Origin of the sequence: Arthrobacter sp. SAFR-044 (genome assembly GCF_051965175.1) — a bacterium.
Taxonomy (GTDB): domain Bacteria; phylum Actinomycetota; class Actinomycetes; order Actinomycetales; family Micrococcaceae; genus Arthrobacter.
In genome coordinates this window covers 115344-228484 of sequence record NZ_JBQCMK010000003.1, presented here as the reverse complement: position 1 = coordinate 228484, position 113141 = coordinate 115344, and the positions used below count along the sequence as shown (strand labels likewise).

103 protein-coding genes, 1 tRNA gene, 1 pseudogene and 2 riboswitches (2 of these 107 cut by a window edge) are annotated in these 113141 nt (G+C 66.3%); of the genes and pseudogenes, 56 read left to right on the top strand and 49 right to left on the bottom strand.

The annotated features are described in order from the left end of the window. The 3 genes from ACTHQS_RS06115 to ACTHQS_RS06105 all read left to right on the top strand — a co-directional run. On the top strand, positions 1-38 hold the 3' end of the coding sequence (locus ACTHQS_RS06115) for a ThuA domain-containing protein (protein WP_440167010.1). 721 nt of this gene lie to the left of the window's left edge; 38 of the gene's 759 nt are visible here — the last part of the coding sequence; the start codon falls outside the window, past its left edge; its stop codon occupies positions 36-38. Positions 39-185: 147 nt separating this feature from the next. After that, a complete protein-coding gene (locus ACTHQS_RS06110) occupies positions 186-560 on the top strand; it encodes a cupin domain-containing protein (protein WP_440167008.1) in 375 nt (124 codons plus the stop codon). Positions 561-657: 97 nt separating this feature from the next. Continuing rightward, positions 658-1644 carry an NAD-dependent epimerase/dehydratase family protein gene (locus ACTHQS_RS06105; RefSeq protein ID WP_440167006.1) on the top strand — a complete coding sequence of 329 codons (987 nt, stop codon included), beginning with the start codon at positions 658-660 and terminating at the stop codon, positions 1642-1644. Between the two features lie 15 nt (positions 1645-1659). Here the strand turns inward: ACTHQS_RS06105 and ACTHQS_RS06100 are convergent, their stop codons facing one another. Further along, the gene (locus ACTHQS_RS06100) at positions 1660-2124 is read right to left on the bottom strand and encodes a hypothetical protein (protein ID WP_440167004.1); all 465 of its coding nucleotides are present in this window, start codon (positions 2122-2124) and stop codon (positions 1660-1662) included. Further along, on the bottom strand, positions 2111-4051 hold the full coding sequence (locus tag ACTHQS_RS06095; protein ID WP_440167002.1) for a primary-amine oxidase: 1941 nt from the start codon (positions 4049-4051) through the stop codon (positions 2111-2113). Before ACTHQS_RS06095 ends, ACTHQS_RS06100 begins: the two co-directional genes overlap by 14 nt. Before the next feature lie 121 nt (positions 4052-4172). Here ACTHQS_RS06095 and ACTHQS_RS06090 point away from each other — a divergent pair, with 121 nt between their 5' ends. Together ACTHQS_RS06090 and ACTHQS_RS06085 are read left to right on the top strand one after the other, a co-directional pair. Beyond that, positions 4173-4778: a TetR/AcrR family transcriptional regulator gene (locus ACTHQS_RS06090; protein ID WP_440167000.1), complete on the top strand. Its 606-nt coding sequence runs from the start codon at positions 4173-4175 to the stop codon at positions 4776-4778. Between the two features lie 85 nt (positions 4779-4863). Continuing rightward, entirely contained in the window at positions 4864-5040 is a 177-nt protein-coding gene (locus tag ACTHQS_RS06085; RefSeq protein WP_056330981.1) for a CsbD family protein, read from the top strand. 54 nt (positions 5041-5094) lie between these two features. On the opposite strand, the gene ACTHQS_RS06080 is transcribed toward ACTHQS_RS06085, so the two are convergent. Both ACTHQS_RS06080 and ACTHQS_RS06075 read right to left on the bottom strand, forming a co-directional pair. Beyond that, positions 5095-5502: a DUF1003 domain-containing protein gene (locus tag ACTHQS_RS06080; RefSeq protein ID WP_440166998.1), complete on the bottom strand. Its 408-nt coding sequence runs from the start codon at positions 5500-5502 to the stop codon at positions 5095-5097. A gap of 19 nt (positions 5503-5521) precedes the next feature. Next, a complete protein-coding gene (locus ACTHQS_RS06075) occupies positions 5522-6196 on the bottom strand; it encodes a DUF1345 domain-containing protein (RefSeq protein ID WP_440166997.1) in 675 nt (224 codons plus the stop codon). Between the two features lie 166 nt (positions 6197-6362). Between ACTHQS_RS06075 and ACTHQS_RS06070 the strand changes: the two genes are divergently transcribed. Beyond that, positions 6363-7334 carry a helix-turn-helix domain-containing protein gene (locus ACTHQS_RS06070; RefSeq protein WP_440166995.1) on the top strand — a complete coding sequence of 324 codons (972 nt, stop codon included), beginning with the start codon at positions 6363-6365 and terminating at the stop codon, positions 7332-7334. On the opposite strand, the gene gdhA is transcribed toward ACTHQS_RS06070, so the two are convergent. Further along, the gene (gdhA, locus tag ACTHQS_RS06065) at positions 7331-8668 is read right to left on the bottom strand and encodes an NADP-specific glutamate dehydrogenase (protein WP_440166994.1); all 1338 of its coding nucleotides are present in this window, start codon (positions 8666-8668) and stop codon (positions 7331-7333) included. The two genes, ACTHQS_RS06070 and gdhA, sit on opposite strands and share 4 nt — an antisense overlap. A gap of 201 nt (positions 8669-8869) precedes the next feature. Between gdhA and ACTHQS_RS06060 the strand changes: the two genes are divergently transcribed. Then, positions 8870-9499, top strand: a complete 630-nt coding sequence (locus tag ACTHQS_RS06060; protein ID WP_440166992.1) for an AmiS/UreI family transporter — start codon at positions 8870-8872, stop codon at positions 9497-9499. Here ACTHQS_RS06060 and ACTHQS_RS06055 read toward each other — a convergent pair. From ACTHQS_RS06055 to ACTHQS_RS06045, 3 genes are all read right to left on the bottom strand, one after another. After that, positions 9492-10967, bottom strand: coding sequence for an APC family permease (locus ACTHQS_RS06055; protein ID WP_440166991.1), 1476 nt, complete (start codon positions 10965-10967; stop codon positions 9492-9494). The genes ACTHQS_RS06060 and ACTHQS_RS06055 overlap by 8 nt on opposite strands. A 103-nt stretch (positions 10968-11070) precedes the next feature. After that, complete coding sequence (locus ACTHQS_RS06050) at positions 11071-12444, bottom strand: flavin monoamine oxidase family protein (RefSeq protein ID WP_440166989.1); 1374 nt, start codon at positions 12442-12444, stop codon at positions 11071-11073. 11 nt (positions 12445-12455) lie between these two features. Continuing rightward, entirely contained in the window at positions 12456-12800 is a 345-nt protein-coding gene (locus ACTHQS_RS06045; protein WP_440166987.1) for a cupin domain-containing protein, read from the bottom strand. Between the two features lie 156 nt (positions 12801-12956). Here ACTHQS_RS06045 and ACTHQS_RS06040 point away from each other — a divergent pair, with 156 nt between their 5' ends. Next, positions 12957-13553, top strand: a complete 597-nt coding sequence (locus tag ACTHQS_RS06040; RefSeq protein ID WP_440166985.1) for a TetR/AcrR family transcriptional regulator — start codon at positions 12957-12959, stop codon at positions 13551-13553. 85 nt (positions 13554-13638) lie between these two features. Here ACTHQS_RS06040 and ACTHQS_RS06035 read toward each other — a convergent pair whose 3' ends face one another. From ACTHQS_RS06035 to ACTHQS_RS06020, 4 genes are read right to left on the bottom strand one after another with little or no spacing between them, the layout of a single operon-like run. Continuing rightward, positions 13639-15132 carry an aldehyde dehydrogenase family protein gene (locus ACTHQS_RS06035; protein WP_440166983.1) on the bottom strand — a complete coding sequence of 498 codons (1494 nt, stop codon included), beginning with the start codon at positions 15130-15132 and terminating at the stop codon, positions 13639-13641. Further along, positions 15129-16658, bottom strand: coding sequence for an alanine/glycine:cation symporter family protein (locus ACTHQS_RS06030; protein ID WP_440166982.1), 1530 nt, complete (start codon positions 16656-16658; stop codon positions 15129-15131). The genes ACTHQS_RS06035 and ACTHQS_RS06030 overlap by 4 nt, the downstream gene beginning before the upstream one ends. Before the next feature lie 3 nt (positions 16659-16661). Beyond that, positions 16662-17555: a 4-hydroxy-tetrahydrodipicolinate synthase gene (dapA, locus tag ACTHQS_RS06025; RefSeq protein ID WP_440166981.1), complete on the bottom strand. Its 894-nt coding sequence runs from the start codon at positions 17553-17555 to the stop codon at positions 16662-16664. Between the two features lie 56 nt (positions 17556-17611). After that, positions 17612-18997, bottom strand: coding sequence for a protoporphyrinogen/coproporphyrinogen oxidase (locus tag ACTHQS_RS06020; protein WP_440166979.1), 1386 nt, complete (start codon positions 18995-18997; stop codon positions 17612-17614). Positions 18998-19304: 307 nt separating this feature from the next. Between ACTHQS_RS06020 and ACTHQS_RS06015 the strand changes: the two genes are divergently transcribed. After that, the gene (locus tag ACTHQS_RS06015) at positions 19305-19985 is read left to right on the top strand and encodes a GntR family transcriptional regulator (RefSeq protein ID WP_440166977.1); all 681 of its coding nucleotides are present in this window, start codon (positions 19305-19307) and stop codon (positions 19983-19985) included. 97 nt (positions 19986-20082) lie between these two features. Here the strand turns inward: ACTHQS_RS06015 and purU are convergent, their stop codons facing one another. From purU to glyA, 7 genes are read right to left on the bottom strand one after another with little or no spacing between them, the layout of a single operon-like run. After that, entirely contained in the window at positions 20083-20979 is an 897-nt protein-coding gene (gene purU, locus ACTHQS_RS06010) for a formyltetrahydrofolate deformylase (RefSeq protein ID WP_440166975.1), read from the bottom strand. A gap of 3 nt (positions 20980-20982) precedes the next feature. Next, on the bottom strand, positions 20983-22398 hold the full coding sequence (locus tag ACTHQS_RS06005) for an L-serine ammonia-lyase (RefSeq protein WP_440166973.1): 1416 nt from the start codon (positions 22396-22398) through the stop codon (positions 20983-20985). Next, positions 22398-23048 carry a sarcosine oxidase subunit gamma gene (locus ACTHQS_RS06000; protein WP_440166972.1) on the bottom strand — a complete coding sequence of 217 codons (651 nt, stop codon included), beginning with the start codon at positions 23046-23048 and terminating at the stop codon, positions 22398-22400. The genes ACTHQS_RS06005 and ACTHQS_RS06000 overlap by 1 nt, the downstream gene beginning before the upstream one ends. After that, entirely contained in the window at positions 23041-25983 is a 2943-nt protein-coding gene (locus tag ACTHQS_RS05995) for a 2Fe-2S iron-sulfur cluster-binding protein (protein ID WP_440166971.1), read from the bottom strand. The genes ACTHQS_RS06000 and ACTHQS_RS05995 overlap by 8 nt, the downstream gene beginning before the upstream one ends. After that, complete coding sequence (locus ACTHQS_RS05990; protein WP_142070553.1) at positions 25980-26384, bottom strand: sarcosine oxidase subunit delta; 405 nt, start codon at positions 26382-26384, stop codon at positions 25980-25982. Before ACTHQS_RS05990 ends, ACTHQS_RS05995 begins: the two co-directional genes overlap by 4 nt. 29 nt (positions 26385-26413) lie before the next feature. Further along, entirely contained in the window at positions 26414-27634 is a 1221-nt protein-coding gene (locus ACTHQS_RS05985; protein ID WP_440166969.1) for a sarcosine oxidase subunit beta family protein, read from the bottom strand. Continuing rightward, positions 27631-28971, bottom strand: a complete 1341-nt coding sequence (gene glyA, locus ACTHQS_RS05980; protein WP_440166967.1) for a serine hydroxymethyltransferase — start codon at positions 28969-28971, stop codon at positions 27631-27633. Before glyA ends, ACTHQS_RS05985 begins: the two co-directional genes overlap by 4 nt. Positions 28972-29096: 125 nt before the next feature. Here glyA and ACTHQS_RS05975 point away from each other — a divergent pair, with 125 nt between their 5' ends. Next, positions 29097-29765, top strand: coding sequence for a GntR family transcriptional regulator (locus ACTHQS_RS05975; protein ID WP_440166965.1), 669 nt, complete (start codon positions 29097-29099; stop codon positions 29763-29765). A 19-nt stretch (positions 29766-29784) separates the two neighbouring features. Here ACTHQS_RS05975 and ACTHQS_RS05970 read toward each other — a convergent pair whose 3' ends face one another. Continuing rightward, positions 29785-30837: a tartrate dehydrogenase gene (locus ACTHQS_RS05970; protein ID WP_440166963.1), complete on the bottom strand. Its 1053-nt coding sequence runs from the start codon at positions 30835-30837 to the stop codon at positions 29785-29787. Positions 30838-30913: 76 nt separating this feature from the next. Further along, positions 30914-32014 carry an ROK family protein gene (locus ACTHQS_RS05965; RefSeq protein WP_440166961.1) on the bottom strand — a complete coding sequence of 367 codons (1101 nt, stop codon included), beginning with the start codon at positions 32012-32014 and terminating at the stop codon, positions 30914-30916. Between the two features lie 195 nt (positions 32015-32209). Here ACTHQS_RS05965 and ACTHQS_RS05960 point away from each other — a divergent pair, with 195 nt between their 5' ends. The 7 genes from ACTHQS_RS05960 (at position 32210) to ACTHQS_RS05930 (ending at position 40805) form a co-directional block, all read left to right on the top strand. Then, the gene (locus ACTHQS_RS05960; protein ID WP_440166959.1) at positions 32210-33487 is read left to right on the top strand and encodes an ABC transporter substrate-binding protein; all 1278 of its coding nucleotides are present in this window, start codon (positions 32210-32212) and stop codon (positions 33485-33487) included. Between the two features lie 38 nt (positions 33488-33525). After that, the gene (locus ACTHQS_RS05955) at positions 33526-34464 is read left to right on the top strand and encodes a carbohydrate ABC transporter permease (RefSeq protein ID WP_440166957.1); all 939 of its coding nucleotides are present in this window, start codon (positions 33526-33528) and stop codon (positions 34462-34464) included. Continuing rightward, on the top strand, positions 34461-35348 hold the full coding sequence (locus ACTHQS_RS05950; RefSeq protein WP_440166955.1) for a carbohydrate ABC transporter permease: 888 nt from the start codon (positions 34461-34463) through the stop codon (positions 35346-35348). The genes ACTHQS_RS05955 and ACTHQS_RS05950 overlap by 4 nt, the downstream gene beginning before the upstream one ends. Positions 35349-35396: 48 nt before the next feature. Next, entirely contained in the window at positions 35397-37109 is a 1713-nt protein-coding gene (locus ACTHQS_RS05945) for a glycoside hydrolase family 13 protein (RefSeq protein ID WP_440166953.1), read from the top strand. After that, positions 37097-37897, top strand: coding sequence for a polyphosphate--glucose phosphotransferase (gene ppgK, locus ACTHQS_RS05940; RefSeq protein WP_440166951.1), 801 nt, complete (start codon positions 37097-37099; stop codon positions 37895-37897). The genes ACTHQS_RS05945 and ppgK overlap by 13 nt, the downstream gene beginning before the upstream one ends. An 88-nt stretch (positions 37898-37985) precedes the next feature. Further along, positions 37986-39899: an alpha-amylase family protein gene (locus ACTHQS_RS05935; RefSeq protein ID WP_440166950.1), complete on the top strand. Its 1914-nt coding sequence runs from the start codon at positions 37986-37988 to the stop codon at positions 39897-39899. Between the two features lie 51 nt (positions 39900-39950). Beyond that, positions 39951-40805 (top strand): prephenate dehydratase, encoded by an 855-nt coding sequence (locus ACTHQS_RS05930; RefSeq protein WP_440166948.1) that lies wholly within the window; start codon positions 39951-39953, stop codon positions 40803-40805. Here ACTHQS_RS05930 and ACTHQS_RS05925 read toward each other — a convergent pair. Then, complete coding sequence (locus ACTHQS_RS05925; protein ID WP_440166946.1) at positions 40778-42712, bottom strand: FAD-binding monooxygenase; 1935 nt, start codon at positions 42710-42712, stop codon at positions 40778-40780. The genes ACTHQS_RS05930 and ACTHQS_RS05925 overlap by 28 nt on opposite strands. A 229-nt stretch (positions 42713-42941) precedes the next feature. Between ACTHQS_RS05925 and ACTHQS_RS05920 the strand changes: the two genes are divergently transcribed. The 8 genes from ACTHQS_RS05920 to ACTHQS_RS05885 all read left to right on the top strand — a co-directional run bounded on the left by ACTHQS_RS05920 (position 42942) and on the right by ACTHQS_RS05885 (position 52639). Beyond that, entirely contained in the window at positions 42942-44408 is a 1467-nt protein-coding gene (locus ACTHQS_RS05920; protein ID WP_440167416.1) for a fumarylacetoacetate hydrolase family protein, read from the top strand. Further along, positions 44401-45063, top strand: coding sequence for a GntR family transcriptional regulator (locus tag ACTHQS_RS05915; protein WP_440166944.1), 663 nt, complete (start codon positions 44401-44403; stop codon positions 45061-45063). The genes ACTHQS_RS05920 and ACTHQS_RS05915 overlap by 8 nt, the downstream gene beginning before the upstream one ends. A gap of 33 nt (positions 45064-45096) precedes the next feature. Next, positions 45097-46608, top strand: a complete 1512-nt coding sequence (hpaE, locus tag ACTHQS_RS05910) for a 5-carboxymethyl-2-hydroxymuconate semialdehyde dehydrogenase (RefSeq protein WP_440166942.1) — start codon at positions 45097-45099, stop codon at positions 46606-46608. 108 nt (positions 46609-46716) lie between these two features. Beyond that, positions 46717-47796 (top strand): 3,4-dihydroxyphenylacetate 2,3-dioxygenase, encoded by a 1080-nt coding sequence (hpaD, locus tag ACTHQS_RS05905; protein WP_440166940.1) that lies wholly within the window; start codon positions 46717-46719, stop codon positions 47794-47796. A 2-nt stretch (positions 47797-47798) separates the two neighbouring features. Beyond that, positions 47799-48584 carry a 2-oxo-hept-4-ene-1,7-dioate hydratase gene (hpaH, locus tag ACTHQS_RS05900; protein WP_440166939.1) on the top strand — a complete coding sequence of 262 codons (786 nt, stop codon included), beginning with the start codon at positions 47799-47801 and terminating at the stop codon, positions 48582-48584. Further along, positions 48569-49390 carry an HpcH/HpaI aldolase family protein gene (locus tag ACTHQS_RS05895; protein ID WP_440166937.1) on the top strand — a complete coding sequence of 274 codons (822 nt, stop codon included), beginning with the start codon at positions 48569-48571 and terminating at the stop codon, positions 49388-49390. The genes hpaH and ACTHQS_RS05895 overlap by 16 nt, the downstream gene beginning before the upstream one ends. A gap of 102 nt (positions 49391-49492) precedes the next feature. Further along, positions 49493-51001: an NAD-dependent succinate-semialdehyde dehydrogenase gene (locus ACTHQS_RS05890; RefSeq protein WP_440166935.1), complete on the top strand. Its 1509-nt coding sequence runs from the start codon at positions 49493-49495 to the stop codon at positions 50999-51001. Positions 51002-51229: 228 nt separating this feature from the next. Beyond that, positions 51230-52639, top strand: coding sequence for an aldehyde dehydrogenase family protein (locus tag ACTHQS_RS05885; protein WP_440166933.1), 1410 nt, complete (start codon positions 51230-51232; stop codon positions 52637-52639). 66 nt (positions 52640-52705) lie between these two features. On the opposite strand, the gene ACTHQS_RS05880 is transcribed toward ACTHQS_RS05885, so the two are convergent. The 7 genes from ACTHQS_RS05880 to ACTHQS_RS05850 form a co-directional block, all read right to left on the bottom strand. Then, on the bottom strand, positions 52706-53092 hold the full coding sequence (locus tag ACTHQS_RS05880; protein ID WP_440167414.1) for a hypothetical protein: 387 nt from the start codon (positions 53090-53092) through the stop codon (positions 52706-52708). Positions 53093-53303: 211 nt separating this feature from the next. Next, positions 53304-53729 (bottom strand): heat shock protein transcriptional repressor HspR, encoded by a 426-nt coding sequence (locus ACTHQS_RS05875; protein WP_440166931.1) that lies wholly within the window; start codon positions 53727-53729, stop codon positions 53304-53306. A 15-nt stretch (positions 53730-53744) separates the two neighbouring features. Next, positions 53745-54716: a DnaJ C-terminal domain-containing protein gene (locus tag ACTHQS_RS05870; protein ID WP_440166929.1), complete on the bottom strand. Its 972-nt coding sequence runs from the start codon at positions 54714-54716 to the stop codon at positions 53745-53747. Between the two features lie 97 nt (positions 54717-54813). Beyond that, positions 54814-55515 carry a nucleotide exchange factor GrpE gene (locus ACTHQS_RS05865; RefSeq protein WP_440166927.1) on the bottom strand — a complete coding sequence of 234 codons (702 nt, stop codon included), beginning with the start codon at positions 55513-55515 and terminating at the stop codon, positions 54814-54816. Between the two features lie 3 nt (positions 55516-55518). Continuing rightward, positions 55519-57387 (bottom strand): molecular chaperone DnaK, encoded by a 1869-nt coding sequence (gene dnaK, locus ACTHQS_RS05860; RefSeq protein WP_440166926.1) that lies wholly within the window; start codon positions 57385-57387, stop codon positions 55519-55521. A gap of 234 nt (positions 57388-57621) precedes the next feature. Further along, positions 57622-57918, bottom strand: a complete 297-nt coding sequence (locus tag ACTHQS_RS05855) for a hypothetical protein (RefSeq protein WP_440166924.1) — start codon at positions 57916-57918, stop codon at positions 57622-57624. An 84-nt stretch (positions 57919-58002) separates the two neighbouring features. Next, entirely contained in the window at positions 58003-60204 is a 2202-nt protein-coding gene (locus tag ACTHQS_RS05850) for an MMPL family transporter (RefSeq protein WP_440166922.1), read from the bottom strand. Between the two features lie 209 nt (positions 60205-60413). Between ACTHQS_RS05850 and ACTHQS_RS05845 the strand changes: the two genes are divergently transcribed. After that, complete coding sequence (locus tag ACTHQS_RS05845; protein ID WP_440166920.1) at positions 60414-60920, top strand: MarR family winged helix-turn-helix transcriptional regulator; 507 nt, start codon at positions 60414-60416, stop codon at positions 60918-60920. Between the two features lie 81 nt (positions 60921-61001). Here the strand turns inward: ACTHQS_RS05845 and ACTHQS_RS05840 are convergent, their stop codons facing one another. Then, entirely contained in the window at positions 61002-63053 is a 2052-nt protein-coding gene (locus tag ACTHQS_RS05840; protein WP_440166919.1) for a phytase, read from the bottom strand. Between the two features lie 124 nt (positions 63054-63177). Here ACTHQS_RS05840 and ACTHQS_RS05835 point away from each other — a divergent pair, with 124 nt between their 5' ends. The 7 genes from ACTHQS_RS05835 (at position 63178) to ACTHQS_RS05805 (ending at position 69706) form a co-directional block, all read left to right on the top strand. After that, positions 63178-63996: a methyltransferase domain-containing protein gene (locus ACTHQS_RS05835; RefSeq protein WP_440166917.1), complete on the top strand. Its 819-nt coding sequence runs from the start codon at positions 63178-63180 to the stop codon at positions 63994-63996. Positions 63997-64085: 89 nt separating this feature from the next. Beyond that, entirely contained in the window at positions 64086-64385 is a 300-nt protein-coding gene (locus tag ACTHQS_RS05830; RefSeq protein WP_440166915.1) for a type II toxin-antitoxin system Phd/YefM family antitoxin, read from the top strand. Beyond that, positions 64382-64774, top strand: a complete 393-nt coding sequence (locus ACTHQS_RS05825) for a type II toxin-antitoxin system VapC family toxin (protein WP_440166913.1) — start codon at positions 64382-64384, stop codon at positions 64772-64774. The genes ACTHQS_RS05830 and ACTHQS_RS05825 overlap by 4 nt, the downstream gene beginning before the upstream one ends. A gap of 53 nt (positions 64775-64827) precedes the next feature. Further along, the gene (locus ACTHQS_RS05820; protein WP_440166911.1) at positions 64828-65451 is read left to right on the top strand and encodes a LysE family transporter; all 624 of its coding nucleotides are present in this window, start codon (positions 64828-64830) and stop codon (positions 65449-65451) included. 145 nt (positions 65452-65596) lie between these two features. Beyond that, positions 65597-66130 carry a low molecular weight protein-tyrosine-phosphatase gene (locus ACTHQS_RS05815; RefSeq protein ID WP_440166909.1) on the top strand — a complete coding sequence of 178 codons (534 nt, stop codon included), beginning with the start codon at positions 65597-65599 and terminating at the stop codon, positions 66128-66130. A gap of 55 nt (positions 66131-66185) precedes the next feature. Then, positions 66186-68288, top strand: coding sequence for an aminodeoxychorismate synthase component I (gene pabB, locus ACTHQS_RS05810; protein WP_440166907.1), 2103 nt, complete (start codon positions 66186-66188; stop codon positions 68286-68288). A 146-nt stretch (positions 68289-68434) separates the two neighbouring features. Then, positions 68435-69706, top strand: coding sequence for a multidrug effflux MFS transporter (locus ACTHQS_RS05805; RefSeq protein WP_440166905.1), 1272 nt, complete (start codon positions 68435-68437; stop codon positions 69704-69706). A 21-nt stretch (positions 69707-69727) separates the two neighbouring features. Here the strand turns inward: ACTHQS_RS05805 and cls are convergent, their stop codons facing one another. Then, positions 69728-71203: a cardiolipin synthase gene (cls, locus tag ACTHQS_RS05800; RefSeq protein ID WP_440166904.1), complete on the bottom strand. Its 1476-nt coding sequence runs from the start codon at positions 71201-71203 to the stop codon at positions 69728-69730. Positions 71204-71297: 94 nt separating this feature from the next. On the opposite strand from cls, the gene ACTHQS_RS05795 reads away from it, so the two are divergent. The 6 genes from ACTHQS_RS05795 to ACTHQS_RS05770 all read left to right on the top strand — a co-directional run bounded on the left by ACTHQS_RS05795 (position 71298) and on the right by ACTHQS_RS05770 (position 75489). Then, positions 71298-72224 (top strand): aminodeoxychorismate lyase, encoded by a 927-nt coding sequence (locus ACTHQS_RS05795; protein ID WP_440166902.1) that lies wholly within the window; start codon positions 71298-71300, stop codon positions 72222-72224. Between the two features lie 59 nt (positions 72225-72283). Then, positions 72284-72748 carry a pyridoxamine 5'-phosphate oxidase family protein gene (locus ACTHQS_RS05790; protein WP_440166900.1) on the top strand — a complete coding sequence of 155 codons (465 nt, stop codon included), beginning with the start codon at positions 72284-72286 and terminating at the stop codon, positions 72746-72748. A gap of 240 nt (positions 72749-72988) precedes the next feature. Then, complete coding sequence (locus ACTHQS_RS05785; protein ID WP_440166898.1) at positions 72989-73243, top strand: hypothetical protein; 255 nt, start codon at positions 72989-72991, stop codon at positions 73241-73243. Between the two features lie 225 nt (positions 73244-73468). Further along, positions 73469-73584, top strand: a riboswitch (SAM riboswitch). 13 nt (positions 73585-73597) lie between these two features. Next, positions 73598-73873, top strand: a complete 276-nt coding sequence (locus ACTHQS_RS05780) for a DUF1737 domain-containing protein (protein WP_440166897.1) — start codon at positions 73598-73600, stop codon at positions 73871-73873. After that, positions 73870-74280 carry a rhodanese-like domain-containing protein gene (locus ACTHQS_RS05775; protein WP_440166895.1) on the top strand — a complete coding sequence of 137 codons (411 nt, stop codon included), beginning with the start codon at positions 73870-73872 and terminating at the stop codon, positions 74278-74280. Before ACTHQS_RS05780 ends, ACTHQS_RS05775 begins: the two co-directional genes overlap by 4 nt. Next, on the top strand, positions 74281-75489 hold the full coding sequence (locus ACTHQS_RS05770) for an O-succinylhomoserine sulfhydrylase (protein WP_440166894.1): 1209 nt from the start codon (positions 74281-74283) through the stop codon (positions 75487-75489). It abuts the gene before it with no gap. Here ACTHQS_RS05770 and ACTHQS_RS05765 read toward each other — a convergent pair. After that, positions 75486-75803, bottom strand: a complete 318-nt coding sequence (locus ACTHQS_RS05765) for a DUF1905 domain-containing protein (RefSeq protein ID WP_440166892.1) — start codon at positions 75801-75803, stop codon at positions 75486-75488. The two genes, ACTHQS_RS05770 and ACTHQS_RS05765, sit on opposite strands and share 4 nt — an antisense overlap. Before the next feature lie 136 nt (positions 75804-75939). Between ACTHQS_RS05765 and ACTHQS_RS05760 the strand changes: the two are divergent. Then, positions 75940-77331 (top strand): annotated as a pseudogene (locus tag ACTHQS_RS05760) (DUF222 domain-containing protein); the annotation flags it as partial. A gap of 112 nt (positions 77332-77443) precedes the next feature. Here ACTHQS_RS05760 and ACTHQS_RS05755 read toward each other — a convergent pair. From ACTHQS_RS05755 to ACTHQS_RS05735, 5 genes are all read right to left on the bottom strand, one after another. Further along, positions 77444-78670 (bottom strand): glutamate--cysteine ligase 2, encoded by a 1227-nt coding sequence (locus ACTHQS_RS05755; RefSeq protein WP_440166891.1) that lies wholly within the window; start codon positions 78668-78670, stop codon positions 77444-77446. Between the two features lie 68 nt (positions 78671-78738). Then, positions 78739-80262 (bottom strand): UDP-N-acetylglucosamine 1-carboxyvinyltransferase, encoded by a 1524-nt coding sequence (locus tag ACTHQS_RS05750; protein ID WP_440166889.1) that lies wholly within the window; start codon positions 80260-80262, stop codon positions 78739-78741. 129 nt (positions 80263-80391) lie between these two features. Beyond that, on the bottom strand, positions 80392-81192 hold the full coding sequence (locus tag ACTHQS_RS05745) for an energy-coupling factor transporter transmembrane component T family protein (RefSeq protein WP_440166887.1): 801 nt from the start codon (positions 81190-81192) through the stop codon (positions 80392-80394). After that, positions 81189-82736, bottom strand: a complete 1548-nt coding sequence (locus tag ACTHQS_RS05740) for an ABC transporter ATP-binding protein (RefSeq protein WP_440166885.1) — start codon at positions 82734-82736, stop codon at positions 81189-81191. The genes ACTHQS_RS05745 and ACTHQS_RS05740 overlap by 4 nt, the downstream gene beginning before the upstream one ends. Then, the gene (locus ACTHQS_RS05735; protein ID WP_440166883.1) at positions 82736-83359 is read right to left on the bottom strand and encodes an ECF transporter S component; all 624 of its coding nucleotides are present in this window, start codon (positions 83357-83359) and stop codon (positions 82736-82738) included. The genes ACTHQS_RS05740 and ACTHQS_RS05735 overlap by 1 nt, the downstream gene beginning before the upstream one ends. A 67-nt stretch (positions 83360-83426) precedes the next feature. After that, a riboswitch (TPP riboswitch) is annotated at positions 83427-83567 on the bottom strand. Between the two features lie 84 nt (positions 83568-83651). On the opposite strand from ACTHQS_RS05735, the gene ACTHQS_RS05730 reads away from it, so the two are divergent. The 5 genes from ACTHQS_RS05730 (at position 83652) to ACTHQS_RS05710 (ending at position 87106) form a co-directional block, all read left to right on the top strand. Beyond that, entirely contained in the window at positions 83652-84194 is a 543-nt protein-coding gene (locus ACTHQS_RS05730; RefSeq protein ID WP_440166881.1) for a heme-degrading domain-containing protein, read from the top strand. Between the two features lie 164 nt (positions 84195-84358). Then, positions 84359-85414, top strand: a complete 1056-nt coding sequence (locus tag ACTHQS_RS05725) for an iron-containing redox enzyme family protein (RefSeq protein WP_440166879.1) — start codon at positions 84359-84361, stop codon at positions 85412-85414. A 17-nt stretch (positions 85415-85431) separates the two neighbouring features. Beyond that, positions 85432-86487 (top strand): glycosyltransferase, encoded by a 1056-nt coding sequence (locus ACTHQS_RS05720; RefSeq protein ID WP_440166877.1) that lies wholly within the window; start codon positions 85432-85434, stop codon positions 86485-86487. Then, positions 86484-86732, top strand: coding sequence for a CDGSH iron-sulfur domain-containing protein (locus tag ACTHQS_RS05715; protein WP_440166875.1), 249 nt, complete (start codon positions 86484-86486; stop codon positions 86730-86732). The genes ACTHQS_RS05720 and ACTHQS_RS05715 overlap by 4 nt, the downstream gene beginning before the upstream one ends. A 110-nt stretch (positions 86733-86842) precedes the next feature. Continuing rightward, entirely contained in the window at positions 86843-87106 is a 264-nt protein-coding gene (locus ACTHQS_RS05710) for a DUF4235 domain-containing protein (RefSeq protein WP_255173550.1), read from the top strand. Between the two features lie 19 nt (positions 87107-87125). Here the strand turns inward: ACTHQS_RS05710 and mnhG are convergent, their stop codons facing one another. The 6 genes from mnhG to ACTHQS_RS05680 are packed head-to-tail and all read right to left on the bottom strand — an operon-like array spanning position 87126 to position 93629. After that, positions 87126-87530: a monovalent cation/H(+) antiporter subunit G gene (gene mnhG / locus ACTHQS_RS05705; protein ID WP_440166873.1), complete on the bottom strand. Its 405-nt coding sequence runs from the start codon at positions 87528-87530 to the stop codon at positions 87126-87128. Next, the gene (locus ACTHQS_RS05700) at positions 87520-87798 is read right to left on the bottom strand and encodes a monovalent cation/H+ antiporter complex subunit F (protein WP_440166870.1); all 279 of its coding nucleotides are present in this window, start codon (positions 87796-87798) and stop codon (positions 87520-87522) included. Before ACTHQS_RS05700 ends, mnhG begins: the two co-directional genes overlap by 11 nt. Beyond that, positions 87795-88340: a Na+/H+ antiporter subunit E gene (locus ACTHQS_RS05695; RefSeq protein ID WP_440166868.1), complete on the bottom strand. Its 546-nt coding sequence runs from the start codon at positions 88338-88340 to the stop codon at positions 87795-87797. Before ACTHQS_RS05695 ends, ACTHQS_RS05700 begins: the two co-directional genes overlap by 4 nt. Further along, positions 88337-89956 (bottom strand): Na+/H+ antiporter subunit D, encoded by a 1620-nt coding sequence (locus tag ACTHQS_RS05690; protein ID WP_440166867.1) that lies wholly within the window; start codon positions 89954-89956, stop codon positions 88337-88339. The genes ACTHQS_RS05695 and ACTHQS_RS05690 overlap by 4 nt, the downstream gene beginning before the upstream one ends. Then, entirely contained in the window at positions 89953-90558 is a 606-nt protein-coding gene (locus ACTHQS_RS05685; RefSeq protein WP_440166865.1) for a Na(+)/H(+) antiporter subunit C, read from the bottom strand. Before ACTHQS_RS05685 ends, ACTHQS_RS05690 begins: the two co-directional genes overlap by 4 nt. Next, positions 90555-93629, bottom strand: a complete 3075-nt coding sequence (locus tag ACTHQS_RS05680) for a Na+/H+ antiporter subunit A (protein ID WP_440166863.1) — start codon at positions 93627-93629, stop codon at positions 90555-90557. The genes ACTHQS_RS05685 and ACTHQS_RS05680 overlap by 4 nt, the downstream gene beginning before the upstream one ends. A gap of 194 nt (positions 93630-93823) precedes the next feature. On the opposite strand from ACTHQS_RS05680, the gene ACTHQS_RS05675 reads away from it, so the two are divergent. The 3 genes from ACTHQS_RS05675 to ACTHQS_RS05665 all read left to right on the top strand — a co-directional run bounded on the left by ACTHQS_RS05675 (position 93824) and on the right by ACTHQS_RS05665 (position 96960). Then, positions 93824-95227, top strand: coding sequence for an MFS transporter (locus ACTHQS_RS05675; RefSeq protein WP_440166862.1), 1404 nt, complete (start codon positions 93824-93826; stop codon positions 95225-95227). Between the two features lie 62 nt (positions 95228-95289). Continuing rightward, on the top strand, positions 95290-95772 hold the full coding sequence (locus ACTHQS_RS05670; protein ID WP_440166861.1) for a cation:proton antiporter regulatory subunit: 483 nt from the start codon (positions 95290-95292) through the stop codon (positions 95770-95772). Positions 95773-95778: 6 nt separating this feature from the next. Next, complete coding sequence (locus ACTHQS_RS05665) at positions 95779-96960, top strand: cation:proton antiporter (protein ID WP_440166860.1); 1182 nt, start codon at positions 95779-95781, stop codon at positions 96958-96960. Between the two features lie 44 nt (positions 96961-97004). On the opposite strand, the gene dcd is transcribed toward ACTHQS_RS05665, so the two are convergent. Beyond that, complete coding sequence (gene dcd, locus ACTHQS_RS05660; RefSeq protein WP_440166858.1) at positions 97005-97580, bottom strand: dCTP deaminase; 576 nt, start codon at positions 97578-97580, stop codon at positions 97005-97007. 214 nt (positions 97581-97794) lie between these two features. Between dcd and ACTHQS_RS05655 the strand changes: the two genes are divergently transcribed. Then, the gene (locus tag ACTHQS_RS05655; protein WP_440167413.1) at positions 97795-99411 is read left to right on the top strand and encodes a CAP domain-containing protein; all 1617 of its coding nucleotides are present in this window, start codon (positions 97795-97797) and stop codon (positions 99409-99411) included. A gap of 15 nt (positions 99412-99426) precedes the next feature. Here ACTHQS_RS05655 and ACTHQS_RS05650 read toward each other — a convergent pair whose 3' ends face one another. Beyond that, on the bottom strand, positions 99427-99888 hold the full coding sequence (locus ACTHQS_RS05650; protein WP_440166856.1) for an SRPBCC family protein: 462 nt from the start codon (positions 99886-99888) through the stop codon (positions 99427-99429). A gap of 238 nt (positions 99889-100126) precedes the next feature. Between ACTHQS_RS05650 and ACTHQS_RS05645 the strand changes: the two genes are divergently transcribed. Then, positions 100127-100200 (top strand) — tRNA-Gly (locus ACTHQS_RS05645). A gap of 37 nt (positions 100201-100237) precedes the next feature. On the opposite strand, the gene ACTHQS_RS05640 is transcribed toward ACTHQS_RS05645, so the two are convergent. Further along, complete coding sequence (locus ACTHQS_RS05640; protein WP_440166854.1) at positions 100238-101617, bottom strand: MFS transporter; 1380 nt, start codon at positions 101615-101617, stop codon at positions 100238-100240. A 140-nt stretch (positions 101618-101757) separates the two neighbouring features. On the opposite strand from ACTHQS_RS05640, the gene ACTHQS_RS05635 reads away from it, so the two are divergent. Next, on the top strand, positions 101758-102612 hold the full coding sequence (locus ACTHQS_RS05635) for a LysR substrate-binding domain-containing protein (protein ID WP_440166852.1): 855 nt from the start codon (positions 101758-101760) through the stop codon (positions 102610-102612). Between the two features lie 168 nt (positions 102613-102780). Further along, positions 102781-103095 (top strand): hypothetical protein, encoded by a 315-nt coding sequence (locus ACTHQS_RS05630; RefSeq protein WP_440166850.1) that lies wholly within the window; start codon positions 102781-102783, stop codon positions 103093-103095. A 73-nt stretch (positions 103096-103168) separates the two neighbouring features. Here the strand turns inward: ACTHQS_RS05630 and ACTHQS_RS05625 are convergent, their stop codons facing one another. Both ACTHQS_RS05625 and ACTHQS_RS05620 read right to left on the bottom strand, forming a co-directional pair. Then, entirely contained in the window at positions 103169-106675 is a 3507-nt protein-coding gene (locus ACTHQS_RS05625; RefSeq protein WP_440166849.1) for a bifunctional proline dehydrogenase/L-glutamate gamma-semialdehyde dehydrogenase, read from the bottom strand. Between the two features lie 387 nt (positions 106676-107062). Next, on the bottom strand, positions 107063-108526 hold the full coding sequence (locus ACTHQS_RS05620; RefSeq protein WP_440166847.1) for an amino acid permease: 1464 nt from the start codon (positions 108524-108526) through the stop codon (positions 107063-107065). 155 nt (positions 108527-108681) lie between these two features. Here ACTHQS_RS05620 and ACTHQS_RS05615 point away from each other — a divergent pair, with 155 nt between their 5' ends. From ACTHQS_RS05615 to ACTHQS_RS05600, 4 genes are all read left to right on the top strand, one after another. Continuing rightward, on the top strand, positions 108682-109596 hold the full coding sequence (locus tag ACTHQS_RS05615) for a LysR family transcriptional regulator (RefSeq protein WP_440166845.1): 915 nt from the start codon (positions 108682-108684) through the stop codon (positions 109594-109596). A gap of 165 nt (positions 109597-109761) precedes the next feature. Continuing rightward, on the top strand, positions 109762-110187 hold the full coding sequence (panD, locus tag ACTHQS_RS05610; RefSeq protein WP_440166843.1) for an aspartate 1-decarboxylase: 426 nt from the start codon (positions 109762-109764) through the stop codon (positions 110185-110187). Between the two features lie 51 nt (positions 110188-110238). Then, on the top strand, positions 110239-111165 hold the full coding sequence (locus ACTHQS_RS05605) for an AEC family transporter (RefSeq protein WP_440166841.1): 927 nt from the start codon (positions 110239-110241) through the stop codon (positions 111163-111165). A 38-nt stretch (positions 111166-111203) separates the two neighbouring features. Continuing rightward, on the top strand, positions 111204-112349 hold the full coding sequence (locus tag ACTHQS_RS05600; protein WP_440166839.1) for an FAD-dependent oxidoreductase: 1146 nt from the start codon (positions 111204-111206) through the stop codon (positions 112347-112349). Between the two features lie 42 nt (positions 112350-112391). Here the strand turns inward: ACTHQS_RS05600 and ACTHQS_RS05595 are convergent, their stop codons facing one another. Then, on the bottom strand, positions 112392-113141 hold the 3' portion of the coding sequence (locus tag ACTHQS_RS05595; protein WP_440166837.1) for an MFS transporter. The gene runs 720 nt beyond the window's last position; the window shows 750 of its 1470 coding nt (coding positions 721-1470); the start codon falls outside the window, past its right edge — the gene reads right to left on this strand; the stop codon is at positions 112392-112394.

Below are 113141 nucleotides of genomic sequence, written 5' to 3'. Positions count from 1 at the left end.
CTGCGCGGGAGTGGTTCGAGGAGGAAATGCGTCATTGACATGGGCTGCGGGCAGGAGCAGATTGAGAGCGTTGATCCATAGGTCCGGCAGGCTCTGGACGGGCACATTCCGCCCTGCCGGCCCAATTCCCGGGTGCGCACAGCCCCGGACGAACTCAGTAACCACTCCTTGCGAAGGAGCCAGAAATGCCCGCAGTAACGGTGAAGGACCTGGAGTCCAAATCCTTCGACCAGCCCGATGAGAAGCGCCGCCCACCCAAGACCCAGGTGGATGTGGTCAACATTGGCGGCGCCACCTTGGGCCGTTTCACCTTCGAGCCCGGCTGGCGATGGTCGGAAACGGTCAAGACGGTGGTCCATACGGACAGCTGCCAGGTCAACCATCTGGGCGTCTGCGCCGCCGGGACACTGACAGTGCAGATGACCGACGGAACCGGCATGACAATCCAGGCCGGCGACGCGTACTCCATCCCGGCAGGCCACGACGCCTGGGTGGAGGGCGACGAGACCTATGTCTGCTATGAAGTGATCAGCGCAGCAGAATTCGCCAAGCCCGCGTGACCGGCAGTCTGCACCACCCGGAAAGGGAGGCCCGCCAGGGCCTCCCTTTCCTCGTGCGGCAGCCCTACCGTGGAGGAAACACAACGATCGGAGAGCAATGAAAGTCACCGTCATCGGAGGCAGCGGCCACATCGGGTCGTTCCTGGTCCCCCGGCTGGTCCGGGCCGGCCATGAGGTCACCAACATCAGCCGCGGCACCAGCAAGCCCTACACCGACGCCCCGGAGTGGCAGCAGGTGCACCAGGTCAGCGCGGACCGGCAGGCAGAGGACCGGGACGGAACCTTCGCGGACCGGGTGGCGGCCCTCAAGCCGGACGTGGTGGTGGACCTGGTCTGCTTCACCCTCGAATCGGCCACTGCGCTGGTGCAGCGGCTGCGCGGCGAGGTGGGGCACCTGCTGCACTGCGGTTCCGTCTGGCGGTACGGGCAAAGCCTGAAGCTGCCCATCCGGGAAGGCTCGGATTCGGCTGCCGCGCCCTTTGGCGAGTACGGCATCCAGAAGAACCGGATTGCCCTGATGCTGCAGGAGGAATCGGCGGGCGGCGGGCTGGCCACCACGTCCCTGCACCCCGGCCACATCGTCGGGCCGGGCTGGCACCCCGTCGGCCCGCTCGGAAACCTCGATCCCCATGTCTGGCAGGTCATATCGTCCGGCCAGCCGCTGCAGGTCCCCGGAAGCGGCGCCGAGTTGATGCACCATGTACACGCCGACGACGTCGCCCAGGCCTTCGAGAAGGCCATTGCCCAGCGGGAGGCGGCTGCCGGCGAGGACTTCAACATCGTTGCCCCCACGGCACTCACGGTCCGCGGTTATGCGGACATCGCCGCCGCCTGGTTCGGCCACGCTGCGGTGCTGGAGCCGGTTCCCTGGGACCGTTTCCGGGAGAACACCTCCCGGGAGCATGCAGATGCGAGCTGGAACCACCTCTACCGCAGCCAGTGCTTCAGCATTGAAAAGGCGGCGTCCGTGCTGGGCTACACGCCGCGCTTCGAGCCGGAGCAGGCCATCTTCGAATCCATCCAATGGCTCGTTGACCAGGAACAGTTGCACGTCGCCCGGCCGCTGGGCGTCCCGGCCGGCTGACGCGCGCGCCTGCCCCTAGGCAGGGAGCCGCCTGACCCGGGCCACCAGCGTGGCGGCGAGCAGCGCCGTGGCCAGTTCCAGCGCGATGACCAGCAGCAGTTGAGCGCTGCTGGAACCAACAACAGCGGACGACGGCGGCACCCCGCCGTGGGCGTGTCCGGCGCCGCCGCCGGCAAGCAGCAGGGCGGCGTGCAGGGCAGCCATGGCCACGGCAGCAACGGTGACCTGGTGCAGCGCACCCAGCCGGCTGTGCCGCCAGATGTGCACCGTGCAGGGAACGCACACCGCGGCGAGCGCCAGCATGAGGACGCTAAGCCACGCGCCGTGGTGCCCGGACGCCGCCAGCCACACATGTGCCGCGCAGGAAACGGCGGTGACCGCGGCCACCAGGCGGGGATGCACCACCGGGCGGCGGGCAGGAAGCCGGCCCGCCGCCGTCGTGCGCCCTGCCCTGGCGGGGGCGGGGCTAGTGGCAGCCACCGCTGCCGCCCTCACTGTGGCAGGAGGCCGCCTGCTTGTTGGGGTTGGCTGGGACGTCCAGGACGGGGCTGCGGTCGAAGAAGCCTTCGGGCCGCAGTTTGAAGCCCACGGTGTCCACGGGCATGATGGGCCAGTCCTCCACCCGCGGGAAGTGGGTCAGGCCGAAGGTGTGCCAGACGACGATGTCTTGGCCGTCGATGTCCCGGTCCTGCGCCACGTAGCCGGGAAGGCCTGCTCCGCCGGCGTGCTGGTTGACGAAGTCGCCCGTGGGGTACTTCTCGTCTTCGGCAAACCCGGTGACCCACAGGTCCTTGGTGGCGAAGGCTGCGCGCTTCGCGATGGAGGAATCCGGGTCTGCCAGCAGGGTGGGCTGGTTGTGGGAGTGCAGCTTGTAGCCGACGGGCTCGCCGAGCCGGTTGCGGGACTCGGGGTTGGAGATGATCCAGGTGCGGCCGGCACGGGCGTCGGCCTCGCGGACGCCCTCGGATTCCCGGGCCAGCACGGTCCGCTTGCGGGAGAAGGCGTTGCCGCGCTCATTGCCCGGTCCCATGGCTTGGCGCACCACGTCCTCTTCCTCCACGCGGTTGGTGAATCCGTCGATGGCCATGTCCAGCCTGGCGCTGAAGAGGTGCTGGTGGAACGGGGCACCCAGCCCCGGGGCGAGCTCGGAGATGTTGTCCGAGCCGCCCTCGGGAAACGCGGAGGTGAACACGATGCCGGTGGCCTTGGCCTCGAATTCGATGGTGCCGTCCAGGTAGAGGTACCAGTAGAAGCCGTAGTCGTAGTTGCCGACGGTGGTGAAGAAGGAGATCACCAGGCGGCGGTTGCGGCGGGTGTACGTGACGCCGCTCCAGAGGTCGGAGTGCTTGGAAAGGATGCTCCAATCCTCCTCATGCATGCAGATGCCGTTGTGGATTTCCCGCGGGTTGCCGAACGCGTCACTGATGACCGGGCTGAGATAGGTGATTTCGCCCAGGCAGTCGCAGCCCAGCTCCAGCGAGTTGGCGTACTGGCCCACCAGGTATTCGCCGGTGTCGAAGTAGTTCTGCCAGGACCGGATGGGCGACGGGTCACCGTACGGGACCACCATCTCCGCGATGGAGGCGCGGTTGATAATGGGCCGCTTGCGCTCGCCGTCCTGGAAGGCGAGGTTGTGCAGGACCACTCCTTCGCGGACATCGAAGCCCACGTCCACGCTCCACTTTTCCCACTCCACATGATTGCCGCCGGTGACGGTGAAGCTGGGGCCTTTTGGCTGGGTGATATTGATGGGCTTCTGGGTTTCGCGGATGGGACCGGTCAGTTCGGGGTCCGTGTAGTTGCCATGCTCGGCGGGTATGGGCATCACGCCAAGGTCGATCACCTGGGTGACTTCCTTGGTGACCACGTCCACGTAGGCCACCAGGCCGTCCACGGGATGCGCCCAGGCGCTGTCCTCCGGGAACTCCTGCACAAATGCCAGTCCGCGGAGGATGCGCCGGCCCTTCTCCTCGGCGTATTCGAAAACGCCGGCCGAGAGCGGGGCGACGCGGACCTTTTCGACGTCGAGTCCCCGGTCAGCGAGCGCCTTGAGCCACCGGTCATCTGTGGCGAGGAGCGACTCCACTACTTCGAATTCCTCCTCCAGGACCGGAAGTTCGCCGGTCACCGCGGTATCGAGTTCGACGGCGGAGAGCACCTTTTGCTGGGTAATGGAGACCACGACGTCACGCGGCGCAGCCCCCGAGACGTCGTGGATGAAGACCCGGAATCGGCGGTCCACAGCCTGTGGTTGCGCTCCCCGGGCCGGATCCAGCAGGCCGAGGTAGGCGATGCGGTGCCGGGCGTCCAGGTGGCCTTCCGACTGCAGGATGGCGCGGACGTCCAGGATTTCCTCCGCCGTTGCCAGGTGGAAGGCCGATGCGGTTTCGGTTGGTGCAAGTGTCATGGGAAGAGCCTTTGTCCGGGCCGTCGCCGGCCACTGGTTTATTTTCTATAGTTGTAGAGAATAAACGTCCGTAACATGGCTCACAAGAGTCTGAGCGAAATATTTCCGGGGAGTGGCCGCGGTGCCGAAGATAGTTGACCATGATGAGCGCCGCCTGGAACTCGTGGATGCCACCTGGCGGATCATTGCCCGTCAGGGCCTGGAGAGCGCCACCATGCGGGAGATCGCCACGGAGGCAGGCTTCGCCAACGGCGCCCTGAAACCCTACTTCCCCACCAAGGACACCCTGCTCGAATTCGCCTTCAGCCATGTGTTCAACAGGACCAACCGGCGCATCGCCGAGGTCACGGCCGGGCGGACGGGCCTGGACGCGCTGCGGGCCTTTTGCCTCGAGGTCCTCCCCCTCGATGACGAGCGCGTCAACGAGGCACGAATCGTGGTCCCGTTCTGGCAAAGGGCCATCAACGACCCCCGGAAGGCGGCGATCCACCAGCAGTCGATGAATGAGTGGCTGGTGGCAATCCGCCGTTTCCTGGCAGAGGCGAGGGACAGCGGCGACGTCCGTGCCGCCGTCGACGATCCCATCCTTGCCGGGCAGCTGCTGAACATGCTGCTGGGGGCCCAGATCGAGGCAGCCCTTGCATCCGCTGGCCAAACAGACTTTGGCCACGCGGCCCAACTCGAGGGGTACCTTTCCCTCCTCAGCAAAATTCCCGGCCGGAAATGAGCGCCAAACTCGAAAGTATGCTTACTATTGAGGGGTCAGGTTCTGGCGGATGCCGGAGCGAGCACGAACTGTAAGGAGCATCTCCATGGGTTTGGATGACAAGATCGGCAACGCTGCAGAGAAGCTCGGCGGCAAGGGCAAGGAAGCTGCCGGAAACGCCACGGGCGACGAGAGCCTGAAGGCTGAAGGCCAGACGGACCAGTCAAAGTCGGACCTCAAGCAGGCCGGCGAGCACGTCAAGGATGCCTTCAAGAAGGACTAGACAACGCTCGCATAATGGGTGCAGCTCCAGCCGGAGTTGCACCCATTGGCGTTTTCAGGGCCGGTCCCGCATGTCCCGCAGTTCCTGCAGCAGCTTCAACTGCTCGGCGTTGATGTTCATGAGCATCTCGATCTGCGCCGCGGCCCGGACGTCAGTTTCGTAATCATGCTGCGCCATGGCCGAGGCAATGGCGTCCTGGCGCTTGGCTGCAATGAGCAGGATGGCGCCCTGCAGACCGGCCAGCATGGACAGGAAGAGGTTCAGCAGGATGTAGGGGTAGGGGTCCCATGCGTTGTTGGCGAGGGCGTAGGAATTCACCAGGGCCCACAGTCCCATGAAACCCAAGAACATCCCCACGAAAGGCCAGCTGCCCATGCCGTTTCGAAGGGCGTCAGCGGCTTTGTCGCCCATACTGAGGCCCTCTTTGTGCCGCCGGTGCCAGTTAACTCTTATCTCAGCCATGGGCCCAGAATAGGCCCGCTTAGTGGATCAGCCCCGAAACCAGGTTGATGGTGGTGGCGAGGACGATGGCACCGAGAAGATAGGACAGCAGTGCCTGGCGCAGGACGGTGGAACGGATGGCAGTGGTCTTCAGGTCGGTGTCCGATACCTGGAACGTCATGCCCACAGTGAAGGCCAGGTAGGCGAAATCCGAATACCGGGGCTGGCTCCCTTCGTTGAAATCCACACCCGCGCCATCGCGGTAGTAGATGGCTGCGTAGCGGAGAGTGAACAGGGTGTGGACCAGGAACCATGAGAGGGCAATGCTGCCCAGCGCCATGGCCACCGTTGCGTCCTTAGCGCCACCCTGCTCGCTGGAGGCATCAAGCAAAATCAGGGCGACCCCGGCAAAGCTGGCCACAGTGGCGCCCAGGACCAGCGTGTCCGAGAAGATCCTGCCGGGATCCTCCCTCCGCGCATGCGCAGCGGTGGCTGCAGGACCCAGGCGTCCGATCACGCTCCAGACCCAGATGAGGTAGGTGGCCGAGGCAGCGGCCCAGCCGAGCGCGGGGGCATACGTCCAGGTGCCAAACGTGCCAACCGCCAGCGCCGCGACAAGCCCGACGGCAAGCATCACCAGCAACCGGAGCCGGGAATGGTGGGCGCGGGAGTTGAAGTTCCGGTGGTGGCCGCCGGCAGCCGTCATGGACTTCATGGCCCGATCATGGCACGCCAGGCTGGGCTGCGGCTGGAAAGACAATTCGCCTTATTTTCGCCAACCGTTGAAAAAAAATTGGTGCGCCGCTAACCTGAATGGAGTGTGTCGCAGGACACAACCCGGGGGGGGAAACGTGAAGTGGCCATCCGTCGCGAGGAACATCATGCCAGCAGCTGCAGCAACCGGGGCAACAGCCCTGACCCCACGCCAGGACCTCAGCTCCAGCGTTGCCACATCGTTTGACCACTGGAAACACCTGGTGGCCGAATCCTTCGTGCCCCTCACCGCTCGGACGGCGGACGTGGAAGGTTTCCAGGGCCGGATGCGTTCCCGGGTGCTGGACCGGATGTCCATCGTGGAAGTGACCGCCACCTCCCACGAAGTCCACCGCACCCCCGCGTTGATCGCCCAGGCCCATGAGCGCTATTTCAAGCTGAATCTGCAGCTGGAAGGCACGGGCCTGCTGATCCAGGACAACCGCGAAGCCGTCCTCCAGCCCGGCGACCTGGCAATCTACGACACCAACAGGCCCTACACCCTTGCCTTCGAAGACAGCACCAGGATCATGGTCCTGATGTTCCCCTGCGATGCCCTCTCCCTGCCCGTGGACTACGTGGGGCAGCTCGCCGCGGTGCGCATGGGCAGCGGGGGCCTCAGCGGAATCGTGGGCCAGTTCATTCGCGAACTGTCGGCGAACCTCGACGTCCTGAACGGCCCCAGCGGCTCACGGCTCGCCACCAACGCCCTGGACCTGGTGTCCACCATGCTGCACGCGGAAATGGACATCACGCCGGACCGCATGAAGCCGCAGGCACTGCTGGCGGTCTCGGTCCGCGAGTACATCGAGGCGAACCTGGCCGACCCCCTGCTGTCACCGGCAAGCATCGCTGCCGCGCATTTCATCTCCACGCGGCACCTGCACAACGTCTTCCACGAGTCGGGGACCACCGTTTCCAGCTGGATCCGGACGCAGCGGCTCGAAGGTGCACGCCGCGACCTCCGCGACCCGCTGCACGCCGGGCAATCCGTCGGCACGGTGGCTGCCCGCTGGGGGTTCCTGGATGCCGCCCATTTCAGCCGGACCTTCCGGGATGCTTTTGGCGTCTCGCCCAGCGAATGGCGCCGCGGCTCTTAGATCAATCCCTGCGCCAGCATGGCGTCGGCCACCTTGACGAATCCGCCGATATTGGCGCCGAGCACGTAGTTGCCGGGTTCGCCGTACTCCTCGGCGGTAGCGGCGCAGCGGTCGTGGATGCCCACCATAATCTCTGTGAGCCGTTCCTCCGTATGCTCGAAGGACCACGAATCGCGGCTGGCGTTCTGCTGCATTTCCAGGGCCGAGGTTGCCACCCCGCCGGCGTTCGCGGCCTTGCCGGGCCCGAACAGCACGCCTGCCTCCTGGAATACGGCAACAGCGTCGCGGGTGGAGGGCATGTTGGCGCCCTCGCCGACAGCGAGCAGGCCGTTGCGCACCAGGCGGGCGGCAGCATCGCCGTCCAGCTCGTTCTGCGTGGCGCAGGGCAGCGCCACCGTGGCGTCGACGTCCCACACCGAGCCGCCGTCCACGTAGGTAACGCCGCCCCGGCGCTCCGCGTAATCCTTCAGGCGGCCGCGATGCACTTCCTTCACCTCACGGAGGAGCGCGACGTCGATGCCCGCCTCCTCCACCACGAAGCCTGACGAGTCGGAACAGGCCACCACCGCGGCACCGAGGGACTGGGCTTTGGCGATGGCGTTGATGGCCACGTTGCCGGACCCGGACACCACCACGCGCTGGCCATCAAAGGACGTTCCGCGGGTTTTCAGCATTTCCTGGGTGAAGATGACGGTGCCGAAGCCGGTGGCCTCGGGCCGGACCAGGGAGCCGCCCCAAGAGATGCCCTTGCCCGTGAGGACGCCGGACTCATAGCGGTTGGTGATGCGCTTGTACTGGCCGAAGAGGCAGCCGATTTCGCGGCCGCCCACGCCGATGTCGCCCGCCGGGACGTCGGTGTATTCGCCGATATGGCGGTAGAGCTCGGTCATGAAGGACTGGCAGAACCGCATCACTTCGGCGTCACTGCGGCCGCGGGGATCGAAGTCGGAGCCGCCCTTGCCTCCGCCGATGGGCATGCCGGTGAGGGCATTCTTGAAGATCTGCTCGAAGCCGAGGAATTTTACGATGCCCAGGTAGACGGACGGGTGGAAGCGCAGGCCGCCCTTGTACGGGCCCAGGGCGGAGTTGAACTCCACCCGGAAGCCGCGGTTGATCTGGACGCGGCCCGAGTCGTCGGTCCACGGCACGCGGAAGATGATCTGGCGCTCGGGTTCGCAGAGCCGTTCCAGGATGGCAGCCTCCAGGAATTCCGGGTGCCTGTCGTGGACCGGGCCAAGGCTCTCGAAGACCTCCACCACAGCCTGGTGGAACTCCGCTTCGCCGGGGTTCCGCGCGAGGACGGTATCCTTGATGGCTTCGAGCCGTGCGTCCATGAACTGTTCCTTACCTCTGTGCCGAAACGAGGGACGGCGCAAAAGCAACGTCGCCTCATAGGTTTACTCTTCAACTTATCGGATTACGACCGGGGACCAGTAGGCGGGCGGCGCGACCGCCGCTAATCTCCATAATGTGACACACATATTCCACTCTGCGAGAGTTTCTGTCCGGTCCAACTGCATTGGGAAGACGCTCTGATGCCGTTCGTATGCCTGCTTCTCTCCGGGGCGGCGCTGCTGGTCAACGGGCTGGCAACGATCGGAAGTCTCCCCCGCCGCGACGCCGCAACCTTCAGCCTGCTGCTGGGCGGCACCCAGCTGTTGCTCGGCGTCGTCCACCTTTCCACTGGCAGTACCGGCACTGAACACCTTTTGACGGCAGCCGGCATGTTCCTGTTCGGGCTGACGTACGCCTACGCCGGGCTGGATGTCCTGCTGGGGCTGGGTTCGAAGGGCCTGGGCTGGTTCTGCGGCATGGTGGCATTCTTCGGCCTGCTCCTGGCGGGCGCGTGGCTCGCTGCGGATCCGCTGCTCGCGGTGCTCTGGGTGTGCTGGTCGGTGCTGTGGGGGTTGTTGTTCGCTTCGGCTGCATTCGGTGCCGTGCGGCTGGACCCGTTCATGGGCTGGGCGCTGGTCCTGGCGAGCCAGGTTACTGCCACGGTTCCGGCATTCCTGGGCCTGGCCGGGGTGTGGCCCCGCAGCGCCTGGGCGGCCTGGTTGGCATTGGTCCTGGTGGCTGCACTCTTCGCCACTGCACGCGTGCTGGCCCGGCGCGGACTTGGCAGTCTGCGCCGGGCCAGTGAAGGAGAAGCCGTAAGCGCTAGGTAAGCGCGTGGCCCAGGCTGGCCGCGTGATGGCGGCGCTCGATGGCGGACTCCACCAGCACCCCCGCCACGAAGACCACGGGCACGGCGGCCAGCAATGCAATGGCTGTTTCAGCGCTGCCGCCGATCAGGGCCGTGAAGTTGCTGACCACGAGGAACAGGACCCAGGCGAGCAGCACCGTTGCCAGGACGGGGGCGACGCGGGTCTGCCACAGTTGCGCCCCTGCACGTTCACGGCGGAAGAAGCTGACCACCGCCACCGAGCACAGCATGTACAGCACCAGAAGTGCCGCCACCGCGAGTCCGCTGAACCACGAGAAGAGGGTCAGGACGGGGTCCAGGGCCAGCATGGCGAAGGGAAGCACCAGGACGACGGCGATGGCAGACTGGACCCACGCGGCGACGGCAGGTGCGCGGTGCCGGTTGGTCCGGGCCAGCACGGCGGGCATGGAACCGTGCAGGGCCAGGGAGTGCAGGTAGCGGTTGATGCCGTTATGGAAGGCGATGATGCCGGCGAGCAGCGAGGTGACCAGCAGGATGCCCGCCACGACGCCTGCCCATGGTCCGAACAGCTCCACCAGGGGACCGAGCACGAAGGAGGTGGCGTCGCCGGATTCAAGGGCCGCCCCGGCAGCGTCCATCACCTGGGACGGACCGTAGTAGCTGACCAGCATCCAGGAAATGAAGGAGAAGAAGACGGAGATGACGCCGACGGAGAGGTAGGTGGCGCGGGCAACCGTGCGGTGCGGGTCCTTGGCCTCGGCCGAATAGATGGCGGTGGATTCGAAGCCGAACATGGAGGCTACCGCGAACATGATGGCCACGCCCGGCGCCCCGGCGCCAATGGCTTCCGGTGAGAAGGACGCCGCCACGCTGATGCCTTCCGGACCGCCGCCGTGGAGCAGGACGGTGAAGCCGAACAGCAGCAGGATGGCCACCTCGAGTCCCACCAGCAGGGCCAGCACGCGGGCACCGAGTTCAATGTTCAGGGAGCCAAGCACCTGCACGCCGGCCATGGTGGCCAGGGCGAGCAGCCACCATGGAACATCCAGCCCAACGGTCGCCAGCAGGCCGGAGAACGCCGCACCATACAGGCCGTACATGGCGGCCTGGATGGTGTTGTAGGCGAGCAGGGCCAGCCATGCAGCGCCGGCGCCGGTTTTCCGCCCGAAGGCCGCGGTGACGTAGGCGTAGAACGCGCCGCTGGCCTGGATTTTGCGGCTCATGGCCACGAACCCGACCGCGAAGATCAGGATGACGATACCCACGATGAGGTACGCACCCGGCGCCCCGGCGCCGTTGCCCAGCGCTGCGGCCAGCGGTGAGGCGCCCACAATCCCCGTGAGGGGCGCCTGCGCCGACAGGACGAAGAAGAGGATGCCCATCACGCCGACGCTGCCTGCGCGGAGTGCCGTTGAATGCTCCTTGGCCGGAGCGTCAGTGGTCCGGGGCTCGGAATTCGAAATACTCATTTGATCCTTCTTAACGGTCATGAGTTCGGGAAAATTGCTGTGGAATCCAGCTTGGCAGCGGGGCGCCGAAGCCCTTTGTCCACCAGCGACGAGTTGTTGTTTGTCAGCGCAGTGCAGGATTTCCCGGCATTGGCTTCTGGACGGCGGGGCGGGCGGCGGATCGGGGGCCGAGCAGCGATGCGGCGTCCAGTGCCGCTTCCATGCCGCTTTCAATGGCGCCGTCGATGAAGCCGCCCCAGCCGTTGGCGATGTCTGATCCGGCAAAAGACACGTTGCCGTGCCTGGACTGCATCGCAGCCAGGTGGTTACTGAGGAAACCCGTCCGGTGCATAGGCCAGGTCTCCCCCGCCAGCGGGTCCGCCACCCAGTCATGCGTGGCCACGTCCAGCACTTCAACGCCGGGCACCAGCCGGGCCAGCTGCTCCTGGACTGCCGCTGCATCCGACGCGTCAATTTTTGTTGCATCGGGGCCGAAGCCGACGACGATCGTGTCGCCGTCGAGCGTGTACTCCGCCTGGAAGAAGTTCAGCGGCCAGTGCGCTTGTCCCAGCGCCACGAAGGGGGCATGTTCGCCCCGCAGCCGGATCCAGGCCTTGACGCCCTTGGACACCTGTCCCAGCCGCGCCCCTTCCTCCTTGGCCGGCGGCAGCGGCGGCTGGAAGTCGATGGTTCCCAGGACGGGAAGGGGGACCGTGACGACGGCGGCCCTGGCACTGATGGTCCGGCCGTCCACGCTCCGGAGGGTGACGGTCCCACCGTCGTCCGTCATGCCTTCAACGGCGAAACCAAAGTCGACGGCGGCACGGGAGTCCTCAAGGATGGCCTTGGCGAGCGCGGCGGTTCCGCCCTGGATCTTGTACGTGGCGCATGCTTCGAAGTTGACGGCCCAGTCACCGTTGGTCAGGGCCACCCACCGCAGGGCCTGGGTCAGCGCGGCGTTCTCGAGGGGGCCGTTAAAGTTCAATGCCCAGAAGGATTCGAGGATGTCGCGGGCCGCTCCGGGAGGAAACTGGTCCCGGATCCGGTCCTGTACGGAGACGTGGTCGATCTCCTTGAAGGCGTCACGGGCCAGTGGTGCGAATGGCTCGGGGAAGTAGTTCCGCGACTCCTTGATGAATTCGCCGTTGTACTTTCCGATCAGTTCCAGCAGGGTGTCCGGCGAACCTTCCCGGCGGCCGCCGTCGGCCCACCAGAAAGCCCGCTGGGGCTCCGGGCTGGCAACGGTGCCGATGCCATACCGCTTCAGTTCCGCCCATACGTAAGGCTGGGTCCAGTGGACCCATGTGCCGCCGATCTCCAGGTCGCGGCCCAGCCGGTGGTCCAGCCAGGTCCTGCCGCCGATGCGGTCCCGGGCTTCGACGATGCGGACTTTAAGGCCCTGCCGCGTGAGCTCGCGGGCGGCGGTGAGGCCGGCGAAACCGGCACCTACAATGACGACGTCCAGGTTCTGCCCTGCGCCGCTGTTTTCCTGTTCCATTGCGCAGCTTCCTAGGAGTAGACGAAGAATTCGACGGTGGGGGCCAGAACGGCCCACCTGGTGCGGGCGCCCTTGTTGAAGGAAGCGGCGCCGCCCGCGGTGAGGTCATACGTATCCCCGTCCTCCACCTCGATCCGAAGGTGACCGTCGAGGATGTGGATGGTCTCGTCGGCTTCCATGACGAGGTCGAAGGGTTCGGGGGCTTCTGTGGGAGTGACGTGCCAGTAGCCGCAAGCCAACGCCGGCCTGTCTCCTTCGCCAAACCGGCGGACCCACTGCACGTGGCCAAGCTCAAAGGGCTCGTTCTTGCCGGGGTCGAGGAATGAGGCTGTGGTGAAGGCAGGGACTGTTGACATGGGAACTCCAAGGGGAAGGGCGGCGACTGCCGGAATTGAATGATGATGTCGCCGGGGCTGTGACGGGCCTCACGGCGTGAAGCAATCTAAGCAATTGCTTAGTTTTAAGTCAATAGGCTGCATTCCACCTCACCCCGGCTGGCTAGAATCGTCGTCATGACGCCTTCTGCCACCCGCAGCGCTTCCTCCTCGAAATACGGCACAGGCCGCGAATCACTCCTGCGGGCAGTGGTGGATGTGGTGGCGCAGAAGGGCCTGCGGGGACTCACGTACCGTGCGGTGGCCGAGGCGGCGGGCGTCAACAACAGCCTGGTCGCCCACCATTTCGGGACCCGGGACTCGCTGATCGGCGCAGCGCTGCAATGGTCCTCCGAGCAATCAATCGCCGCCTCACGGCTGCGGGATGCGGCGGCGAACGGCGGCACCTTCACCGATGCGCTGCTGGAGCTGCTGCTTGAAGATCCGGGGCTGCAGGTGTTCCAGTACGAGATGATCCTCGAGGCCCGGCGCCGCCCGGAGCTGGCAGGACCGGTGGCCGCTCTGTATGAAAGCTACGTTGGCGCGCTGTCGGCGGGGCTTGAGGCTTTCGGCGTCCAGGGTGACGTCCGCGTGGTGGCCCGCTCGCTGTTCGCCGCGCTGGATGGACTGGTACTGCAGTACCTGGCGGGCGTGGGGCGGGAGGAGATCGCTGCCGCCCTGGAGGAGGTGCACCAGGCGGTTCTCCTGCGGCGGGGTAGCACCGCGAGCAGTTAAAGCTGCCGCTGGAGCATTGCTGCTTAACGCACTTCTGCCGTGACGCGAACAGCGCCACGGCAGAAGTCCCTGAAAATGAAGCGCGTCAGCCGCGGTTGTACATCACGTGCTTGGTGCGGGAGAAGTCCTCCAGGGCATAGCTGGACAGGTCGCGGCCGTAACCGGAGCCCTTGAATCCGCCCCACGGCATTTCAGTGGCGATGACCAGGTGCGAGTTCACCCAGACCGTGCCGAAATCCAGCTTCCGGGGAACGGTCAGCGAGCGGGCAGAGTCCCTGGTCCAGACAGAGGCCGCCAGTCCGTAGATGGTTTCGTTGGCCCGGGCAACGGCTTCCTCATCCGTGCTGAAGCTCTCCACGGACACCACCGGCCCAAAGATTTCCGTGCTGGCGATCGCGGCGCCGGGCGGAACGTCCGTGACCACGGTCGGTTCGATGAAGAAGCCCGGCCCCTCGATGGCGTTGCCGCCCACCGCGATGGTCAGGCCGTCCTTGCGCACGTCGTCCAGCGCGGCGAGGACACGCTCGTAGTGCGCGCCGGAGATCATGGAGCCGATCTCGACGTCGGTCCCCGCGCCGGGGGTGCCGACAGAGATTTCGCTGACCTCCCGCACCAGCAGGTCGGTGAATTTCTCCGCCACCGATTCGTGCACCAGGACCCGGCATGCCGCACCACACTCCTGGCCGCCGTTCCAGAACCCGGCACTGCGGACCCCCTTGGCAGCGGCCTCCAGGTCGGCGTCGTCAAACACCACGACGGGCGCCTTGCCGCCAAGCTCCAGGTGCACCCTCTTGACCGACGCGGCTGCACCGGCGGCCACTTTCTGGCCGCTGCCCACGCTTCCGGTGATGGCCACCAGGTCAACGTCGGGGTGTTCGGAGAGCCGGTTGCCCACCACGCGTCCGGGGCCGGTCACGATGTTCACGACGCCGGCGGGAACCTCACCGGCGATGAGTTCGGCCAGCTTGAGCGTAGTCAGCGGTGTCTGTTCGGACGGCTTAAGGACCAGGGTGTTGCCGGCGCCCAGGACCGGGGCGATTTTCCAGGCAGCCATGAGCAGTGGGTAGTTCCAGGGGGTGATGACGCCCACCACGCCCACCGGTTCGCGGTGGATCACCGAAGTGTGGTTCTCCGCGTAATCGTCAGCACCGATGGTGCTGAAGGCGCGGGCGGCGCCGGCGGAGAACCGGAAGGTGTCGATGGCGCTGGTGATGTCGTCCTCCGCCACCGCGGCGGGCTTGCCGGTGTTGGCGGATTCCAGGGTTTCGAACAGGTCCCGGTTGGCTTCGATGATGTCCGCGATCCGGAGGAGGACTCCGGCACGGTCCTTCGGCGTCTTCGCCGCCCACGCTGCCTTGGCCGCCACAGCTGCGGCGACGGCGGCGTCGACGTCCTCGACGGACCCGGCAGGCACCCGGGTGAGGACCGCCCCGGTCGCCGGGTTCACGACGTCGACCGTTGCCTCCGACGTGGACGGAACAAACGCGCCGCCGATGAACTGGCCAAACGGGGGAAGGGACGGCACGGGCGGGTTGGCCGCCCTGCGAACGGTGAACAGTGCAGTGTCAGTGGTGGTCATGGCTTGTCCGGGGTCCTCTCGGTGGACTGGCTGGCGTGGTGGAGTTGATGGTGGTGGTGCTCGACGGGAACCGGCTGCTCCCAGAAGTCGGCACCATCGATGCCCAGTGCCTTGGGATTGAAGGTGGGGTCCAGGCCCAGCTTCCGTTGGCGTTCGTAGTCCTTGTAGATCTTGCGGACCAGCGGGAAGAGGAAGGCCAGGCAGATGAGGTTGACCCAGGCGATCAGGCCCAGGCCGATGTCGCCGGCCGCCCAGACCACCTGGGCGTTCACGATGGAGCCGACGAAGACGATGGCCATGGTGCCGATCTTCAGGACGTTCTTCCAAAGATGCCCTGGCCTGCCGTCCAGCAGGTAGAGGAGGTTGGAGTTGGCCACGTAGAAGTAGGCCAGCAGGCAGGTAAAGCCGAAGAGGAGTACGGCAACGGAAACGAATCCCGCTCCCCAGCCCGGAAGCAGCGTGTCGATGGCTTCCTGCACCCAGTTGGCACCAACGGGAACGCCCGGGATGTTGTTGACCAGGAAACCGCCGGAACCGTCCGCGACGTTGTACTTGCCCGAAACCACCATCATCAGGCCGGTGGCCATGCAGATCAGCAGCACGTCGATGTAGATGCTGAACGTTTGCACCAGGCCCTGCTTGCCCGGATGGGAGGTGCGGGCCGCAGCTGCGGCGAAGGTGGCCTCACCGAGGCCGTTGGATGAGGCGAAGACAGCCCGGCGCACGCCCCAGGCAATTGCGGCTCCGGCGATGCCGCCCATGATGGGGTGGACACCGATGGCGGACTGGAAGATCAGGGCAACGGCGGCAGGGACACTGCCAATGTTGATGCCGATCACGGCCAGCGCAAGGACCAGGTAGCCGATGGCCAGGACCGGCACCAGGGCCTGGGTCACCTTCACCAGGCGGGTGGTGCCGCCGAAGATAACCAAGGCGATCAGGACGGTGACCAGCACGGCGGGAATCCAGCTGTCCAGGCCGAACGCCAGCTTGGCGCTTGCGGCAATGGTGTTGACCTGCAGGCCCGGGAAGACAAAGCCGTAACCGATGACGCCCAGCACTGCCACGAGAGCGCCCACTTTGGGCAGCTTCAGGCCGTACTTGATGTAGTACGGCATGCCGCCGATGTCCTCGTTGGCACTGCGGCGGTCCTCGTCCTGGACCTGGCGTTTGAAGGTTTGGGACAGGGCCGCTTCGGCGTAGCCGACGGTGCAGCCCACCAGGCCGGTGATGGCCATCCAGACGAGGGCTCCGGGGCCACCGGCGCCGACGGCCGTGGCAACGCCCGCGATGCTTCCGACGCCGACGCGGCTGGCCAGTGCCAGGACCAGGGCCTGGAAGGAGGACAGGCCGCCCTCCCCGCCTTCGCTGTCCCGCAACTGGCGGAGCATGTCCGGGATGCGGCGGAACTGGATGCCTTTGGTGGCGATGGAGTAGGCGACGCCGAGGCCCAGGACCACGTAGGCCATGGGCGCCCAGATGGCGTCGGAAACGGCGGACAGGAAGGCTCCGAAATCGGTATCCATGGCTTATCCGACAGTCTGGTACAGGGCGGACAGGGCTTTCTTCACGCGTCCCAGGTCCCCGGCACCGAGGTCTGCCGTGGGACGGCGCGGGGATCGGGCGGGAACGCCCTGCAGGGTCAGGCCTGCCTTGATGGCGGGGATGAACGGCACCGAGAGGAGCGCGTCAATCACGGGGTAGACCTTCTTCCACTGCTCCAGTCCGCCCTGCAGGTCGCCTTCGGCGATGCGGCGGCTGACATCGACGATTTCAGCCGGGACCACGTTGGCCGTGCCTGCCATGACACCCGCTGCGCCTTCGACGAGGGCGCTGTAGAGGTAGACGTCCCAGCCGATGAAGGTGCCGATGACGTCCGAGTGGTGGTGGATCAGCTGAAGTGCCTGTTCCCAGTTGGCGCTGGAGTCCTTGATGTAGCGGATGTTGTCCACCTCCTCGGCCAGTGCCCGGACGGTGGCCGGATCCAGGTTCACGCCGGTGACAGCCGGGATGTTGTAGAGCATCACCGGAATGGTGACGGACCGGGCCACGTCCTTGATGTAAGTGACCGTTTCCTCCAGGGTCAGCGGCTCGTAGTACGGGGTGACCAGCATGAGCACGTCGGCACCCAGCTTCTCGGCGGCCCGGGACAGGCGGATGGCCTCGGCGGTGGAGGTGGCACCGGTGTTGGCGATTACCGGCACGCGGCCGTTGGCCTGGTTGATGACGGTCTCGATAAGCAGCAGGCGCTCTTCCGAGGACAGGGCGCCTACTTCGCCGGTGGAGCCGGCGGCGACGACGCCGTCCACGCCGCCGTCGATGGAGCGGTCGACGATCAGCTTCAAAGTCTCGACGTCGAGGGTTTCGTCCTGCTTGAAGGGGGTCGAGAGCGCGGTGAGGACACCGCGGAGGTTGTTGGACATGGAGTGTTTCCTTACTTACGTGCGTGGGATCAGTGGACTGATGAAACGGTGGATGGTCAGGCGACGATGGACAGGCCGGCCTGGGGCGGTGCCTGGCGGTGGGTGGCAAGGACGCTGGCGGCTTCCTGGGCTGCGGAGAAGCCGGTGGTGATGGAGCTTTCGGTGTAGAGGGTTCCGAGGTAGTCGCCGGCCAGGAAGACGCGGTCGGCTCCGCGCATCAGCGTGGACTGGATTTTGGCGCGGCCGGGGAAGCAGTAGGGGGACGCATTCTTCCAGCGGTCCACCTTGGCCTCGACGACGCTGTCGGCGAAGCCGTGGCCCAGGACCTGGTCAAGGTCGGTCAGGTGGGTCTTAATGACGTCCTCTTCGCTCTTCTCCAGCAGCGCCTTGCCCAGGCTGGCCGGGGAGAACGTCATGAAGCTGCCGCCGGGCTTCCGGACGGATTCGGTGCCGCGGACGATGCTCGCCTGGTTCAGGGCGATCGCGAAGGAGCGCTTCGGTGCCGCGATGGCGTAGATGTCGTCCCAGGGCCGGGCCGTGGTTTCGTTGGTCAGGAACGCTGTGCTGACGTGCGGGCCGTACTTGATCTGGCTGAGTGCACCGCGCAGGTCATCCGGGAGGTCCACGCCGACCTTGTGCGAGACGTCGGCGGTGGTGGCGAGGACAACGGTGCGGGCCTCGACTTCGCGGTCGACGCCGCCCTGGCGGTACCGGACCACGACGGATTCCTTTTTGTGGACTACTTCGTGGACCACGGCGCCGAGCTCGATGCAGTCCCCCATGGCCGCCGCAATGGATTCCGTCAGCGTGGACGGGCCGCCAACGATGCCCCGGCTCAGCCCTTGGCCAAAGCCAAGGACCAGGCTGAAGTAGCCGATGCCGGCACCGGCGGAGATCTGGTCCATGTCGCCGGCAGAACGGGTGACGGTGGTCTTGAACAGGGCTGCCGCATCTTCAGAGAGATTGCCGATGAAGTTCTGGAAAGAGGTGTTGTTCTCGAAATCGTAGATGCGCTGCTGCCGCATGGCACCCGACTCCCCTGCCCGCTTTCGCACCACTCCGGTGTACTTGGCCACTCCACTGACGACCTTCAGGCCGGCCCGCATGGTGTCCACACGGGAGGTGAGGGACATCGGGATGCGGAACGGGTAGGTGGCGATGTGCCCCTTCTTGATGAACTTGCCGTTCATGGACAGGCCCTGCAGAGACCCGGGGATCTGGACCGCCATCACGCCGACTTCGTTCAGCAGCGCGTCGGTGGAGGATCCGGCGCCGGCAAAAACGTGGCCGCCCCAGTTCAGCCAGTAGTCACCCCGGCGTTCGGAGCGGATGCGGCCGCCCACGCGGTCCCCGGATTCCAGGACCACTGTGTCCCAGTGCCGGAGCCGCCAGGCCGCCGAGAGTCCGGCCAGGCCGCCGCCAACGATTACTGCGTCTTTCATGATTGCCATTCCTTAGCTGTTGTTGGATGTGCATGGTCACCGGAGCCGTTGCGGTGGCTCCGGCAAGGGTTGTGCGGGAGGAGCTGATGCGGAGCCTGTGGCGCCACCGCGGGTGGCGACAGGGCAGGAGGTCGGAAGCTTGCACCCGTCCCGCTGGGGATGTTTGCGGGGGATGCTGGGTCGATGTGACATAAACCACCATAGGATGTGATCACAGATCACACAAGACCCTAAAAGGATATTTTTCTGCGCGGCAGGCCGCCCCGGCCGCAGCAAGGGCTGGTTCTCCCGGCCGTATATTGGACGGGTGGTCATATCCAAGCGCGCCGAGCCCACCCTGCTGACCGACCAGGTCTATGCGATGATCCATGCCGCGATCCTCAGCGGTGAACTGCCCGCCGGATCACGGCTCAAGGTGCGCGACCTCGCCGAGCAGGTGGGGACAAGCGTCATGCCGGTCCGCGAGGCCATCCGCCGCCTGGAGGAAACCGGCCTGGCGGAGCGTGAGCCGCACAAGGGTGCCGTGGTCAAGAGCCTCAGCCTCGAGGAATTGATCCACGTCTATGACGTGCGCCGGCTTCTGGAGACCGAAGCTGCGCGGCTGGGCAGCGAGAGGATCACCCCGGAGGACTGCGGGAGAATGCAGTCCGAGTACGAGCTGATGCGCAAAGCCATCGACGAGCGGCAGGTCATTGCCCTCCTTGACCATGACGAGGAGATGCTGGCCATCCTTTACCAGGCGGGCGGCAACCCGGTGCTGCTGCAAATGATCAGGGCCCTGTGGCAGCAGTGCCGCGCCTACAAGATCGTCGGCGCACAGGGCTCCCTGGACGCCGGTGACGACGATTCCCTGTGGCGGTACCAGCAGGACCTGGTGGCCGCTGCGCGGAACGGGGACCCGGCGGCTGCCGCAGCCGTCAACGACGCATCCCTCCGCGATGCCAGCGAGCGGATCAAGGCCCGCCTCGCCGAGCAGGGCAGCGCCTAGTGCCTGGCCCGGGAATGGCGCAAGGATCGGGCAAACAAAAGCGCGGCCGGCCGCCCGAAGGCAGCCAGCCGCGCTGACAGTGTTTAGTTGAGAACCGCTAGCGGAGCACCACGGTGCGGTTGCCCTGCAGGATGACCCGGCCCTCGCAATGCCACTTCACGGCATTGGAGAGCGCCTTGCATTCGGTGTCGCGGCCGGCGGCCACCAGGTCCTCGGGACCGTACGTGTGGTCCACGTCCACCACCTGCTGGGAGATGATGGGCCCTTCGTCCAGCTCGGCGTTGACGTAGTGCGCGGTGGCGCCGACGGTCTTGACGCCGCGCGCGTAGGCCTGGTGGTAGGGCTTGGCGCCCTTGAAGCTGGGCAGGAACGAGTGGTGGATGTTGATGGCCCGGCCGTCCAGCTTCCGGGTCAGGTCGTCGCTGAGCACCTGCATGTAGCGCGCCAGCACCACGAGTTCGACGTCGAGCCCGTCCACGAGTTCCATCAGCGCGGCTTCCGCTGCGGGCTTGGTCTCGGCCGTGACCGGGATGTGGTGGAACGGGATGCCGTGCCACTCGACCAGCGCCTGGTGGTCCCGGTGGTTGGACACGACGGCCACAATGTCCACGGGCAGTTCGCCGATCCTGGCGCGGAAGAGCAGGTCGTTGAGGCAGTGTCCGAACTTGGACACCATGATCAGCACCTTGCGCTTAGACCCCCGGCGCTCCAGCTGCCACCGCATGCCGAACTTTTCGGCCACCGGGGCGAAGGAGGACCGCAAGACATCCAGCGTGGACTCATCCCCCTCGGAGACGAAATGCACGCGCATGAAGAAGTGGCCCTCGGTGCGCTCACCGAACTGCTTGTTGTCGATGATGTCGCAGCCGTGTTCCAGGAGGAAACCGGACACGGCGTGCACAATGCCGGGCCCTTCCGGGCAGTCAAGGGTCAGGACGTGTTCCACGGTGGTGGGCGTCTTGGATGCGGGGATATGGGTTTCAGTCACGGTCATGGCTCAGCACTCGATCACATTCACGGCGAGGCCTCCTCGGGAGGTTTCCTTGTACTTGGTTTTCATGTCGGCTCCGGTGTCGCGCATGGTCTTGATCGCCTTGTCCAGCGAGACCTTGTGGCTGCCGTCCCCGTGCAGGGCCAGGCGGGCCGCGTTGATCGCCTTCACGCTGGCGATCGCATTCCGCTCGATGCACGGGATCTGCACCAGGCCGCCCACGGGGTCGCAGGTCAGGCCCAGGTTGTGCTCGATCCCCACTTCGGCGGCGTTCTCCACCTGCGCAGGCGTCCCGCCGAGCACTTCACAGAGCCCAGCCGCGGCCATTGAGCAGGCAGAGCCCACCTCGCCCTGGCAGCCCACTTCGGCACCGGAGATGGAGGCGTTCGTCTTGAACAGGATTCCGACGGCGGCCGCCGTCAGCAGGAAGCGGACCACACCGTCGTCGTCGGCTCCTGGAACAAACTTCACGTAGTAGTGCAGGACGGCCGGAACGATTCCCGCGGCCCCGTTGGTTGGGGCCGTGACGATCCGCCCGCCGGCGGCGTTCTCCTCGTTCACGGCCAGCGCGAACAGGTTCACCCATTCCATCGCCAGCAGCGGATCTGCCGGTGCCTGGACGGGCGACGGCGTTGCTGCCGCGGCTTCGGCGGTGGCGGCCGAGGCCGTCAGGGTGCGGAACAGGGCGGGCGCCCGCCGGGTGACGTTCAGCCCGCCGGGCAGGATGCCCCCTGCGTTGCAGCCGTTCTCCACGCATTCGCGCATGACGGCCCACAGCCCCAGCAACTGCTCGCGGAGTTCCGCTTCACTGCGCCAGGTGAGTTCGTTGGCCAGCATGACGTCAGAGATGGACATGCCTTCGCGGCTGCAGATCTGCAGGAGTTCATCCCCCGTGGAGAACGGGTACGGCAGCACGGTGTCATCCGGCACCACCTTGTCCGCGCCCTCGGCGTCGCCGTCCACCACGAAGCCGCCGCCGATCGAGTAGAAGCTCCGCTCGCTCAGGACGGCACCCGCGTGGTCCAAGGCCCGGAACGTCATGCCGTTGGGGTGCGCGGGAAGGGACTTGCGCCGGTGCAGCACCACGTCCTCTTCCCAGTTGAAGTCCACCCGGTGGCTGCCGGCGACGTGCAGTTCGGCGTTCAGCGCGGCGGCAGCCACCTGGTCGTCGGCCGTGAAAGTGTCCACGGTCTCCGGTTCAAGGCCCTGCAGCCCCAGGACCACTGCCTTGTCGGAACCGTGCCCCCGCCCCGTGGCGCCCAGGGAACCAAAGAGTTCAGACTGGACGCGCACGGTGGCGGCCAGCTGGCCATCGCCCTTCAGCCCGTCCGCGAACAGCTTCGCCGCCCGCATCGGGCCCACCGTGTGTGACGACGAGGGCCCGATGCCGACGGAAAAGAGGTCAAGGACGCTGAGCGCCATCAGGGGACCTCTGGCGAGGCGTACTCCCGCATGGCGTCCAGCAGCCACCGGCCCAGGAACTCGGCGAAAGAGGCACGAGGGAAGATCCTGAAGGACTCGTCACCGGTCTTCCACAGGATGGCCGGAATGTTCGCAATTTCCGTGGAGAAGGCGGTGCCGGCCTTGAAGACCCGCGGGTGCAGGTCCAACGAGCAGCCCTTTTCGAGGACGGCGCGGGCCCGGGGGCCCGTCAGTTCGAACGTGGTCCGGTTGGCGGACAGGTCCACCACCTGGCCCGCGTCGCCGCCCAGCGCGTCCCGGAGCGCAGGGATGAGGTCACCGCCCAGGGATTCGTGCGCCTCGGTGGGCGCCACCACCAGGAACTCGGCGGGCCCGAGCCACAGGACGGACACGTCGCCGTTGCCGGCCACGGCGCCGGAGCCAGCGGGGAGGCCACCGGTGACACCGGCCAGGCGCTCCGCCGCGGCGGAGCCTGCCAGCGCCCGGAGGCCCACCATGGTCAGGAAAGGCACCTCGGAAATTTCAACGGTGCCGGCCAGGGAGCCGGCCGCGAACTCGTCCGCCAGCTGGCGGGCCGGGCTGACGCGGGCGGCGAGGTTCTTTTCGGCGTTGGTCTTGGCGGAGGTCGGGGATGCTGCTGTTTCAGCCATCTTTACGGGTCCCTTCAGAGTCAAAAAGCACTGTTTCTGCGACAACCACGTCCACCAGCTGGTCGCCGGCGGCTGCCACCAGCGTTTCGCCGATGCGGTTGCGTCCGTTCTTGATCAGGGCCAGGCCGAACGACCGGCCCAGCGCTGCGCTGTGGTAGCTGGAGGTGACGAACCCTTCCATCGGCACGGGGCCGTAGGCGGGGTTGGTGGAGCGTCCCTTTTCGACGAGCTGGGTGCCTTCGGGCAGCCGCAGCGTGCCATCCACGGGGAGGACGCTGACCAGGTGCTTGCGGTCCTCACGCTGGGCGTCCGCACGGGTGTAGGAGCGCTTGCCGATGAAGTCCTTGGCCTTGGACACGATCCACTCCATGCCCGCGTCCTGCGGGGTGACAGTGCCGTCGGTGTCCTGCCCGACGATCGGGTAGCCCTTTTCGGCGCGCAGCACGTGCATGGTTTCGGTGCCGTAGGGGGTGATGTTGAACTCCGCACCGGCAGCAGCAACGGCTTCCCAGGTGTTGAGCCCGTACCAGGCCGGCACATTGATTTCGTAGGCCAGTTCACCGGAGAACGAGATCCGGCAGATCCGGGCCCGTACGCCGGAGGCGAGGGTGGTCTCGCGGAAGGTCATGAACGGGAAGGCCTCGGCATCCAGGCCGCCGTTGGCAGCCAGTTCCGGTGCCACCTTGGCGATGACCTCACGGGACTTGGGCCCGACGACGGCGATGGTGCTCCACTGTTCCGTCACGGAGGTGCACTGCACGTCCAGTTCCGGCCACTCGGTCTGCAGCCATTCCTCCAGCCAGTCCAGCACCTTGGCGGCGCCGCCGGTGGTGGTGGTCATGAAGTAGGTCTCGTCGTCGACGCGGAGGGTCACGCCGTCGTCGAAGATCATCCCGTCCGGGGTGCACATGACGCCGTAGCGTGCCGAGCCGGGCGCGAGCTTCTTGAACGCGTTGGTGTACATCCGGTTCAGGAACTCTCCCGCGTCCTTGCCGCGGATTTCGATCTTGCCCAGCGTGGTGGCGTCCATGAAGCCCACGGACTCGCGGACGGCGGCGCATTCGCGCAGCACGGCAGCGTCCATGTCCTCCCCGGCCTGCGGGTAGTACCAGGGCCGCTTCCACTGTCCGACGTCCTCGAACAGCGCGCCCTTGGCTACGTGCCAGGGGTGGATGGACGTGACGCGGGCGGGGTCGAACAGTTCCCCGCGCTGGCGTCCGGCCAGTGCCGCGAAGGCCACCGGGGTGAAGGGGGCGCGGTAGGTGGTGGTGCCGATGTCTCCGATGCCGCGGGAGGCTTCTCCGGCGGTGCGCAGGGCCGCGGCGATGACGCCGATGGCGTTGACGCCGGAGGTCTTGCCCTGGTCGTTGGCGGTGCTGATGGAGGTGTACCGCTTGATGTGTTCCACCGAGCGCATGCCGGCTCCGGTGGAGCGGAGGACGTCCGCCACGGACTGGTCGCGCTGGAAGTCCACGAAGTGGTGGTGCCAGTCGTCAGGGGTGCCGTTCTCGCCCGGTACCAGCCACAGCTGGCGGGTGGGGGCGGATGCCTTCGGGTCGCCGAACACGGAGGGTTCGACGGCGGATTCGAAGCCTGTGGCGATGGCCGCCCTGGCGCCGGCGGAGATGCCCTCCGCGACGCAGTCTTCGGTGGCGAAGGAGCCGCGGCCGGAGCCAATGGTCTGCTGGGCGGGGACCTCGGTGCTGGGCACGAAGGCTGCCAGCTCCTCGTCCCAGCGCAGCTTGCCCTGGCGCTGGGAGTGCAGGTGTACCAGCGGGCTCCAACCGCCGGACACTGCCAGCAGGTCTGCTGAGATCTGCTCGACGCCGGAGGTGAGCTCGCCGTCGTCGTTGATGCTGCGGACGGTGACGCCGTCCAGCCGGCCCTCGGCGCCTGCGGAAGTGTTGGCCACCGCGCTGCCGATCAGCACCCGGATCCCGGATTCGACGGCGGCAGTCGCCACGGCGGTCAGGGCCGGACGGGCATCCACCACGGCGGCGACCTTGACGCCGGCGGCGGCCAGGTCGGCAGCGACGGCGTAGGCGCTGTCATTCGTGGTGCTGATGACCACGCGCTTACCGGCAGCCACCCCGTAGCGGTTCAGGTAGCTGCGTACGGCGGAAGCGAGCATGATGCCGGGGCGGTCGTTGTTCTCGAACACCAGGGGACGCTCGTGGGCTCCCGGCGCGACAACCACCTGGCTGGCACGGATGTGCCAAATCCGCTGGCGGGAGACACCCGGGGCGGCCGGGCTGGAAAGGTGGTCGGTGCGGTTCTGGACGGCGATGACGTAGTTGGCGTCATAGGCGCCAAACGCGGTGGTGCGGTTCAGGACCGTGGACTCGGCGCCGGATACCAGCTCCGCTTCGACGTCGGCCACCCATTCCAGGGCAGGCTTTCCCTCGATGGTCTCGGCCAGGCCGGTAGCCGTGGAACCGGAGAGCAGCGAGCCGCCGAGCTCGGGCTGGTCATCGAGCAGCATGACCCTGGCACCGGTACGGACAGCCTCACGGGCCGCGGCAAGCCCGGCGGGACCACCGCCGATCACCAGGACGTCGGTGTGGACGTACTTCTTGTCGTATTCGGCGCGGTCATCCTCCGGGTCCAGCTTGCCCAGCCCGTTGAGCAGGGTGGCCTGGAGGCCGTCCACCAGGGAAACGGTGGTGGCGGGCAGCATGGATTCGGCCACGTGGCCGGGAAAGCGTGCTTCCACACGGACCAGGGCGTTGGCTTCTTCCACCCCGGCGGACATGATGCCGCGGGGGCGGTCCTCGTAGAGGGAGTTTCCGGCGGCGATGCGGCCGTTGGCCAGCAGCGCCGAGGCAAGGGTGTCACCGGGGTGGCCGGTGAACTCCTCGCCGTCCACGGTGAAGCGCCAGGAGATGGTGCGGTCGATGCGGCCGCCGGTAGCCAGGCGGGCGTTCTGGGAAGTCACTTGGTCGCTCCTTCCGGGGCGGTGGTGCTGAGGATGCTCGTGGTGGAGGTGCTGGGTGCGGCACTTCCCGTGGTGGTGCTGTCAGGGCCGGTGCTGGCGGTCCCGGTTTCGGGTGCGCCGTCCGGGGAGCGGTCAGGCCGCTTCGCCCCCATCGGGTAGACAGCCTTGATGTCGTAGCTCACGGTGTCGCGGAGCATGTTGAACCACTGGCGGCAGCCCGTGCTGTGGACCCAGCGCTCGGCGAAGATGCCTTTGGGGTTCTCCCGGTAGAAAAGGTAGCGGGACCACTCCGTGTCGCTCAGCTCGTTGGGGTTCTCGGGGTACGGGACGTGGGCCTGTCCCCCGTAGTGGAATTCGGTTTCGTCCCGCGGGCCGCAGTTGGGGCATGGGATCAGCAGCATGTGCGTTAGTCCTTTTCTGGTGGCGGCGGCTAGTGGGCCACGGCGGCGGCGCCGTGTTCGTCGATGAGGGCGCCGGTTTCGAAGCGGTCCAGCGAGAACGGCGCGTTCAGCTTGTGCGGGGCGCCGGTGGCGATGGTGTGGGCGAAGGTCATGCCGGCGGCGGGGGTTCCCTTGAACCCGCCGGTTCCCCAGCCGCAGTTCACGAACATGTTCTCCACCGGGGTGGTGCCCACGATCGGCGAAGCGTCCAGGGTGGTGTCCACGATGCCGCCCCAGGTCCGGAGCACGTGCGCCCTGGCGAAAATGGGGAAGAGTTCGACGGCGGCCGCCATCTGCTGCTCGATCACGTGGAAGGAGCCGCGCTGGCCGTAGCCGTTGTAGGAGTCAACGCCGGCGCCCATGACCAGTTCGCCCTTGTGCGCCTGGGAGACATAGACGTGCACGTGGTTGGACATGACCACCGTGGGGTGGACGGGCTCGTGCAGCTCGGAGACCAGGGCCTGCAGCGGGTGCGACTGGATGGGCAGTTCGAAGCCCGCCATCTCGGCCAGGACCGAGCTGTGGCCGGCGGCGCAGAGGCCCACCTTTTCGGTGTTGATGGTGCCGCGGTTGGTCTTGACGCCTACCACGCGGTTGCCGTCCTTGACGAATCCGGTCACCTCGCAGTTCTGGATGATGTCCACGCCCATTTCGTCACACTTGCGGGCGAAGGCCCAGGCCACGTGGTCGTGCTTGGCGATGCCGGCGCGGGGCTGGTAGGTGGCGCCCATGACCGGGTAGCGGATGTTGTCGCGGATGTTCAGGATGGGGCAGAGTTCCTTGACCTGCTGCGGGTCCAGCCATTCCGCGTCGACGCCATTCAGCTTGTTGGCGCCCACGCGGCGCATGCTTTCGCGCACGTCGCCCAGGGTGTGGGCCAGGTTCATTACGCCGCGCTGGCTGAACAGAAAGTCGTACTCGAGTTCCTCGGGCAGGATTTCCCAGAGCTTGAGGGCCTGTTCATAGATGGCCGCGCTCTCGTCCCAGAGGTAGTTGGAGCGGATGATGGTGGTGTTGCGGGCCATGTTGCCGCCGGCCAGCCAGCCCTTTTCCAGGACGGCGATGTTGGTCATCCCGTGGTTCTTGGCCAGGAAGTAGGCGGTGGCCAGGCCGTGCCCGCCGCCGCCGACGATCACGGCATCGTAGGAGGACTTGGGTTCCGGGTTCCGCCAGAGGAAGTCCGGGTGCTCCGGAAGGTGCTGGGTGCTCACTGGGCGGCTCCAATCAGGTCTGCCTCGATGCCGGCCAGGTTGGCGTCGGCGGAGAGGTGCGGGTAGAGGGGGAACTTGCCAGCCAGGGCCGTTACGCGTTCCCGGAGTTCGACGGCGGTGTCCCCGGGGAGGGTGCCGGTGCCGGCGGAGGCAATCAGGGCCGTGGCGATGATGTCCGCAACCTCGGTGAACTCGGCGGCGCCGAAGCCGCGGGCGGCCAGGGCGGGGGTGCCGATCCGGAGGCCGGAGGAGACCATCGGCGGGCGGGGGTCGAAGGGGACGGCGTTGCGGTTGACCGTGATGCCGATCTGGTGGAGTGCGTCCTCACCCTGCTGGCCGTCGAGTTCGGAGTGGCGGAGGTCAACCAGGACCAGGTGGACGTCGGTGCCGCCGTTGACCACGGAAATGCCCGCGGCTGCGACGTCGTCCTTGAGGAGTCGCTCGGCCAGCAGCTTGGCGCCCTGCAGCACCCGCTCCTGGCGTTCCTTGAATTCGGGGGCGGCAGCGAGCTTGAACGCCACGGCCTTGGCGGCCACAACGTGCTCCAGCGGACCACCCTGCTGGCCCGGGAACACCGCGCTGTTGATCTTCTTGGCGTATTCCTCCTTGGCCAGGATGACGCCGCCGCGCGGACCGCCCAGGGTCTTGTGGGTGGTGGTGGTGACCACGTCCGCATACGGGACGGGGTTCGGGTGCAGGCCGGCGGCGACGAGTCCGGCGAAGTGCGCCATGTCCACCATGAGGTAGGCACCCACGAGGTCGGCGATGCGGCGGAACTCGGCAAAGTCCAGCTGGCGGGAGTAGGCGGACCAGCCGGCAACGATCAGCTTGGGCTTGTGTTCCAGGGCCAGGGCTTCCACCTCGGCCATATCGATCCGGAGGTCTTCCTCGCGGACGTGGTAGGGAACCACGTTGTAGAGCTTGCCGGAGAAGTTAATCTTCATGCCGTGCGTGAGGTGTCCGCCGTGCGCCAGGGAGAGCCCCAGGATGGTGTCGCCCGGGTTCAGCAGGGCGAACATGGCGGCGGCGTTGGCCTGGGCACCGGAGTGCGGCTGGACGTTGGCGAACTGAGCGCCGAACAATGCCTTCACGCGGTCGATGGCCAGCTGCTCAATGACGTCCACGTGCTCGCAGCCGCCGTAGTAGCGCTTGCCCGGGTAGCCCTCGGCGTACTTGTTAGTGAGCACCGAGCCCTGGGCCTCCATGACGGAGGCCGGAGCGAAATTCTCCGACGCAATCATTTCCAGGGTGGACTGCTGGCGGTGCAGTTCCTGTGCCACAGCGGCGGCGACGTCGGCGTCGACCGTGGCGAGCGAGGCGTTCAGTACGTCCTGCATTGTTCTCCTTTTGAGCCCTTCGGAGTTACTGACCTATAACTGATCTGTAACTGATATATTAGAACTGTCGTAATAGTATGTTCCAGATCACTTGGACGTCAATAGCACTCCTGGGAAGGCTCGAAATGAGCGTCACATTAGAGAACCACCTGGCCGGCGACGGGGACCTCTCACTCTCCGAACAGGCCTACCGGCACCTCCGGGACCGACTCATCATGCTGGACATCCGGCCGGGCGAGGCGATCAACGACGGCAAGCTGGCCGCCGAGCTCGGGATCGGCCGGACGCCGGTCCGGGAAGCCCTCAAGCGGCTGGAAAGCGACCACCTGGTGGTGTCCTATCCCCGCCGCGGAACGTTCGCCACCATCGTCGACATCACTGAACTGGCTGACGTCTCCGAGCTGCGCGAATCCCTGGAACCCCTGGCCGCACGCCGGGCCGCGAAGCTGGCAACGCCCGCGCTGCGGGCGGAAATCCGGGAAACCGCGGCCGCGATCTCCACCATGGGCGATGACGACGATCCCTACGACCTCATGCGGTACGACATCAAGGTCCACCGGCTGATCTACCGGGCCGCGGCCAACGCGCACCTCGAGGACGTCCTGATCCGCTACGACAACCTGGCCACGCGCATCTGGTGCATGGTGCTCGAAAAGGTCCCGTCCGTCGCGTCCCACATTGCCGAGCACGTGGAGCTGCTGGAGGCAGTGGCCGACGGCGACGCGGAGCGGGCGGGCAAGCTCGCCTTGGAGCACGTCACCAGTTTCGAGCAGGCCATCCGGAACGTGCTCTAGCCGTCGTGTCCAGCCGCGGCTAGCCCAGCCGGGCCCGTACCTCCTGCGCGAATTCCATCGTGGTGGCCGAGCCGCCCAGGTCCGGTGTGGCGATGCCGTCTGCCAGCGCTGACTCGAAAGCGCCGGTAAGGGACTGCGCGGCCGCCGCCTCGCCCAAATGGTCCAGCATCATGGCGGCAGCCCAGAGGGCGCCGACGGGGTTGGCGATGCCCTTGCCGGCGATGTCCGGGGCGGAACCGTGGACTGGCTCGAACATCGACGGGTGCCGGCGCTCGGGGTTCAGGTTGGCACTCGGGGCGATGCCGATGGAACCGGCCACTCCGGCCACGAGGTCGGACAGGATATCCCCGAACAGGTTGGATGCGACGATGGTGCGGACGCTGGTGGGCTTCATGACCAGCCGGGCCGCGAGCGCATCGATGAGCACCTTGTCCACCGTGACGCCGGGGAACTGTTCCACCGTCCGGGCCACCACTTCGTCCCAGAACGGCATGGTGTGGATGATGCCGTTGGATTTGGTGGCCGAGACCAGGATGCCGCCGCGTTTCGTTGCGGCCTCTGCCGCGTAGCGGGCCACCCTGCTGATGCCGGCTTTGGTGAAGACGCTCTCCTGGACGGCGAACTCAGCGTCCGTCCCCGTACCGAAGCGGCCACCGATCTGCGAGTACTCACCTTCAACGTTTTCCCGGACCACCACAATATCCAGGTCCTCAAGTCCCGGCATCGCTCCTTTGACCCCGGGCAGCAGCTTCATGGGGCGAAGGTTGACGTACTGGTCGAACTCGCGGCGGATGGGAATCAGCAGTCCCCACAGGGTCACGTCATCCGGAACGTCAGGCGTGCCCACCGCTCCCAGGTAGATCCCGTCGCCGCTGCTGAGCTGCTCGATGCCGTCCACCGGCATCATGCGGCCGGTTTTGGCGTAGAGGTCGCTGTTCCAGTCACGGACCCGCCAGTTGACGGCGAAGCCATGCAGCCCGGCCACAGCATCCACGCAGCCCATGGCCACTTCGGTGACGTCGACGCCGATGCCGTCGCCCGGTATTGAATCGATGGTGTAGGTGCGGCTCATGTGTGTCCTGTCATCTCTGGCGTTCCTTATATGGGTAAGCAAAGGCTGTTCCAATTGCAGTCGATGCGACCTAGTGTCAGGTTCGGAGCATACGTGGGAGGAAGGCCATGGGTTCGCGCCTGATGCTTGTCAGCGCGGACTCGATGGCACCCTGGACCACCACCTCTGCTCCGAGCTTGCTTGCAACGAGGTCAGGGAGCGGCAGGCCGGAGTCCCGGGGCAGCAGGGTACGCGCGTGTTCCAGGACAGGCTCGATGCCGAGCGCGATCCCGCCTGCGATGACTACCCGCTCAATGTCCAGGAGACTGGAGAGGACCACGGCGATCCGTGCCAGCCGGACGCCGAGCCGCGCGATGATGTCGCTTGCAAGCGGGTCCCCGTCGCTGGCCGCTTGGAAGACATCTTCTGCGCTGATTTCCCCCTCGGGTATGTGCCGCAGCGTGGTAGCTCCGTCGTAGGAGCGGATGCGCGAACGCGCCCACTTCCGCGCAAGCGCGCCGAACCCGTCCGAGCCTCCCTCGTCGGGGACGAGCTTGCTGTCAAACACGTCCAGGAACCGCATCTCACCAGCCCCGCCACGGCACCCGCGCAGCAGGCTCCCGTCGACGATCAGGCCGGCGCCAAACCGCTCCCCGGATAAAAGAGTTGCCACATTGGGGGACTGCTCCTGCGCCTGCTCGGCGATGGCGGCAAGGTTGGCGTCGTTCTCCACGATGACCTTGCCCTGGAGGTTCGAGGCGAATCCGGAATTCATCAGCTGCCAGAATTCCCCTCCGTCCGGGGACGCGCCGTCCCCGTCGACCGGGGCGGGAACGCCTACCACCGTAAGCAAAACGTCGTCGACGTCGCATCCGACATCGCTGAGCGTCACGTGGATCAGCTCCCGGACGTTGGCAACCCGTCCGGCGCGGCCCAGTGCATGGGAGTCAATGCCTTGGCGGCGTTTTCCCAGCTCACGGCCGCGCAGGTCAGCGACGATGGCAGTGAGATGGCTTTCGCCGGCATCAAGCCCCACGACTACGCCGGCAGATTCTCGGAGTTGATAGCGGCGGGCCGGCCGGCCCTTAGGCGCCGGGCCGGAGTCACCGCCATCGACCACTTCCTCGAGCCAACCGGCCTCAACAAGCCCCTGGCAGACCCCGAGCACTGTGGCACGGGTCAGCCCGGTCGCTTCCATAGCCTCACCCGCCGTAAAAACTTGTTCCTGGAGGGCGAAGCGCAGCAATGCTTCCGAGTTGATCTGCCGTAACAGTTGGGTCGAGCTCGCCGTAGTTCCGTCCACCCCTTGACGATAGCCCCTGCATCCCCCATCCTCGTATAGGACCTAAATATAAGATCCAAATAAACTCTCATCGAAAGCCCTTAGGAGCCGATGTTGCCACCTTTGATGCCCGCAGGGACGCCAGTCTCACGACGTACTTTCCTCGCCGCTGCCGGGGGTACGCTGGCTGCTTTCGGCCTGGCTGGGTGTGCCCCGGCAGGGGCCGCGCCAACCATCACCTTCCACCAGTCAAAACCGGAGGCGGTGCCGTACTTCCGCGACCTGGCTGCGAAGTTCACTGCATCGCAGGACCGGTACCGCGTCCTCCATGACATGGCAACAAATCTTTCCGCCAGCTTCGTCCGCAGCAGTCCCCCCGATCTTGGCTGCCTGAACTACAACCTGGAAATGGCGCGGTTCATGGAACGGGGAGCCCTGGCGGACCTCTCCGACCTCCCGGAAGCAGGCTCCATCCGCGAAGACGTCGCGGACCTCACCAACTGGTACCCCACGTACCCGGGCCGGACAAGCGTTATCCCCTACTCGGTCATGGCGGCGTCCGTCATTTACAACCGCAGCATCTTCGAGGCAAACGCCCTCTCAGTCCCCACTACCTGGGATGAGCTCATCGACGTGTGTGAACGGCTCAAGGCGGCGGGTATCACTCCGATCTACGGCACGTTCCGGGAACCCTGGACCATCGCGCAGGGCCTGTTCGACTACACAGTGGGCGGCATGGTGGATGTGCGGGCCTTCTACCAATCCATGCACCAGGTGGGCGAGAAGGTTGGCCCGACTTCCGAGGTCTCGTTCCAGAAAACGCTGCTGGAACCTGTCCGGCGCATGGTCCAGCTGAAGAAGTACGTGAACCCCGATGCCGCCAGCCGCGGGTACGGGGACGGCAACACCGCTATGGCGCAAGGGCAGGCAGCCATGTACTTCCAGGGGCCATGGGCCTTCGGTGAAATCGAAAAGGCCGGCACCGGCGTTGAGCTTGGCACCTTTCCCCTGCCGATGACGGACGACCCCGCCGACCTCAAGGTCCGCGTCAACATCGACCTCTCGCTGTGGATCCCCCAGGTCTCGAACGGACAGCAGGGTGCACGCGCCTTCCTCCAGTATTTGCTGCAGCCGGACATCCAAAACCCCTACAACGCCAAGTTCCTGGGCTTCGGCACCGCCAAGGATGCCCCGCCTGTGACCGACCCCCGGATCGTCGAGATGCAGAAGTACTACGACGAGGGCCGCTTCTACATGGGCGCGTCACAGTTCATCCCGAACACGATTCCCGCCGCCAACTACATCCAGTCGATCATCGGCGGCGCCGACCCCGAAGCCACGCTTCGCCGGATGGACGCCGACTGGGCGCGCCTGGCTTTCCGCGCGTAACCGCACTTTCGATTCAAGGCACGAAACGAGGACCATCCATGTCATCAATGACGAGACCTTCCACCAGGGCTGAGGTGACGGCGCCAGCAGCGGCCAAAGCCCCACGGGCGCGCAAAAGCCGGGTCGACCCGCTCTACTATTTCTTCCTGTTCCCGTCCCTGGCGATCTTCACGCTCGCCGTCACGCTGCCCGCCGTGCTGGGCTTCGTGTACAGCTTCACCAACTCCGTGGGGTTCGGCGACTTTGAGTTCATCGGCTTCCGAAACTTCATCGCCGTGTTCCAGGATGACGGAGTCCTCGGATCCTATGGCTTCACGCTGGCTTTTTCGCTGGTGACGGTCATCGTGGTGAACGTCGTCGCGTTCCTCCTGGCGCTGGGACTCACGTCCCGGGTCCGCTTCCGTGCCGCGCTGCGGACGGTGTTCGTGATTCCGATGGTGATTTCCGGCATCGTCATCGCCTTTGTGTTCCAGTACCTCTTCTCGAATTCGCTGCCGCTGATGGGCAAGGGCTTGGGGATCGAGGCGCTCTCCTCAAGCATCCTGGCCAACCCCGACCTTGCCTGGGTGGGGATCGTGTTCGTCACTGCGTGGCAGTCGGTTCCCAGTGCCATGCTGATCTACATCGCAGGCCTCCTCACGGTTCCCCCGGAGGTCTATGAGGCAAGCTCCATCGACGGCGCGTCCCCCTGGCACAACCTGCGGCACATCACCCTGCCCCTCGTTGCCGGGTACGCGGTGATCAACACGGTGCTGGGCTTCAAAAACTACCTCAACGCCTACGACATCATCGTGGGCCTCACCGACGGCGGCCCCGGGGTCTCCACCCGCAGCGTCGCCATGGCGATCTTCCGCGGCTTCGAGGGCGGGGACTACGCCTACCAGATGGCCAACGCCGTGATCTTCTTCCTCATCAGCGTGGCCATCGCACTCATCCAGCTCCGCTTTACCCGTGGCAAAGGAGGGATCGCAGCATGAGCACCGCGACCCGCACCATCCCAGCAAAATCATCGGCCGCAGGAAAGCGCCGGTTCGGCGGCGGCCAGGAACGCACCAACTGGCCCGCCACCGCGCTCCTGATCGTCTGCACCCTCGCCGTACTCGTCCCGCTGTACGTCACCATCAGCATGGCGTTCAAGACCACAGGCCAGGCAGTCGACGGCAACGCGTTCTCCTTGCCCAGCCCCTTGACCTTCGACAGTTTCACCCAGGCGTGGACGCTCACGAACTTCCCCCGCGGCTTCATGATCTCCGTGTTCGTGTCCGTCACCGCTGTCATCGGCGAGATCCTCGTGTCGGCGCTGGCAGCCTACGCGATCGTCCGCAACTGGGACCGCCGGCTGTTCCGCTGGTCGTTCTTCTACCTGCTTGCCGCCATGTTCATCCCGTTCCCCGTGGTGGCGCTGCCGCAAATCCAGCTCACTGGCCTTGTGGGACTGGACAATCCGCTCGGCGTCGCAATCCTGCACATCGTCTTTGCCCTGGCCTTCAACACAATGCTGTTTACGGCGTTCCTGCGCTCAATCCCGCTGGAACTGGAGGAAAGCATGCGGATGGACGGCGCGGGCACATGGCAGGTGTTCTGGCGGCTCATCTTCCCCCTGCTGGGACCCATGAGCGCCACCGTCGGGATCTTCGCCTTCATCGCCTCATGGAATGACTTCATGATGCCGTCGCTCATCATTTCAGATCCCGAAATGCAGACGATTCCGGTGCTGCAGAAGATCTTCCAGACGCAGTTCAGCAACAGCTACAACGTTGCCTTCGCTTCCTACCTGATGGCAATGGCGCCGGCCATCGTCGTTTACCTGTTTACCCAGCGCTGGGTCATGTCCGGCCTCACGCAGGGCGCGGTCAAATAACGGACGTCCCCACCGGAATACCCACCACTACCACTGAAGGAACCAATTTTGCCCACCACTGCCACAATGGCTGCCCGCACCGACGCACCCCGCATGGACGATCCCAACTGGTGGCGCCAGGCGTCCGTGTACCAGATCTACCCCCGAAGCTTCGCCGATTCGAACGGCGACGGCATCGGTGACCTGAAGGGCATCACCGCCAAGGTCCCGTACCTGAAAACGCTGGGCATCGACGCCGTGTGGCTGAGCCCTTTCTACCCTTCGGCCCTCGCGGACGGCGGCTACGACGTGGACGACTACCGCAATGTGGACCCGCGGCTGGGCACCCTGGAGGACTTCGACGGGATGGCCCAGGCACTGCATGACGCCGGCCTCAAGCTGATCGTGGACATCGTGCCCAACCACTCCTCCGACCGGCACGAGTGGTTCCAGGAAGCCCTCGCTGCGCCGAAGGGCTCCCCGGCCCGGGACCGCTACGTCTTTCGTGACGGCCTGGGCGACAACGGCGAGCTGCCGCCGTCGGACTGGGTCTCTGTGTTCGGCGGCCCGGCGTGGGAGCGCGTCACCGAACCTGACGGAGCCCCCGGCCAGTGGTACATGCATATCTTCGCCAAGGAGCAGCCCGACCTCAACTGGGACAACCGGGAGGTCCGGGAGGACTTCCTCACCACCCTGCGTTTCTGGTCTGACCGCGGGGTGGACGGTTTCCGCATCGACGTCGCCCACGCACTGACCAAGAACCTCGAGGAAACCCTGCCCTCGACGGCAGACCTCGAGGCCCAGGGCGAAGCGCTGTACCTCGAAGGCCGGCACCCTTACTGGGACCGGGACGAAGTCCACGGGATCTACGCCGAGTGGCGCAAGGTGTTCAACGAATACACCCCACCGCGCACCGCCGTCGCCGAAGCCTGGGTCCATGCGGACCGCCGAGCCCGCTACGCCAGCCCGGAGGGTCTCGGCCAGGCCTTTAACTTCGACCTGCTGCAGGCCGACTTCGACGCCGGCCAGTTCCGGAAGACGATCACCAAGAACCTGGCCGAGGCGGAAGCCTCCGGCGCTTCGTCCACCTGGGTGTTCTCGAACCACGACGTGGTCCGCCACGCCACGCGCTACGGGCTGCCTGCTTCCGAAGATTCGGCGGGTGGCATCATGGCCGGGCAAGCCGGCAAGCAGTGGCTCGTGGCCGGCGGCAGGCAGGAGGACGTCGACGCCGAACTCGGCCTGCGCCGTGCGCGCGCTGCATCCCTGCTGATGTTCGCCCTGCCCGGTTCCGCATACCTGTACCAGGGCGAGGAACTGGGCCTGCAGGAAGTCGGCTGCGAAATTGCCGACGCCGACCGCCAGGACCCGGCTTTCTTCCGCAACAAGGGGGTGGAGATCGGCCGCGACGGCTGCCGCGTTCCGCTGCCCTGGACGTCCGTGGGAAGCTCCTTCGGCTTCGGGCCGGGCGGCTCGCACCTGCCGCAGCCTGAATGGTTCGGCGGCAGCTCGGTCGAAGCCCAGGAAGCGGAGGAGGACTCTACCTTGTCCCTCTACCGGCGGGCGCTGGCACTGCGGTCGGAGCTCCAAACAGCCGAAGCACTGGAGTGGCTGGAAACCGGCAGGGATGACGTGGTGGCCTTCCGCCGCCCCAACGGCTGGACGTCCGTGACGAACTTCGGCGCCGAACCCTTCAAGCTGCCCGCCGGTGAGGTGCTTGTCTCCAGCTCGCCGCTGGAAGCAGGCTTGCTGCCGGGCGCCGCCACGGCGTGGCTGCAGTGACCGCCACCATCGAAGCCGCGGCTGCGCATGATCTCCGGATCGGGATCGACATTGGCGGGACGTGGATCAAGGGCGCACTCATCGACCTGGCCAGCGGCACCCCTGCCGGCGCAGTCCGCCGCCTCCAAACACCTGCGGGCGGCAACGTAGGGGCCGTAGCAGACACCATGGACCGGCTGGTCGCGGAGCTCGAGGTTGAGTGCCTTGGGGCTGCGGGCCGTCCTGTGGGTGTCGCGATCCCCTCGATCGTCAAGCGGGGCATTGCCCACTCCGCAGCGAACATGGACGGCAGCTGGATCGGACTTGATGTCCAGTCCTACCTGAAGTCGCGACTTGGCCGGCCCGTCCGCGTCGTGAATGACGCCGACGCTGCCGGCATGGCGGAAGCCCTCTACGGCGCCGGCACAGCCAGGAAGGGCGTTGTGCTGGTCCTGACACTGGGCACGGGCATCGGATCTGCATTGATCGTCGACGGCAGGCTGGTACCCAACTTCGAGCTGGGGCATCTGGAAGTTGACGGCTTCAAGGCGGAATCCCGGGCCTCCGCCGTCGTCCGCGAAAACGAAGGCCTCGGCTGGGTGGAGTATGCCGGCCGGCTGCAGCGGTACCTGGCACATGTTGAGTTCCTGTTCTCGCCGGACCTCATCATCATCGGCGGAGGAATTTCGGCGTGCAGCCAGGAATACCTGCCCCGCCTGTCGCTGCGCACTCCGGTCATCCCGGCAAGCCTGGAAAACTCGGCGGGCGTGGTGGGCGCAGCCTTGCAGGCGTCCGCCGCCTGGAACTAGTTCATTCAAAAATTCCTGAAGTGTGACGTGGAATACTTCACTACAAATGCCGCCGGACGTGCCGGCGGCGGCCGGAAGGGGCTGTGGCATGCAAGGAACGGTTAACGAGGACGAAGAAGCGCGCCAGTATGTGCTGTCCGCGTTGGCACGGGAGCGCGGCCTCGGCCTTGCAGCGGATCCGGACTTTGACCGGAGAATGGCGGAACACTTTCCTGCCCTCCGCAGCCTCTTCCACTCCCTCTACGGTGACCGGCCCGACTGGCTGGAGCAGCTCTCCGCGCTGGTGGTGCAGAGCGCAACGTCCTGGCAGGAACGCCCGGAGGAACTGAAGGTACTTGACGCCGAGCGGGAGGCAAACCCGGACTGGTTCCAGTCCAACAAGATGCTGGGCGGCGTCTGCTACGTGGACCGTTACGCGGAAAGCCTGGAAGGAGTCAGGGCCCGCATCCCGTACTTCAAGGAACTGGGCCTTACATACCTGCACCTCATGCCGCTGTTCCTGGCCCCCGAGCCCCATTCAGACGGCGGCTATGCGGTCTCCAGCTACCGCCAGGTCAACCCAAAACTGGGCACCATGGAGCAGTTGCGCTCCCTGGCAGCCGAGCTGAAGGACAACGGCATCAGCCTGGTGGTGGACTTCATCTTCAACCACACTTCGGACGAGCACGAATGGGCGCGGAAGGCAGCCGCCGGCGATCCGGAGTACAGCGACTACTACTGGATCTTCCCGGACCGGACGCTGCCGGACGCGTTCGAGGCGAACGTCCGCGAGATCTTCCCGGAGAACCACCCCGGATCCTTCATCCAAATGGAGGACGGCCGGTGGGTCTGGGCGACGTTCCACACCTACCAGTGGGACCTGAACTACTCCAATCCCGACGTTTTCCGGGCCATGGCCGGCGAGATGCTGTTCCTGGCCAACCAGGGCGTGGACATCCTGCGCATGGATGCGGTGGCGTTCATCTGGAAACAGCTGGGCACCCCCTGCGAGAACCTGCCGCAGGCGCATACCCTGCTCCGCGCCTTCAACGCCGTGTGCCGGCTGGCCGCGCCGTCGCTGCTGTTCAAGTCCGAGGCCATCGTGCACCCGGACGAGGTGGCGCTCTACATCGACCGCAAGGAATGCCAGCTGTCCTACAACCCCCTTCAGATGGCGCTCATCTGGGAATCCCTGGCCACGCGGGACATTTCGCTCCTGGCCCAGGCGCTGCACCGGCGGCATAACATACCGGACGGCACTGCGTGGGTGAACTACGTCCGCAGCCATGACGATATCGGCTGGACCTTCGCCGACGAGGACGCCGCCGAACTGGGCATCAACGGCTTCGACCACCGCCGCTTCCTGAACTCCTTCTACGTCAACCGTTTCCCCGGCAGCTTCGCCCGCGGCGTCCCGTTCCAGGACAACCCGAAGACCGGCGACTGCCGGATTTCAGGCACGACGGCGTCCCTGTGCGGCATGGAGGTTGACCCGGCTGAGGCGGTGGAACGGATCCTCCTGGCCCATTCGGTGCCCTTCAGCACCGGCGGCGTCCCGCTGCTGTACCTGGGCGACGAGGTGGGGCAGGTTAACGACTATGCCTACGCGCAGGAGCCTGGCCACGAGGAGGACAGCCGCTGGGTGCACCGGCCGCACTTTCCCGAGGAGCAGTATGCCCGCCGCCTGGACCCCGCCACACCGGAGGGCTCGGTGTACGCGGGCCTGAAGCGGATGATCGAGGTACGGGCCAACACCGCCGAATTTGCCGGGACCATGCTGGTCGATTTCGACACCAACAACCAATCGGTGCTCGGGTACCAGCGGCCGGGCGGCAGGGAGGGCGGGACCATCATCCTGGCCCTGGCCAACTTCAGCGACTCACCCCAGACCCTGCCCGCGGAGACCTTCGGCGGGTTCTCCCCTGCCGCCGTCGACCTTCTCTCCGAAGCAGCCCTGCAAATGGACGACGGCGTCACCCTCCTCCCCCGGCAATACCTCTGGCTGCGCGTCACGCCGCAGTAATCCGGAACCCGCAATTGGGACCTGGCACCCGGGCGTGAAACCATACGGACCATGGCCTCCAAGATTGCGTACCAGGGTGAGCCTGGCGCCAACTCAAATATCGCGTGTCAGCAGATGTTCCCGGACATGGAAAGCGTGCCGTGCGCCAGCTTTGAGGATGCCTTTGAGCTGGTGACCAGCGGCGAGGCGGAGCTGGCGATGATCCCCATCGAGAACTCGATCGCCGGCCGGGTTGCCGACATCCACGTCCTGCTGCCCCAGTCCAACCTGCAAATTGTGGGCGAGCACTTCCTGCCCATCCACTTCGACCTGCTGGGCATCCCGGGCAGCACCATTGAAGGCGCCACGGAGGTCCACAGCCACATCCACGCGCTGGGCCAGTGCCGGAAGCTGATCCGCGAACACGGCCTCAAGCCGGTCATCGCCGGTGACACCGCGGGGTCCGCCCGTGAGGTGGCGGAGTGGAACGATCCGCGCAAGCTCTCCCTCGCTCCCCCGCTGGCAGCCCAGATCTACGGCTTGGAGGTCCTGGCCTCCCGGGTTGAGGACGACCCCTCCAACACCACCCGTTTTGTGGTCCTGGCCCGCGAAAAGGCACTGCCGGCCCGGGACGAACTTCCCGGACCGGCAGTCACCAGCTTTGTGTTCCGCGTGCGCAACGTCCCCTCCGCGCTGTACAAGGCGCTGGGCGGCTTCGCCACCAACGGCGTGAACATGACCCGGCTGGAAAGCTACATGGTGGGCAACGAGTTTGCGGCCACCATGTTCATGGCCGACGTCGAAGGCCACCACGAGGACCTGCCGCTGAAGCTGGCCCTCGAGGAACTGGACTTCTTCACCACCGAGGTGCGGATCCTCGGCGTGTACGCCGCGGCCGGCTACCGGGCGGCGGCTGCCACGGCCTGACGCGGCTGCGCGGGTGCAGCCTGCTGGAGCGGCTTGAGCAGCGGCGCGAAGAACGCGCCCAGCTCCGCTGTTGCCGTCAGCGGCAGGACATTGGCCACGTACTGGTCCGGGCGGACCACCACCACAACGCCGTCGCGGGCCAGGCCGCGGAGGTCGAAAATGTCCGCCTTGGGATCCGTGGCGTAGACCTTCTCGTAGTCGGTCAGCTTGAACGGGCCCACCATCGGCTTGAAGACGGCGGGCACGGCATTGATGTCGACGGCGGTGTGCGGCTGCTGGTAGATGACCTTCAGGTCGAACCACGCGTCCGGGTCGGCGCCGGCCGGGGTGGCGGCCAGCGGGGACTCGGACGAATTCGCGAACCACTCGGCGAGCATGTCCGTTGCCGAGTTGGTGCCCGGCAGGGCGGGGTCGGCGAAGACGTAGATCCGCCAGCGGCCGTCGGCGGTGGCGTGGTGGCCCAGGTGGATCGGGTTGGTGTCCCCCACGCGGACCACGGGGGCCGACTTGAAGCGTTTGCCCACCGGGAATCCGGTGGCCAGGTCCTGGTGGTCGGTGCTGCCAACGATGAGCGACGGCGTGTATTGGGTCATGAAGCCGGCAGGGAATTCAGCGGTCTGAACGTAGAAGTCCTCAAGGTCGGAGGGGTGCTCGAACTCCTCCGGCTTCTTTGCCATCATGGTGGACCATTCCTTGTCGAAGTCGATCAGGTTCTTGGCCACTACCTGGCGCTCCTCGGAGTAGGTGGTCAGCAGGCTCTCCGGGCTGCGGCCCTCCAGGACATGGCCCAGCTTCCAGGCGATGTTGAAGCCGTCCTGCATGGAGACATTCATGCCCTGGCCGGCCTTGGCGCTGTGGGTATGGCAGGCATCGCCGGTGATGAAGACCCTCGGGGTGCGGGTGCCTCGGTCCGCCGGCAGGACGTCGTCGAACCTGTCTGTTAGCCGGTGGCCCACCTCGTAGACGCTGTGCCACGCGACGTTGCGCACGTCCAGCGTGTAGGGGTGCAGGATGGCGTTGGCCTTGGCGATGATTTCCTCGATGGTGGTGTCGCGGACTGAGTGGTGGCTGTTGGGGTCCACTTCGCCCAGGTCGACATACATCCGGAACAGGTGGCCGCCTTCGCGCGGGATCAGCAGGATGCTGCCCTCGGCACCCTGGATGGCGCACTTGGTCCGGATGTCCGGGAAGTCGGTGACGGCCAGCGTGTCCATGACGCCCCAGGCGTGGTTGGCCTGGTCGCCGGCAAGGGTGCAGCCGATGGCCTGGCGCACCTTGCTGCGCGCGCCGTCCGCGCCCACCACATACTTGGCGCGGACAATCCGTTCCTGGCCTTCGCTGGGTCCGGCGGTGTGGCGGAGGGTCACGGTGACGGGGTAGTCGCCCTCGCCGGTTACCGTGAGGCCCTCGAAGTCGTAGCCGTAATCAGGCTTCATTCGCGTGGGCGAGTTCGCGGCAAATTCCGCGAAGTAGTCCAGCACGCGGGCCTGGTTGACGATCAGGTGCGGGAACTCGCTGATGCCCATCTCGTCATCCACGGCCCGGGCAGTCCGGATGATGTTGGCGTGGTTGGCGGGATCCGGCTTCCAGAATGCCATTTCGGTGATGCGGTACGCCTCGGCGATGATCCGCTCCGCGAAACCGAAGGCCTGGAACGTCTCCACGCTGCGCGCCTGGATCCCGTCAGCCTGCCCGATGGCGAGCCTGCCGGGGCGGCGTTCGATGATGCGGGTGGTTACGTTGGGGAACATCGACAGCTGGGCCGCGGCGAGCATTCCGGCAGGACCGGTGCCCACGATGAGGACGTCCACTTCGTCGGGAAGTTCCTCGGGGCGGTTAAGGCCGACGCCGGCCGCCGGCTGGACACGCGGGTCACCGGATACGTATCCGTGGTGGTGGAACTGCACGGGCTTTCCTCACTTCGTTGTGGATGACTATCGGCGTTGGAAGCGTGTTCTATATAAGAACACGCGATTCGATAATCGAAACTGTAGGTCTGGCTTCCACTGTACGCCCCATGTGATCCGGGCGACAAGTGCCATCGGCCTGCTCGCCAAAAGCCCGGAAAATCAGGGGTTGACGGGCAGCGCCGGATGGGTAATAGTGATCGTATACGATTTCGTACCTGATGAGGAGATGGCTTTGGAGCAGGTCAACGGCGACACCCTGGCGGCAGCACGCAAGGTGATCGCAGTGCACATCAACTACCCCAGCCGGGCGGCACAGCGGGGCCGCACCCCGGCCCAGCCGTCCTACTTCCTCAAGCCTTCCAGCTCGCTGGCCTTGGGCGGAAGCCCCGTTGAGCGGCCCGCCGGCTGCGAACTGCTGGGCTACGAGGGCGAGATCGCCCTCGTGATCGGCAAGGCCGCCCGCCGCGTTTCGATCGAGGACGCCTGGAGCCACGTCGCGGCCGTCACCGCCAGCAACGATCTCGGCGTGTACGACCTCCGCTACGCGGACAAGGGCTCCAACCTCCGGTCCAAGGGCGGGGACGGGTTCACCCCGGTGGGTCCGGCACTGATCCCGGCAGACGCCGTCGACCCTGCCAAGCTGCGCATCCGCACCTGGCACAACGGCGAACTGGTGCAGGACGACACCACCGCGGACCTGCTCTTCCCGTTCGGCCGGCTTGTCGCGGACCTGTCCCAGCTGCTCACGCTCGAGGAAGGTGACATCATCCTCACCGGCACACCGGCCGGCGCCTCGGTCGCCAAGCCGGGCGACGTGCTGGAAGTGGAAGTGGAGACGATCGACGGCGGCCTCACCACGGGGCGGCTGGTCACCACTGTGGAGGAAGGCACGACGGCGTTCGCCGACTTTGGTGCCCGGCCCAAGGTCGATGACCTGCAGCGGGAGGAAGCCTACGGTTCCCGTGAAGCGGCGGGCCTTGCCGCCGTCGCGCCCGTCCTCACTCCGGACCTGAAAGCCAAGCTCGAGTCCGTTGCCACGGCCACGCTGTCTTCCCAGATGCGCAAGCGCGGCCTCAACAACGTCAGCATCGATGGACTGCAGGCCACCCGACCGGACCGCCGCGTGGTGGGCCTGGCCCGGACCCTGCGCTACGTGCCGAACCGCGAGGACCTTTTCAAGACCCACGGCGGCGGCTTCAACGCCCAGAAGAAGGCCATCGACTCCGTCAACGAAGGCGAAATCCTGGTCATGGAGGCCCGCGGCGAAAAGGGCACCGGCACCGTGGGCGACATCCTGGCCCTCCGCGCCCAGGTCCGCGGCGCAGCCGCCATCATCACCGACGGCGGCGTCCGCGACTACGCCGCCGTGGCGGACCTGGAGATGCCCACCTACTTCGCCAACCCGCATCCCGCGGTACTGGGCCGCCGCCATATCCCGTGGGACACGGACATCACCATCGCGTGCGGCGGCGCCACCGTGCAGCCCGGCGACATCATCGTGGCCGATTCCGACGGCATCCTGGTGATCCCCCCGGCCATCGCCGAAGAACTGGTGGAGGACTGCATCCAGCAGGAAAAGGAAGAAACCTTCATCTTCGAGATGGTCAAGCAGGGCAACAGCGTGGACGGCCTCTACCCCATGAACGCCGAATGGCAAGAACGGTACAAGGAATGGGCAAGCACCAATGAGTGAGGCCACCATGGTTGCCGGCAGCAAGTCCGAGCAGGCCTACCGGGCGGTCAAGGCCCGGATCGTGGAAGGCACCTACACCCCCGGCTACCGGCTGGTCCTGGGCTCCATCGCCAAGGACCTCGGCTTCAGCGTGGTGCCCGTCCGCGAAGCCATCCGCCGGCTCGAAGCCGAAGGCCTGGTGACGTTCGAACGCAACGTGGGCGCCACCGTCGCCGGCATCGACCCCACCGAGTACCTCTACACCATGCAGACCCTCAGCATCGTGGAAGGCGCAGCCACCGCGCTGTCCGCCCCGCTGATCGATCCCGCGGCCGTGGCCCGGGCCCGAGCCGTGAACGAGGAGATGCGCGCATGCCTGGACCACTTCGATCCGGTCCGCTTCACGCAGCTCAACCAGGACTTCCACAGCGTCCTGTTCGAGCACTGCCCCAACCCGCACATCCTGGACCTGGTGCACCGCGGCTGGAATCGGCTCGCGTCCCTCCGGTCCTCAACATTCCGCTTTGTCCCCGGCCGCGCCCGCGACTCAGTCGAGGAACACGAAAACCTGCTGAAGCTCATCGAAACGGGAGCCGACGCGGAACAGATCGAAAAAGCCGCCAGGCTCCACCGCTCCGCCACCCTGGACGCATACCTGGCCCAAACCAACCACTGAACCACTGACAGACACCCAGTTAGGACTTCAACGATGACGACCTCAACAGAAACCAGCACCCACTACGTACCGCAGGACCTGCCCACCCACATCCAGCACTACATCAACGGCCAGTTCGTTGACTCCGTGGGCGGCAAGACGTTCGACGTTTTGGACCCCGTCTCCAACCGGAATTACGCCACCGCCGCCGCGGGGCAGAAGGAAGACATCGACCTCGCCGTCGCCGCCGCCCGTGAAGCGTTCCTGAACGGTCCGTGGCCCCGGATGAAGCCCCGCGAACGCGCCCGCATCCTGAACAAAATTGCAGACGCCGTCGAGGCCCAGGAAGCCCGCCTCGCCGAACTGGAGACGTTCGACACGGGCTTGCCCATCACCCAGGCCAAGGGCCAGGCCCTGCGGGCAGCGGAGAACTTCCGTTTCTTCGCTGACCTGATCGTGGCCCAGTTCGACGACGCCATGAAGGTCCCCGGCTCGCAGATCAACTACGTGAACCGCAAGCCCATCGGCGTCGCGGGCCTGATCACCCCGTGGAACACGCCGTTCATGCTGGAGTCCTGGAAGCTGGCCCCGGCGCTGGCCACCGGCAACACCGTGGTGCTCAAGCCGGCGGAGTTCACTCCCCTGTCCGCCTCACTGTGGGCCACCATCTTCAAGGAAGCCGGGCTGCCCGATGGCGTCTTCAACCTGGTCAACGGCCTGGGCGAGGAAGCCGGCGACGCCCTGGTCAAGCACCCGGACGTTCCATTGATCTCCTTCACCGGCGAGACCACCACCGGGCAGACGATCTTCCGCAACGCCGCCGCCAACCTCAAGGGCCTGTCCATGGAGCTCGGCGGCAAGTCCCCCTGCGTCGTCTTCGCTGACGCCGATCTGGACGCCGCGATCGACTCGGCGCTGTTCGGGGTCTTCTCCCTCAACGGCGAGCGCTGCACCGCCGGTTCCCGCATCCTGGTTGAGCGGGCCATCTACGACGAGTTCTGCGAGAAGTACGCGGCCCGGGCCAAGAACATCGTGGTGGGCGATCCGCACGATCCCAAGACCCAGGTGGGCGCCCTGGTCCACCCGGAGCACTACGAGAAAGTGGCCTCCTACGTGGAGATCGGCAAGTCCGAAGGCCGGCTCCTGGCCGGCGGCGGCCGCCCCGACCACCTGCCCGAAGGCAACTACATCGCACCCACGGTGTTCGCCGACGTCGCCCCCGACGCCCGGATCTTCCAGGAGGAGATCTTCGGACCCGTCGTGGCCATCACCCCGTTCGAGAACGACGACGAGGCCCTCGCCCTGGCGAACAACACCAAGTACGGCCTGGCCGCCTACATCTGGACCCAGAACCTGACCCGCGCCCACAACTTCTCGCAGAACGTCGAGGCAGGCATGGTGTGGCTGAACAGCCACAACGTCCGCGACCTGCGCACCCCGTTCGGCGGCGTCAAGGCATCCGGCCTGGGCCACGAGGGCGGCTACCGCTCCATCGATTTCTACACCGACCAGCAGGCCGTGCACATCACGCTCGGTTCCGTCCACACCCCCAAGTTCGGCGCCTAGCCACCACCATCAGCCCAACTAGCTCGCATTAGTTGTCGTTCTGGGCCTCCATAACGGCATCTACTGCCAGCCAGTTGGGGAAACCCCTTTCAAAGAAGAGAGAATCCAATGACCAACTTCGTTCCCACCCCCACCGTCCCGGCTCCGGACATCGTCCGTTGCGCGTACATGGAAATCGTGGTCACGGACCTCGCCAAGTCCCGTGAGTTCTACGTGGACGTCCTGGGCCTGCACGTCACCGAAGAAGACGAGAACAACATCTACCTGCGGTCCCTGGAGGAGTTCATCCACCACAACCTGGTGCTGCGCAAGGGACCGGTTGCCGCCGTCGCCGCCTTCGCCTACCGCGTGAAGTCCCCCGCCGAGGTGGACGCCGCCGAGGCCTACTACCGCGAGCTCGGCTGCCGGGTGGAGCGCCGCAAGGAAGGCTTCACCAAAGGCGTCGGCGACTCCGTCCGCGTCGAGGACCCGCTGGGCTTCCCCTACGAGTTCTTCTACGACGTGGAGCACGTGGAGCGCCTCACCCAGCGCTACGACCTCTACTCCGCCGGCGAACTGGTCCGCCTGGACCACTTCAACCAGGTCACCCCGGACGTCCCCCGCGGCCGCGCCTACCTTGAGGACCTCGGCTTCCGCGTCTCCGAGGACATCAAGGATTCCGACGGCGTCACCTACGCCGCGTGGATGCACCGCAAGCAGACCGTGCACGACACCGCCCTCACCGGCGGCAACGGCCCGCGCATGCACCACGTCGCGTTCGCCACGCACGAGAAGCACAACATCATCCAGATCTGCGACAAGATGGGCGCCCTGCGCATCAGCGACCGGATCGAACGCGGTCCCGGCCGGCACGGTGTGTCCAACGCGTTCTACCTCTACATCCTTGACCCGGACGGCCACCGCATCGAGATCTACACCCAGGACTACTACACCGGAGACCCGGACAACCCCACCATCACCTGGGACGTCCACGACAACCAGCGCCGCGACTGGTGGGGCAACCCCGTGGTCCCGTCCTGGTACACCGAGGCTTCCCTGGTCCTGGACCTGGACGGCAAGCCGCAGCCAGTCATCGTCCGCGAGGAAAAGTCCGAGATGGCAGTGACCGTGGGCGCCGACGGCTTCTCCTACACCCGCAAGCCCGAAGGTGAAGCCGCCGAGGGCTTCAAGCTGGGAGTCCAGGTCTAACCATGCTTGAGCCGAAGACGATTGAGGCCATCGCGGACGAGCTGGTGGAAGCCGGCCGGACCCGCACCCCTGTCCCCCGCCTGACAGCCCGCTACCCGGAGATGACGGTGGAGGATTCCTACGCGGTGCAGCAGCTGTGGCGCCGCCGCAGCGAGGACGCCGGCCGGACCCTGGTGGGGCGCAAGATCGGCCTCACGTCCAAGGCCATGCAGGCCGCCACCGGCATCACCGAACCGGACTACGGCGCCATCTTCGACGACATGGTCCTGGAAACCGGCTGCTCTGTGGAGTGGGACCAGTACACGCATCCGCGGGTGGAGGTGGAGCTGGCGTTCGTATTGAAGGACGGGCTCAAGGGCCCCGGCGTGACCATCTTCGATGTCCTGAAGGCCACCGACTACGTGGTTCCGGCCCTCGAGATCCTGGATTCCAGGATCGAGATGGAGGGCCGGACCATCGTGGACACCATCTCCGACAACGCCGCGATGGGGGCCATGGTGATCGGCGGGAACCCCGTCAAGCCGGACGCCGTGGACCTCCGTTGGGTTTCCGCGATCCTCTACAAGAACCAGACCGTGGAGGAAACCGGCGTGGCCGCCGGGGTCCTGGACCACCCCGCCAACGGCGTCCACTGGCTGGCCAACAAGATCGCCGCCCACGGCGACGCCCTGAAGGCCGGAGACATCATCCTGGCCGGCTCCTTCACCCGGCCTCTGTGGGTCTACAAAGGCGACACCGTTCACGCCGATTACGGCCCCCTGGGGAGTGTCACATGCCGTTTCGAATAGAGGACACCTTCCGGTCCGCCTTGGCCGAGCAGAAACAAAAGGGTCAGGCAGGCCGGCCGCTGGCAGGAATGTGGGTCTGCTCCGGCAGCCCCCTGATCGCAGAACTCTGCGCCGGGTCCGGCCTGGACTGGCTCCTGGTGGACGCCGAGCACAGCCCCAACGGGCTCGAATCCATCCTGGCCCAGCTCCAGGCCGTCCACGGCTACCCGGTCCACACCCTGGTCCGGCCGCCGGTGAACGACACCGTGCTGATAAAGCAGTACCTGGACCTGGGCGTGCAGAACCTGCTGATCCCCATGGTCAACTCGGTGTCCGAGGCTGAAGCCGCGGTGGCCGCGACCCGCTACCCGCCGCAGGGTGTCCGCGGAGTGGGTTCCGCCCTGGCCCGCGCAGCCCGCTGGAACCGGGTGCCGGACTACCTGGCCCGCGCCAACGAGACCATCAGCGTCACCGTCCAGATCGAATCCAGCGCGGCAGTGGAAGCCGTCGAGGACATCCTCAAGGTGGACGGGGTGGACGCGGTCTTCGTCGGCCCGTCCGACCTTGCCGCTTCCATGGGCCTGCTGGGACAGCAGGAACACCCCGAGGTGCGCGCCGCCGTCGAACACTGCCTCTCCGCCGCCAAAGCGGCCGGGAAACCCGCAGGCGTCAACGCCTTCAACCCCGACACCGCACAGCACTACCTCGCGAACGGCGCCGACTTCATCCTGGTGGGCGCCGACGTCGCCATCCTCGCCCGCGGCTCCGAAGCCCTCGCCGCCAAATACATCAAGCCCGCCGACGGCGAAACCCCCGCCAGCTACTAACCGCCCAACTGGCTCGCAGTTGTTGCCGTTTTGACACCCGAAAACGACAACAACTGCCAGTCAGGTGCGCCTTCGAACCTTTATCCCTCAAGGAGTTCCCGCATGACCACTTCGACCGTACTCTTCCCTGCCCTTTCGGCGGAGCGCGAGGCCGCGCTGCTCACGTCGGTGCCGACCGGTCTGCTGATCAACGGCGAATGGAGAGACTCGTCCGACGGCGGCACGTTCGATGTGCATGATCCCGCCACCGGGGAGGTGCTCGCCACTCTCGCCTCCGCGACGAGCGAGGACGCGGTATCGGCCTTGGATGCGGCTGACGCGGCGCAGGCGTCCTGGGCGCGGACCGCACCGCGGGTGCGGTCCGAGATCCTGCGGCGGGCCTTTGACCTGGTCACGGAGAGGGCGGAAGATTTCGCCCTCCTGATGACCCTGGAAATGGGCAAACCTCTGGCCGAAGCCCGCGGCGAAGTCACCTACGGCGCCGAATTCCTGCGCTGGTTCGCCGAGGAAACCGTCCGCGACTATGGCCGCTACCTCACCACCCCCGAGGGCAAGAACAAGATCCTGGTCCAGCACAAGCCCGTCGGCCCCTGCCTTCTCATCACGCCGTGGAATTTCCCGCTCGCGATGGCCACCCGCAAGGTAGCCCCGGCAGTCGCCGCCGGGTGCACCATGGTCCTCAAACCCGCCAAACTCACCCCGCTCACGGCGCAGTACTTCGCGCAGACCATGCTCGACGCCGGCCTCCCCGCCGGAGTGCTCAACGTCGTCGCCTCCTCCTCCGCCTCGGGGATTTCCGGGCCGCTCCTCAAGGACACCCGGCTGAGGAAAGTCTCCTTCACCGGCTCCACCCCGGTCGGCAAACGCCTCATGGCCGAGGCCGCGCAGAACGTGCTCCGGACCTCCATGGAGCTCGGCGGGAACGCCCCATTCATCGTGTTCGAGGACGCCGACCTGGACGCCGCCGTCGAGGGTGCAATGGCCGCGAAGATGCGGAACATGGGCGAAGCCTGCACGGCCGCCAACCGCTTCCTGGTCCACGAGTCGGTGGCGCAGGAATTCACCGCAAAGTTCGCCTCCGCGATGGGCGCGCTCAGTACCGGCCGCGGCACGGAAGCTTCCACCAACGTGGGACCGCTCATCGACGGCGGTGCCCGCGACGACGTCCACGCCCTGGTATCAGCGGCAGTCGACGCCGGAGCCGTGGCTGTGACCGGCGGTGCCCCCGTGGACGGGCCCGGGTACTTCTACCAGCCCACCGTCCTGGCCAACGTCCCCAACGACGCCGCCATTCTGGGCCAGGAAATCTTCGGCGCCGTCGCCCCCGTCACCACGTTCACCACCGAAGCCGAAGCCATCAAACTCGCCAACGCATCCGAGTACGGCCTCGCGTCCTACCTCTATTCCCGCGACTTCAACCGGCTCCTGCGCGTCGCCGAGCAGATCGAGTTCGGGATGGTCGGGTTCAATGCCGGCGTCATCTCCAACGCCGCGGCACCCTTCGGCGGCGTCAAACAATCAGGGCTGGGACGTGAAGGCGGCTCCGAAGGCATCAACGAATACACCACCACCCAATACATCGGCATCGCCGACCCCTACGCAGGTCCCTAACGCCGGCACACTGGCCCATCTTTGAACTGCGGGACCCCTGAAACCCGGGGTCCCGCCGTCGTTAACCACCCAAAAGTGGGCCAGCGTGACACTCGCCCGCCGGCGTTCGCTCCTGCACAAAGGTCCTGCGCACAAAGACAAGATCCTGGAGCGGATGCAAGGCACACTGGGGAGTAACCCGCTACGCCGACCGGCTGGCGTCCTTGCCTACTCGAAGTGGAGTATCCCTTGGAAACCTATGATGCGCTTCTCGCGTCCATCACCCCCGCCGCCGGCACCGGCCGGACCATCCTTGACCCGGCCACCGGTGAAGCCGTGGGCGAAGCCCCCATCCACGACCTGGACTACTTGGAAAAGGCCGTGGCCGCAGCCGTCGCCGCCCAGCCCGCCTGGGCTGCCCTGGGCCACGACGCCCGGTCCGCCGCGCTCCTGAAAGCAGCCGACGCCGTCGAACGCTCCGCGGAGGAACTTGCCCAGCTGCTTTCCCGGGAGCAGGGCAAACCGCTGAACGGCCCCAACGCCCGGTTCGAAGTGGGCGCCTGCGTGGCCTGGCTCCGCGCCACGGCGTCCCTGCCATTGGAACCGGAAACCATCGTGGACGACGGCGAGACCCGCGCCGAGCTGCACTACCGGCCCATCGGCGTCGTCGGCGCGATCGGTCCCTGGAACTGGCCCATGATGATCGCCGTGTGGCAGCTCGCCCCGGCCCTGCGCATGGGCAACGCCGTGGTGGTCAAGCCCTCCGGCAACACCCCGCTGTCCGTTCTGGCACTGGTCAGGGTCCTCAACGAAGAGCTGCCCGAGGGCATCCTGTCGGTGGTTTCCTGCGGCCGCGAAGTGGGCGCGCGGCTCACGGACCACCCCGCGATCGGCAAGATCATGTTCACAGGCTCCACCGCGGGCGGCCGCGCCATCATCAAGTCCTCCGCCGACACCGTCAAACGGCTCACCCTGGAACTGGGCGGTAACGACGCCGGCATCGTCCTGCCGGACGCCGACCCCAAGGCCATTGCCCAGGACGTCTTCTGGGGTGCGTTCCTGAACACCGGCCAGACCTGCGCAGCACTCAAGCGCCTCTACGTCCACGACAGCATTTACGACGCCGTCTGCGAGGAACTCACCGCCGTGGCCAAGGCCATGCCCATGGGCAACGGCCTGGACGAGAACAACGTGCTGGGCCCGTTGCAGAACAAGGCCCAGTACGACGTCGTCGCGAACCTCGTGGAGGCAGCGAAGGCTTCCGGAGCACGCGTCCTGCTGGGTGGCAACCCTGATGCCGACCAGCCCGGCTACTTCTACCCCACCACGCTGGTAGCCGACATCGACAACGACAACCCCCTCGTCGCCGAGGAACAGTTCGGCCCCGCCCTGCCGATCATCCGCTACAGCAGCATCGACGAAGCAGTGGAAAAGGCCAACGGGCTCGACGTCGGCCTCGGCGCCTCCGTCTGGTCCCCCGACCTGAAGGCAGCCCGCGAGGTCGCAGCACGCATCCAGGCCGGCACGGTGTGGATCAACCGGCACGGCGCCGTGGACCCGCGCATCCCGTTCGGCGGCGCCAAGCAGTCCGGCTACGGCGTGGAGTTCGGCGTCGAAGGACTCAAAGCCCTGGGCGTCCCGCAGGTCATCAACGGCTGACGCCGTCGTGGAAACGGGAGCCCCGCATGCCACCAGGTGTGCGGGGCTCCCGGCTTTTGGTGCCGGCTAGCCCATGGCCGGGGCGGTGGACGTGCGTCCTGCGAACTGCCGGCGTGCCCAGCGGGCGAGTTTCTTGCCCTTGCCCTTCCACCAGTTGTCCTCGTCCTTGTTGTAGTGGAAGCGGAAGACGATGGCGACCAGCACGAACATGCCCATCACCACATCCATCCAGGACGACACCACCAGGGCAATGAAGACGGTGAGTGCGTTGGCCATGATCGCAGGGATGGCGAGGGTCCGGAACACGGTGCTGGCCACGAAGCGCCGGTGCGACCTCGGCACGGACAATTCGCGGACCATGTCGAAGCAGACGCAGACCACCACGATGGTTTGCCCGATGGCCAGCAGGACCTGCCCCGGCATGGAGCCGCTGAAGGCAGCCACGGCTTCCATTCCCGGACTCACGGCCGGGCCTTGCTGTTGAGACTTTTGCTGAGAACTTTAAACACGGAAAACCCCCAGAACTTGCGGAACCATCGCCGCTGATCCGGCGATGGTTCCATTCAAGTTTCAGGGGCCGTTTCCGTCACGAGTAGTGGGTACTCTATTTTCGCGGAACGCCGGCAGGCGGTACCTGCTGGCCTGGGTTCTACTGGCTTGGGTTCTACTGTCCGATTGCCCGCGGCCGCCACACCACCATGGCCTGGGACCTGGGCCGGGGCCGCTGTCCGCGGGCGAGGCTCACCACGTCACCGGCCGCGCCGGCGGCAAAGATCCGGGCGTCCACTGCCCGCGGACGGCGGCCCAGTTCCTCGGTGAGTTCCGTGATCCGGTTTTGGAGCGCGGCCACCTGGTTTTCGAGTTCCAGGATGCGCTTGATCCCTTCCAGCGACACACCCTCGTGGGACAGCCGCTGCACTTCCCGCAGCATGTTCACGTCACGCTGAGAGTAGCGCCGGGACTTGCCCGGGGCACGGCTGGGCTTGACGATGCCAAGCCTGTCGTACTGCCGCAGGGTCTGCGGGTGCATGTCCGCCAGCTCGGCCGCCACGGAGATCACGAAGATCGGCTGGTCAGCACTGATGTCCACGGCTCACCTCCGCTCCTAGAGCCGGGCCTTGGCTGCCAGGCCCTCGCGGACGTCCGCCGACGACGTGGCCTCGGCGAACGCCTTGACCGCAGCTTCGGCATCCTTGTTGAGATTCTTGGGAACAGCGACGTCGATGGTCACCAGCAGGTCGCCGGTGCCCTTGGACGTCTTCACGCCTTTGCCCTTGACCCGCAGGGTACGGCCCGACGGCGTGCCCGCCGGAACGCGGACCTTCACCTTGTCGCCGTCGATGGTGGGAACTTCGATGTCCGCTCCCAAAGCAGCCTCCGGGAAGGTGACGGGGACGTGGATGCGTAGGTTGTCGCCGTCGCGCGTGTAGAAGGCGTGGGGCTGGACAGAGACGGACACCACCAGGTCGCCGCTACCGGCGGCACCGGGCTGGCCCTTGCCGCGGACGCGCACTTTCTGGCCGTCTTTGATGCCGGCAGGAACGCGGACGTCGATGACCTCGCCGCTGGGTTCGCGAAGTCCGATGGTGGTCCCGCGGATGGACCCGGCGAAGGAAATGCTGGTGGACGCGGTACGGTCGGCGCCCTTTTGCGGGGTGCGCTGGAAGCCTGGTGCACCGCCGAAGCCGCCGAAGAGGTCTGCGAACTCAGGCGGGATGCCGCCACCGGCGGGGTTGAATCCGCCCGCGTGGCGTCCGGTGTTGCCGGTGAACAGGCCGCCGAACATGTCCTCGAACCCGCCGTTGCCACCGGCGGCACCGCCGGGAGCGAAGCGCGCACCGCTGCCCATGGCCCGGATGGCGTCATACTGCTGGCGCTCGTCGGGATCCGAGAGCACCGAGTAGGCCTCGGAGATGTCCTTGAACTTCTTTTCGGAAGCAGCGTTCCCTGCGTTGGTATCAGGGTGGTGCTGCCGCGCAAGCTTCCGGTAGGCCTTCTTGATATCGGCTTCGGAAGCGTCCTTGGCAACACCAAGGATCTTGTAAAAGTCCTTGTCCACCCAATCCTGGCTAGCCAATGGCGTTTCCTTTCAAAAAGTTCTTGCCGAGATGGCAGTTCGCGTCAATGTTCTCTTAGAACACTGCCGCGAACTGCCATTTCGCGCTTGAGTGATACTACGCCGGGACCGCGACGATGACCTGGGCTGCGCGGAGGACGCGGTCGCCTGATTTGTAGCCGGAGCGGAGGACCTGGCTGACGGTGTCAACCTCGATGTCCTCGCCGGGCTGCTGGATCAGGGCCTCGTGGATCGTGGGATCGAACTCCACGCCGGTCTCGTTGATGCGGACCAGGCCGTAGGTCTTCAGCGCGTTCTCCAGCTTGGTGGCGATCGCGGCGAAGGGACCGTCGGTCAGGTCACCGTGCTGCCGGGCGGCGTCGACGTCGTCCAGGACCGGAAGCAGGGAGTTCAGGACGCCGATGACGGCCATTTCCCCTGCCACGGCGCGGTCGCGTTCAACCCGCTTGCGGTAGTTGACGTACTCAGCCTGGAGGCGGAGCAGGTCGTTGCGCAGTTCGGCTGCCTCGGCGTTGCCGGCTGATCCTGCCGGAGTCCCCTGGGCCACGGATTCCTCGGCCGGCACGTCCACGCCGTTGAGAATCTCTTCGGCCTGGGCCAGCGCGTCGCCGTCGGAATCCGCAGCTCCGGCCTGGGAACCGGCTCCCGGGGCAGACTGACTGCCCTCGGGGTGCCGGGCCTGCCCGGTCACCGGGTCAACCTTGCGGTGGTCCCGGATGACCGGCTCCTGGCCGTTGCCGTGCGCGTTCTGCTGGCCGGCGGATGCGTTGTGCTCTTCCTCGTTACCGTGGTGCGGCATGGGTTACTTCTTCGCTTCGTCTTCGTCGATGATCTCGGCGTCGACGATGTCCTCGTCCGAGGACCCTGCCGAAGCTCCGGAGGCACCCTCAGCGCCGGGAGCGGCTGCGCCGTCCGGCGAACCGGGCTGGGAGTAGATGGCCTCGCCCAGCTTCGTCTGGGAAGCCTGAAGCTTCTCGAACGCGGACTTCACAGCGGCATCGTCGGTGCCTTCGAGGGCCTTCTTGAGGGCGTCGACGTCGGCCTGGACCTCGGTCTTGACCTCTTCGGGCAGCTTGTCCGCGTTGTCGGCGATCAGCTTGTCCACGGAGTAGGCCAGCTGTTCGGCGGTGTTGCGGGTGTCGGTGGCCTCGCGGCGGGCCTTGTCCTCGGCTGCGTGCTCCTCGGCGTCACGGACCATGCGGTCAATGTCTTCCTTGGAGAGGCTGGAGCCACCGGTGATGGTCATGGACTGTTCCTTGCCGGTGCCCTTGTCCTTCGCGGAGACGTGGACAATGCCGTTGGCGTCGATGTCGAAGGTGACCTCAACCTGGGGAACGCCGCGCGGTGCCGGGGCGATGCCGGTCAGCTCGAACGTGCCCAGCGGCTTGTTGTCCCGGGTGAACTCGCGCTCGCCCTGGAAGACCTGGATGGCCACGGACGGCTGGTTGTCATCCGCCGTGGTGAAGGTCTCGGACCGCTTGGTGGGGATGGCGGTGTTGCGCTCGATCAGGTGCGTCATCACGCCGCCCTTGGTCTCGATGCCGAGGGACAGCGGGGTCACGTCGATGAGGAGGACGTCCTTGCGCTCGCCCTTCAGCACACCGGCCTGCAGGGCTGCACCCACGGCCACGACCTCGTCCGGGTTGACGCCCTTGTTGGGCTCCTTGCCGCCGGCCAGTTCCTTCACCAGCTCGGAGACGGCGGGCATACGGGTTGAACCGCCGACCAGCACAATGTGGTTGATGTCGGAGAGCTTGATGCCGGCTTCCTTGATGACGTCGTGGAAGGGCTTCTTGGTGCGCTCCAGCAGGTCCTTGGTGAGGTCCTGGAACTTGGCACGGGTCAGCTGCTCGTCCAGGTGGACCGGGCCGTCGGGGGTGACGGAGAGGTACTGGAGGGAGACGTTGGTGCTGGAGGAGGAGGAGAGTTCCTTCTTGGCCTGCTCAGCTGCTTCGCGGAGGCGCTGCAGGGCGATCTTGTCCTTGGAGAGGTCGATGCCCTTCACCTTGAGCTGGTTCAGCAGGTAGTCAACAACCCGCTGGTCCCAGTCGTCGCCGCCGAGGCGGTTGTCACCGGCCGTGGCGCGGACCTGGATGGTGGAGAAGTTGTCTTCGTCCTTGCCCACTTCCAGCAGGGAGACGTCAAAGGTACCGCCACCGAGGTCGAAGACCAGGATGAGTTCGTCTTCCTTGCCCTTGTCCAGACCGTAGGCGAGTGCTGCGGCGGTGGGCTCGTTGACGATGCGCAGGACGTTCAGGCCTGCAATTTCGCCGGCTTCCTTGGTGGCCTGGCGCTCGGCGTCGTTGAAGTAGGCCGGGACGGTGATGACCGCGTCGGTGACCTTTTCACCCAGGTAGGACTCGGCGTCGTTCTTCAGCTTCATGAGGATACGCGCGGAGATTTCCTGCGGGGTGTACTTCTTGGAATCGATGTCCACCTTCCAGTCGGTGCCCATGTGGCGCTTGACCGAAGCGATGGTGCGCTCGATGTTGTTGACGGCCTGGCGCTTGGCGATTTCACCAACCAGGACCTCGCCGGACTTGGAGAATGCAACGACGGACGGCGTGGTGCGGCCACCCTCGGCGTTGGCAATAACGGTGGGCTCGCCACCTTCGAGAACGGAGACGACGGAGTTGGTGGTTCCGAGGTCGATACCTACTGCACGTGACATGTGTTGCTTCCTTCTTTCCTTGGAAACTGGCTGGCGCCCTAAGCATTGAGCGTTCTGCACTCAACTCTACTCAGGGCGCCAACGATGTCAATCCAAAGTTGAGTGAAGGACGCTCAACTTTGCGTGCAATGGTCAGAAATAACCTCGGCACTCCTTGAATTCCCGCGGATCAGGGCGCAAATATACGACGCCGGCAGGCACGTTCGCTATGCGAGAACGTGCCTGCCGGGCTACTTACCGTTCCGTATTCCGGTCACCATGGAGCGGTCCGCGCTCCTCGTCCGTCGCCTGGACCTGCCCGCCGGTGAGCCCCTCCCGGATGGCGCGCTCCGTACGGGCACCACCGGCAGCGCCGGCATCGCCGTAGTCGCCTTCTTCGTATTCCCCGTCAGCGGCATCGCGTTCGGGTTCGTTGATGGTGCCGGCGTCGCCGTAGTCGCCGTCCACATACTGGCCGCCCTCCCCCTCCAGTCCGGGCGCACTGCTGCCCTTGCGGGGTTCCTCGGCTGCAACTTCAGGATTCTCAGTCATGGTGCATCTCTCCTTCGAGGCTCGGCGTCCGTAGGGGCGCACTGGCAGTCTATCGACGGGCTGCACGCACCAACAGGGCAGGGATCATCTGCTGGGAACCTCTTCCAGGGGCTCGACGCCGGGCTTCCGCGGCTGCACGGCGTTCCCGCCGTCCGTCCGCCCCAGCTTGCTGGGCCACCAGATCTTCGGTCCAATGTCGTAGGCCAGGGCCGGCACCAGCAGCGAGCGCACCAGCACGGTGTCCAGCAGGACGCCGAACGCCACGATGAAGGCCAGCTGCACCAGGAACATGATCGGGATGACGCCAAGGGCGGCGAAGGTTGCGGCCAGCACCACGCCGGCCGAGGTAATGACGCCGCCGGTCACCACCAGGCCGCGCAGGATGCCGGGCCGGGTGCCGTGCTTGAGCGATTCCTCGCGGACCCGGCTCATCAGGAAGATGTTGTAGTCCACGCCCAGGGCCACCAGGAAGACGAAGCCGAACAGCGGAACGGTGGCGTCAGCTCCCGGAAAGCCGAAGAGGTTGTTGAACACGAAGGCCGAGACTCCCAGCGCGGCTGCGTAGGACACCACCACGGAGAGCACCAGCAGGACCGGGGCCACGATGGAGCGCAGCAGCAGCATCAGGATGAAGAGGATCACCACCAGGACAACCGGAATGATGACCACCAGGTCGTGCTGGGCCGTGGTGTTGGTGTCGAGCGCTGTAGCAGTTACGCCACCCACCAGGGCACCGGGATCAACGGCCTTCACCTCGGTGCGCAGGGCCTTGATGGTTTCCTCCGCCTCCAGTGAGTCGGCGGCATCGTTCAGGGTGGCGTTGATCAGCACCTTCCCGTCCCGGACGTCCGGGGCGCTGGGTGCGCCGGGGGCTCCGGTGATGGGCACGCTGCCGGGGCCCAGCAGGTAAGCCTCGCCCACGCCGTCGTCCGCTTTCACCTTGTCCAGCACCTCCGCCGCCTTGCCCTGGTCTGCAACCACGACGGCGGGGCTGCCGCTGCCTGCGTCGAAGTGGCGGGCCAGCGCATCCTGGCCGTCCACCGCGTTCGAGGCGGTGAGGATGACGTCCGTCTGCGGCACGCCGTTGGCTTTCAGCTGGAACAGGCCGCCTGCGGCAACGAGGAGCAGGAGGACGGAGGCAACCCACACGGTCCGGGGGCGCCGCGAGACCAGCGACCCGGTGGCCCGCCACAGACCCTTCTGGCCTTCCAGTCCGGTGACCAGCTCAGGTTCGCGCTCATCCGCAGGGAGGAGCTTGGGCCGGAACGGCCAGAACGCGGCCCGGCCCAGCAGCGCCATGAGGGCGGGCAGCAGGGTGAGCGCGGCGAAGAGGGCGCACAGGATGCCGGCGGCGGCCACCGGGCCCAGGGCCTTGTTGGAGTTCAGGTCGGAGAAGAGCAGGCACAGCAGGGCGATGATCACGGTGGCGCCGGAAGCCAGGATGGGCTCAAAGGAGGCTTTCCAGGCGGTCAGGACGGCGGCTGTGCGGTTGGCGGTGTGGGTGAGCGCCTCGCGGAAGCGGGCCACGAAGAGCAGTGCGTAGTCCGTGGCGGCGCCGATCACCAGGATGGAGAGGATGCCCTGGCTTTGGCCGTTGAGCTGGATCCAGCCGGCCTTGGCCATGCCGAACACCAGCAGGATGGCTGCGCAGAGGGCAAACACCGAGGTCAGCAGCACCATGATCGGCAGCAGCAGGGACCGGTAAACGATCAGCAGGATCACGAACACGGCGGACAGGGCCACGAGGAGGAGGATGCCGTCAATGCCGCCGAAGGCCGCGGTAAGGTCTGCCGCCAGTCCAGCGGGGCCGGTGACGAAGGTTTGGGCCCCCTCAGGGGCAGCCTCTTTCACGGTGTCCCGGAGCTCCTTCACTGCGTCCTTGACCTCAGTCGAGGATCCGATGGGGACCACGAACTGGACGGCCTTGGCGTCCTTGGACGGAATCGGACCGATGACGGTGCTGCCCAGTTTGAGCTTCTCAAGGTCGGCTTTGAGGGTGGCCAGTCCGCCCAGCTGTTGGGGCGTGAAAACCTCGTTTTTCTCGATGAGGATAATGCCGGGAACCTCATCCGAGTCGCGGAACCTCGCCTGCCAGTCCTGGGCTTCCGTTGCCTCGGCGCTGGCGGGCAGGAAGGATGCCTGGTCATTGGACGACACCTCGTCCAAGCGGCCGAAGGTGGGCCCACCAACCCCGGCCAGCCCCAGCCAGGCCAGCACCAGGACAACGGGGACCAGCCAGCGCAGCCAGAACGGGACAAGTTCCCTGCCAACTTTTGTGCGTTTCATGATGCCTTCCGTGGGTGAGCAGGAGGAGTAGTATTTGTTCCAGCATAGATTATCTCCATGACAGAGATAAGTGCCAGTCAAGCTTTTTTGGTTTGACCCGGCAGCAGGTCGCCGGGGAGCAGTCGGCCGCCTCCTGGACCTTGGCTGGAGTAATATCCGTCAGGACGCTTGGGCAGCAACGCGCTGCAACCGGACAACGGGAGGTGGAGATGGCGGCTAACAGTGTTCCGGACCCATCCCCCTCGGCACCGGCAGGACGGGAGTTCGGCCACCCCCTGCTCAGGATCCTGCAGGAGTTCACTCTTGAGGCGAACCGGTACGTGGATGCTGCCGGAGAGCGGAAGGACATGCACCGCACGGACATGAACGCCTTGGCCGTGATCATGCGGCACACCGCACGGGGCAACGTGGTGACGCCCGGCCTGCTGCGCAAGGAGTTGAACCTGAGCTCCCCCGCCACGACGGCGCTGATCGACCGGCTGGACAGTTCAGGACATGTTGTTCGTGAGCGGCACAGCACGGACCGGCGGCAGGTCCAGCTGAAAATGACCCCCAAGGCATTCCAGGAGGGCGGGGCCATCTTTGCACCACTCGCCCAGCACATGGGCAGCGCCCTGGCCGCGTTCTCCGAAGAGGAACTGGAGACTGTCACGCGGTTCATGACGGCAATGATCGACGCCACCGTAGCTGCAAGGACCGAATCCGCCGGGGCGTGATCCAGCATCCGCCGGCACAGCAGGAGGGCCGTACCGGAGCATCCAGGACGGCCCTCCTGCGCTGGCAACAGCGCGGCGGGATTACGGTGCTTTGGGTCGAACCGCCACCAGCCATCCGGCCCACTCGCGGGCGGCACTGAACGTCCACGTCTTCGCACCGCCCGGTCCCGCGGCTGCCTGGACGCCGTCGGCAACTTCGAACCGGCGTGCGCCGGTTTCGATTGCCTGGGTCATCCCCGCCGGCGAGGTGAGGGTCACTGAGCCGGAGTTGACGCTCATGCATCCGACGAGCATCGCGTTCGCGGTTGTGGTGGTCACTGCCGGGACGGTGCCCGACGACGCTGCCGCTCCGGCCGCGGTGGTGGCAGCGGTGTCAAGCCCGGCCGCGCCGGAATAAGTGGCGATACCCCCGCCGCTCGTCGTCGAAGTCGTCGTCCAGGAATAGCTGGCCGGCTCGGCGGCGGTGGCCACCTTGTAGAAACCGTAAACCTTCGGATTCGCGATGCTGGTCGCCGCAGCCAGCCGTGTCCAGCCGGCCGGAGCACCCGTCGCCGTGACGGTGCCGCCATTCAGGGCAACACAGCTGACCATCAGGGTACCTTCGGCCACATTGGCCGGTTTGGGGATGGTAAGCGTGGTACTCGTTGCGGTGTTCACGGCCTGGCTGACCGCCCCGCGGGTAATCGTGCCGGTGCCGCCGCCCGTGTCGCCGGCGCTGATGCTCCAGGTCTGGGTGGCAGCCGTGGCATCGGTGTTCCCCGCCGCGTCCTTGGCCCAGACGTTGAAGGTGTGGGACCCGGCGGACAGCCCGGTGTAGGCCTGGGGTGAGGTGCAGTTGACGCGTGCGGCGCTGTCCAGGCTGCATTGGAACGTGGAATTGGCTTCACTCGACGTGAAGGCGAAGGACGCACTCGTGGACGTTGTCGTTGCAGCCGGCCCCGAAGTGATGGTTGTTTCAGGGGGCACGGTGTCGCCGGGCGGAGGCGTGGTGGGATCGGGCGTCGGCGTGGATCCTGCCCCGATCCTGCGTGGATCGTAGGCGGGGTCGACGAGCAACGCGGGCGAGTATGCTGCAGCAATGGATTGCCAGGGCACCACCTTGAAGTTCTGTTTACCGGTGTCGTTGCTGGTGTCCTGCGTAACGAAGAAGCCCTGGGGGAAGGGACCGCCCACCCCGAAGTTGGTGACGTCTATCCCGTCCATCCCGGTCACGGCGTCGATCCCGTTCGCGGTGGGAATGGCGAAAGCTCCCAGCGGCCTGTTGTCATCCCGGGCATAGGCGTGGAACCGGTTGGAGCCCTGGCTCGCGGCCAGCAGGTACCCCGCGCCTCCGCTGCCGTAGTAGATGCTGATGCCCTTGATGTCCTGGACGATGTCGCCGCCGTTCTCGGTGGTGCTGACCACCTTGGTTCCGGTTGTCGAGTCGCCTGGCTCCGCGCCGAAGCGCCAGATCCCCCCGATGTCCTCCTGGGCTATGTACAGCCGGTTCATCTCATCATCGGCTACGAGGCCCTCGGTGTGGGCCGGACCACTCACCGTCCAGCTGCGCACCAGCTTGCCGGTGACGGACCCGGTGGAACCGTCAAGTTCCCACTGTTCCACTTTGCCGACGTCGGTGACGTATGCGAAGTACTTTCCGGTGGTCGGCGAGTGGTAGAAGGAGAACCCGCGGGGCGTAGCAATATTTGAGGTGGGTGCGAAACTGCCCACCTTCGTCAGCGAGCGGTCCGACTCGTTGACCTTGTAGAAGTCCAGGCTGCGGACCCTGTTGGTGACACCGACCAGCCCGACTTTGCTGCTGCCCAGGGGGAAGTTGTAGCGGACATCGACGTTGTTCATCCGTCCGTCCGGGTAGTAGAACAATTCCTTGCCTGAGAGGTCGTAGACCACCAGCCCGTGCCCGTCAGTGCTCTTGTCAGTTCCGATGGTGGTGCTCTTGGACGGATCTGTGGGATGGATCCAGACCGCGGCGTCATCCGCGGCATCCCCCGTGCCGTGCACCGGGGCAGTTTCGACCGTGGCGCCCACCTGTGCCACAGCCGCGTTCGCCACCTGGGCATTGAGCCCCACGAACAGCCCAGCGAGCAGCCCCGCCGCCGTCAGCGCGGAAACGAACTTGGATGTGATTGTCACCCTGTCCTCCCAAAGCTTGATGCCGCACAGCGTATGCCGGTCTTTTAACCGCGGGTACGGGGTTTTCCACCCTCCCTAACCGGGCCCCCTACGGGGTTTGACGAGACGTTGGTAGCGTTTGGTTATGAGTGCGCAGCAGCCTGAAGATGACGTTTACACGCACGGCCACCACGAATCGGTGGTCCGCGCCCATGCCGCCAGGACCGCCGAAAATTCCGCGGCGTTCGTCCTCCCGTACCTCACGCCCGGGTCCACGCTGCTCGACGTCGGATGCGGGCCCGGCACCATCACCTGCGACTTCGCCGCCCTGGTCAGCCCCGGCAAGGTCACCGGCCTGGACCGCTCACCGGACATCGTGGCCCAGGCCCAGGCGCTCGCCGTCGAACGCGAAGTGCCCAACGTGGAATTCGTGGCGGGCAACATTTACGACCTGGACTTCCCGGACGAGACGTTCGACGTCGTCCACGCCCACCAGGTGCTGCAGCACCTGACGGACCCCGTCGAGGCGCTCCGGGAGATGCGGCGGGTGGCGAAGCCGGGCGGCATCGTGGCTGTCCGCGACGCCGACTTCCATGGCATGAGCTGGTACCCCGACGTTCCCGAGCTGGACGAGTGGATGGACCTGTACCAGCGGATTGCCCGCCGCAACGGGGCGGAGCCCGACGCCGGGCGGCGGCTGGTCAGCTGGGCACAGGCTGCGGGGTTCACCGACGTCGCGCCCACCAGCAGCAACTGGCTTTACGCCACGGCGCAGCAGCGCCGCTGGCAGGCACGCGTCTGGGGTGAAAGGGTGCTGCATTCGGCCTTCGCCGAGCAGGCGCTTGAGTACGGATTCGCCAACCCGGCCGACCTTGCCCGGATCTCAGCGGGCTGGCACCGCTGGGGCTCCACGGACGACGGCTGGTTCCTGATCCCCAATGGCGAGGTCATCGCGCGGGCCTGATTCCCAGGGTTGTCCACATAGCCTGAGGGTTGTCCACATAGCCTGCGCCCGCCCTTCCTGCGCGAATGGGACCGACGTAGCGTCGGGATATGACGTACTACGGCGACAACGACTACTGGTCAGAACCTATTGCGGTGGAGGTTGACCAAGTAGACTTGGTCAACATGGGACAATACAACGTCCAGGAAGCCAAAACGCGCCTTTCCGAGCTGTTGAACCTTGTGGAACGCGGTGAGGATGTGGTCATAGCAAAGTCCGGCAGACCCGTTGCACGGCTGGTCAAAATAGAGCGGCCCTCCAGGCGGGAGCTGGGCTTCCTTGCGCCGCTGCAGATTCCCGATGAATTCTATGACCCTTGGACTGACGACGAAATGGGAGCTGCCGAGTGACGCAGCTGCTGCTGGACACCCATGTGTTCCTCTGGGCGATCGCCGAGCCCAGGAAGCTTTCATCCAAAGCCAGGAATGCCATCACGAAACTCGAAAACCAGGTCTTCGTCTCCCCGGTGACAGCCTATGAGCTGTCTTATAAACACCGGCAGGGAAAGCTCCCCTCCGGGGCTGCGATCGTCACCAGCTTCGGACGGCAGATTGCCCACCTCTACGCCTCGGAGATCAGCATAAGCGCACCCCACGCCCTTGCCGCAGGACAGCTGGACTGGGATCACAAAGACCCGTTTGACCGGATGCTGGCGGCCCAGGCCATGGTGGAAGGGTTCACGCTCGTCACCGCCGACGACGATCTCCGGGCCTTCGAACCCGTTCCCACGCTCTGGTAAGGGTCCAGGACGCCCCGCCGTGGAACAGCTGGGCTTGGCCGTAAGATTGATCAGTGCAATTTTCCCTGTGGCTGGCCCTGGCGGGCGCCGGCGTCCTGATCAGCTTCACCCCGGGTGCCGGGGCCATCAACACCATGAGCAACTCCCTCAATGCCGGCTTCCGCCGGTCCATCTGGGGAATCCTGGGCCAGCAGGCGGCCCTCATTGTGCACGTCCTGATTGTGGCCCTGGGCGTTGGCGTGCTGGTGGCGAGTTCCCCCGTGGCCTTCAACGTGATCCGCTACGCCGGCGCGGCTTACCTGGTGTACCTGGGCGTCCGCCAGTTCCTCAGCAAACCCACTGTGGCGCAGGAGCAGGCAGCCATCCTCCGCCACGAGCCCGCCTGGTCCATTTTCAGGCGTGGGTTCTGGGTCAACCTGTTGAACCCGAAGGCAATCGTGTTCTTCCTGGCCTTCACTCCCCAGTTCATCCGGCCCGACCAGCCGCTGTTCACGCAGTACGCCATTCTCACTGCCACCATCGTGGCGATCGACATCGTGGTGATGTGGTTCTTCTTTGCCGCAGCAGCACGGTCCTTCCAGCGGTTCACCAGCACCGAACGGGGCCAAGGAGTCCTCAGCAAGGTGTTTGGCGTCCTGTTCGTGGGCGTGGGCATCCTGCTGGCCCTGATCCACTGACAGGCGGATGCATTCAAGGGTTCCGCGCGTTTACACCATCATTTCTTGTACCCCTTTCAGACCGAGTAATGCATCTTTACAAGCCTGTAAAACTTTGTGAACCGGCGGCTAGCCAAAGGTGCCCGGAGCGCGCATGCTTAGTCCCATGACCTCAACGTCGAGCGCATACCGCGTCATCACTGTCTGCACGGGCAACATTTGCCGGTCCCCCATGGCCGAGCTCATGCTCCAGGCAGCGCTTGAACGCGAGGGCCTGGACGGGCTGGTGAAGGTGGACTCCGCCGGCATCACCGGGTACGAGGCTGGGCGTCCCATCGATCCCCGCGCGGCCCGCCGCCTGGCCGTGACCCAGCTGGCATCGGAACATCACGTGGCCCGAGAGTGGGAGCCGGAGTGGTTCCGCGAGCGCGACCTGATCCTGGCACTGGACATCGACCACTACGCCTGGCTGAGCGAAGCCGCCCCGGACCAGGAATCCCTGGACAAAATCCGGATGCTCCGCAGTTTCGATCCCGCCATGGCGGACAGGGACCGGCTGGACCAGGGCATCGAGGACCCCTGGTACGGCGGGCATGCGGATTTCGACGCTGTCTGGCACCAGATCCACACGGCGCTGCCGGGCCTGGTCCACCACATCAAGGCAGCCGTCCTGCAGAACACGCAACTGCAACCGCACTAGCTGCGGAGCGCTGAATACAAGCGGCGCGGGTACGGAAAACGGTACGCTCTAGTCCATGAGCCCAGCCCCCGTCATCATCGCCATCGACGGGCGCTCCGGCGCAGGGAAGACCACCCTTGCCGTCGAACTTGCGGCCCGGCTCCGCGCCCACCACAAGGTCTCGCTGTTCCACCTTGAGGACATCTACCCGGGGTGGGACGGCCTGGCGGCCGGCGTGGAGCGCTATGTCACCGCTGTCCTCACTCCGCTGAGCCGCGGCGAGGCGGCCACCTGGACCAGCTGGGACTGGGAGCACCATTACGACGGCGACGCCCGGGTCACGCTGCCTGCAGAGATCGTCATCGTGGAGGGAGTGGGGGCCGCCGCGGAGGCTGCCCGGCCCATGCTTGGCGCGGTGATCTGGGCCGAGTCCCCGGACGACGTCCGCCGTACGCGGGCGCTGGACCGCGACGGCGCAACCTATGAGCCTTACTGGGACCAATGGGGCGCCCAGGAGGAAGAGTGGTTGGGCCGGGACGACGTACCGGGCCACGCAGACCTTCGCGTCCAAAACCTCGCCGACGGATCAGCCCCGGGGGACCTGCTGAAGCTCCTCCCCTACCTGCCGGCCCTGGCGCCTGCCCTGGCCCCGGAACTGTCCGCACGCCGCGGCCTTCGGCTCCATGCCGAGCGCGTGGACGCTTTCCCCGACGCACCGGCACTGTTCCAGTCGCTGTACGGAACTTCCCCCAATGCAGTGTGGCTGGACTCCTCCAACGCGGGCAGCTTGCCGGACAGCCGGGGAGAAAGCAGTGCAGACCCGGCGGCGCGGACTGCCGCCGAGCGCAGCCGGTTCAGCATCATGGCGGACGACGCCGGCACCTTCGGGCAGTTCGTGACGCACCGTTCGGGGGTGAGCCTGATCAGCGCAGGCTCCGCCACTGCCAAGGTCCCCGGCCCCTTCTTCCGCTGGCTGGACACCGTCTGGGGCCGCAGGGCCGTACGCACCCCCGACGGCTATCCCTCCGAATTCACCCTGGGCTGGCTCGGCTGCCTGGGCTACGAGCTGAAACGCGAAACCGGCGGCAGCGACCTGCCTGCCCCCACCCCGGACGCTGCCCTGGTCTTCGCCGGCCGGGCCGTGGTCCTGGACCATACCGAAGGCGCAGCCTGGCTCCTGGCCCTTGAGGCCCCCGACGCCGTGAACTGGCTGGCGCAGGCCCGGGAAGCTGTCGAAACCGCGAGCGCCGGAGGACAGCCGGCGGGTGGCCCGGCAGCGCAAGCCGGCGGCAGCACCGGCGTCGTACTTCCTGTACCTCCCGCATTCCGCAGCCGCGACACGGGCGCACAGTACCGGGAAAAAATCGCCGCTGCCCAGCATCAAATCGCCCAGGGAAACACCTATGAGGTCTGCCTGACCACCACGCTCGAAGCCCGGGTCCCGGCCGGTTCGGTGGATCCATGGACCGCCTACCTGGCGCTGCGCCGCAGGAACCCCGCCCCGTTCGCCAGCTACCTCCGGCTGGGGAACCTCGCCCTGGCCAGCACCTCGCCGGAACGGTTCCTGAAGATCGCGTCCGACGGCGGCATGCGCGCCGAGCCGATCAAGGGCACCCGGCGCCGGGCTGCTGACCCGCAGGAGGACAGCCGGCTGCGCGAGGAGCTGGCCACCTCGCTGAAGGACCGGGCCGAGAACATCATGATCGTGGACCTGCTGCGCAACGATCTCAGCCACTTTGCGGAGCCCGGCTCCGTGACGGTCAGCCGGCTCTGCGCCATCGAAAGCTACGCCACGGTCCACCAGATGGTCAGCACCATCGACGCCCGCCTCCTCCCCGGCGCACCGAGGGCAGAGGCGGTAGCCGCGTGCTTCCCCGCCGGTTCCATGACGGGCGCGCCCAAGATCAGCACCATGGCCATCCTGGACCACCTGGAGGCTGGGCCGCGTGGACTCTATTCCGGTGCCATCGGCTATCTGTCGCTCAACGGGGCGGCCGACCTCGCCGTCGCCATCAGGACGCTGGTGATCAGCACGGCCGGTGACGGAACGGCTGAGCTGTCGCTCGGCGTCGGCGGTGCCATCACCTCGGACTCGGTGCCGGACGACGAATACGAGGAAATCAGGACCAAGGCCTACGGGGTGCTTTCCACCCTGGGCGCCGTTTTCCCGGAAGACTGACGCAATCCGGGAGGACGGCGCATCCACACTGCGGACACCCGTTTAGAAAGAAGCGGCCGGGGGTACGCCCCTGACCTCAGCTGAACCGCTCAAGCCATGCGGCGGACCCAACCCTGGGTGCTTTCCCCACAAGTTAGGTATGCCGCGTGACGGACCTCTCCCCTCCCCAGAACACCAGCAAGGCACCGCGCAGCGCCAAGTACGTCCTCATGCTTGGTGCGCTGGCCGCGCTTCCGGCCCTCACCACGGACATGTACCTGCCCTCGCTGCCCGCTGTGGAGGCCGATCTCCGCACCACCCAGACCGCTGTCCAGCTGACGTTGTCCGGAACCCTCGTAGGGGGCGGGCTCGGCCAGCTGGTGATCGGTCCGTTCTCGGACCGGTTCGGACGGCGGCTGCCGCTGCTCATCGGCATCTCCCTGCACGTGGCCATCTCGCTGCTGTGTTCCATCACGCCGAACATCGAAACGCTGACAGGGCTGCGGGTCCTGCAGGGCTTCTTCAACGCCGCCGCTGCCGTGGTGGCTCTCGCAGTGATCCGTGACCGCTTCGTCGGTTCCGCCGCCGCGCAGCTGCTGTCCCGGCTCATGCTGGTCATCGGCGTTGCCCCGCTCCTGGCCCCCACCGTGGGCCAGGCCATCGCCGCGCTCTGGGACTGGCGCGCCGTCTTCTATGCACTGGCGCTCATCGGCGTGGTCCTGGTGGCAATCGTCTGGAAGTTCATGCCGGAAACCCTGCCGGAGGACAGCCGCAGCCCGGGCCACCCCCGCCACGTGGCGGGCGCTTACTGGTCGCTGCTGCGGGACAGGCACTTCATGGCCCTGGCCGTGATCCCCGGACTGGGGCTCGCCTTGATCATGAGCTACGTGGTGGGCTCACCCTTCGTCTTCCAGAACGAATACGGCTTTACCGCCCAGCAGTTCGCCCTCGTGTTCGCCCTCAACGGCGCAGCGCTTGTCCTCTCGGCCCAGCTCAATGCCGCCCTGGTCCGCAAGTTCCCGCCGGTCCGTCTCCTGCGCACCGCCCTGCTGGTCCAGTTGGGCCTGGCCCTGGTGCTGCTGGCGGTGGTTGCCACGGGCGCCGGGGGCCCGATCGGCCTGGTGGCCGGCCTGTGGCTGGTCCTGTCAGCCCAGGGGATGATCCCGGCGAACGCCTCCGTGCTGGCCCTGCACAACTACGGCCACATGGCGGGAACGGCGGCGGCAGTCATCGGCGCCCTGCAGTCCGGCGTCGCGGGATTGGTGAGCCCCCTGGTGGGACTGCTGGGCGGGAATTCCCTGTCGATGGTCACCGTCATGATCGGCAGCTGCACCGTGGCGGTGCTGGTGCTTGCCTTAGGGACGCCCGCCTACCGGAAGGGCGGCTGGCCTGAGCACGCGGAGCACGACGACGGCCGGCGGGTCAGTGCCGAAGACTAGCCGCAGCGGGGGCTGGACTTGTTATTGAACCGTGGCCGTCAGCCGGGCCACGTTGTCCACGTACCGTGCGGCGAGGGGCCGGTTGAGCCAGTCCGCGAGTTTGAGCTCATGGGAGATGTCCCGGTAGGTGTCCTCCACTGCCCGCATCTTGTTCACGATGTCCTCCCCCAGCAGCATCACTGACACCTCCAGGTTCAGCGAGAAGGACCGCATGTCCATGTTGCTGGAGCCCAGGACGGCCACCTCGTCATCGATGGTGAAGTGCTTGGCGTGCAGCACGAACGGGGCCTTGTACAGGTAGATCCGCACACCGGCCTCAAGGAGCGCCTCGTAGTAGGACCGCTGCGCGTGGTGGACCAGGAACTGGTCGCCCTTCTCGGAGACGAACAGTTCCACATCCACGCCGCGCTGGGCAGCGGTGGTGATGGCGTAGAGCAGTGAGTCGTCCGGCACGAAGTAGGGGCTGCAGATGGAGATCCGGTGCTGGGCCGAATAGATGAGGGTGTTGAAGAGCCGGAGGTTGTTTTCCGTGATGAAGCCGGGGCCACTGGGCACCACCTGGGCCGTGACGTGGCCGGGTTCCGGGTTGGCCGGGAGCTGCAGCTGGTGTTCCAGCGACTCGTCGGTCTCGCTGAGCCAGTCGGTGGCGAAGACGACGTTCAGGGTGGTCACGATGGGGCCGCGCAGGCATGCCATCAGTTCCACCCATTCTCGGCCTGCCTTGCGGTGCCGGGGGTTGTTGTAGGAGGGCTCGATCAGGTTCTGCGAACCCGTGAAGGCGATTTCGCCGTCGATCACCATGATCTTGCGGTGGTTTCGCAGGTCAGGCCGGCGCCATTGGCCATGGATGGGCAGGAGCGGCAGCATCCGCTTCCACTGGATCTTGCCGGCGCGGAGGCGTTTGAGCAGCTTCCGGTACCCCTTGATGCGCAGGGTTCCGATGTGGTCGAACAGGAGCCGCACCTCCACTCCCCGTTCGGCGGCTTCCTCCATCGCCGTGAGCAGGTCGTTGGTGACATGGTCCGAACTCATGATGTAGAACTCGGCGTTGACGAACTTTTTCGCCTTCCGCACCGCCTTGGTCATCTCCAGGATGGAATCGGGGTAGCCCGGAATGAGGTCCACGGAGTTGCCGTCCACCATGGGCAGGGAACCCAGGGTGCGGTTCAGTTCAGCAGCGGACTTCACCCATTCCGGACCCGGGTAGTCACTTTCAACATCGGAAAGCGCGGTGATGCCGGCCTGCACGCGCTCATTGACCAGCTGCTGCTGTGCCCGCCGGCGGCTGGACAACCGGAAATTGCCGAACAGCAGGAACAGCACAATGCCCACGAACGGAATGAAAAAGATGCCCAGCAGCCAGGCCATGGCGGTGGTGGGGCGCCGGTTGCCGGGGATGATGCCCAGCGCCAGGATCCGGATGGCCAGGTCGGCGAAGCCCAGGAGCACCACCACCCACGTCGGCGCGGTGCCGGCAAGCGAGAAAGGCCACAACACGTCTAAAACCCCCGGGGAGATTGGGCTCCGGAGGACGGCTTCCGGCCGGTGCACTCCGCCCAGCTTATCCGCGGTACAGCACTAAGCTGGTGCCATGACCTCACCAGCCCCCGTGGTTCTCGCCTTCCTCGATCCCGCTTTCCCCGACGGCAGGGTGGCCGATGCCACCAAACCCCAGCTGCTGGTCACCGACCTCGGGGTCACCCGCGGCGACGGCGTCTTCGAAACCATGCTGGCCGTGGGTGGAACGGTGCGGAAGATGCAGGCCCACCTGGACCGGCTTGGGGGCTCCGCCGCGGCGCTGGACCTGGTCATCCCGGACCAGGACGCGTGGCGGCGCGTTATTGCGGCTGCGGTTGCACGGCACCGATCCGAGAACCCGCCGGCAGACGCCGCCGCCGATGAACTGGTGGTCAAACTGGTGGTGACCCGCGGCGTGGAAGGCGCAGCGCCCACGGCCTGGGTGCAGGCGTCGCCGGCCGGGGCTGCCGGCCGCCGGCAGCGGGAAACGGGCATCGACGTCATCCTCCTTGACCGGGGTTACGACAGTGATGTGGCCGAACGGGCGCCGTGGCTGCTCCTGGGCGCCAAGACGCTCTCCTACGCCGTCAACATGGCCGCGCTGCGCCATGCCCACAAACAGGGCGCCGACGACGTCATCTTTCTGTCCTCTGATGGTCGCGTGCTGGAGGGCCCCACCTCCACCGTGCTGCTTGCGCATGTGGAAAAGTCCGACGACGGCACAACAGTGAAGCGTCTCATCACCCCGCAGCTGGACAGCGGCATTCTGGCCGGAACATCGCAGGGCGCCCTCTTCGCCGCCGCCAAGGCGGCGGGCTGGGAACTGGGCTACGGTCCGCTGGAGCCCCGGGACCTCACGGACGCCGACGCGGTCTGGCTGATCTCCAGCGTCCGCCTGCTGGCCCCCGTGAACCGGATCGACGGCAAGGAAATCGGCACCCCGTCCATCCAGAAGGAACTGACCGCCGAGTTGAGTGAACTTTTCGCCGGCATCCACTAGTCCGCGTCAAGCGGCGCAATCCCTTTTCCCGCTCCGGCATCACCCGTAAGGTGTGGACCATGGACTCGCGAAACCTGCCGATTGAAAACCTGTCCTTCGACGACTGCTGGGAACTCCTCGACAACGACACCGTGGGCAGGCTTGCCATCGTGGTGGATGAACATCCTGAGATCTTCCCCGTGAACTACGCTGTCCACCTGCGCAGCATCGTCTTCCGCACGGCGCCCGGATCAAAGCTTTGGGGTGCACGGATGGAACGGCCGGCGGCACTGGAGATCGACGGCTATGACCCCGCCTCGGAACAGGCATGGAGTGTGGTGGTGCGGGGCGAAACCGAGATCCTCGAGGACCAGGGCGTGAAGGATGCCGTGGACAGGCTTGGCCTGGAACCGTGGCAGCCAGGCGAAAAGGCCAACTACATCAGGCTCAACGCCAAAGCCCTCACGGGGCGACGGTTCCGGGTGAACCGGCCGGACGTCTGGAACACCCGCCTGCAGGACCGGCGCCGGGCATCCTTCGAATAGTGCCGCCCGGGCAAGCACGTTTCCCAAACACCTGGCCCGCTCCATCTTTAAGTGGGACGGTTGCCTCATATCTTGTCTCCGGGTAAAGTCTACATCGTAGACAAGTTGGTGAGAGGGCTTGGGCTTCCCCCGAAATCTGAGGGATGCGCCTACATAATCCTTTGCCACTTTGTGCAGGGCATCGAGGTTCGCCGCTGCAGCCTACCGGCGGCACCACGCACCGAGCGAAGGGACGCCATCATGGCCAATTCGCAGTTTGATCTTTTCCTCCACGAAGCCACCTACGCAGACCACGCCTCGGAATCCAGCCTCGACCGCGACCGCCTTTACGGGCTGTACACCAGCTGGTGCTTCGTCAACGAACAGCCCACGGGCAACGAGTCCAGCTTCTGGGCTGCCATGAAGCACAAGGTTTCGGTCCGGCATAACGGACTGCGCATGAAAGGACCGGCCGCCGCGGACTACATCCTCAGCAGCTACCCGCGCCTCGTTTAAGGCGCTCCGGACTTCCAGCGCCCCGGGTAACCGGCGGCAGACGATTACATGCTGTGGCACTTTTGTGCCGCAGCATTTTTCATGCCCTGAGGCGGCCTCGGGTAAGGACTTTTTGACCTGCGGCGCTGCTCGTGCCGTGTCACCGGCGGTCCGACTGGGGCTCAGTTACGGAACATGACGACGGCGGCGATGCGGCCGGGCGCGGCAGGTGTTATTTTTTTGGGGAGTAATGAGTACCGGTGCCAAGCCCTGACTTGCCGGTCGGCAACCCTCCCTTTCGCGGCGGGGTGCCTCAGGTGAATACTCGGCATATCGACCGATTCGAGCTGCAAACGTGAAAGAAGGAGATCCGTCGTGTCCGACGCACCCGCCCCTGACGAAAGACTGTCCTACCGCCTGATTACCGGCGCGGACAACCGTGAATTCTGTGAGCGGATCTCCGCTGCACTCGCCGACGGCTATGTGCTGCACGGCAGCCCGGCAGCAACCTTCAACGGCACCACCGTGATCGTGGCGCAGGCCATTGTCCTTCCGGCCGCGATCGCCTCAGCCGATGCCGCCGTGGCCACCGCGGTGGACAAGCTGGATGCCGAATTTGAAGGCGAGTTCGACGGCGAGGGCCACGCATGAGCTACGCCGGAGACCTGACGCCCCAGGAAGCATGGGCCAAGCTGGAGCAGGGTGCCGTCCTGGTGGACGTCCGCACCGAGGGCGAATGGGCCCACATCGGCATCCCGGACACCAAAGCCACGGACAACGATCCCCTCTTCATCCAGTGGACCTTCCCTGGTGGCATCCCCAACCCCGACTTCGTCAAGGACCTCAAGGAGCAGGCGCCGGAGGATCCGGGCGCGGAACTGCTGTTCCTGTGCCGGTCCGGCCAGCGGTCCATTGCCGCGGCAGCTGCAGCCACCCAGGCCGGCTTCACCGCCTACAGCGTGCTGGAGGGCTTCGAAGGCGAACCGGACCGCTACGGCGAACGCACCGTCAATGGCTGGAAGAACCGCGGCCTGCCCACCAACCTCGGAAAGAACTAAGTGACCTTAAACCCAGACGCCGCCGGCTGGAGCCCCGATACCCAGGCAGTCCGTGGAGGCCTGGACCGCAGCAACTTCCAGGAAACGTCCGAGGCCATCTTCCTGAACTCCGGATTCGTGTACGAATCCGCGGCGGCAGCCGAACGCGCGTTCACCGGCGAGGACGAGCGCTTTGTCTACTCCCGCTACGGCAACCCGTCCGTGGCCACCTTCCAGGAGCGGCTCAGGCTGCTGGAAGGCACCGAAGCATGCTTCGCGACGGCGTCGGGCATGTCTGCGGTATTCACCGCGCTGGGCGCCCTGCTGGCTGCCGGCGACCGTGTGGTGGCGGCCCGCTCGCTGTTCGGCTCGTGCTTTGTGATCCTGAACGAGATCCTGCCCCGCTGGGGTGTGGAGACGGTCTTCGTGGACGGACCGGACCTGGACCAGTGGCGCGAAGCCCTCTCCAAGCCCACCACCGCCGTCTTTTTCGAGTCCCCGTCAAACCCCATGCAGGAGATCGTGGACATCGCTGCCGTCAGTGAACTGGCGCATGCGGCCGGGGCCACCGTGGTGGCGGACAACGTCTTTGCCACTCCCCTGCTGCAGCGCTGCGGTGACCTCGGCGCCGACGTCATCGTCTACTCCGGCACCAAGCACATTGACGGGCAGGGCAGGGTGATGGGCGGCGCCATCCTGGGCACCAAGGAATTCATCGAGGGACCAGTGAAGCAGTTGATGCGGCACACCGGCCCAGCGCTTTCGGCTTTCAACGCCTGGGTGCTGACCAAGGGTCTGGAGACCATGGGCCTGCGGGTCAGCCACTCGTCGGCCACCGCGCTGCGGCTTGCCGAGTGGCTGGAGGAACAGCCGGCGGTGGGCTGGGTGAAGTATCCGCTCCTGAAGTCGCACCCGCAGTACCAGCTCGCGGCAAAGCAGATGAGCGCCGGCGGCACGGTCCTTACCTTCGAGCTTGCTTCATCCGGGGGACGCTCAGGCAAGGAAGCGGCCTTCGCGCTGCTGGACGGGCTGCGGATCATCGATATTTCCAACAACCTCGGTGATGCCAAGTCCCTGATCACGCACCCCGCCACCACTACCCACCGCGCGATGGGTCCGGAGGGGCGCGCAGCCATCGGCCTGACTGACGGCGTGGTCCGGCTCTCGGTGGGCCTCGAGGACCCGGACGACCTCATCCGCGACCTGGAACAGGCACTGAAGCAGATCTAGCTGGGTGGGGAAGAGTCCGGCTCGATGTCCAGTTGGACTTGTACGCTGTCACCGGCGCTGAGGTGTGCCTTGTCCCTGACGGCTTTCTTGACGGGCAGCAGGTACGAGGCGCTTTTACTGTCGGGGAACAGCGACGTCTGCCATACGTGGCCCTTGACTTCCGCCGTGACCTTTACAGAGCCGAACGCTTTGCGCGCTGCGGGGCTGATTTCCGCGATCTGGTCAGCAACCTCCGCGGGCAGGGTGAGGAAATGCCATCCCGCCTCACCCTGGTACAACCAGAGTTCAGCTTGAAAGGCGTACGACGGCGTCACGCGCCAGAGTATGCCACGGCCGGCTGGCGGGCGCCATGGTTTCCTGATCCAACTGCCGCCGGGCGCCAGTTGCGCCGCCACCGGAAAGGTTGAGATGGCAGGCTTGAATGTCAGTGCCTCGTTGGATGATGTTTCCATGGGAATCAGCGCAGGTGGTGAGGTGGCTATGGAGGGTGTTCATGCCTCTGTTGCTGCTCTTGATGCACTGGACCGTGAGGACTCTTTCCTGGCTGCCGGGGTGGGTGTTGGTGCTGATGTTGATGTGTTGCAGCGGCGGTACGAGCTTCGACTGGAACGGCTGGAAGTCTCGTCCCGTTTGAAGGCGCAGCTCGCCGCCGTGAAGGCACGCGATGCGGCGGAGTGCATCGGATTCCAGCAGGCCATGCTTGCCCCGGACGCGCCAGTGCATGAGCGCACCTACGCGGAAATGTCAGTGGTGGAGGAGATTGCGGGTGTTCTGACCATCAGTTCCGGCGCTGCCGGGGCGTTCGTGGAGCAGTCCCGGCGGGTATGCGCCCTGCCACTGGTGATGGACGCTTTGGCCGCCGGGGACCTGTCCTGGCAGCACGCCAAGGTCATTGCCGACGAAACCGAAGGCCTCACCCCGGACGGTGCCGCCGCTTTGGTGGCGCACTTCTTCGACCCGGCCGCGCCCAACCCGGTCCGCGGCGCAGCCCCCGGTGAGCTCGTCCCGTCACGGTTCCGCGCCAAAGTCCGCGCCTGGCGGGAACGCCACCACCCCGAGACCTTGGAGAAGCGGCATGCCAAGGGCGTCGCCGACCGGCGGATGGAATACACCCCGGACCGCGACGGCATGGCCTGGATCTCGCTCTACCTCCCCGGAGACACCGCGTGTGCCATCTGGAACCGCACCACCGCCACCGCCCGCGGCCTGCAGGGCCCCAACGAGCCCCGCACCATCACCCAGCTACGCCCCGACATCGCAGCGTCACTGCTCCTCGGCGCCCGAAGCGCCACGGCTGAAGGTGCGCCGACTGATGGTGATATCGGGAAGGTCCCCACCCCGCGGGCCGACGTCCTGGTCACGGTGCCGGTATTCTCGCTCCTCGGCCTGACGGACGAGCCAGCGGTGCTGGACGGGTTCGGCCCGATCCCGGCGTCGATGGCACGGCGGCTGGTCGCGAACGGGGCAGGCTCGTTCTACCGGGTCCTGGTCGACCCCCGCGACGGGGCACCGCTGGAGATCGGCCGGAAGAATTACCGGTTACCGGAGACCATCAAACAATGGATTCGGATGCGCGACGGGAAATGCACCTTCCCCGGCTGCACCAACCACACCCTGGACAACGACACCGACCACCTCACGCCTTGGGAACACGGCGGAACCACCGGCACCAGCAACCTCGGACAACTCTGCCCCAAGCACCACCGACTCAAACACGCACGGCCCTGGATCCCCGATAAGGCAACAGAACACGAACCGCCCGGCTGGACCTCACCCACAGGCCGCCACTACAAACCCGAACACCCCGACCCCCAACCAACCCACTGGCCACCGGGAATCCTGCCAGGGCAACGAAGTCTCCTGGAGGAAGCGATCCTGGAAAAACTGGCTGCGCAGGAGCAGGCTACGCAGGAATCAGCTACGCCCAATTCCCTGCGGCTTCTGCTGCTGCCCCTCAGGACTGGCGGACCCGCAGCAGCTCCGGGGTGGCCTCCACGTCCGAAAGGTCCAGGCCGCCGCGCATCGTCACGTACACGGCCTGGCGGACCACCGCACCGAACCCCATGTCCTCAGGTGGTGGTCCCGCCAATGCCTTGTCGCGGGCACGGCGCTGTTCAGCGGCCCCTGTTCCCCTGGCGATGATGTCCTCCACTCCCTGCCGGGCCAGCGCCAGCTCGCCTTGTTCGGCCAGGACAGGGGCCAAGTAATCCACCAGGGAACGGACCACGTCCGCAGCTGGTGCAGGCCGGAAGTTGCCAAAGTCCAGGAGGTCGCCGCTGAGTCCCGCGCTGCTGGCCTGCCAGGACGCCATCCGGAGAAGCACCGTCGGCACGGGGGCAGGATCCACACCGGCGCGCCACTCGCGGCTGGCTGATTCCACCAGCGCGCGGACCAGCACGGCAATGAGGGCGGCGTCCTCCGCCCGAAGGCATACGTCGGCCACCCGCACTTCCACCGTGGGGTGGTTGCGGGAAAGCCGGGCATCGAAGTACAGCATGCCTTCATCGAGCATGACCCCGGTTTCCAGCAGCCTCGCCACCACCCGCCGGTAAGCAGGGTAGGTCCCATAGATGCCGGTTGGGCCGGCGGTGGGCCAGCGGTTCCACGCCTGGGTGCGGTAGCTCTCAAACCCGGTGGGTACACCGTTCCAGAACGGCGAGTTGGCGCTCAGCGCGGTCAAAACCGCCAGCTTGTCCCGGATCCGGTCCAGGACGGCCACGCCTTCTTCCGGCGATTCAATGAACGTGTGGACGTGGAAGCCACAGGTCAGCTGCTCCTGGGCCGTGAGCCCGAAGCGTTCCAGCATCCTGGCGTAGCGCGGGTCCGGAGTGGTGTGGCTGGTGGACGCCAATGGCGAGGTGGCCAGCGCCGCCACCCGGGCATCATGCTTCCTCGCAGCCTGGTCCGCCAAGGCGCGTCCTGCCCGGATCTGTTCCAGCAGGCCCCCGTGTTCCAGCCACGGCCTGGTCTGCGTCTCGATCTGCTCAAGCTTGAGCTCGGCACTCAAGCCCATCTCGTCGTCGTAATCCGCTTGTTTTCCGGCATGGTGGACATCGGGCTCCAAGGGAAGATCATCCGCCGCAATGCGATGGCCGGCAAGGAGGGCGTCTGCCAGGGCAAGCGGCTCTCCGGACTCCGGATCAACAATCAGGAGTTCTTCCTCAACGCCGAATGTACGCATACGAACATTCTGCGGCAGCGGGCAGGCATTGGAACCGTGGCCCGCCGTTCATGACGAAGCATGAATGATCAGTCCTGGAAGTACTCCACCTTGGCGCCGATGGTGTTCAGGCGCTCGGCCAGATCCTCGTATCCACGCTCGATCACATAGATGTTCCGCAGCTCGGATACCCCGCGCGCGGCGAGCATGGCCAGCAGCAGGCAGGCGGCTGGCCGGAGCGCGGGCGGGCAACCCACCTCGGCGGCACGCCACTTGGTGGGCCCGTTGACGTAGATCCGGTGCGGGTCCAGGAGCTGCACCTGCGCGCCGAGCCGGTTCAGTTCCGTCAGGTAGATCGCCCGGTTCTCGTAGACCCAGTCGTGGATCATGGTCTGGCCGTGGGCGTTCGCTGCGATGACCGCAAAGAACGGCAGGTTGTCGATGTTCAGCCCGGGGAACGGCATGGGGTGGATCTTGTCCTCGGGGGCGCGCAGCTCGGAGGGCTTGGTGGTCACGTCCACCAGGCGGGTGCGGCCATTGCGGGCCATGTACTCGCCGGAAATTTCCAGCTTCTGCCCCATTTGCCCCAGCGTGGCCAGCTCGATTTCCATGAACTCGATGGGAACCCGGCGCACCGTGACCTCGGAGTTGGTGACGATGCCGGCGGTGATGAGGCTCATGGCCTCGATGGGATCTTCGGAGGGGAAGTACTCGATCTCGGTGTCAATTTCGGGCCGGCCCGTGATTTTCAGGGTGGTGGTGCCCACGCCCTCGATGGTGACGCCGAGCATCTGCAGGTAAAAGCACAGGTCCTGCACCATGTAGTTGGGGCTGGCGTTGCGGATGACTGTTGTTCCGGGCCGGTGTGCCGCCGCCATGATGGCGTTCTCAGTGACGGTGTCCCCGCGCTCGGTGAGGACAAAGGAGCGGTCCCGCGTGTCGGCAGGCGGTGCCTGAACGGTGTAGAAACCTGCCGTGGCCTCCACCGAGAGGCCGAACTCGCGCAGTGCCTGCATGTGGGGCTCCACGGTGCGGGTGCCAAGGTCGCAGCCGCCGGCGTAGGGCAGCCGGTACTCCCGCGACTCATCCACCAGGGGGCCCAGCAGCATGATGACGCTGCGTGTGCGGCGTGCCGCGTCGACGTCCATGGCGTCCAGGTCCAGGACGGCGGGACGGCGCAGGCGGAGATCGGTGTCGTTCAGCCAGGTGCACTCCACGCCAATGCTGGTCAGCACCTCGACGATGCGGTTGACTTCCTCGATCCGGGCCAGGCGGCGGAGCACGGTGGTGCCCCGGTTGATCAGGCTGGCGCACAACAGGGCGACGCCCGCGTTCTTGCTGCTGTTCACGTCCACGGCGCCGGACAGGGTCCGCCCGCCTTCCACCCGCAGGTGTGTCATCTGCGGCTTGGCGACGTTCACGATGGTGCGGTCAAAGATGTGTTCCAGCCGCTGGATCATTTTGAGGCTCAGGTTCTGCTTGCCCTGTTCCATCCGGGCCACGGCGCTCTGGCTGGTGCCCAGTTCGGAAGCCAGCTGGCCTTGGGTCCACCCTTTCTCGCTCCGGGCGTCCCTCAGCATGGCGGCAACGTGTTCAGCGGTCTCCTGGATCATACCGAGAATATATCATAAATGAGTTATTGGGCAGGCGTAGCAGCTATCCCACGCCGGGATGGGGGACACATGGAGGCGTCTACCCATCCCGTGCGATAGGGAAGCTTACGTAGCTTTTGGGCAGCGGCCTCAACTTCCCAGCCACACCATGTTCCACGTTCCGGCGGTGACTGCAGCAAAAAGGGCCAGCCCGGCCACCAGCACGCCGCCGCCCACTACCCAGAGGTCCAGCAGGCTGAAGGTGGACGGCCTGGCCCAGGTCCGCGGGCCCCCGCCAAAGCCCCGCGCTTCCATGGTCACGGCGAGCCTTGATGCGCGGCGGATGGCCTGAACCAGCAGCCCGAAGCTTTGCCCCAGCGTCGCCTTGATCCGCTGGACCAGGCTGCCGCGGGCACCTACGCCCCGGGCACGGCGTGCCATCCCGATGGTCTGCCACTCCTCCGCCATGAGCCCCACCAAACGCAGCGCCGCCAGGGTCCCCAGGACGAACCGGTGCGGCAGGCGGGCTTTCTGCGCCAGCGCGTCCGCGAGGTCCGTGGGATCAGTGCAGCTCATCAGGAGCACCGCCGGGAGGGCGATGGCAAAACCGCGCAGCAGGAAGCCGATGCCCAGATGGAGGGAGCCTTCGCTCATCGTCCAGATACCGGCGTCGAGCAGGATCTTTCCGCTGTCCGGCGCCAGGATGGAGGTGCTCCAGCCTCCGATGGCCGCGGCGAGGATCAGCGGCCACCCGCGCTGCCACAGCAGGAACAAGGTGAGGCCGGCCAGGGGAAACAGCAAGAGTTCGAAGACCAGCGCCACGGAGGCCGACACCCAGTCGATGGACAGCGCCAGGACAGCCGTGATGAGCAGGACGGCGGCGAACTTGCTCAAAGGGTTGGCGCCGGCCAGGAGGGCGCGGTTGCCGCTCAGGGTGAGTTCCTGCCTCATGGCGCCACCGCTTCCGCCGCCGCCATCCGCAGTTCCGCCCCGCCCAGCGCCTCGGTGAATTCAGCATCATGGGTTACGGAAACCACTGCTGTGCCGGCGTCGAGGAGCTCGGACAGGAAGGATGCCAGTTCGGCCCAGGTGTTGGCATCCTGCCCGAAAGTGGGTTCGTCCAGGATCAGCACTTGGGGACTGGCGGCAAGGACGGTGGCCACGGACAACCGCCGCTTTTCCCCGCCCGAGAGTGTATAGGGGTTGGCGTCCACCAGTTGGGTGAGCCGCAGCCGCTCCAGCAGCTCGTCCACCCGGTCCTCGCCGTGCCCCAGGTGCCGGGGGCCAAAGAGCAGCTCGTCGAGCACGTTCCCGGTGACGAACTGGTGCTCGGGCTCCTGGAACACCGTGCCCACACGCGAAATCAGCTGCTCCGCCTTCCATTTGTAGGGATCGATGCCTGCCCCGCGGCTGAGGTCCAGCGTTGCCGAGACCTTTCCTGACACCGGTTCGAGCAGGCCGGCGAGGGTCAGCGCAAAGGTGGACTTGCCCGCGCCGTTGGCTCCGGTGATGGCCAGCGCCTGCCCGGCGCGGACCTGCGCAGCTACGCCCTCCTGGACCGGTACCGGGGGTATTTTCCGGAAGCCCTTGCGGCGGGGACGTTCGCGGGAAACGCCCAGTTGCTCTGCGGCCAGCAGGAGGCTGCCTGCACCGGGAGCAGGGACGGCGGCGCGGGCGCGTGTCGCCGGTACATACCCGGGTACCCAGACGCCCGCCGCGGTGAGCATGGTCCGCGCCTCAGTGAGTACGCGGTCCGGCGGCCCGTCCAGGAGCACTGCAGGATCGGCGGCGGAACCCGGCTGCAGGACCACGATCCGGTCCACCAGGTCCTTCCAGACGGACACCCGGTGCTCCACCACCACCAGCGTGGCCCCGGTTTTGTCCAGGGAGCGGGCCACCGAGTCGCGGACCTCCAGCACCCCATCCGGGTCCAGGTTGGCGGTGGGTTCGTCCAGCAGGATCAGCCCGGGGCGCATCGCGAGGATTCCCGCCAGCGCCAGGCGCTGCTTTTGGCCGCCGGACAGGGCCGACGTCGGGTGGTCCAGCGGGAGGTGGGACAGTCCGACGTCGGCAAGCGCCTCGTGCACGCGGGGCCAGATGGCCTCGCGGGGCACCGCGAGGTTTTCGGCGCCGAAGGCGACGTCGTCCCCCACCCGAGACAGGACCACCTGGGTCTCCGGGTCCTGCTGCATGAGCCCGGCCCGGCCGCGCCGGGCCCGGGGCGGGGCGCCGTCCACCAGCAGCGAACCTGACTCGTCGGCATCGCCTGCCTCGCCGTCGTCGTTGATGTCCCCCAGGACACCGGCGAGCGCGTGCAGCAGCGTGGACTTCCCGGCGCCGGAGGGGCCGAGCAGGAGCACCCGCTCTCCGGGCGCGATGTCCAGGTCAAGGCCGTGGACGGCGGGCCGGGTCCTTCCGGCATGCCGCCAGCCCCAGCCACGGGCGGTGATGGCGGCAGGCCGGACCGTGCCGGGAGCGTCCTGGGAAGGTGCCATCAGGAGAAGACGGGCTCAGTGGCAGCCTTCCGGGAGGCGAAGGAGCTCAGCACGCCCGTGCGCGCCAGGCCGCGGGTGGCAAGCCAGGACAGGGCGCCGGCCAGGATGGCGCCGGAAATGGTGGTGAGGACAATGTAGGCGAGCTTGTCCGCGCCCGGGTAGGCAATGTTCCAGCCCCACGGCGCAAACGAGTCGTTCAGGCCGCAGAAGAACCCGGCCGCAGCGCCGGCCAGCAGGGATACGGGCAGGTTGAACTTCCGGTAGACGAAGATGGCGAAGATGATTTCCGCGCCCAGGCCCTGGATGAAACCGGAGAACAGGACCGATGCGCCGTACTGGGAGCCCATGAGCAATTCCCCGGTGGCGGCTACGGTCTCACAGAACAGGGCGGCCCCGGGTTTGCGGATGATAAGCATTCCCAGCACTCCGGGAATCATCCAGCCGCCGGCGAGCAGTCCGGTCAGCGGCGGGTAGGCGGCGTTCATGGGGGCCGACAGGGCGGCGGCCCCCTGGTCCCAGGCCCAGAAAATGACTCCGCCGGCGATGGCCACCAGCGCGGCGACGACGATGTCCACGACGCGCCAGGACTTACTGGTGGTCTTCTTGATTGCTGCAGTACTCATTGTGATCCTCCTGGGAAACAGGAGGGGAAAGTGGACCGGCTGGCGGCCTGTGGCCGTGCAGCCGCGACACTTTGAGAACTCGACTCCCTTGCGCCGGTACTAACCGGATCAGGTTCGAGGGTCTGCGGCTGTCCGCACTCTCAGCGCCCACCTCCGGTGCCCGGCGTGTGCCAGGATGCCCGACGGCGGCGCTCCCCTGTCGTTTTAGTGTTGCTTTGGTTGGGTGATGCTCTTTATTTTGCCCGCTTTGGGCGTGGTCAAGTTTACACCTGGCAGGGGTAGATTGAGGGTCATGACCGCCAATCCGCCGGATGTGACCGGGTACGATCCTGATTCCATCGACGCCCAGCCGGAGGGCTCGCTGGAGACGCTGATTGCCCGCGTCGAGGCAGAGGTCCGCGAACTCCAGTTCCCCGGATTCTCGCTGGATGACTCGTTGAACCTGGGCCTGCTCCTGGTTGAACTGGGAAAGGAGCGGTCGTTGCCCATCGCCATCGACATTTCCAAGGGCGACCAGGTGCTGTTCCATGTCGCGCTGCCGGGCGCCACCCCTGACAACGGGCACTGGATCCGGGCCAAGCAGCGCGCCGCTGCCCGGTACGAGGTGCCCTCCCTTTTGGTGGGACTGCGCGGCCGGCTTGGTGGCGGCCGGATTGAGGACAATGCCTGGTTTGACCAGTCCCGTTATGCCGCGCATGGGGGCGCGTTTCCGATCTGCGTGACGGGCGTTGGTGTGGTGGCCGGCGTTGCGGTGTCCGGGCTGCCGCAGCTGCAGGACCACGACCTGGTGGTTGAAGCGCTGCGCGACATCCTTGGGTCGGCCCTGGGCGATTAGGCGCAGCGGAACACGCCGAGGACGCGCCAAGCAGGCCGCCGGGGCTGCTTAGCTTTTATTAGTAATCATGCTTACTATGTTGTCCCCCGGGGTACGACGACGACAGGGAAGGGAAGCGCCCTTTGCCTCCGTTCCTGGAAACGGCGCGGCAACCAAGGAGCACCATGAGAATCCCGGACACCAGAGGCCCCATCAGCAGCGCGCTCTTTGCGGCTCTGGCAAAGGACCCTGAAACGGCGGGGGCAGAGCTGGACGGCCTGTACCGCCTGGTGGCAGGCCGCGTGGCCACAACCGATGACATCATTGCCGACGAAGACATCCAGGTGCCCCTCTTTTGCCTCTACGAACTGCACTACTCGGGGCTGCACGGTACCAGCGACGGCTGGGAATGGGAACCGGCCCTGATCAGGGTCCGGCGCTTGATTGAGGAACCCTTCGAAGCAGCCCTCCGCGACGCCGCGTGCCAGGCCGCCGGAGACTTCGAACTGCCCGCCGGGGTTGCCATGACCAGCGACGCCGTTGCCGACGTCCTCTTCGGCCTCGCCGCCACGGACACCGGCCCCAGCGTTTCCCGCTACGTCGCCAAGAAGGCCAGCCTGGAGCAGCTGAAAGAGTTCCTGATCCACAAATCCATCTACCAGCTGAAGGAAGCGGATCCGCACACCTGGGCCATCCCGCGGCTCCATGGCCGGGCCAAGGCGGCCCTCGTGGAGATCCAGGCGGACGAATACGGCGGCGGCAGGCCCGAGCGGATGCACAGCGCCTTGTTCGCGCGGACCATGCGCGGGCTGGGCCTGGACGACAGGTACGGCGCCTACGTCGATGCCGTCCCCGCCGTATCCCTCGCATCCGTGAACCTCATGTCGCTGTGCGGCCTGAACCGGCGGCTCCGCGGTGCCATCACCGGCCATCTGGCAATCTACGAAATGACTTCCTCCCAGCCCAACCGTTTCTACGGCAACGGATTCCGCCGGCACGGTTTCGGCGCGGACGTCACCCACTACTTTGATGAGCATGTGGAGGCCGACGCCGTGCACGAACAGATTGCCGGGAGGGACCTTGCCGGCGGCCTGGTTGAGGCTGAGCCGAACCTCCTTGCGGACGTCCTGTTCGGTGCCACAGCCGTCATGGCCATCGACAGCCGCCTCTCCGCGCACCTGATGTCCTCCTGGGAAGCCGGGGAAACATCGCTCCGGGCGGCCGTGCCCGCGGCAGCGTGACAGGCTGGTCCGCGGCCGTGCAGGAGCCGCCGGGTCCCGCGGCACCCGATGCCGAGTACATCCTTCCCCTGCGGTGGGCCGGGGACTCGGGCCTGGCCGAACTGTCCGAGTACCTCCGTAGCCTCGTGGGCTGGGTGGCCGTCACCGTGGTGGACGGCTCGGAGAACGCTCTCTTCGGCCGCCACCGTGCCGCGTTCCCCCGAGCGGTCCGCCACATCCGCCCGGACCACCACGCGGGTGGCAACGGCAAGGTGGCGGGTGTAATGACCGGCGTCCGCTGCTCGGATGCGGAGGTCCTTGTCATCGCTGACGACGACGTCCGCTACACGCGCGAGTCCCTCGCCGCCGTCGTGCATTACCTCAAGTCCGCGGACCTGGTGCGGCCGCAGAACTACTTCGATCCCCTTCCCTGGCACGCCCGCTGGGACACGGCCAGGACGCTGCTCAACCGCGCCTGGTCAGCCGACTATCCCGGGACGCTCGGCGTCCGCCGGGACTCCCTGCTGGCCACCGGCGGCTACGCCGGCGTGCTCTTTGAAAACCTTGAACTCATCCGGACCATTAAGGCCGCCGGCGGAACCGAGCGCATCGTTCCGGACCTGTTCGTGGCCCGCAGGCCGCCAACCGCCCGGCACTTCCTGCGCCAGCGCGTACGGCAGGCCTACGACGACTTTGCCCAGCCGCGGCGGCTGGCCGCGGAGCTTGCCCTGCTGCCTGCAGCGGCCGGCGCCGCTTTCCTTCCTGCCAAGGCTCGGCTCGCCGTTCTCGCCGGACTCGCGGGCGCGGCCGCCGCCTGCGCAGAAATCGGACGACGGCGGCACAACGGGACGGCTGTCTTTCCCTCCTCGGCAACATGGTTCGCGCCGCTCTGGGCAAGTGAGCGGGCAGTCTGCGTCTGGCTGGCCCTTGCCTCCAGGTGGAGGGGCGGCCTGCCCTATGCAGGCAGCAGGCTCAGGACCGCGGCGCACTCCGAGGCGGAACTCCGGCGGCGCCACGCCGGCAGGCTCCCCCAGATACCCGCCACGCCAGGAAGCCGGAAACCAGGAACAACGATGGATGTGGTGCAGGCATGAAACCAAAACAGCATGGAACCGAACCCGGCGTGGACCAGGAATCCGCCGCCAGCTCGGTCGTGGTGTGCCCGGACAGTCCCCTGATTATCAGGGGTGAATTCGAGATCCAGACCCCCTCCGGCGAGCCCGTACCCCGGGACCGGAAGACCGTTGCCTTGTGCCGGTGCGGGGCATCCGCCATCAAGCCCTATTGCGACGGCACGCACAAGATGATCAAGTTCCGTACCGAGCCGCCCGCCGGTTAGTCCAACCCCGCCACTCCCACCCAGCCGCCCACCATGCCCTTGCAAGGACCAGCCCGGGTGTGAAGCTAGGCTGGGGGCAGTCCGTTTTCCGCCCGCAAGGAGTACCAGCAATGAACCTTCTCATCAAACTGCTCGGGACCGCCGTGAGCCTCGGCGCAGGCCTGGCCGGCACCAAGCTGGTCAACACCATCTGGGAAAAGACCACAGGGCAGAAAGCGCCCACCGGCAAGAACGAGGATGTCCCTACCAGCCTGCGGTCCGCTTTGACCTTCGCGCTGATCTCGGCGTCGGTCAGCGCGATCATCCAGGTCCTGGCAAACCGCGGCACCCAGCGCGCCATCACCCGGTTCGCCAAGAGCCAGGACATCGTCTAACTGCCAGGCTTCACCAGCGTTACCGGCCGTCGTCGCGGCTGTCCTCCAGGGCAGCCTCGGCGGCGGCTTTTTGCACCACGGCTTCCAGTTCGTCCGCGGTGAGCAGTTCGCGGTGCAGGTGTTTGGTGCGGTAACCGGCCCTGCCCACCATATGGGCGGACACGGGCACCGTGAGCAGCTGGAAGATCCATGCCACCACCAGGACGGGCCACACCCACCAGGTCCGCATCTGCAGCCCGATGGCAGCCAGCAGCAGGAACAGGCCCAGGACCTGCGGTTTGGTGGCAGCATGCATGCGGCTCAGCAGGTCCGGGAAACGCAGCAGGCCGATCGCGGCGCCCAGGGACATGACCGCCCCCACCACCATGAATACGGCGGAGACGAGGTCGATCCACGCATCGGGTCCGGAAAATTCAGGATTCATCGGGCTTCACCCTTCGGTCCGCCACGAACCGGGCCACCGTCACGGACCCGATGAAGCCGATGACGGAGATGGCCACCACCAGCATCAGGTTGTTCAGGTGCCGGTTGACGGCCATGTCGATGCACAGGGCCCCCGCCAGGATGGCCAGCAGCACGTCAGTGGCGAGCACCCGGTCCAGCAGTGAGGGGCCGCGGGCGATCCGGATGATGGCGCCGGCTGCTGCCAGCGAGAAAATGACGGCTGTGACGGCCAGGACAAGGTGCATCATGCGGCGGCCTCCATTCGTACTTCTTCGAGTTCCTCGGGGGTACCCATGATGCGGATCAGGCCGGCTTCGATGGAACGGACTTCCTTCCGCAGCCCCTCCACGTCTGCTGTGGAGGTGATGTTGAGCGCGTGCAGGTACAGGGTGGACGTGGAGCGGTCCACCTCCACCACCAGCGACCCCGGGATCAGGGAGATCACGTGTCCGGTGGCGGTGACAATCAGGTCCTGGTGGCTGCGCAGCCGGACGGCGACCACGGCGTTGGTCACGTTGGGCCCGCGCACCGTGGCGAGGTAGAGGACCTGGGCGCTGGCCACCACTACCTTCCACAGGAACGCCAGGGCGAATGGCGCAGCGTGAAGGATGTTGAAGCGGCCGCTGAGCTCCACGGGCGGAAGGTAGAAGAGCCTGGCCACGCCCACGGCCAGCAGGGCCCCGAACAGGAGGTTGCCGGGGCTGAAATCCTGCCAGAGGGCGCCCCAGACGACCACCAGCCAGACCAGGAGCGGCAGTTCCTGGCGAAGGGAGATGCGTTTGCGGCTCATCGTGCTCCTCCCACGGAGGTCGCCACGGCAGGTGCCCCGGGAACAGCAGTGCCCTCGCCGAGGACCGCCTCGATGTACGGGGTGCGGTCAAGCATGTCCCGCGCTGCCCGGTCCGACAGGCTGAACAGCGGCCCGGCAAAAACGGTCAGGGCGACGCCGAGCACCACCAGGCCCGCGGTGGAGCCCACCATGGTTCTCGGCAGGAGCGTCACGGTGTTGTTGACCTTGGCGCCGGGGCCGGAAACCCTCGCGGCAGGAGTGGCAAGCAGCACCGGCGCCGGATGTTCGGCGTCGGTGGGTCGGCGCCAAAATGCGCGGTTCCATACCCGGGCAATGGCCAGCAGCGTCAGGAGGCTGGTCACCACCCCGCCGATCACCAGCGCGTACGCCAGCGGCGTGCCCAGCTCAATGCCGGCCTGGATCAGCCCCACTTTGCCGAGGAATCCCGAGAAGGGGGGAATGCCGGCCAGGTTCATGCCTGGAATGAAGAACAGGAGGGCCAGCACGGGCGACAGCTTGGCCAGTCCGCCCAGCCGGTCCACGGAGGAACTGCCGCCCCGGCGCTCGATGAGGCCGGTCACCAGGAAGAGGCTGGTCTGGATGGTGATGTGGTGCGCCACGTAGAAGACTGCCGCCGCCAGCCCCACGGCCGATGACATGGCCAACCCGAACACCATGTAGCCGATGTGGCTGACCAGCGTGAACGAGAGGAGGCGCTTGATGTCGCTTTGCGCCAGGGCACCCAGGATGCCCACCACCATGGTCAGCAGCGCCACCACCATCAAGGGCGTGTTCAGGGTGTCGCCGGGGAACAGGAGCGTCTCGGTCCGGACCATCGCGTACACGCCCACCTTGGTGAGCAGGCCGGCGAACACCGCCGTGACAGGCGCGGGCGCTGTGGGATAGGAGTCCGGGAGCCAAAAGGACAGGGGGAAGACGGCCGCCTTGATGCCAAACGCCACCAGCAGCATCACGTGCAGCAGCGTCCTGGTGCCCTGGTCCAGTTCGCCGAGCTTGATGGCGAGGTCCGCCATGTTGACCGTACCCGTGGCTCCGTACACCATGGCGATGGCGATCAGGAACAGTACGGAGGACACCACGGACACCACGACATAGGTGACGCCGGCCCGGATCCGCGGCCCGGTACCGCCCAGGGTCATCAGCACGTAGCTTGCGGTCAGCAGGATCTCAAAGCCGACGTACAGGTTGAAGAGGTCGCCCGACAGGAACGCGTTGGACACCCCGGCCACCAGGATCAGGTAGGTGGGGTGGAAGATCGAGACCGGGGCGTCCTCATCGCCGTCGGCCATGCCCTGCCCGGTGGCGTACACCAGCACCGCCAGGCTCACTGCGGAGGACACCACCAGCATCAGCGACGAGAACTGGTCCACCACCATGACAATGCCAAAAGGAGGGATCCAGCCGCCGATGGTCACCGCTGCAGTGCCACCGTTCCACGCCGCCGCCAGCAGGAGGCATTCAAGTGCCAGGGTCAGCGACAGCAGGCCGATGCTCACCGCGCGCTGGGCGCGGGAATGCCGGATCAGCAGGAAGGTGAGGGCGGCGCCCAGGATGGGAAGTACGACGGCGAGCGGGGCCAGGCTGGCGATGTTCACTTTCCGCCTCCTTCCGGATTGGGGTCAACGTTGAGCGAGCCGGGCTTTTCCTCCGCGGCAGCGTGCTCGGCGGGCATTTCCCGGCCCCCGGCCACCAGCGTGGCCACGGGTTGGCCTGATTCCCCGTCCGCATCCACCCTGGAAGCCCCCTGGTTTGAGACATCCCGGCCGTCGGAGCCGAGCATGGTGAGCGGGAACTCGGAAGTTTCCGCAGGGACCTCGGCGTCGTCCTCGGCGTCGAAGCTGGGGGTTGCCGCCACGCGGCGGTCCTCCAGGTCGTCCTGGATCTCGTCCTGGCGGGCCAGGACCCACGTGCGGTAGATGATGCCGAGCATGAACGCCGTGACGGCGAAGGAAATCACGATCGAGGTCAGGATCAGCGCCTGCGGCAACGGATCGTTGTAGTCCTGCGCGGGCGTGTCCTTGGCGAACAGCGGCGCCAGGCCGGCGTACCCGCCGGTGGCCAGGATCAGCAGGTTGGTGGCGTTGGCCAGCAGCATCAGCCCCAGCAGCACCCTGGTGAGGCTGCGTTCCAGGATCAGGTAGATCCCGCAGGCATACAAGGCGCCCATGACGATCAGCAGGGTCAGGTTGACGCTCATGCGTGGCCCTTCGCGGTGGTCTCGGCAGGAACCACGTCCGGTTCCTGTTCCTGCTGGTCCGGGCCGTCGATGCGGTCCGGTTCCGGCCCGTCCTGGTCGTGGTCCGGTTCGTGCCCGCCGCCTGCAGACCGTTCCTCCATGTGCTCATCGATTTCGGCCCCGAGGCTGCGCAGCACGTCCAGGACGAGGCCCACCACCACGATGTATACGCCGATATCGAAGATGGTTGAGGTGACGAATTTGATGTCCCCGAACACGGGAAGCCACACCTGGATGATGGCGGACTGGAACACCTGGCCGCCCAGCAGCAGGGGCAGCACTCCAGAGACTGCCGCCAGGGCCAACCCGCTTCCCAGCAGCGCACCTGCGCTGATCGGCGCCGCTTCCCTCAGTTCGAAGCGCCCGCCGGCCAGGTACCGGATGGTCAGTGCCAGGCCTGCGGTCAGGCCGCCGGCGAAACCGCCGCCCGGAAGGTTGTGGCCTGCCAGCAGAAGGTAGAGCGAGAAGATGACCATGGAGTGGAAGATCAGGCGGGTGATCACTTCGAAGATGATGGAGCGGCGCTCCGGGGCCAGGGTCCGCCCGGCAACGATCCAGGCGTCCCGGGCCGAGGCTGCGAACTTCCGGCTGATGGCCAGCGCTGCTGCGTCGCGGGACCCGGGATCCGCGCCGCGGTAGCGTCCCACGGTGCCCTCGGCAACGGACGCGGAGGCCTGCAGGCGGTCGCCGCGCCCCCGCACGAAGATCAGGCTGGCCACACCGGTGGCGGCGAGCGCCAGCACGCTGATTTCCCCAAAGGTATCCCAGGCGCGGATATCCACCAGGGTCACATTGACGACATTCAGGCCGCCGCCGCCCTCGTAGGCAAGCTGCGGAAACTGGAGCGATATGGGGATCGCGGTGCGGGCACCCATGGCGAAGATCGCGGCGAACACCATGGTCACGCCGAAGCCGGCACCGATGATGACACGGACCACCCGGTACCTGCCGCCGGTGCGGTCGCGCAGCTCGGGCGGCAGGCTGCGCATGGCCAGGACGAAGGCCACCAGGATGATGGTCTCCACCAGCATCTGGGTCAGGGCCAGGTCCGGAGCGCCCTGCAGGGCGAACACCAGCGCGATGCCGTACCCGGTCACGGACACCATCAGCACTGCGAGGAAGCGTTTGTTGGCCTTGACGGCGGCCAGGGCGCCGATGATGATGCCTGCCCCGGCCACCAGCTGCAGCGGCGAATTGGGGTCCACCAGGTAGATGTCCTGCGGCAGGACGTTGCCGCCCAGCAGGATGGCGGCGAGCGGCAGGACGAACGCCACGCTCAGGATCACCGCCAGGTAGAAGTACAGTGAACCGCGCTGGGTCCGGCCGGTGATCCATACCGCCGCGTCGTCCAGCGCGCCGATGGTGAGCTGGTAGGCGCGGTCGCCGTCCACCCAGGCCGGGACCAGGGACTGGGCGCGGGCCACCGCGCTGCGGCCAAAGTACATGGCGGCGCCCAGCACGAAGGTGACGGCCGTCAGCCCAAGTGCCGGGGTGACGCCGTGCCACAGCGCAAGGTGCCCTGCCTGCTCGGCCGGAGTGCCGGCGTCGGGCGCTGTGGATGCAAACAGCGCGGCGTACGGCTGGATCCAGGCGTCCACCGGAACCGGCCAGAGGCCGTAGGCGATGGTGAGGAGGGTGAGGACCGCGGGGGCGGCAAGGAAGGACGGACTGATCGCCTTAAAAGGGGTGGGGTCCACTCCCGGCTTCACGGCAAAGGCACCCCACATGAAGCGGGCGCTGTAGGCAAAGGTGAGGATTGAACCCAGCACCAGCCCCACCAGGACCACCATGCCCCAGGGACCGGAGTGCGGTTCCGTGGCGTGGTGCACGAAGGCTTCGAGCACCGATTCCTTGGCCACGAAGCCTCCCAGCAGCGGAATGCCTGCCATGGACGCAGCCCCGATTCCGGCCACGATGCCCAGGGCACGGGAGGAGCGGAAGACGCCGGACAGCTTGCGCACGTCGCGGGTGCCGGACTGGTGGTCGATGATGCCCACCACCAGGAAGAGCGTGGCCTTGAACAGCCCGTGCGCCAGCAGCATGGCCAGGCCCGCGAGCGCGGCGTCGGGCGTTCCCAGGCCCACCACCATGGTGAGGAAGCCCAGCTGGCTGACCGTGCCATAGGCCAGGATCAGCTTGATGTCGGTCTGCCGCAGGGCGCGGTAGCCGCCCACCAGCATGGTGGCCAGGCCCAGCCCCAGGACAACGGGCTGCCAGTACGCCGTCCCGGAAAAACCGGGCGCAAGCCGTGCCACCAGGTAGATGCCGGCTTTGACCATCGCGGCCGCGTGAAGGTAGGCGCTGACGGGGGTGGGGGCGGCCATGGCGCCGGGGAGCCAGAAGTGGAAGGGGACCAGGGCGGACTTGGTGATGGCACCCACCAGGATGAGGACGACGGCGGCGCTGACCATGGTGCCGGACGTCCCGGCAGCCAGCGCAGGGGCCTGTTCCAGGAGGCCGGAGATACGGTACGTGCCGGCGGCGCTGCCCAGCATGATCAGGCCCACCAGCATGGCAAGGCCCCCGGCAGTGGTGACCATCAACGCCTGGAGGGCGGAGCGGCGGGCGGCAAGCCGGGTCCGGGCAAAGCCGATCAGCAGGTAGGACAGGATGGTGGTCAGTTCCCAGAAGACGAACAGCAGCAGGAGGTCATCCGCTGTGACCAGGCCAAACATGGCACCCGCGAACGCCAGCAGCTGGGCGCCAAAGGCGCCGAGGTCCTGGTCCTTCCGTTTGAAGTACCGCGCGCAGTAGACCAGCACCAGGGACCCTACGCCGAGCACCAGGAGGGACATGACCCAGACCAGTGCGTCCATCCTGAAGGCAAGTTCCAGGTGGAGGCTGGGGATCCATTCGAAAGACTCGGTGACCGTGCCGGGGCCTGCATAGATGGGCGCGTGCTGGAACATCAGCCAGCCAAAAGAAACGCCGGGGACGGCAGCCAGTGCGTAAAAGGCGTTACGGCCCCAGACCCTGAAGAGGAAGGGCGCGAGGACAGCCACCGAAAAGTGCACGGCAAGGACTGTGATCACTGTATTCTCCGCAACGTCAGGGATTCGATTGTCAAAAGTTGGAGCAGGCGGCAAAAAGTAAGGTTCGGGAGGGTTCAGTTTACCAAGGCCGGTCCGGTATCCTCCCGGTTTTGCCGCCCGCCCCGGCCGGGATCCCCGGCATCAAGGGCCCGTCCTTCCGCGGGTGTTCGCCACGGGCGGATACGATGCATCGTATGAACAGCGCCAGCGCTCCGGGGGCGATGCAGCCCGCCTCGGATCTTGTTCCCGGAACCGGGTCCTCCAGCAAGGGGCAGGTCCTGGCCTGGGCTTCCTGGGACTGGGGCTCGGCGGCCTTCAATGCCGTGATGACCACGTTTGTCTTCACCGTCTACCTGACGTCCAACGCCTTCGGCGGCGAGGACACCGCGTCGGCGGTCCTGGGCGGCGCCCTGGCGGTTGCCGGGTTTGCCATCGCGCTGCTGGCGCCGGTCACCGGCCAGCGCTCGGACGCCGGGGGCCGGCGCAAGCTGTGGCTGGGAGTCAACTCCGCCGCCGTCGCCATCCTCACCGCCCTGTGCTTTTTCGTGTTCCCGCACCCGGAATTCCTGCTCCTCGGCGTGTCCCTGATCGCGCTGGGCAACGTCTTCTTCGAATTCGCCGGCGTCAACTACAACGCCATGCTTGCCCAGGTGTCCACGCCGCGGAACATCGGAAAGGTCAGCGGGTTTGGGTGGGGCGCCGGCTACCTGGGCGGCATCGTGGCCCTCCTGATCGTCCTGCAACTGTTCGTCCAGCCTGCCTTTGAATGGTTCGGCGCATCCACACAGGACAGCCTCAACATCAGGCTGGTGGCCGTGTTCTCCGCCCTGTGGTTCCTCGTCTTCGCCCTCCCTGTCCTGTTCGCTGTCCCTGAACTGACCCGCTCCGGGCAGTCCGCGCGCATGGGGTTCCTTGCCAGCTACGGGTTGCTGTTGCGGCGGATCAAGGCGATCTACGCCACCAGCCCGCACACCATCTACTTCCTCCTGGCCAGCGCCGTGTTCCGGGACGGCCTCGCCGCCGTTTTCACGTTCGGCGGCATCATCGCTGCCGGCACCTTCGGCTTTGCCCTGTCCCAGGTCATCTTCTTCGCCATTTTCGGTAACGTCGTGGCAGCCATCGGCGCGGTACTCGGCGGGTTCCTGGACGACAAGGTGGGGCCCAAGGCCGTCATCACGGGCTCCCTGGTGGGCCTCCTGGTGGCCGGGAGCGCAATCCTGGTCCTGGGCAACGGCGCCTATTCCTTCTTCGGCATGGAGTGGGCCGGCAGTACCACGTTCTGGGTCTTCGGACTGTTCCTTTGCCTCTTCGTCGGTCCTGCCCAGTCCTCGTCCCGTGCCTACCTGGCCCGGCTGGCGCCGCATGGGGAATCCGGTGAACTGTTCGGCCTCTACGCCACCACCGGCCGGGCCGTCAGCTTCCTGGCGCCCGCCCTGTTCACGCTGTGCATCACCGTGGCAACTCCGCTGGTGCCCGCAGGGCAGGCACAACGGTGGGGAATCCTGGGCATCATGGTGGTCCTCCTCGCAGGGCTCCTGGTACTGCTGCCGGTGAAGGCGCCGGAGCGGGCACCCATCGCAGTGGTCCCCGCCGATTGAAAATCGCCTTCGGTCCTGTTCCAGGCCCGGCCAGGTGTTGCCAGGCAGACTAGGCTGGAAGCATGAACGTGGACGAAACCAACCTTCCGGGCCTGGGCCGGCGGAAGGATTTCATGACCGCTTCCGGACGCCGCATTGGCGTGGTGGAGCTCCGGGAAGGCCAGACGGAACTCATCGTTTCCACCTGGGACGACCCCGATACCTGCCAGGCTTCGATTCCGCTCACCAGCGATGAAGCGGCCACCCTGGGGAACCTCCTGGGCGGCACCCACCTGGCCATGAAGCTCGCGGAGGAGCACAAGGACGTCCCGGGCATCGTCACCCGGCAGTTCTCCATCGCAGCGGACTCCCCGTTCCAGAACCAGCCCATGGGCAAGGCGTGCATCCGCACCAGGTGCGGCGTATCGATCGTGGCCATCATGCGTGAAGGTGAGGTGCTGCCTTCGCCCGGGCCCGACGTCGTCCTCCACCCCGGTGACCTGCTGGTGGCAGTGGGCACCCAGGAAGGCCTCGACTCGGCGGCCGACATCCTGCGCCACGGCTAGGTTCCCATGGACCCGTTGGCCCAGACCCTCGTTGAACTGGGGGCCGTTGTGTTCTGCCTCGGCCTCCTGGCCAGGCTGGCCGGACGGATCGGCATGTCACCCATCCCGTTCTACCTGCTCGGCGGACTGGCGTTTGGAGCCGGCGGCATCATCAAGCTCGAAGGCATGCACGAGTTCGCACATCTCTCCGGCGAAATCGGCGTCATCCTCCTGCTGCTTATGCTCGGGCTGGAATATACGGCTGCGGAGCTCTTCACCGGCCTGCGCCGCTCCTGGCAGGCCGGTGTCCTTGACCTCGTCCTGAACTTCGTACCCGGCGCAGCGCTTGCCCTGCTCCTGGGATGGGGTGGCGTAGGGGCCATGGTCATGGGCGGCGTCACCTACATTTCCTCGTCAGGCATCGCTGCCAAGGTCATCACCGACCTCGGCCGGCTTGGCAACCGCGAGACTCCGGTGGTGCTGTCCATCCTGGTGTTCGAGGACCTGGCCATGGCCGTGTACCTGCCCATCCTCACGGCCACGCTCGCCGGCGTGAGTTTCCTGGGCGGCCTCACCACGGTGGGAATCGCCCTGGCCGTGGTCAGCGTGGTCCTCATGGTGGCGCTGCGGCACGGGCACCATGTCTCCAAGGCAGTGCACAGCGAAAACTCCGAAGTCTTCCTGCTCAACGTCCTCGGGGCGGCCCTGCTGGTGGCGGGCGCAGCGTCCGCCATGCAGGTTTCTGCGGCGGTGGGGGCCTTCATGCTGGGCATCGCCATCTCAGGCTCCACCGCCCACAACGCCACCCGCATCCTTGAACCGCTGCGGGACCTGTTTGCGGCCATCTTCTTCGTGGCGTTCGGGCTCAACACGGACCCGTCATCCATACCGCCGGTCCTGGGGTGGGCCCTGGTCCTGGCCGTAGCCACCGCGGCAACCAAGATGATGACCGGGATCTGGGCGGCAAAACAGGCCGGGATTGCCAGGCCCGGCCGCTTCCGCGCCGGCGCCGCCCTGGTAGCCCGCGGCGAATTCTCCATCGTGATCGCCGGCCTGGCCGTAGCCTCGGGAGCGGTTCCGCATGAGCTCGCGGCGCTTGCCACCGCCTACGTGCTGCTGATGGCGGTGATGGGGCCGCTGGCCGCACGCTACGTGGAACCGCTGGCCAGGCCGTTCCTCCGGAGGCCGGCGGTCGCACCACAGCTCTAGGGCGCCCGCGGTCCGGTTGGCCCGTAGCCGGCTTCCGCTCCCTGCTAGATGCTGGTGCGGTGGAAGTTCAGGTGGCTTCGGCTGGCGGTGGGACCCCGCTGGCCCTGGTACCGGTTGCCGTACTCCCCCTGGCCGTACGGGTACTCCGCCGCCGAACTTAGCCGGAAGAAGCAGAGCTGGCCGATCTTCATGCCCGGCCACAGCTTGATGGGCAACGTGGCCATATTGGACAGTTCAAGGGTGACGTGGCCGGAAAAGCCGGGGTCGATGAAGCCTGCGGTGGAGTGCGTCAGCAGGCCCAGCCGGCCAAGGGACGACTTCCCTTCCAGGCGGGCCGCAATGTCATCGGGCAGCGTCACGGTCTCGTAAGTGGACCCCAGCACGAACTCGCCCGGGTGCAGGATAAAGGCTTCGTCCTGCTCCACTTCCACCAGGCGGGTCAGCTCGGGCTGCTCCTGTGCGGGGTCGATGTGCGCGTACTTGTGGTTGTCGAACAACCGGAAGAATTTGTCGATCCGGACATCCACGGACGACGGCTGGACCATCGCCGGATCGAACGGTTCCAGCAGGATCCGCTGGGAATCAATTTCGGCACGAATGTCGCGGTCAGAGATCAGCACCGTCCCAAATTACCGTATCGGTTATCCACACCCACACTTCCCCGTTGTTGCTGTGGCCTCCTGGGGCTAATGTTGCGAATGAAAGCCGCCGGAATGGTCTCCCGGATGGCGTAACAGAGCTGGGGATGTTGTGAATAAATTAGTGGCACCTTTTCTTGGCGTGCTCTGTGCATTGGCGCTGGTCTCTTCGTCCGCCACCGCACCTCCGGCGCCGATGCCCCTTAACCAGGCGGGAGCAGCGAGTATCTCGCTGGCAGCGCCTTTGGTGCGCGACGGCGGTGCGTCCAGTAAGGGCGACGGTTCCGCCGGGAGCCTCACCCCTGCCGTGGACCCGGATATCCGCGTAGCGTCACCACTTCCGGACGCCACCCCCGCGCCGGCAGCTCCAGCCGCGGGCACTGTCCAGGCCACAACCGAAGCAGCGCCACCGCAGGCAGCGGCTGCAGCATCCGCCGAGCCCGCTCCCCAGACGGTTTCCATCCCTCCACTCTGGGCACCGGACCAGGAACTGGCATCGCCGTCCACTTCACAAGCTGCAGCTCCCGAATCTGCTCCCGCGCGGATTTCCACGCAGGCCCTGGTCCCGGACAGCAATTCAGCAGCCATCCTTACAGTCTTTACCAAGATCAACGAGTACCGCGTAGCCAACGGCCTGAACAAGGTGAAGTACCACCCCACCGTGGCCGGGTTGTCGCAGGACTGGTCGGACAACATTGCCACCCGTGAAGTGATTGAGCACCGGGCCAGTTTCTGGACCGATTCCCGCGCCCTGAGCCCCAACAACGGCGCCGGCGAGATCATTGCCATCCGCACCGACCGGGACGCAGCCCAGCTGGTGGAGTGGTGGAAGGGGTCACCGGGCCACAACGCCATGCTCCTTGACCCGCGTTTCAATGTGATGGGCGCAGGGATCTCCTACACCAACTCCACCTACCAGATCTGGGGTGTGGTCAACTTCTTCGGGTACACCACGTTGCCCGCCGGCACGCTCGATTCCCCGGGCGGCGCGTCATCCGGTGGCGCCTTGCCGCCACCGCCGCCAAGCCTGTGCGATGCACCCGTCAAGCACATGCCGCCCACCCTCAACCTCGCCGCTGCGGCAATCACCGGCCCTGCCGACCTCGTGTCCGTCGACTCCGCCGGCCAGCTGCTCAACCGGGCGTCCACCGGGCCCCGCACCTATGCTGCAGCCAAGGTGATCGGCTCCGGCTTTGGCGGAGCCAAGGAAGTCTTCGTCACCGATTGGGACCGTGACGGCTCCTACGACGTCCTGACCCAGTGGGCCAGCGGCAACCTGACCCTGCACCGGGGCATCGCCGGCGGCGGGTTCCAGGCACCCATCACGCTCGGCGTCGGCGGATGGGACACCCTGACCCTGGCAGTGGGCGGCTGGTGCGCCAACAACCGGATGCCCCAGATCCTGGCCCTGGACGGGGGCGGAAACCTGTACCTTTACGGCAACAAGGGCACCGGCGATATTGCAGAGCGGGTCACGGTTGCCACTGGCCTCTACGCGTCCCGCCTGTCCATGGTGGACTACGACGGTGACGGCTTCCAGGACATCCTGGGGTTGAGGACCGACGGCACCGTGCAGCTCTACCGCGGGTGGGGCAGCACCGCGCTCCGTGCCGAAGCCCGTGCAACGGTCGCCACGGGCTGGACGGACGTCACGGGAATCCGCGCGCTGCGTGACGTCACCGGCCTGAACACCAGGGGCGTAGCGCTCCGACGGGCCAATGACACGGTGCAGTACTGGGACCTGAGCTCCGGAACTCTCGCGTCGCCGTCGAACATCCCCGGGCCCTGGACCGGGCAGCGGCTGGCGCAGTGATCCGAAGGGACTGACTCAGATGGCCGGCTGGAGTTCCAGCACGTTCTTCAGCCGGTCCAGCTGGGCCACATCGGACGTGACCCGGCGCTGGAGCATCCCGTTGAAGAAGGTCCACCTGCTGAGGAACCCGAACCGTCCCTCGCGTTTGGCCTCCATGGCGAACCGGACCCGGGTCCCGGCGTCCTCGGTACTGAGGTAGTAGCCGCCCCAGCGGGTCGCGGGGCCGGAGACGACGTGGAACTGTATTTCGGCGCCGGGCCGGACATTGGTGATCTCCAGCTCCGCGGGGATGCTCAGCCCGGAGCGTCCGGCAACCATCTTCCGGTACACCGCCCCCTTGGCTTCGGCCGGGCCCTGCACGAGCTTCACGCTGCGGACATCGCTCCGCCAGGCGGGAAGATTGGTTGCGTCGAGGAGGTATTGGTAGACGGCCATGGCGTCGCGTTCTATGAGGACCTCGTGCTCAGCGATTGCCATGAAGAAATTCCTGTGGTTGACGTCGGCTGCCGCAATAGCTGCCTCCCCCAAGCGGCCGCTACCCGGATCAGGTTAGCCACCGCCCAGCGCCCAAACCTAGCCGGCACCGCCGACGTTATTGAAGAGTTACTGGATGACGTCCCGGTTTGCAGGACACGGAACCGCTGCCGGCCAAGGTTGGCGGGGAGCCCACAGATCTGCGCTAAGCTAAGTTCTGCCCCGCGCGAGTGGCGGCACTGCGGCTGTAGCTCAATGGTAGAGCGCTAGCTTCCCAAGCTTGATACGCGGGTTCGATTCCCGTCAGCCGCTCCATTTCCTCCCGCCCGGCCAGGCGTCACCGCATGCGTTCTTACGCAGCCACCCGCCGTGCGATCCGCACCGGATGCCGCCGGTCCCGCCAGTCCACCTTGAGCTGCAGTGAGCCCTTCCGGGCCAGGATGGCGGCCACGGTAAGGGCCGCAAGTGCGGGCACGCCGCCGGAGACCAGCAGGGCCGCATGCGGATCCGCGTGTTCAGCGATCCAGCCGAGCATGGGTCCACCCAGGGCCTGGCCGCCGATCAGCACCATGATGTACAGGCTCATCACCCGCCCCCGGATCCCCATGTTGGAGCTGACCTGCACCAGCTGGTTTGACCCGGTGAGGAACATGAGGCACCAGAAGCCGGACAGCACCATCACCGCCCCGAACCACACCAGGGACGGGGCGAGGACTGCCAGGCAGAGCATCAGGCCATACATCCCGGCGCAGAACACCACTGACCGCAGGCGCAGCTGCCGGCGGCGGGTGGACGCAACCGCGCCGGACAGGGCACCGAGGGCCACCAGGGCGTTGAGGAGCCCGTACCCGCCGGCGCCTACCTTGAATACGTGGTCCGCGAAGGCTGCCAGAAGCACCGGCAGGCTCATGGCAAAGACAGAGATGAAGCCGGCCATCAGCCACGGCCAATAGATGGTGGGCTTGCTCAACGCATAGCGCAGCCCCTCCCGGAGCATTCCCTTGGTCTTGGGGGCAGGCGCGTTGACGTAGAGCTGGTCCTTGCGCAGGATCAGGAGCATCGCAACTGTCGAGCAGCAGGCTGCGGCGTTGGCCGCGAAGGCCCAGCCGGCACCTACCGCAGTCAGGAGCAGCCCGGCGATGGCGGGACCAATCAGGCCGCCCAGCTGGAACGTCGTCGAGTTGACGCTGATGGCGTTCCGCAAGTATTTCGGGCCGACGAGTTCATTGACGAACACCTGGCGTGCGGGCTGGTCGAGGACCGTCACCAGGCCCAGGACCAGGGCGATGGCGTAGACATGCCACACCATGATGACGCCGGTGAGGGCAAGCGTTGCCAGCGTTGCAGCCAGGAGGGCAGCCATGCTCTGGCAAAGGATGAGGATTTTCCGCTTGGCGAACCTGTCGGCCACCATGCCGCCCCACGGCCCCAGCAGCAGGGAGGGCAGGAACTGCAGCGCCACGGTCACACCGACGGCCGTCACGGAGCCCGAAAGCTGCAGCACCAGCCAGTCCTGGGCAATCCGCTGCATCCAGATGGCAATAACGGCGATGAAGTGGCCGGCAGCGAAGATCCGGAAGTTGGGCACCGTCAGCGAGATGAAGGTGTGCTTCCAGGGGAGCCGCTCCGCGACGACGGGAAGCGGCTGGGTCTGGTTGTCGGGCGGCGCTGAGCCCGCCGCGTCGATGACTGGCTGGGAGACGGAAGCCGACGAAGGCGGAGGCGGTGCCACAGGAGTGTCCTCAAAATTGCGGGCGGTCTGGGATGTCCTTAACGCTAGGCTGGCCCAGCCGATTATGGAGAGGTATGGTCCCTATAACTCGCATTGCAAAACGCAATAGGTTGGCAGTCGGAAGGACACCGGAGTCCCACATGTTTGAACCAGCACAGCTGCGCTCTTTCCTGGCAGTCGCGGACACGTTGAGCTTTACCAAGGCCGCTGAACGCCTGGGGCTGGCCCAGCCCACCATCAGCCAGCACATCCGCAAACTCGAAGCCGCGGCCAAGCGCAGCCTGATCACCAGGGACACCCGCGACGTCAGGCTCACCGACAATGGCGATGCGATGGCCGGTTTTGCCCGCAACATCCTGTCCGCGCACGACGCCGCCGCCCGCTATTTCTCCGGCTCGGCCATGCGCGGACGGCTCAGGTTCGGCACGGCGGACGACCTCGCCATCACCGGGCTGCCCCGGATCCTGCGGGAGTTCCGGCAGATCTATCCGCAGATCAACCTGGAACTGACGGTGGGCCAAAGCGACCAACTGTACCGGAAGCTCAACGCCGGGCAACTGGACCTGGTCTTCGTGAAATGGGTGGCCGGCGCAAAGGACGGCACCGTGGTCCAGCACGATTCGTTTTCCTGGGTGGGACTGGAACAGACCGTCATGGAACCGGGAACCCCCGTGCCCCTGATCGCTTACCCGTCCCCCAGCCTCAGCCGGAAACTGGCCATTGATGCGCTGGAGGCCCACGGCAGGACCTGGCGGATCACCTGCACCACCCGGCAGATCAGCGGGGTGCTGGCGGCGGTCAGGGCGGGCATCGGGGTAGCCGTCATGCCGACCTCGCTGGTGCCCGAAGACCTGAAAATCATCACCCGGCGCTTCGACCTTCCCGCCGTGGGGGACGTGGATTTCACCCTGATCCGCAACCCGTTGGCCAACACCGAGGTGATTGACGCCCTCACCCAGTCGATTGTCGGAAGGACCATTAACCGCCAAACTTAACTCTCCTGCGGCGCGATTTCCAGCATTTAGGGGAGTTAGGGGGGCCGTGTCCATTGATAGGGGAAGTGGCATCACCTATGCTGGTTTTCCAAGGTCAAGCAGCAGGCCGGTTCACCGAAACAAGCGCGTATCCGCACGCCGGAAACCACCGCTTGGGACAGGCAGCCAATGACGACAGCCAGGAACATCCACCCAGGTTCTGCGCACGCACGCCCGTACTCCACCGCACGGCCGTCCACCCGCCAGAACACCCTCGGAACCGGACACGCCTCCGTGGATTCCGGATACGTGGGGAAACCCACTTGTGATAAGTGCCGTACGGACGAGTTCGTTTACCTTGAGTCGTACATTCCGCCCACCTACCGGCGCGACGGAACGGTGTCCACCCTTGGCGAGGTGGCCTACACCTGCACCCGCTGTGAGGATTTCTCGGCCCACAGCGTTCCAGTCACCTGGACCCCGCCCGGCTGGTACCTGGGCTAGCAGCTACCAAAAGGTCCGGTGGTCGGGCTGGTTTCCACCAGCCCGACCACCGGACCTTCGTTTGCCCTGAAAGTTAGATCAGCGCGTCCGACAGATGGTTCGGGGTGCCGAACCGGTGCGCGGTGATGCTGACGGCCTGCTCATGCAGGAACGGCAGCAGTTCCACGCGGCCTGCCTCCGTGACGGGGTGGGCGTAGATGGCCAGGTCGGGCCGCCCGCCGGTGGCTTCGGCGAGCGCGGAGGCGTCGCCGCCAATCAAGCGGATGCGGGCCCCGGACAACTTGCCCGCTGCGGCGAGGTGTCCCGCGGAAGCCAGCCAGCCGGCGTCGGACTCCATGGTCACGTCGATGTCCTGTGCGGTGAGCACGGAGCGCAGCTGGGCGGGAAGTTCGACGGCGGTAGACACCGTTACTGCCGACCCCGCCAGCACACCGGCCGCCACAGTCCGGACCAGGTGGGCGAGCGGCGCGCCTTCGGAGAGGCGGACGGTGACCGGCAGGCTGCGGTAGCGGAAGATGTTGCGCTCCGCGCTCAGCCCGGAGACGTCCTTGGCGGTGCCGAACTCCGAAGCCCACGCCTCGGCGTCGGACGCCAGGGCCCGCTGGACCGACTCAAGTTCCGCCGGCTGCAGGGCAGGGCCGGCGGCGTTGAGGATACGGCGCACGCCGGGGTTCGTGATGTCGGCCTTGGCGGATGCCTCCGCGGGCAGCCAGTCTCCCAGGCCGGCCAGGTAGTTGGGGCCACCGGCCTTGGTGCCGGCGCCGACGGCGGACTTCTTCCAGCCGCCGAACGGCTGGCGCTGGACGATGGCGCCGGTGATGCCGCGGTTGATGTAGAGGTTGCCGGCCTGGATGGTGTCCAGCCAGATGCCCAGTTCCTCGGAGTTGAGGGAGTGCAGGCCGGCTGTGAGGCCGTACTCGATCTGGTTCTGGATGGCGATGGCCTCTTCCAGGGTGTCGGCGGTCATCACGCCCAGGACCGGGCCGAAGAACTCGGTCAAGTGGAAGTAGGATCCGCGCTTGACCCCGTAGCGCACGCCCGGGCTCCACAGCCGGCCGGTGTCGTCCAGCTTCTTCGGTTCAACGGCCCAGTTCTCGCCTTCTCCGAGCGTGGTCAGGGCGTTGAGGAGCTTGCCGTTGGCGGGCTCGATGATCGGCCCCATCTGGCTGGTGGGATCCTCCGGGTAGCCCACCTTCAGCGAGGTGACGGCGTCAACCAGCTGGTTGTGGAACCGCTTCGATTTGGCCACGGAACCGACCAGGATCACCAGCGAGGCGGCGGAGCACTTCTGGCCGGCGTGGCCGAACGCGGAGTAGGCCACGTCCTTGGCTGCGAGGTCCAGGTCGGCGCTGGGGGTGACGATGATGGCGTTCTTGCCGCTGGTCTCGGCCAGCAGCGGCAAGTCCTTGCGGAAGGAGCGGAACAGCTCGGCGGTTTCGTAGCCGCCGGTGAGGATCACCCGGTCCACGGCAGGGTGGGAGATGAGCTGCGTACCGAGCTCCCGCTCCCCCAGCTGCACCATGGTCAGCACGCCCTTCGGGACGCCTGCTTCCCACAGTGCTTCCACCATGACAGCGCCGCTGCGGGCGGCCTGCTTGGCGGGCTTGATGACGACGGCGGAGCCGGCGGCGAGTGCCGCAAGGGTGGACCCTGCCGGGATGGCGACCGGGAAGTTCCAGGGCGGGGTGACGACGGTGAGCTTGGCTGGGACGAACGTGGCGCCGTCGACCGTGTCCAGCTTGCGCGCCGACTCGGCGTAGTAGTGCGCGAAGTCCACGGCCTCGCTGACCTCGGGGTCGCCCTGGTCGATGGTCTTGCCCGTCTCGCTGGCCATGACCTCGAGCAGGTCGGCCCGGCGGGATTCCAGGATCTCCCCGGCCCGGTGCAGGATTTCCGCGCGTTCGTTGCCGGAGAGTTCGCCCCAGGCCTTGCCCTTGTCCACGGCGTTGGTGATGGCGGAGTCCAGCGTTTCCTCGTCATTGATGAACGCGGCCTTCACCGAGGCGTTGCCCAGCGTCGAGGACGGGACGCGCCCAAGAATTGCCCGGCCCCAGGTGCGGTTGGCAGGCAGCGCAGGGTCGGTGTCCGGGGTGTTCCGGAACCCGGTGTGCGGCATGGCCTCCGGCGGAAGGTTCCGGTCCTGGCGTCGGTTGGGCAGCGGGACGGTGTTGTCCAGCGCCTCCAGCGAGGAGAGGAAGCGCTGCTTTTCGCGCTCGAACAGGCCCTCGTTTTCGCTGAGCTCGAAGACTGCCGACATGAAGTTTTCCTGGCTTGCGCCCTCTTCCAGGCGGCGGATCAGGTAGGCGATGGCGACGTCGAACTCGGACGGGTGCACCACGGGGGTGTAAAGCAGCAGGGAGCCGACGTCCTTCTTGACGGCCTCGGCCTGGCCCTGTGCCATGCCCAGCAGCATCTCGAACTCGACGCCGGATTCCACGCCGCGCTGCTTGGCCAGGAGCCAGGCGAAGGCGATGTCGAACAGGTTGTGGCCGGCGACGCCGATGCGGATGTTCTTGATGCGTTCGGGGTGCAGCGCGTAGTTGATGACGCTCTTGTAGCTGGTGTCCGAGTCCTGCTTCGAACCCCAGGTGGCCAGCGGCCAGTCGTGCAGCGAGGCTTCCACCTGCTCCATGGGCAGGTTGGCGCCCTTGACCACGCGGACCTTGATGCCGGCGCCGCCGTTGGCGCGGCGTTCGGCGGCCCAGTCCTGCAGCCGGATCATGGCGGACAGGGCGTCCGGGAGGTAGGCCTGGAGCACGATGCCGGCCTCGAGGTCCTGGAACTCGGGCTTGTCCAGGATCCGGGTGAAGACCGCGATGGTCATGTCCAGGTCCTTGTACTCCTCCATGTCCAGGTTGATGAACTTGTTCTTCTGCCCGGTGCCGGAGTAGGAGGCGGCGCGCTGGAAGAGCGGGGTGAGCTTTTCGACGACGTGTTCCACGGCCTCGTCGAAGGCCCAGGCGGAGTGCGGGGCCACGGTGGAGGAGACCTTGATGGAGACGTAGTCGACGTCGGGGCGGGCCAGCAGCGTGTGCGTGCCTTCGAGGCGCCGGGAGGCTTCATGCTCTCCGAGGACGGCCTCGCCCAGGAGGTTGACGTTGAGCTTGATGCCGTCCTTCTTGATCTTGGCGATGGCCGGGCCCAGCTTGGCGTCGGTGGCATCCACGATCAGGTGGCCCACCATCTCACGCAGGACCTTGCGGGCGATGGGGATGACAACCTGCGGCATCACGGGGGCCATCGTGCCGCCCAGTGCCACGGCGCTGCGCATGTACCAGGGCAGGAATGCCGGAACCTTGGGGGCCAGCTTCGCGAGGTTGCGGGCGGCGACGTTCAGGTCCTCGGGACGGACCACGCCGTCCACGAATCCGACCGTGAAGTCCAGGCCGTTGGGGTCCTTCAGGACGCCGGCCAGCTGCTCGGCTGAGGCGTCCACCGGTACCTTGGCGGCCTCGGTGAGCCAGCGCCGGACCAAGGCGACCGCTTCATTGGCGAGCGCCTTTGCCTGGGGGACGTCGACGTCGACGGTCTGCGGGGTGGCCGCCTTGACGACTGCCGGTTCCATTGCAACGTGGGTCATTGTGTTCCCGATCTTTCTGGTGTTCTGGGAGGTCTTTCCACCAGTATGAGCCTCAATTCACATAAGATAAAGCAATCTTTTCTGAGCAATACAGGTTAGTAAAACCAATGCTTTATTCACCTCCCAACGCCCCCTCACCTGATGCCCCCAAACCGCCAACGCCCCATCACCTTCCTCCCCGAAACCACCAACGCCCCATCACCTGATGCAGCAAATTCGGGAACCCGTCAGCAGTACGTAAAAAGCACCAAAACCCTCCCCCACGAACGTGGGAGAGGGCTTGGCAGGACGCCTCTTTATCTGATGTCGCGTATGGGAAAAACGCGCTGTAGATGATGGGGCGCTGGGGGAAAACGGGCAGAAGGTGATGGCGCGTCCGGGGAGAGGTTACGGGAGCGGGCGGTGCAGCTCTGCGAGTTCCTCGTGGCGGGGGCTGTTGGGGTTCATCAGCGAGTGCTTGCGGCCGTAGCCGAAGTAGATGACCAGACCGATGATCAGCCAGACCACGAAGCGCAGCCAGGTTTCCCAGTGCAGCTGGAGCATCAGGAAGGCCGAGGCCAGGACGCCGAAGGCAGGGACCACGGGCATCAGGGGCAGGCGGAACGAACGCGGGGCGTCCGGCCGCTTGTAGCGGAAGATGATCACGGACAGGCAGACGACGACGAACGCGGCCAGGATGCCGATGTTGGTGAGGTCTGCAACGGCCTTGATGGGGAAGACACCGGCCAGGAAGGCCGAGGCGATGCCGCCGATCCAGGTGACGCGCTGCGGGGTGCCGTGCCGGTCGGTCTTGGCGAACCAGCCGGGGAGCAGGCCGTCGCGGCTCATGGAGAACCACACGCGGGTCACACCGAGCAGGAAGGTGAGCATCACGGTGAGGATGGACAGGACCGCGAACACCGAAATGATCGTGGCGATGACGGGCAGGCCCACCGAGGTGAAGGCCGAGGCGAAGCCTGCCTTCGGGTCGATGTCCTTGTAGTTCTGCATGCCGGTCAGGACCAGGGTGGCGGCCACGTAGAGCAGCATGGCGATGATGAGTGAGAGCACGATGGCCTTGGGCATGTGCTTCTTGCCGTCCTTGGCTTCCTCGGCGGCGGTGCTCATGGCGTCGTACCCGAAGACTGCGAAGAACACGGTGGCGGAGCCGGCCACCACGGGGCCGAAGCCGCTGGGCATGAACGGGTTGTAGTTGTTGGTGTCGATGTAGAACACGCCCAGGCCAATGATGAAGAGGATCAGGACGACCTTGATCGCCACCGCCACGAGCTCGAACCGCCCGAATGCCTTGGTGCCGCGGGACAGGATCCAGGTCACCAGGAGGCAGACCAGGATGGCGGGGACGTTGATGATCCCGCCCTTGCCCTCGTCTGCGGTGGAGGTCATCCAGACCGGCAAATGGATGCCGATGCCGGACAGGAAGGCGTCAAGGTAGCCGGAGATGCCGATGGCCACCACGGCCACAATGGCGATGTATTCCAGCAGCAGGTCCCAACCGATGAACCAGCCGATCACCTCGCCGAGGGCCACGTAGCCGTAGGTGTACGCCGAGCCTGCGCGCGGGATCATGCCGGCGAACTCCGCGTAGGAAAGGGCGGCCGCCGCGGATGCGAGCCCTGCAATCAGGAAGGAAATCAGGACCGCAGGCCCCACCCCGGGTGAACTTTCGCTGCCGGCGGCCACCAGTCCCGCGAGGGAGAAGATGCCGACGCCGATAATCCCGCCAACGCCAATGGCGGTGAGCTGCCACAGCCCGAGGGACTTGAATAGTCCGCTGTGCTTGCTCTCTTCTTCGATGTCATCGATGGGCTTTCGCCGCATGATCGATTGGCTCAAATCTTTGCTGCTCATCAGGAACTCCTGGTTGGGGTGCGACCCCGCCGCGGCACGCCAAGAAACCTGGCTGTGACGGGGGTAACTCGGTTTCAACAGTATGCGTGTGCAATTGCGTTAGATAAAGTGGTTACTTCTAACCTATATTCGTTAGTTTCAGTTAGGAATTCACCATGCTTGATGTGCGCAGGCTGCGGCTGCTCCGCGAATTAAGCATCCGCGGGACGCTCGCGGAGGTGGCGGAGGCACTGCAGTACAGCCCGTCGTCGGTATCGCAGCAGTTGGCCCTCCTGGAGAAGGAAGTGGGCGTCGAGCTGCTCCGGAAGACGGGCCGGCGGGTGCAGCTGACGCCCCAGGCGGAGGTGCTGGTGGCGCACACGGCGCAGCTGCTGGAAACCATGGAACAGGCGGAGGCCGATCTGGCTGCCTCCCTCACTACAGTGACCGGGACCGTGAAGATCGCGGTATTCCAGTCCGCCGCCCTGGCCCTGATGCCGGACACCCTGACCAGGATGGCCACGAAGTACCCCGAGGTACGGATCGAAATGATCCAGCGGGAGCCTGAGACGGCACTGCATGAAACCTGGGCGCGCGACTTCGACCTGGTGATCGCGGAGCAGTATCCCGGGCATGCGGCCCCACGCTACCCAGAACTGGACAAGGTGAAGCTGACCACCGACGCAATCCGGCTGGCCGTTCCGCCCGCGTCCGGCGGCGGGGCTGCCATCCGTTCCCTGGAGGACACAGCAGACCTGGCCTGGGTCATGGAGCCGCGGGGTGCCGCATCGCGCCATTGGGCAGAGCAGGCGTGCCGGAGCGCGGGCTTCGAGCCCGACGTCCGCTTTGAAACCGCCGACCTGCAGGCCCAGGCCCGCCTGATCGAGTCCGGCAACGCGGTGGCATTGATGCCGGACCTGGTGTGGACCGGCCGCGGCACCACGGCCCAGCTTCTGGAGCTCCCCGGCAAGCCGCACCGCACCATCTTCACCTCGGTGCGCCGCTCCAGCACGCAGCGCCCGGCCATCCTGGCAGCGAGGGAGACCCTGGCAGCGGCTGCCGCGGCGGTGGCAACGGACGACGCCGGGTGACCGGTCGCCGTCGTCCGCGTCCTTCCGTGCGCAGCAAGGCCGCCCGTCGCTGCGCAGGTGCGTCCCCTGCGGATTGAGAACCCGCGTCACTGCGCAGGCGCGTCCGGCGCTTATGTTTCGTGCGTCACTGCAGGTAAAGGGCCGCAGGTCTAGACTGGACCCGTTATGAATCGAACAATGTTCAAGTCCAAAATCCACCGGGCCACCGTCACGCACGCCGACCTGCACTACGTTGGCTCGGTCACCGTCGACCTTGACCTGCTCGAAGCTGCCGACATCCTGCCCGGCGAGCTGGTGTCCATTGTGGATGTCACCAACGGCGCGCGGCTTGAAACCTATACGATCGCCGGCGAGCGCGGTTCCGGCGTCATCGGCATTAACGGTGCAGCGGCGCACCTGATGCACGAGAACGACATCGTCATCCTCATTACCTACGCGGAAATGACCACCGAAGAGGCCAGGGCCTACGAGCCCAAGGTGGTCCACGTGGACCAGGACAACCGCATTATCCAGCTCGGCAACGACCCTGCCGAAGGCCTTACCCCAGGCATGATGCGCCCCCCTTTCGCCCTGAATAACGCCACCCTGTAACCGGAGCGTGTGTCCCGGTCCGCGCCTCCGCCGCGCCCGCAAGGCTGATCCTTGCTAGGGGTGCTGGCAGGATTCTTCGTGGTCTGGACCATCATCCTGGTGGGATGGTTCGTGGGCAGGCAGCGGATCCTCGGCGACAACGCCCGGCCTGTCCTGAGCGGCCTGACCTTCTTCGTGGCCAGCCCGGCGCTCCTTTTTGAAACCCTGAGCAAGGCCCGGCTGCAGGAAGTCTTTGCCGAACCGCTGCTGGTCACGGCCGTGGCCGCCATCGCCACCGCCGCCATCTACTTCACGCTGGCCAAGTTCTGGCTGAAGCGCGCGCTCCCGGAATCGTTGATGTCCGCCATGTCCGCGTCGCTCGCCAATTCGGCGAACTTAGGTATTCCCATTGCGGTATATGTCCTGGGTGATGCCAGCTACGTCGCGCCGCTGCTGATCTTCCAGCTGGCCTTCTTCACCCCCACGTTCCTGATGATCCTGGATTCCAGCACCAGTACGCACCGCACCACTGTCTTGGGCTTCTTCCTGATGATCCTGCGCAACCCCATGATCGTGGGGTCCGGGCTGGGACTGCTGGTGGCGGGCACGGGGTTCCAGGTGCCTGCGCTGGTCATGGAGCCGATCCACCTGATCGGCGGGGCGGCGATTCCGGCCATGTTGATGGCGTTCGGGATGAGCCTGAACGGCACCCGGCCGCTGCAGGCCTCTGCCGGCCGGCGCGTGGACACGCTGCTGGCCAGCGGCTTCAAGCTCGCTGTCCAGCCGGCCCTGGCCTACGTTTTCGCCCGCTTCGTACTGGGAATGGATGGGCACGCACTGTTTGCGGTGGTGGTGACGTCTTCCCTGCCCACCGCACAAAATGTGTTCGTGGCCGCGAGCCGGTACCAGACCGGGCTGACCGTGGCCAAGGACACCGTGCTGATCACCACCGTGGTGGCAGTGCCGGCGATGATCGGCGTGGCGCTGCTTCTGGCGTGAGCACTGGCCAAGGATCGCAACTGCAGCTTGGAGGGCTGATGAATACTGTGCTGGATACCGTAGTGATCGGCGGTGGCGCAATGGGCTCGGCCGCCGCGTGGGCGCTGTCCCGCCGCGGCCGGCAGGTAACGCTGGTGGAGCAGTTCGGCCCCGGGCACAAGATCGGCGCGTCCCACGGCGCCACCCGCAACCTGAACCCGGGCTACTACCAGCCGGACTACGTGGAAATGCTGGCCGAGGGGCTGGCCCTGTGGGACGAGCTGGAGCAGGAAAGCGGCGTACAGCTGCTGGCGCGCACCGGCGTGGTCACCCACGGCCCGGGCGGCGACCTCCCTAACGTTGCCGCAGCCCTCACCGACGCCGGCATCCGCGCCGAGTTCCTGTCGCCCGGCGAGGCAGGCGAGCGCTGGCGCGGCATCCGGTTCGACCAGCAGGTCCTGCATATGCCCGACGGCGGCCAGCTCAACCCGGAGGCCGCGCTGCCCGCCTTCCAGCGGCTGGCCACCGCCCGCGGCGCCGAGATCAGGCACCACACCAAGGTGGTGGACTTCCAGGTGTTCGACGACGGCGTGCGGCTGACGCTCGAATCGGCTGCGGGCACGGAGGTGGTCACCGCAGCCCAGGCCGTGGTGACGGCCGGCGCCTGGACCGAGAAGCTGCTGGCCCGGATCGCAGGCACGGATTCGGCTGGCAAGAACGAGGCCTTCCGGATCCCGAAGCTCAGGGTCACCCAGGAGCAGCCGGCGCATTTCCGGATCACGGACAGCGGCGCGGTGTGGCCCGGCTTCAACCACTACCCGGGCCCCGATTACCAGGGCTGGTACTCCCCCGTCTACGGGATGCACACCCCCGGCGAAGGCATCAAGGCCGGCTGGCACGGGGTGGGTCCGGTGGTGGACCCGGACCGCCGCGATTTCCTGCCGGAACCGAAGCAGCTCGCAGCCCTGCAGGACTACGCACGGCAGTGGCTGCCCGGCGTCGACCCTGACTCCTTCGAGGCCATCAGCTGCACGTACACCACCACACCGGACGAGGACTTTATCCTGGACCGCATCGGGCCCGTGGTGATCGGCGCGGGCTTCTCCGGCCACGGCTTCAAGTTCACGCCGGTGGTGGGGCGGATCCTGGCTGACCTCGCCACCGGGATCCGGCCCGCGCCGTCGATCTTCCGGGCGTCCCGCTAGCGGCACCGCCGCCAACAGGGCGGCTGGCAGCGCCGCCTGCCATCAGCCCTGGCTCGGGCTGCCGTCCGCGTTGGTGGGCACCGGCTCCGCAGCTGACTGGCCGCTGTCTCCGGCCTTCACCGCAGGCATGGCCAGCACCGCTGCCACCGTGAGCAGCCCGGCCACGAGCGCGGCCAGGAACACGGCCCCGGAAGCGCTGATGACCGTGGCGGGATCGGCGTCGCCACCGCTGCTGCCGCCGTAGATGGAGTTGGCCACGGCACCGAACACGGCCACGCCCAGGGCGCTGCCGATGGAGCGGGCGAACATGTTGGTGCTGGTCACCACGCCGCGTTCATGCCAGGGAACGCTGGACTGGGCAGAAATCAGGGTAGGAGTGGCCAGCAGGCCCAGGCCAAGCCCGACGACGAAGCAGCTGGCCGCGATCAGGGCAACGTTGGGAGACGAGGCCGTCAGTGAAAGGATCAGCAGCCCGGCCACCGCGATGGCTATGCCGATCAGGGCGGTGGACTTGAAGCCGATCCGCAGGTAGAACTTCCCGGCCTGCGAGGCGCTGAGCGGCCAGCCGAGGGTCAGGGCTGCGAGCGCCAGGCCGGCGACCAGCGGCGAGGAGGAAAGGGCGCCTTCCAGGAAGGTGGGCACGTAGGAGGTCAGTCCGATCATCACCGCGCCAACGCCGAAGGACACCAGGGCGGTGGTGGCCAGCAGGCGGCGGGACACCACCCAGGCCGGGAGGATGGGCTCCGCTGCCCGCCGCTCCACCAGGAGGAACGCAACCAGCAGCACGGCCCC

Excerpts from the sequence above, each read along its gene's own strand:
- ACTHQS_RS05865 (WP_440166927.1), bottom strand. The coding sequence starts at position 55,515 with ATGCCGCACCACGGTAACGAGGAAGAGCACAACGCATCCGCCGGCCAG.
- ACTHQS_RS05930 (WP_440166948.1), top strand. The coding sequence starts at position 39,951 with ATGGCCTCCAAGATTGCGTACCAGGGTGAGCCTGGCGCCAACTCAAAT.
- dnaK (WP_440166926.1), bottom strand. The coding sequence starts at position 57,387 with ATGTCACGTGCAGTAGGTATCGACCTCGGAACCACCAACTCCGTCGTC.
- ACTHQS_RS05915 (WP_440166944.1), top strand. The coding sequence starts at position 44,401 with ATGAGTGAGGCCACCATGGTTGCCGGCAGCAAGTCCGAGCAGGCCTAC.
- ACTHQS_RS06020 (WP_440166979.1), bottom strand. The coding sequence starts at position 18,997 with ATGAAAGACGCAGTAATCGTTGGCGGCGGCCTGGCCGGACTCTCGGCG.
- ACTHQS_RS06060 (WP_440166992.1), top strand. The coding sequence starts at position 8,870 with ATGCCGTTCGTATGCCTGCTTCTCTCCGGGGCGGCGCTGCTGGTCAAC.
- ACTHQS_RS05615 (WP_440166845.1), top strand. The coding sequence starts at position 108,682 with ATGCTTGATGTGCGCAGGCTGCGGCTGCTCCGCGAATTAAGCATCCGC.
- ACTHQS_RS05815 (WP_440166909.1), top strand. The coding sequence starts at position 65,597 with ATGACCTCAACGTCGAGCGCATACCGCGTCATCACTGTCTGCACGGGC.
- ACTHQS_RS05790 (WP_440166900.1), top strand. The coding sequence starts at position 72,284 with ATGGACTCGCGAAACCTGCCGATTGAAAACCTGTCCTTCGACGACTGC.
- ACTHQS_RS05880 (WP_440167414.1), bottom strand. The coding sequence starts at position 53,092 with ATGGAAGCCGTGGCTGCCTTCAGCGGCTCCATGCCGGGGCAGGTCCTG.
- glyA (WP_440166967.1), bottom strand. The coding sequence starts at position 28,971 with ATGCAGGACGTACTGAACGCCTCGCTCGCCACGGTCGACGCCGACGTC.
- ACTHQS_RS05920 (WP_440167416.1), top strand. The coding sequence starts at position 42,942 with ATGGCTTTGGAGCAGGTCAACGGCGACACCCTGGCGGCAGCACGCAAG.
- gdhA (WP_440166994.1), bottom strand. The coding sequence starts at position 8,668 with ATGGACGCACGGCTCGAAGCCATCAAGGATACCGTCCTCGCGCGGAAC.
- ACTHQS_RS06050 (WP_440166989.1), bottom strand. The coding sequence starts at position 12,444 with ATGGAACAGGAAAACAGCGGCGCAGGGCAGAACCTGGACGTCGTCATT.
- ACTHQS_RS05650 (WP_440166856.1), bottom strand. The coding sequence starts at position 99,888 with ATGGCAATCGCTGAGCACGAGGTCCTCATAGAACGCGACGCCATGGCC.
- ACTHQS_RS06110 (WP_440167008.1), top strand. The coding sequence starts at position 186 with ATGCCCGCAGTAACGGTGAAGGACCTGGAGTCCAAATCCTTCGACCAG.
- ACTHQS_RS06085 (WP_056330981.1), top strand. The coding sequence starts at position 4,864 with ATGGGTTTGGATGACAAGATCGGCAACGCTGCAGAGAAGCTCGGCGGC.
- ACTHQS_RS05695 (WP_440166868.1), bottom strand. The coding sequence starts at position 88,340 with ATGAGCCGCAAACGCATCTCCCTTCGCCAGGAACTGCCGCTCCTGGTC.
- ACTHQS_RS05835 (WP_440166917.1), top strand. The coding sequence starts at position 63,178 with ATGAGTGCGCAGCAGCCTGAAGATGACGTTTACACGCACGGCCACCAC.
- ACTHQS_RS05890 (WP_440166935.1), top strand. The coding sequence starts at position 49,493 with ATGACCACTTCGACCGTACTCTTCCCTGCCCTTTCGGCGGAGCGCGAG.
- ACTHQS_RS06095 (WP_440167002.1), bottom strand. The coding sequence starts at position 4,051 with ATGACACTTGCACCAACCGAAACCGCATCGGCCTTCCACCTGGCAACG.
- ACTHQS_RS06075 (WP_440166997.1), bottom strand. The coding sequence starts at position 6,196 with ATGAAGTCCATGACGGCTGCCGGCGGCCACCACCGGAACTTCAACTCC.
- ACTHQS_RS05745 (WP_440166887.1), bottom strand. The coding sequence starts at position 81,192 with ATGAGGCAGGAACTCACCCTGAGCGGCAACCGCGCCCTCCTGGCCGGC.
- hpaD (WP_440166940.1), top strand. The coding sequence starts at position 46,717 with ATGACCAACTTCGTTCCCACCCCCACCGTCCCGGCTCCGGACATCGTC.
- ACTHQS_RS05655 (WP_440167413.1), top strand. The coding sequence starts at position 97,795 with ATGCCCCTTAACCAGGCGGGAGCAGCGAGTATCTCGCTGGCAGCGCCT.
- purU (WP_440166975.1), bottom strand. The coding sequence starts at position 20,979 with ATGACCGTGACTGAAACCCATATCCCCGCATCCAAGACGCCCACCACC.
- ACTHQS_RS05750 (WP_440166889.1), bottom strand. The coding sequence starts at position 80,262 with ATGATCCAGGAGACCGCTGAACACGTTGCCGCCATGCTGAGGGACGCC.
- ACTHQS_RS06005 (WP_440166973.1), bottom strand. The coding sequence starts at position 22,398 with ATGGCGCTCAGCGTCCTTGACCTCTTTTCCGTCGGCATCGGGCCCTCG.
- ACTHQS_RS05735 (WP_440166883.1), bottom strand. The coding sequence starts at position 83,359 with ATGAGTACTGCAGCAATCAAGAAGACCACCAGTAAGTCCTGGCGCGTC.
- ACTHQS_RS05850 (WP_440166922.1), bottom strand. The coding sequence starts at position 60,204 with ATGAAACGCACAAAAGTTGGCAGGGAACTTGTCCCGTTCTGGCTGCGC.
- dapA (WP_440166981.1), bottom strand. The coding sequence starts at position 17,555 with ATGTCCAACAACCTCCGCGGTGTCCTCACCGCGCTCTCGACCCCCTTC.
- ACTHQS_RS05955 (WP_440166957.1), top strand. The coding sequence starts at position 33,526 with ATGTCATCAATGACGAGACCTTCCACCAGGGCTGAGGTGACGGCGCCA.
- ACTHQS_RS05700 (WP_440166870.1), bottom strand. The coding sequence starts at position 87,798 with ATGATGCACCTTGTCCTGGCCGTCACAGCCGTCATTTTCTCGCTGGCA.
- ACTHQS_RS06055 (WP_440166991.1), bottom strand. The coding sequence starts at position 10,967 with ATGAGTATTTCGAATTCCGAGCCCCGGACCACTGACGCTCCGGCCAAG.
- ACTHQS_RS06080 (WP_440166998.1), bottom strand. The coding sequence starts at position 5,502 with ATGGCTGAGATAAGAGTTAACTGGCACCGGCGGCACAAAGAGGGCCTC.
- ACTHQS_RS05795 (WP_440166902.1), top strand. The coding sequence starts at position 71,298 with ATGACCTCACCAGCCCCCGTGGTTCTCGCCTTCCTCGATCCCGCTTTC.
- ACTHQS_RS05675 (WP_440166862.1), top strand. The coding sequence starts at position 93,824 with ATGAACAGCGCCAGCGCTCCGGGGGCGATGCAGCCCGCCTCGGATCTT.
- pabB (WP_440166907.1), top strand. The coding sequence starts at position 66,186 with ATGAGCCCAGCCCCCGTCATCATCGCCATCGACGGGCGCTCCGGCGCA.
- ACTHQS_RS06000 (WP_440166972.1), bottom strand. The coding sequence starts at position 23,048 with ATGGCTGAAACAGCAGCATCCCCGACCTCCGCCAAGACCAACGCCGAA.
- ACTHQS_RS05635 (WP_440166852.1), top strand. The coding sequence starts at position 101,758 with ATGTTTGAACCAGCACAGCTGCGCTCTTTCCTGGCAGTCGCGGACACG.
- ACTHQS_RS06070 (WP_440166995.1), top strand. The coding sequence starts at position 6,363 with ATGCCAGCAGCTGCAGCAACCGGGGCAACAGCCCTGACCCCACGCCAG.
- ACTHQS_RS05775 (WP_440166895.1), top strand. The coding sequence starts at position 73,870 with ATGAGCTACGCCGGAGACCTGACGCCCCAGGAAGCATGGGCCAAGCTG.
- ACTHQS_RS05755 (WP_440166891.1), bottom strand. The coding sequence starts at position 78,670 with ATGCGTACATTCGGCGTTGAGGAAGAACTCCTGATTGTTGATCCGGAG.
- ACTHQS_RS06040 (WP_440166985.1), top strand. The coding sequence starts at position 12,957 with ATGACGCCTTCTGCCACCCGCAGCGCTTCCTCCTCGAAATACGGCACA.
- ACTHQS_RS05975 (WP_440166965.1), top strand. The coding sequence starts at position 29,097 with ATGAGCGTCACATTAGAGAACCACCTGGCCGGCGACGGGGACCTCTCA.
- panD (WP_440166843.1), top strand. The coding sequence starts at position 109,762 with ATGAATCGAACAATGTTCAAGTCCAAAATCCACCGGGCCACCGTCACG.
- ACTHQS_RS05935 (WP_440166950.1), top strand. The coding sequence starts at position 37,986 with ATGCAAGGAACGGTTAACGAGGACGAAGAAGCGCGCCAGTATGTGCTG.
- ACTHQS_RS05670 (WP_440166861.1), top strand. The coding sequence starts at position 95,290 with ATGAACGTGGACGAAACCAACCTTCCGGGCCTGGGCCGGCGGAAGGAT.
- ACTHQS_RS05715 (WP_440166875.1), top strand. The coding sequence starts at position 86,484 with ATGAAACCAAAACAGCATGGAACCGAACCCGGCGTGGACCAGGAATCC.
- ACTHQS_RS05685 (WP_440166865.1), bottom strand. The coding sequence starts at position 90,558 with ATGAGCGTCAACCTGACCCTGCTGATCGTCATGGGCGCCTTGTATGCC.
- ACTHQS_RS05785 (WP_440166898.1), top strand. The coding sequence starts at position 72,989 with ATGGCCAATTCGCAGTTTGATCTTTTCCTCCACGAAGCCACCTACGCA.
- mnhG (WP_440166873.1), bottom strand. The coding sequence starts at position 87,530 with ATGAATCCTGAATTTTCCGGACCCGATGCGTGGATCGACCTCGTCTCC.
- ACTHQS_RS06030 (WP_440166982.1), bottom strand. The coding sequence starts at position 16,658 with ATGGATACCGATTTCGGAGCCTTCCTGTCCGCCGTTTCCGACGCCATC.
- ACTHQS_RS05630 (WP_440166850.1), top strand. The coding sequence starts at position 102,781 with ATGACGACAGCCAGGAACATCCACCCAGGTTCTGCGCACGCACGCCCG.
- ACTHQS_RS06045 (WP_440166987.1), bottom strand. The coding sequence starts at position 12,800 with ATGTCAACAGTCCCTGCCTTCACCACAGCCTCATTCCTCGACCCCGGC.
- ACTHQS_RS05855 (WP_440166924.1), bottom strand. The coding sequence starts at position 57,918 with ATGACTGAGAATCCTGAAGTTGCAGCCGAGGAACCCCGCAAGGGCAGC.
- hpaE (WP_440166942.1), top strand. The coding sequence starts at position 45,097 with ATGACGACCTCAACAGAAACCAGCACCCACTACGTACCGCAGGACCTG.
- ACTHQS_RS05625 (WP_440166849.1), bottom strand. The coding sequence starts at position 106,675 with ATGACCCACGTTGCAATGGAACCGGCAGTCGTCAAGGCGGCCACCCCG.
- ACTHQS_RS05730 (WP_440166881.1), top strand. The coding sequence starts at position 83,652 with ATGACCGCCAATCCGCCGGATGTGACCGGGTACGATCCTGATTCCATC.
- ACTHQS_RS05990 (WP_142070553.1), bottom strand. The coding sequence starts at position 26,384 with ATGCTGCTGATCCCATGCCCCAACTGCGGCCCGCGGGACGAAACCGAA.
- ACTHQS_RS06105 (WP_440167006.1), top strand. The coding sequence starts at position 658 with ATGAAAGTCACCGTCATCGGAGGCAGCGGCCACATCGGGTCGTTCCTG.
- ACTHQS_RS05845 (WP_440166920.1), top strand. The coding sequence starts at position 60,414 with ATGGCGGCTAACAGTGTTCCGGACCCATCCCCCTCGGCACCGGCAGGA.
- ACTHQS_RS05970 (WP_440166963.1), bottom strand. The coding sequence starts at position 30,837 with ATGAGCCGCACCTACACCATCGATTCAATACCGGGCGACGGCATCGGC.
- ACTHQS_RS05600 (WP_440166839.1), top strand. The coding sequence starts at position 111,204 with ATGAATACTGTGCTGGATACCGTAGTGATCGGCGGTGGCGCAATGGGC.
- ACTHQS_RS05740 (WP_440166885.1), bottom strand. The coding sequence starts at position 82,736 with ATGGCACCTTCCCAGGACGCTCCCGGCACGGTCCGGCCTGCCGCCATC.
- ACTHQS_RS05725 (WP_440166879.1), top strand. The coding sequence starts at position 84,359 with ATGAGAATCCCGGACACCAGAGGCCCCATCAGCAGCGCGCTCTTTGCG.
- ACTHQS_RS05665 (WP_440166860.1), top strand. The coding sequence starts at position 95,779 with ATGGACCCGTTGGCCCAGACCCTCGTTGAACTGGGGGCCGTTGTGTTC.
- ACTHQS_RS05620 (WP_440166847.1), bottom strand. The coding sequence starts at position 108,526 with ATGAGCAGCAAAGATTTGAGCCAATCGATCATGCGGCGAAAGCCCATC.
- hpaH (WP_440166939.1), top strand. The coding sequence starts at position 47,799 with ATGCTTGAGCCGAAGACGATTGAGGCCATCGCGGACGAGCTGGTGGAA.
- ACTHQS_RS05950 (WP_440166955.1), top strand. The coding sequence starts at position 34,461 with ATGAGCACCGCGACCCGCACCATCCCAGCAAAATCATCGGCCGCAGGA.
- ACTHQS_RS05965 (WP_440166961.1), bottom strand. The coding sequence starts at position 32,014 with ATGGAAGCGACCGGGCTGACCCGTGCCACAGTGCTCGGGGTCTGCCAG.
- ACTHQS_RS05710 (WP_255173550.1), top strand. The coding sequence starts at position 86,843 with ATGAACCTTCTCATCAAACTGCTCGGGACCGCCGTGAGCCTCGGCGCA.
- ACTHQS_RS06035 (WP_440166983.1), bottom strand. The coding sequence starts at position 15,132 with ATGACCACCACTGACACTGCACTGTTCACCGTTCGCAGGGCGGCCAAC.
- ACTHQS_RS05895 (WP_440166937.1), top strand. The coding sequence starts at position 48,569 with ATGCCGTTTCGAATAGAGGACACCTTCCGGTCCGCCTTGGCCGAGCAG.
- ACTHQS_RS05830 (WP_440166915.1), top strand. The coding sequence starts at position 64,086 with ATGACGTACTACGGCGACAACGACTACTGGTCAGAACCTATTGCGGTG.
- ACTHQS_RS05960 (WP_440166959.1), top strand. The coding sequence starts at position 32,210 with ATGTTGCCACCTTTGATGCCCGCAGGGACGCCAGTCTCACGACGTACT.